Genomic DNA, 115343 nt, shown 5'->3' on the forward strand with positions numbered 1-115343 from the left:
CGGGCACGACCGGAGACCAACAGTGGAAGAGCCGGACAGACCGGCCGCTCACCCGCGCCCAGATCAAGCCATCAAGATCGAATCACGAGCCGACGGAGCCGACCAAGATCGACGGTGGATCGAGGCTGAGAGAGGACCCCGTCCTCCTCACCCCTGGCGAGCTCGGGGCGGTACCCGGGAGGGGGCCTCGGGACGGGGCCGCGGCGGGGCCCGGGAGGGGCCAGCAACGGACAGCGCCCCGTCCCCGCGTGCAGCGGGGGCGGGGCGCTTCGCCGTTCGGCGGGGCCGACGTCAGGCGTTGGGCCGCTTGCCGTGGTTGGCCTTGTTCTGCTTGCGGGCGCGCCGCTTGCGTCCACGCTTGGACATCGCTGCCCTCCTCTCCTGGTCGGTGCCGCGGGCCCGCTGCCGGGCCCCTGGACGTCGACGGGCGACCGGTGCGTCACGCGGACGTGGTACCGGGCAACCCGTCAGGCTGGTGTCCCCAGCTTCTCATGCGCCTCGCCGGCGCCGCCCGTGTGGCGGGCCGGGTAGCCGCGGGGTCAGGCTGGGAGGAGGACGACGCGGGATCGGAGAGGGTCGGCACGGTGGCACACGTCGGGATCGAGAGCGTGCTCGTGGCGGGGCGGGGCCCGGCCGCGTGCTCGGTGGTGGCGGCCTGCTCACGGCTGGACGTGAAGACGGTCGCCGTGTACTCCGAGGCCGACCGCTCGGCCCGCCACGTCCGGCTGGCCGACGACGCCATCCTGCTCGGCCCCGCCCCGGCCGCGGAGTCCTACCTGGCCGTCGACCGGATCGTCGAGGCCGCCCGGCGCAGCGGCGCCACCGCCGTCCTCCCGGTCCCGCCGGCGCTGGCCGGCAACGTGCGGCTGGCCGGCGCGGTGGTCGCGGCGGGGCTGACCTGGGTCGGGCCGCCGGCGGCCGTGCTCGAGCGCCTCGGCGGTGACGGGGTCGAGCCGGTCAGCGAGCGCGGCTTCCTCGCCTGGGTCACCGACTCCGGGCTGCACCACACCACGGCCGTCGTCCGCGACCGGGCCGCCGGCACCGCCCGCCTCTCCTGGACCCCCGACGAGCCGGTCGAGCTGCCGGCGGCGGCCAAGCGGCTGGCGGAGGTGGGCTGGCGCGGGCTGGTCACCGTCGGCATCGCCCCGGACGGGGAGCTCGCCGAGGTGGCCGCCGGCTTCTCCCTCGACATGGCAGTCCTGGAGCGCGCGCACGGAGTGGACGCCGTCGAGCTCGCGCTGCGCAGCGCCGCCCGGGGCCGGTCGACCGACGCCGGGCCGGGCTGGGCGCCCCGGAAGGCCGTCGCCGTCCAGCTGCGCTCCACCCTGCCCCCGGGACAGGCCGGGCGGGTCACCGGCCGGCTGCCGGAGTCCGGACGGCGCCCGGGCCGGACGCCGGACGTCGAGGTCGTGGCCGTGAGCGGCTACGACCCCGGCGACCGGCTGGATGGCTGGTACGACGCGCTGCTGGCCACGGTCAGCGCCAGCGGCCCCGACACCGCCACCGCCGCCCGAGCGGTCAGTGACGTCCTCACCGGCCTGCCCGAGACCGGCGTGCCGCACGACGGGCCGGAGATCTGCCCGGTGCTCGACCGGCTCGCCGCCGGCTCCCCCGCGCCCGGGGCGTGAGAAGGGACCCCCTGCCCCCACCGGAGAAGGACCCCGTCCTCCCCACCCTTCGAAGAAGGAGCCCCTGCTCCGGTCAGCGCCGTCGGGGACTACAGCTCCAGCACGTACACCTGCAGGTCCACCCCGGGCACCGGGGACCAGTCCCGCTCCGGCAGCCGGGTGAAGCCCATCCGCTCGTAGAGCCGGTGCGCCGCGGTCATCGTCGGCCCGGTGGAGAGCACCATCCGCCGCTTGCCCGCTGCCCGCGCCCGCTCGAGGCAGGCGGCCACCAGCAGCTCCCCGGTCCCGCGGCCCTGCCGCACCGGGTCGACGACCAGCATCCGGAACGCGGCCTCGTCGTCGGACTCGGTGACCTCGCCGAAGTCCCCGTCGAGCACCAGGGCCACGCTGCCGACGACTCGGCCGTCTCCGTCCCGGACCACGAGCAGCTCCGCCCGCTCGGCCCGGCTGGCGACGTCGGCCAGCTCGACGGCGTACCCCGGGTTGGTCAGGCCGCCGCCGACGTAGACGTCGACGGTCAGCTCGGCGATGCGGGAGAAGTCCTCCGGGCGGGCGGTCTCGACGGACGGGGACGGTGCACCGGCGGCAGAGGACACGGCGGGCAGCCTAGGCACGGACCCCTCCTCGGCGTCCCTGGGCGTCGGCCCCCTCCGGCCGCCGGGCATCGGCCCCGTCCCGAGGCTCACCCCGAGCGTGCGAGGGGTGAGGAGGACGGGGCCCTCCTACCCTCGGGGCACCATGAGCAGCCTCTCCGAACGTCTCACCCGCGGTTCGGTCTCCACGCCGGCCCGGGTGGACCACGCCCGCCGGCTGGTGGCCGACTGGCAGCTGCTGGCCGACCTCTCCTTCGCCGACCTGACGCTGTGGGTGCCGCTGCGCACCGGCGCCTGGTGGTGCGTGGCGCAGGTGCGCCCGCTGACCGCGCCCACCAGCCAGCCCGACGACCTCGTGGGCTCGGAGGTCGAGGGGCCGGCCGCGGAGCCGTTCGCAGTCGCCCACCGGGAAGGCCGCCCGGTCACCGAGGGGGAGCCCGACTGGTCGGGGCCCAACCCACGGCGGCGCGAGGTCGTCCCGGTGCGGCACGACGGCGTCGTCGTCGCCGTCCTGGCCCGGGACACGAACCTGGCCGTGACCCGCTCGCCGTCCACCCTGGAGCTGACCTACCTCGACATCGCCGCCGACCTGTGCCTCATGGTCTCGGCCGGCACCTTCCCGCCGGAGAAGCCGCTGGACGCCGAGCTGAGCCCGCGGGTGGGTGACGGGCTGGTGCGGCTGGACGCCGGCGGCTACGCCGTCTACGCCAGCCCCAACGCACTGTCGGCCTACCGCCGCCTGGGGGTCACCGGGGACGTCGTCGGCGCCGACCTGGCCCGGCTCACCCGCGACGCCGCGTTCGACCGGGTCGCCGGGGAGGCGGTCGCCGCGGGCATCCGGGCCGCGGTCGCCGGCCGGTTCCCCGACCCCACGGACGTCGAGGGGACGACGGCCACGCTGCTGGTGCGCGCGCTGCCGCTGCAGCCCCCCGGCGCGGAGGAGGGCGCGCTGGTGCTGGTGCGCGACGTCACCGACGTGCGGCTGCGCGACCGCGCGCTGCTGACCAAGGACGCCACCATCCGGGAGATCCACCACCGGGTGAAGAACAACCTGCAGACGGTGGCCGCGCTGCTGCGGCTGCAGGCCCGGCGGATGAGCGAGCCCGCTGCCCGGGAGGCGCTGGAGGAGTCGGTGCGCCGGGTGTCGTCGATCGCGGTGGTGCACGACACGCTGGCCGGCAGCCGGGAGGACGTCGTCGACGTGGACGACGTCCTCGACCGGGTGCTGCCGATGCTCGGCGACCTGACCTCGATCGGTCCGGCGGCGCGGACCCGGCGGGTCGGCCAGTTCGGCGAGCTGCCGGCCGGAGCCGCGACCCCGCTGGTGCTGGCGGTCACCGAGCTGCTGCACAACGCCGCCGAGCACGCCTTCCCCGACGGCAGCCCGGGCAGCATCGAGCTGGTGGCCGAGCGCGGCGGCGACGACCTGGTGGTGCGGGTGCGCGACGACGGGCAGGGGCTGCCGGAGGGCTTCGACCTGGCCGCCAGCGACGGTCTCGGGCTGCAGATCGTGCGCACCCTGGTCACCAGCGAGCTCGGCGGCTGCCTCACCATGACCAGCCCGCCCACCCACCCCACCGACGGGCGGACCGGCACCGAGGTGGTGCTCACCCTCCCCGGCGCCGCCCGCCTGCGGCGATGACGTCGTCGGGGACGGCTCCTGGCCGCGGTGTGGACCGGTCGCGGGGGCCCGGAGGGTCCCCCGATCGGGACACGGGGGAGGGCTCACCGGTGTCGGGGGAGGGCACGTGGCCGCGGTGTGGACCGGTCGCGGGGGCCCGGAGGGTCCCCCGATCGGGACACGGGGGAGGGCTCACCGGTGTCGGGGGAGGGCACGTGGCCGCGGTCGGAGCCCGGTAGGGCGACAGATGACAGAGCGAGGCCGGTCCGGGGATCCCGGACCGGCCTCGTGGCGGTTCAGCGCGGCGCCGCCGGGCGTGCAGCCCAGGTGCCGGTGTGCGACGGGTTCAGGCGGTGCGCACGCGGGTGCGAGCCTGGCGCCGCTTGAGCGCGCGCCGCTCGTCCTCGGACAGGCCGCCCCAGACACCGGAGTCCTGACCGGAGCGCAGGGCCCAGTCCAGGCACGACTCGGTGACGGGGCATCGTCGGCACACCGCCTTGGCCTGCTCGATCTGCACGAGGGCCGGGCCGGTCGTCCCGATGGGGAAGAACAGCTCCGGGTCCTCGTCGCGGCAGAGCGCGCGGTGGCGCCAGTCCATGGCGGTGTTCTCCTCGGTGTCGTCTACGGTGGAGTGCGTCAGTCGCCGGCCTCGGACCGCTCCGCAGGCCGGTACCGGGGTGACCAGCGCCATGGCACAGCGACTTCGTGCGCTTGTTACTGACAGGTTGCTGCTCCCGCGATGTTTTCACGGCGAGGCCGCCTGTCAAGCAGAACGAGGACATCGGTCGACCCCTCGTGAGCAAGCTCACCACGGCCGTGGTAGGGGCGCCACTCGACCGTCCCCCCACCGGCGCGGTGCGTTGACAACCGCTCGGTCCCGATGACGAACCTGCAGGTCAGAGGCGAGTTGCGGAACGGGTCGGTTTCCGTGGCTCAGGCCACGACGGCGAGCGCGGCCGGTACGCCGCGGACCCGCAGGCCGGTCGCCGTCCCGAGGTGGTCGCCGTCGACCTGCCAGCCCTGCGGGCGCTGCGCGGTGAGGGTCAGCCCGGCCAGGTCGTGCCGCCGGAGCACGCCGCGGCCGCGCGCGTCGGGTCGGGCGGCGAGGACCTGCCGCACGTGGTGCAGCATCCGCAGCACCCCCATCCGGCCCATCGCGAAGACGTCGAGCCCGGTGTCGAAGGAGGCATCCGGGCTGGGGACCACCGGCCGGGCGCCCAGGTAGGTCCACGGGGAGACGTTCGAGACCAGGCACAGGAAGAGCCCGTCGACCGGAGGTTCGCCGGGGACCTCGAGGGTCATCGCGGGGTCCCGGCGCTCGCGGCCCAGCACGAAGGTGCTGGTGGCCTCCCGGACGTAGAGCAGCCCGGTGGAGCGGTGCCCGCGGGCCCGGTGCGCCTCGACCCGGCCGATGACGTCGGCGTCGAAGCCCAGGCCGGCGGAGAAGGCGAACCAGCGCGGCTCGGTCCACTCCGGGTGGGCCGCGGCGGCGGCGTCGGCCGCTGCGGTGGCCAGCGCCGGGTCGGGGATCGCGGCCGCCGCCCGACCGGCGCCCCGCGCGCTGGCCGTGCCGAGCGAGACCCGGCGGGTGCGCCCGGCGCGCAGCGAGTCGAGGATCTCCGCGGTCGCGGTGACCGGGTTGCGCGCGCGTCCCAGGGCCCGGGAGAAGACGTTGGTCGACCCGCCCGGCACGACGGCGAGGGGCGGGACGTGCGCGCCCGGCCCGTCGTGCAGCAACCCGTTGACGACCTCGTTGACCGTGCCGTCACCGCCGAGGGCGACGACGACGTCGACGCTCTCGGCGCAGGCCTTGCGGGCCAGCTCGCTGCCGTGGCCGCGGTGGGTGGTCTCGGCGAGGTCGACGTCGAGGTCGGCGGCGAGGGCGGCGAGCACCCGGTCGCGGACCCTGCGGGTCGTCGTCGTCGCCAGGGGGTTGGCCACCACGAGCGCGCGCATGCGGCTCAGGCTAACGAGCGGGCCGGTGTCCGCCCGGCCCGGTGTGCGGGACGGCCGGGGCGCCCAGGGCCGGCGCGTACCCTTCCGGCCGTGACCGAGGAGCCCGGAGCCCGGCCGCCGCGGCAGCGCCGGCGGGCCGACCGGCTGCTCGGCGGCGCGGCCGAGCCGGCGGCCCCCCGCCCGGCCCGGGAGCGGCCGCCGGCGCCTGCGGCCGTGCGCCGGGCCGCGCTGGTGGTCGCGGTCGAGGCGGCCGCCCTCGCGGGCGTCGCCCTCTGGCTGCTCTACCTGACGGTGGCCTCGACACCCGACAGCGTCGGGCGGGCGGTGGCCGAGGTGGTCTACGTCGGGTTCTTCGCCGCCCTGCTGGGCGCCGCCGCCGTCGGGCTGCGCCGGGTCTCGGCCTGGGCCCGCGGGCCGGTCGTCGTCCTCCAGCTGCTGCTCGGGCTGTTCGGGTACTCCTCGGCGTTCCAGGCCGGTCGGCCGCTGATCGGCGTCCCGGTGCTGGTGCTGGTCGCCCTGACCCTGTACCTGCTGCTGACCCCCGAGGCCCGGCTGGCGTTCCTGCGCCGCTGAACGAGGACCCCGCGTCCCCCGGCCCCGTCCAGAGGCTCACCGCGAGCTTGCGAGCGGTGAGGGGGACGGGGTCCTCTTTCAGACCAGCTCGACGACGTCGGCGATCGAGTCCAGCACCCGGCTGGGCCGGAAGGGGAAGCGGGAGACGTCGGCCGCCCGGGTCGAGCCGGTGAGCACGAGGATCGTCTCCAGGCCGGCCTCGATGCCCGCGACGACGTCGGTGTCCATCCGGTCGCCGATCATGACGGTGGACTCCGAGTGCGCCTCGATCCGATTCATGGCGCTGCGGAACATCATCGGGTTGGGCTTGCCCACGAAGTAGGGCTCCGCGCCGGTCGCCCGGGTGATCATCGCGGCGACCGAGCCGGTGGCCGGCAGCGGGCCCTCGGGGGAGGGGCCGGTGACGTCGGGGTTGGTGGCGATGAACCGCGCCCCGGCGCCGATCAGCCGGATGGCCCGGGTGATCGCCTCGAAGGAGTAGGTGCGGGTCTCGCCGAGGACGACGAAGTCCGGGTCGGTGTCGGTGAGCGTGTAGCCGGCCTCGTACAGCGCCGTGGTCAGGCCCGCCTCGCCGATGACGTAGGCCGACCCGCCGGGCTGTTGGCCGCCCAGGAAGTCGGCGGTGGCCAGCGCCGACGTCCAGATCGCCGCCTCGGGGACGTGCAGCCCCGAGCGGGCCAGCCGGGCGGCGAGGTCACGCGGGGTGAAGATCGAGTTGTTGGTCAGCACCAGGAAGCGCCGGCCGGCCTCGACCAGCCGGTCCAGGAAGTCCGCGGCGCCGGGCAGCGCCATGCCCTCGTGCACCAGGACGCCGTCCATGTCGGTCAGCCAGCACTCCGCCTGCTTGCGCTCGGTGCTCATGCCGGCCGCCGATCGGCGGCGGCGGCGGTGGCGGCGGCGAAGGAGGCCAGCGCGTCGTCGGTGAGCCGGAACACCGTCCACTCGTCCATGGGCACCGCTCCTGCCGCCTCGTAGAACCGGATCGAGGGAGTGTTCCAGTCCAGCACCCACCACTCCAGTCGGCTGTAGCCACGCTCGACGCAGAGCTCGGCCAGGGTGCGCAGCAGCTCCCGGCCCAGGCCGGTGCCGCGGTGGCCCGGCTGCACGTAGAGGTCCTCGAGGTAGACGCCGTGGGTGCCGCGCCAGGTGGAGAAGTTGAGGAACCACAGCGCCATGCCGACGACGGCGCCGTCCACGACCGCCACGTGACCGAACAGCTTGGGCGAGTCCCCGAACAGGGCCGCGTGCAGCTGCTCCTCGGTCAGCCGGACCTCGTGCGCGGCGCGCTCGTACTCGGCGAGCTCGCGCACCAGCCCGACCACGGCCGGGACGTCGTCGGGGCGGACGGGCCGGACGGTCACGTGAGCGTCTCCTTCACTCGGTCGGGCACGAACCGGGCCAGCGGGGACAGGAGCGGCACGAGCACCGGCGCCAGCAGGTAGCCGTAGGCCAGCACGCAGCCGGTGACCACCGGGGCGAGGGCGAAGCCGACGACGACGGCCAGCGCCGCGGCGCTCAGCCCGTAGGGGCGGCCGCTCTTCGGGCTGACCAGCGAGCGGAACGAGCGGTACCGGATCGTGCTCACCATCAGCAGCGCCGGGACGGCGACGATCAGCAGCACCCACAGCCGCTCCCGGCCGTGCATCTGGTCGCCGAAGGCGAACACCGAGGCGAGGACGACGCCGGCGGCGCCCGGGCTGGGCATGCCGGTGAAGTACCGCTTGTCGGCGGTCGGGTCGATGGTCGTGTTGAACCGGGCGAGCCGGATCGCGGCGCAGGCCACCCACAGGAAGCAGGCGACCCAGCCCAGGGGGTCCCACACGTCGCGGCCCTCGGAGAACAGCGTGAACGCCAGCAGCGCCGGGGCCAGGCCGAAGGAGACCAGGTCGGCGAGCGAGTCGAACTGCAGGCCGAAGGGGGTGACCGCGCCGACCAGGCGGGCGACGGCGCCGTCGGTGATGTCGAAGACGACCGACAGGCCGACCAGGACGGCGGCCAGCGTGTACTGGCCCCGGGTGGAGACCAGGATCGCGGCGAAGCCGCACATCATGTTGGCCAGCGTGAACAGGCTGGGCAGGGTCGCCAGCGCCCGGCGCCGGGTGCCGCGGACCGAACCGCGGACGAACTCGACGGTCGCCGTCCGCCGGGTCTGCGAGGAGCCCGCGCCGGACGCGGAGCTGGACACGGACGCCCGTCCTCAGCCGGCGGGGGACCAGCGGGCGATGACGGTCTCGCCGCCGCGCACCCGCTGCCCCGCCCGGACGAGGACCGCGCAGTCGGGGGGGACGAAGACGTCCATCCGGGAGCCGAACTTCATCAGACCCATCCGCTCGCCGGTGGCCAGTCGCCGGCCGACGCCGGTGCGGGTCACGATCCGCCGGGCGAGCACGCCGACGACCTGCCGGAAGACGACGGTGCGGTCGCCGTCGCGCAGCCACAGCTCGCGGCGCTCGTTGCGGTGCGCCGACTCCCTGCGGTAGGCGGCCAGGAAACTGCCCCGCCGGTAGGTGCTGCGCACGACCTCGCCGGAGTACGGGGACCGGTTGACGTGCACGTCCACGACGGAGAGGAAGACGCTGACCTGCTGCCACTCGCCCCCGGGGGCGGATTCCGGGGCGACGCCCTCCTGCGGCCGGCCGGCGACCATCACCACGCCGTCGGCGGGGGAGAGGACGTCGTCGGGTGCCGGCGGCGCGACGTCGCAGCGCCGGTCGGGGTCGCGGAAGAACAGCGCCATGTATGCCGAGAGGACGGCGAACGGCCAGGCGGCGAGCGCGAGGCCGCGGCGGCCGCGGAGCCGTCCGGCGGCGGTGAGGACGGCGGCGGGGGCGAGGGGCCCGGTGATGAACGGCCACCCGGCCGGGTCGATGCGCATCGTGGTCAGACGGTACCGGGACGCACTCGACCCGGACGACCGGTCGCCGGCCCCGCGCGGCTCCGGCGACCGGCTCCGGGGCCGGCGCCGGTCCGGGCGCGCGAACCCGTCGCGCACCGGGTGCGGGGACGAGAACGGCCGGCGAGTGGGCAGCTCGCCGGCCGTGGCCTCACCGCGGGAAGCCTCAGGAGGCGGCTTTCGTCTCCCAGAAGATCTTGTCGATCTCGGCGATGTAGTCGAGCAACTTCTGGCCCTCGGCCGGGTCCATGCTGCCCTTGCCACCGGCGGCGCCGGCCTGCTTGGTGGCCTTGTTGAACAGCTCGTGCAGCTGCGGGTACTTCTCGAAGTGCGGGGGCTTGAAGTAGTCGGTCCACAGCACCCACAGGTGGTGCTTGACCAGCTCGGCCCGCTGCTCCTTGATCAGCACGCAGCGCTGCCGGAAGACCGGGTCCTCGTTGCCCTGGTACTTCTCCTGGATGGCCTTGACGGACTCCGCCTCGATGCGGGCCTGGGCCGGGTCGTACACGCCGCAGGGGAGGTCGCAGTGAGCGGTGGCCTCCACGGCGGAGAACACGCGGAATCGCATGGTCGTGCCTCCGGGTCTGGGTGGGTGGTGTCGTCTGCGACCCTACTCCCGGTGAACGCCGACGACAGGTCCGAGGACCTGACCTCCGGGACCGTCCCGCCGCTGGTCACGCCCTGGGTCCTGGCCCGGGTGGCCGGCCCGTCGATGACCCCGACGGTGCGCTCCGGCGACCGGCTGCTGGTCCGCCGGGTCGGCGCCGGGGCCGCGGTGGCCGCCGGCGACGTCGTCCTGGCCCGCTTCCCGGCGCGCCCCGAGCTGCTCGTGGTCAAGCGGGTGCGGCGCGCGGTGCCCGGCGGCCACTGGGTCGAGGGCGACAACCCGTTCGTCACCGACGACAGCCGCGCCTTCGGCCCCGCCGTCGTCGTCGGCCGGGTGGTGGGCCGGCTCTGGCCGCGCCCCGGCCGGCTGGCTCCGCGGCGTCAGCGCCCGGCGCGCAGCTCGGCATAGCGGGCGGCGCACTGCGCCATCGTCGGCAGCAGGCCCTGCTCGCGGGCCCGGGCGAGGGGAGGGGCGGCGCGGTCCTTGGCGGAGAGCTCGACGGCGACGTCGGCCGGCCAGGGCAGGTCCAGGTCGGAGTCGAGCGGGTCGACGCCGAACTCGCGGGTCGGGTCGTAGCCGGCGGAGACCAGGTAGGTCACCGAGCTGGCGTCGGCCAGGGCGAGGAAGGCGTGGCCGAGGCCCTCGGCGAGGTAGACCGCGCGGGGCCGGTCGCTGTCGAGGACGACGGTGTCGTGCCCGCCGAAGGTGGGGGAGCCGACGCGGACGTCGACCACGACGTCCAGCACCCGCCCGGCCGGGCAGTACACGTACTTGGCCTGGCCGGGCGGGACGAGGGCGAAGTGCACGCCGCGCAGCACGCCGCGGGCGGAGGTGCTGTGGTTGGCCTGCGCCAGGGGCAGGGCGTGGCCGACGGCGGCGGCGAGCACGTCGGCGCGGTACCACTCGGTGAACCGGCCGCGGGCGTCGCCGTGCGGGACCAGGTCGAGGACGAAGGCATCGCGCACGGCGAGCTCGCGGATGTCCACGACCCGGACGGTAACGACCGCCACCGCTGCGCCCCGGCATCCGCGGTCCACTGGATGGGCTGTGTCTCCCGCAGAACGGGACGACGGGCCGGTCACCGCCGTGTCGGCTCGGTTACGCTCCCGTGTCCATGGGCGCGCCGCAGCCGCACGAGGGGACCGCCGACCGCTTCGCCGCCGACCCGGCGTTCGCGGTGCACGAGGGCGGCAAGCTCGTCGTGCGCCCCACCCGCACCATCGAGTCCACCGCCGACCTCGCGCTCACCTACACCCCCGGGGTCGCCAGGGTCTCCAGCGCCATCGCCGCCGAGCCCGCGCTGGCCGACCGGTTCACCTGGGCCCCGCGGGTGGTCGCCGTGGTCTCCGACGGCACCGCCGTCCTCGGGCTGGGCGCCATCGGCCCGGCGGCCGCCCTGCCGGTCATGGAGGGCAAGGCCTGCCTGTTCAGCGAGTTCGGCGGGCTGTCGTCGGTGCCGGTCGTGCTCTCCACCACCGACGTCGACGCCATCGTGGAGACGGTCGCGGCGATCGCGCCGTCCTTCGGCGGGATCAACCTCGAGGACATCAGCGCCCCGCGATGCTTCGAGATCGAGGAGCGGCTGCGGCAGCGGCTGGACATCCCGGTCATGCACGACGACCAGCACGGGACGGCGATCGTCGTCCTGGCCGCGCTGCGCAACGCGGCGCGGGTGGTCGACCGGGAGCTCGGCGACCTGCGGGTCGTGGTCTCCGGCGCGGGTGCGGCGGGGATCGCGTGCACCCGGATCCTGCTGGGGGCCGGCGTCGGCGAGATCGCCGTGGCCGACTCCCAGGGGGTCCTGCACCCGGGCCGCGAGGACCTCACCCCGGTCAAGCGCTGGGTCGCCGAGCACACCAACCGGGCCGGGTACGCGGGCACGATGGTCGGCGCGCTGGAGGGCGCCGACGTCTACCTGGGGCTCTCCGGCGGGTCGGTGCCCGAGTCGGCGATCGCCGCGATGGCGCCGGGGTGCGTCGTCTTCTCGCTGGCCAACCCGATCCCCGAGGTGGACCCGGAGATGGCGGCCCGCCACGCGGCGGTGGTCGCGACCGGGCGCAGCGGCGAGCCCAACCAGATCAACAACGTGCTCGCCTTCCCCGGCGTCTTCCGCGGCGCGATCGACGCCGGCGCCACCTGCATCACCGAGGAGATGAAGCTGGCCGCGGCGGCCGCGATCGCCGGCGTGGTGGGCGACGAGGTGCGCGCCGACTACGTCGTCCCCAGCCCGCTGGACCGCCGGGTGGCCGAGGCCGTGGCCGCCGCGGTCGCCGGCTGCGCGGTGCAGCAGGGCGTCACCCGGTAAGGACCCCGCTGCCCCCCACCCCTCGCAGGCTCGCGGTGGGTCCCTGCAGCGGGGCCGCGCCTGGAGGGGTCACCGCACGGTCAGCCTCCGGTCACGGGGGTCAGTGGGGGGCGGCCGGCCAGCACCTCGGCGACGTTGCGCACCGCCAGGCCGCACATCGCGCTGCGGGTCCGGTCGCCGGCGCTGCCCAGGTGCGGGGTGAGCACCACGCTCCCAAGCGCCCGCAGCCGCGGGTCGACGTGCGGTTCGTCCTCGAACACGTCGAGCGCGGCGCCGGCCAGCCGACCCTCCTGCAGGGCGCGCACCAGCGCGTCGGTGTCGACGACGGCGCCGCGGGCGGTGTTGACCAGCAGCGCGGTCGGCCGCATCCGGGCCAGCGCCGCGTCGTCGACCAGGTGGCGGGTCCGCGGGGTGAGCGGGCAGTGCAGCGTGACGACGTCGCTCTCGGCGAGCAGGTCGGGCAGCTCGCGGAAGGTCACCGGGCCGTCGTCCGGCTCCAGCGGGGTCCGGGTCGGGGTGGCCAGCACGGTCATGCCGAACGCGCGCGCCCGGCGGGCCACGGCCCGGCCGATCCGGCCGTAGCCGACGACGCCGAGGACCGCGCCGGCGGAGAGGTCCAGGCCGGTCATCATCCGCGGCCCCCACACCCACGGCGTCCCGGTGCGCAGGAAGCGGTCGCCCTCGGCGATCCGCCGCGCGGCGGCCAGCACCAGCCCCATCGTCAGGTCGGCGGTCGCGCCGTCGAGGACGCCGGGGGTGTTGGTGACGACGACGCCGCGCTCGGCGGCCGCGGCGACGTCGACGTTGTCGTAGCCGACCGCGACGTTGGCCACGATCCGCAGCGCGGGTCCGGCGGCGTCGAGGACGGCGGCGTCCACGCGGTCGGTCAGCGTGCTCACCAACGCGGCGGCGCCCGCGGCGTCCCGCAGCAGCTCGGCGCGGGACGGCGGCTCCTCTCGGCCGGTCACCAGCGGCGGGCCGAGTGCGGCCAGGGCCGCCATCGCGTCGTCAGTGAGCAGCCGGGTGACGTAGACGTGGCCGGTCACGGCGGCAACCTAGCGGCCGGTCGGCGGTCCCTACTCAGCCGAGGGCGCGGAGGTCGTGCAGCAGGGGGTCGAGCGCCTGCCGCAGACCGGTGTTGGCGTAGACGAACCACAGCGTGGCCAGGACGAAGCCGGGGGCGAGCACCGCCTTCTCCAGGGCGGCCCCGGTCCGCAGCGGGGTGAGCGCCAGCCGGCAGCGGCGCAGCAGCCACACCAGCGGGACCGGCACGCCCTGCGTGGTGACCGCGTCGCCGGCGATGTGCGTGAGCACGCCGAGCGCCACCGCCCAGGGCAGCCACGCGGGGCCCGGGCTGTGCTCGAGCAGCAGCCAGGCCCCGCCCCAGGAGAGCACCAGGTTGCCGACGACGGTGTTCTCCGCCCGCCCGGGGATGACGAAGTGCAGCGCCCGCAGGGCCAGCCCGATGGCCAGGCTCAGCAGCAGCAGGCTGGACCAGAACGCGGAGGCCGCGGCGACCGCGAGGGCGCCGAAGGCCAACGGGGCCAGCACCGCGTCGTGGGTGCCCCAGCGGTGCCCCTGCGCCAGCCGCCCGACGGCGCCGGAGGGCACGTCGGTGACCGGCCCCCACATGTCCGAGACGGTCGAGCCGCGGTGGTCGAGGTCGGGCAGCATGGCGAACCCGCCGACCGCGGCGACCCAGGCGGCCTGGGCGACCGGGCCCTCCACCGGCGCCCACGGCAGCGCCGCGGCGCCCGCGGCGAGCCCGGAGAGGGCGTGCGAGTGACCGAGCACGCACAGAGGGTCCCGCCGACCCACCCGGGGGCGCGGGACCGGCGCCGTCCGGGCGTGTCGGTCAGGGAAGCGGGACGGCGGACCGGTCCGGGGTTCGCCGGGGCCGGAGGCCTCCCGACGGGATCGCCGGGTGGGCTCAACTCAGGACGGGACGGCAATTGGCCGCGGTTGGAGTCCGGAGGACGACATCAGGCATCGTCGTCCGCGCCGCCGCGGGCCAGCCAGGTGGCCAGCCGCTCGACGGGCACCTCGAAGTCGGGGTGCTGGTCGACGAACGCCTGCATCTGGTCGGCCAGCCAGGCGAGGGTCACCTGCTCCTCGCCCCGCCGGTCGGCCAGCTCCTCCAGGCCCCTGTCAGTGGAGTACACGATGGAGTACACGGTCGGTGGAGTACACGTCGGTCCGCGTCAGTCGGCGTAGGCCTGCGCGATCAGCTGCTTCTGCTCGGCCTCGTGCACCCTGGCCGAGCCGACCGCCGGGCTGGCCGAGGCCCGCCGGCTGACCCGCTGCAGACGGCGGCCGCCCGGCAGGTGCTCGGGCAGGTTGACCGCCATGAACTGCCAGGCGCCCATGTTGGCCGGCTCCTCCTGCACCCACACGAGGTCCTGCGCGTTCGGATAGCGCTCCAGCTCCCGGCGGATCTGCTCGGCCGGCAGCGGGTAGAGCTGCTCGACGCGCACCACGGCGGTGTCCGCGGTCCCCTCGGCCTCCCGCGCGGCGAGCAGGTCGTAGGCGACCTTGCCGCTGCACAGCAGCACCCGGCGCACGGCCCCGTCGTCGAGCGGCTCGCCCCCCACGCCCGGGTCGGGCAGGACCGGCCGGAAGACCTCGTCGGTGAAGTCCGAGACTGGGCTGACCGCGGCCTTGGCCCGCAGCAGCGACTTGGGCGTGAAGACGACCAGGGGCCGGTGCACGTCCGAGAGCGCCTGCCGGCGCAGCAGGTGGAAGTAGTTGCCCGGGGTCGTGCAGTTGGCGACGGTCATGTTGTTCTCCGCCGACAGCTGCAGGAACCGCTCGATGCGGCCGCTGGAGTGGTCGGGGCCCTGACCCTCCAGGCCGTGCGGCAGCAGCAGCACGACGCCGGAGCGCTGGCCCCACTTGGCCTCACCGGAGCTGATGTACTCGTCGATGATCATCTGGGCGCCATCGACGAAGTCGCCGAACTGCGCCTCCCACAGCACCAGCGCCTTCGGGTTGGCCACCGAGTAGCCGTACTCGAAGCCCAGGGCCGCGTACTCCGACAGCAGCGAGTCGTAGACGAAGAACTTCGCCTGGTCCTCGGACAGGTGGGCCAGCGGCGTGTGCTCCGCGGCGGTCTGCCGGTCGATGAGCACCGCGTGCCGCTGCACGAAGGTGCCGCGTCGGGAGTCCTGGCCGGCCAGCCGGACCGGGACGCCCTGCACGAGCAGCGACCCGAACGCCAGCAGCTCGCCCATCGCCCAGTCGATGTCGCCCTCGCTCACCATCGCCGCGCGCCGCTCGAGCATCCGCTGCAGCTTCGGGTGGACGGCGAAGTCGGCCGGCAGCGAGACGTGCGCGTCGCCGATCGCCTTCATGACCTCGGGGGTGATGGCGGTGGCCACCACGGGCTGCTGCGCGGGCTGGTCCATGACCGGCTCGGGCTTGGCGGTGTCCTGGACGTCGTGGGTCTCGGCGAAGGCCCGCTCCAGCTGGTCGCGGTAGTCCTTGAGCGCCTCCTCGGCCTCGGCCAGCGTGATGTCGCCGCGGCCGATCAGCGCCTCGGTGTAGAGCTTCCGCACCGAGCGCTTGTGGTCGATGATGTCGTACATCAGCGGCTGGGTCATCGACGGGTCGTCGCCCTCGTTGTGCCCGCGCCGGCGGTAGCAGACCAGGTCGATGACGACGTCCTTGCGGAACGCCTGGCGGTAGTCCACCGCCAACCGCGCCACCCGCACGCACGCCTCGGGGTCGTCGCCGTTGACGTGGAAGATCGGCGCGTTGACCATCCGCGCCACGTCGGTCGAGTACAGGCTCGACCGGGCGGCGGCCGGCGACGTGGTGAAGCCGACCTGGTTGTTGATGACCACGTGCACGGTGCCGCCGGTGCGGTAGCCGCGCAGCTGGGAGAGGTTGAGCGTCTCGGCGACGACGCCCTGGCCGGCGAACGCCGAGTCGCCGTGCAGCAGGACCGGCAGGACGGTGAAGCCCTGCTCGCCCTTGTCGATCAGGTCCTGCTTGGCCCGGGCGATGCCCTCGAGGACGGGGTCGACCGTCTCCAGGTGCGAGGGGTTGCTCACCAGCGAGACGGCGATCTCGGCGCCGTCCCGGAACGGGTTGCAGAACGTGCCCTCGGCGCCCAGGTGGTACTTGACGTCGCCGGAGCCCTGGACCGTGCCGGGGTCGATGTTGCCCTCGAACTCGCCGAAGATCTTGGCGTAGCTCTTGCCGAGCACGTTGGCCAGCACGTTGAGCCGGCCGCGGTGGGCCATGCCGAGCGCGACCTCGTCGAGGTCGTGGTCGGTGCCGGCGATGAGCACCTCGTCCAGCAGCGGGATGACCGACTCGCCGCCCTCGAGGCTGAACCGCTTCTGGCCGACGTACTTGGTCTGCAGGAAGGTCTCGAACGCCTCGGCGGCGTTGAGCCGGCCGAGCACGTGCTTCTGCTTCTCGCGGTCGGGCTGCTCGGCCCTGACCTCGACGCGCCGCTGGATCCACTCGCGCTCTTCAGGGTCGGTGATGTGCATGTACTCCACGCCGACGGTGCGGCAGTAGGAGTTGCGCAGCACGCCGAGGACATCGCGCAGCGCCATGACCCGCTCACCGGCGAACCCGCCCACGGGGAACCTGCGGTCGAGGTCCCACAGCGTCAGGTGGTGCTCGAGGATGTCCAGGTCGGGGTGGCTGCGGACCCGGTACTCCAGCGGGTCGGTGTCGGCCATCAGGTGGCCGTTGCGCCGGTAGGCGTCGATGACCTCGACGACCCGGGCCTCCTTGTCGATCTCGCCCTCGTGGCTGACCCGCACGTCGGGCATCCAGCGCACCGGGGCGTACGGGATCCGCAGCGAGCGGAACACGTCGTCGTAGAAGCCGTCCTCGCCCAGCAGCAGCTGGTGGATGCGGCGCAGGAAGTCGCCGGACTCGGCGCCCTGGATGATCCGGTGGTCGTAGGTCGAGGTCAGCGTGATGATCTTGGAGACGGCCATCTCGGTGAGCGTCTCGGGGTTCATCCCCTGGAACTCGGCCGGGTACTCCATGGCCCCGACGCCGATGATCGCGCCCTGGCCCGCGGTCAGCCGGGGCACCGAGTGGTTGGTGCCGATCGTGCCGGGGTTGGTCAGGCTGATCGTGGTGCCGGAGAAGTCCTCGAGGGTCAGCTTGCCCGCGCGGGCGCGCCGGATGACGTCCTCGTAGGCGCCCCAGAACGAGGCGAAGTCCATCGTCTCGGCCGCCTTGATGTTGGCCACGACGAGCGAGCGCGTCCCGTCGGGCCGGGGCAGGTCGATGGCCAGGCCGAAGTTGACGTGCTCGGGCTGCACCAGGGTCGGCTTGCCGTCGACCTCGGCGTAGGCGCTGTTCATGTTCGGGAAGTCGGCGAGCGCCCGGAGCAGCGCGTAGCCGATCAGGTGGGTGAACGAGACCTTCCCGCCTCGCGCGCGGGCGAGGTGGTTGTTGACGACGATGCGGTTGTCGGCCAGCAGCTTGGCCGGCACCGCGCGCACGCTGGTCGCCGTCGGGACGGTCAGCGAGGCGTTCATGTTCTTGACGACGCTGGCCGCGGCACCCCGCAGCGGGACCTGCCGCGGGCCCCCGGTGGCGGGCTGGGGGGTGGGCGCGGCGGCCGGCGTCGGCGCCGGGGCGGCCGGCCGCTGCTGGGCGGTCCGTTCGGCGGCGCGGTCGACCACGGTGTCCTCGGTGCGCTCCTCGACGCGGGTGGCGCGCGACGGCGGGGTGGGGCCGGACGTGGGGGGCTGCCGGTCGGGTGCCGGGCGGTCGGTGGGCGCGGTCGCGGTGGCGGAGGCGGCCGGGGTCGCCTCCCGGACAGCCGGCGCCGGGGCCGCCTCGGAGGTCTCCTCGGGCGCGGGGGAGGCGCCGTCGGCCGCGGGTGCGTCCCGGTCGTCGCTGGCGGCCACCGGGCTGCCCGGCCGGTAGTCGGCGAAGAACTCGTGCCAGGCCTGGTCCACGCTGGCCGGGTCGGCGAGGTACTGCTGGTACATCTCCTCGACCAGCCACTCGTTGGTGCCGAAGCCCGCCAGCGCGGAGGAGGGGGTGGAGGACGGCCGGGATGAGCTCACGCTTGACACGGGGTCGAGTGCCTTCTTCGTCGTCGGTGGACGTCTCTGGACCGGGTGCGCAGTCTACGCCCGTCACCGGCCCCGATCCGGCGTGCAGCGTCCGGCCGAGCAGGCCCGACGGCCCGCCGGCCAGCCGGTCCGGCCGGGCTCATGCGGTGGCGCCGCGGGCCACCAGGAGGGCGGCGAGCGCGTCGTGCGCGGTGGCCTGACCTGCGTCGTCCCGGCGGCTGCGGGCCGCCGCCACCCGGGTGATGTCCAGAGCGCTGGCACCGTCGTTGGTGGTGGCGTCGACGTCGGCCCCGGCGTCGAGGAGGACCCGGACGACCTCCGGCGCGTCGCGCGCCGCACCGGCGGCCACGGCGGCGTGCAGCGGGGAGCGGCCGGTGTCGGGCTCCCGCCGGTCGACGTCGGCGCCGGCGTCCACCAGCAGCCGGACCAGCTCCGGTCGGGCGCTGCCCGCGGCGGCGTGCAGCGCGCCGCCGTCGACGTCGGCGCCCGGTCCAGCAGGACCCGCACGGCGCGCGTCGCGCCGCCCGCGGCGGCCCAGGCCAGCAGATCCACCCCGGTCGCCGGATCGACCAGCGGCGCGCCGCGGTCCAGCTCGGCGGTCAGCCGGTCGACGTCGTCGAGGTGGGCCGCGCTCGCCGCGTCCAGGGGGGCGCCGAGCTCGCGCAGCACGGCGACCAGGTCGGGTGCGGACTCCAGCGCCGTGTGCAGTGGTGTGCGGCCGTGCTCGGTGCGCGCGGAGAGGTCCGCGCCGGCCGCGAGGAGCAGCCGCACGACGGCCGCCCGACCCTCGGTGACCGCCACGTGCAGCGGCGTCCACCCGCCCTGGCCGCCGCGCTCCACGGTGGCGGCGAGCAGCCGCGGCGAGCCGGTGACGGCGGCGCGGACGGCCTCGGCGTCGCCCAGGGCGATCAACCGGCCCAGCCGCTGGGCGGTCATGCGGGGGGTCATGGGGGATCCCCGTTCCGGTCGGGAGCGGCGGCCCCGTCCCGGGCCCGGCCCCGTCCAGGGCACCGGCTCCGAGCGTGCGAGGGGTGGGGAGGGCGGGGTCCTCGTACGAGGGGTGGGGAGGACGGGGTCCCCTTTTCAGACGACTTTCAGACGACGTCGCGGCGGACGGCGAACAGGGTGCCCAGCAGGGCGGCGACCAGGCCGTAACCGAGCAGCACCAGGGCGCCCTGCCAGCGCTCGAGCAGGTCCGGCGCGGCCGCCCCCGGCCCGCGGAAGGTGGCGGTCATGGCCTCCAGCGCACCGCCGGGCAGCCACTTGTAGACCCCGGCGGTGGCCTGGAAGGCCGACAGCAGCGGCTCGACGACGTAGAGGTAGACCAGGGCGCCGACGATCGCCCCGACCTGGTTGCGCAGCAGGGCGCCGAGGCCCACGCCGATGACCGCGTAGAGGACGATCGCCAGGCCGGCGTCCGCCATGACCTGCAGGTTGTCGCCGGTCAGCGACGGCGCCGCCCCGCGCGCCCCCGCGTAGAGGACGACCACCACCGCGGTCACGGCCACCACGACGAGGGCGAACGGGACGCCGGCGAGCGCGTAGGCCACGAGCTTCGCCGTCACGACCCGGCCGCGCCGCGGCGTGGTCAGGAAGGTCGGCGTGGCGGTGCGGTGCCGGTACTCCTGGGTCATCCCGATGACGCCGAGGATCAGCGCCAGCGCGACCGCGTTCGACGCGTTCGACAGGGCCAGCTGCTCGTACTGCGGGGTCCCCACCGCCGGCGGCCCGTCGGGCCGGCCGGCCAGGCCGGTGATCAGCGCGGCGAACCCGCCGGCGAGCAGGCAGGCGCCCAGCAGCAGCCCGATCCAGACCCTGGTGGTGAGCAGCTTGGTCCACTCGGCCCGCACCAACCGCGTCATCGCGCCATCTCCCGGGGTGCCGCGGGGGCCGTTCCGGCCGGGGCGGCGGCGAACTGCTCCTGGCCGGCGGTGAGCCGGAAGTAGATCTCCTCGAGGCCGCTGGTCCGCGAGCGCAGCTCGTGCAGCTCGACCCCGGCGGCGAAGGCCTGCCGGCCCACCTCGGCCGTGGACAGGCCCGTGACGGTCAGCCCGTCGTCGCCCTCGCGGCCCACGGTGCGCCCGTCGGCGGCGAGCAACCCGGCCAGCCGGGCGGCCTCGGGGCTGCGGACCAGGACGGTGCCGGCGCCGTCGGCGCCCGCACGCAGCTGGGCGATCGACCCCTCGCGCACCAGCCGGCCGGCGCCGACGATCACCACCCGGTCGGCGGTCTGCTCCACCTCGGCGAGCAGGTGGCTGGACACCAGGACGGTGCGGCCCTCCTCGTGGGCGAGGTGGCGCAGGAAGCCGCGCAGCCACTGGATGCCCTCGGGGTCCAGGCCGTTGGCCGGCTCGTCGAGGACCAGGACGGCGGGGTCGCCGAGCAGCGCGGTGGCCAGCGCCAGCCGCTGCCGCATGCCCAGCGAGTACCCGCCGGCGCGCCGTCGCCCGGCGTCGCCCAGGCCCACCTGGACCAGCACCTCGTCGGCCCGGCGCACCGGCAGCCCGGCGGCGCGGCAGTAGACCCGCAGGTGGTTGCGCCCGGACCGGGCCGGGTGGAACGCGGTCTCGAGGACGGCGCCGACGAGGCGCAGCGGATCGGGGAGGGACGCGTACGGCCGGCCGCCGAAGGTCGCCGTCCCGCTGTCGGGGCGCAGCAGTCCGAGGGCCATGCGCAGGGTGGTGGTCTTGCCCGCCCCGTTGGGGCCGAGGAACCCGGTGATCGACCCGGGCTCGACGGTGAAGCTGAGGTCGTCGACGGCGCGGACGGCGCCGAAGGTCTTGGTGAGGCCGCGGACCTCGACCCGTACGGGGTCGCGGTGGGCCGTGCTGCCGGGGTGGATGGCGGTCTCCTCGTCGTCGGCCGTACGCCCTTCCCATCCAAGCGCACCGGGCCGCTCGGTCGGCAGTCCCCGGCCCCGACGCGACCCCTACCGGAGCCCGGCGCGGTGTGACCCCGGGCACACCCGCGGGCGGCGGACCGGGTAGGTTGACGGCTCCGGGCAGGTCCGCCGGTCGGCCCGCCGGAGCCCCCGCCGCAGCCCGACGAACGCCCGCGAGGAGGGCCCGTGAGCGCCTACCGCACGGTGGTCGTCGGGACCGACGGGTCGCAGTCCTCCCTGCGCGCGGTGCGCCAGGCCGGTGCGCTGGCCGGGGCCTGCGAGGCCCGGCTGCTCGTCGTGTGCGCCTTCCTGCCGTCCCGGGCCGAGGGCCGGGAGGTCCGCCGCGCGCGGGGGGCTCCCGGGGACGACGCCGAGGCGGCGGGGGCCACGCCGGCGGAGGACACGGTGCGCGCCGCGGCCGAGCAGGCCCGCGCCGCCGGCGCCAGCGACGTCGTCCCGTTCGCCGTCGTCGGCTCCCCGGTCGAGACGCTGCTCGACGTCGTCGCCCGCGAGGAGGCCGACCTGCTGGTGGTCGGCAACCGCGGGGTCGACGGCATCAGGGGCCGGCTGCTCGGCTCCGTCCCCGCCGACGTGACCCGCCGCTCGCCGGTCGACGTCCTGGTCGTCCACACCACGGGTTGACGGCGCTGCCGGACACCGTCGGACCCGAGGACGCCGCCGCGGGCGCGCAGGACGCGCGCGAGGCGCTCGAGCGGCTGCTGCTCGACGGCCCGCGGCGCTACACCCGGCTGCAGGTCGCCGAGCTGGCCGCCATGTCGCCGCGGCGGACGCAGCGGCTGTGGCGGGCGCTGGGCTTCCCGGACGTCGCCGACGACGAGCCGGTGTTCACCGACGCCGACGTCTCCGCACTGGGGCTGCTGTCGGCGCTGATCGACGCCGGGTTCATCGACCCCGAGACGGAGGCGTCCATCGCCCGGGCCGTCGGCCAGTCGCTGTCCCGGCTGGCCGACTGGCAGACCGACATGCTCGTCGACGCGCTCACCCGGGTCGGCGGCGGTGACCGGCAGGTCTCGCCCGAGGAGGCGGTGGCGACCGCCAGCACCCTGCTGCCGCTGCTGCGCCAGGTGCAGGACTACGTGTGGCGCCGCCACCTGGCCGCCAACGCCGACCGGCTGCTCGCCTCGGCGGGCAGCGCGGACCGCCGCGAGCTCGCCGTCGGGTTCGCCGACCTGGTGGGCTACACCTCCCGCAGCCGGGGCATGGGCGGGCGGGAGCTGGGCGTGATGGTGGAGGACTTCGAGAGCACCGCCACCGAGGTCATCGCCCGCCACCACGGCCGGGTGGTCAAGACGGTCGGGGACGGCGTCCTCTATACCGCCGTCTCCCCGATCGACGCGGTGGAGATCGGGCTGGAGCTGCCCGACGCCTGGCAGGCCGCCGACCGTCCGGCGCTGCGGGTGGGCGCGGCCTACGGCACGGTGCTCACCCACCTCGGGGACGTCTACTCGCCGGTGGTCAACCTGGCCAGCCGGCTGACCTCGATCGCCCTCCCGGGAACGCTGCTGGTCGACCGGGAGCTCGCCCGGATGCTGGGCGGGCTGCCGCGCTACCGGGTGCGGCCGCTGCGCCGGGTGTCGGTGCGCGGCTACGACCAGCTGCAGCCGTGGCTGGTCCGCCGCCGTCCGTCCGGCGTGGAGGAGGACGACGAGGCCGCCGGCCTGCACGCCTTCGAGGACATGCTCGACCAGATGGCCGCCGAGGTCCTCGAGACCGGGGACGACGCGCAGGGCTGAGCGCCGCGGATGGCAGGCTGCTGCGGGTGAGTGCCACGCTCGTCGCCCGCGGACTGGCCGCCGGTCACGGCGCCCGCGTCCTCTTCTCCGGCCTCGACCTCGTCGTCGCCCCCGGCGACGTGGTCGGCCTGGTCGGGGTCAACGGCGCGGGCAAGTCCACGCTGCTGCGCACGCTGGCCGGCGAGCTGCCGGCCGAGTCGGGCAGCGTGACGGTCAGCCCGCCGACGGCCACCCTCGGGTACCTGCCGCAGGAGCACGACCGCCGGCCGGGGGAGACGGTGCGCGGGGCGCTGGCCCGCCGCACCGGGGTCGCGGCGGCGCAGGCCGCCCTGGACGCCGCCACCGCGGCGCTGGCCGCCGGCGCGGACGGCGCCGATGACGCCTACGGCGAGGCGCTGGAGCGCTGGCTGGCCCTCGGCGGGGCCGACGTCGACGAGCGCGCCGCGCAGGTGGTCGCCGAGGTGGCCCCCGGGGTGCCGCTCGACGCCCCGACGACCGGCCTCTCCGGCGGGCAGGCGGCCCGGGTGGGGCTGGCCGCGCTGCTGCTGTCCCGCCACGACGTCCTGCTGCTCGACGAGCCCACCAACGACCTGGACCTGGCCGGGCTCGACCGGCTGGAGCGGTTCGTGCGCGGCGCCCGCGGCGGCATCGTGGTGGTCAGCCACGACCGGGAGTTCCTCGCCCGCACGGTCACCCGGGTGGTGGAGCTCGACCTCGCCCAGCAGCAGGTCCGGGTGCACGACGGCGGCTACGAGGCCTACCTGGTGGAGCGGGAGGTCGCCCGCCGGCACGCCCGCGAGCAGTACGAGGAGTACGCCGGGACCCGGGCCGGGCTCGAGAGCCGGGCGCGGGTGCAGCGCAACTGGATGACCAAGGGCGTGCGCAACGCCGTCCGCAAGGGGGACCCGGACAAGAACATCCGGGCCCGGCACCGCGAGTCGTCGGAGAAGCAGGCGGCCAAGGCCCGTCAGACCGAGCGCCTGATCGAGCGGCTGGAGGTGGTCGAGGAGCCCCGCAAGGAGTGGGAGCTGCGGATGGAGATCGCCGCCGCGCCGCGGGCCGGGGCGGTGGTGGCCACCCTCTCCGGGGCGGTGGTGCGCCGCGGCGACTCCACCCTCGGCCCGGTGGACCTGCAGGTGGACTGGGGTGACCGGGTCGCGATCACCGGGCCCAACGGCGCCGGCAAGTCGACGCTGCTGGCGGCGCTGCTCGGCCGGGTGCCCCTGGACTCCGGGCGTGCGTCGCTGGGACCGTCGGTGCGGGTCGGGGAGGTCGACCAGGCGCGCGGGGCGTTCCTGGGCGCGCAGCCGTTGCTGGCCGCGTTCTCCGCCGAGGTGCCCGACTGGCCGGCGTCCGAGGTGCGTACCCTGCTGGCCAAGTACGGGCTGACCGCCGAGCACGTGCTGCGCCCGGCCGACACGCTCTCCCCCGGCGAGCGCACCCGCGCCGGGCTGGCGCTGCTGCAGGCCCGCGGGGTCAACGTGCTGGTGCTCGACGAGCCGACCAACCACCTCGACCTGCCCGCGATCGAGCAGCTCGAGCAGGCGCTGGCCGCCTACCGCGGCACGCTGCTGCTGGTGACCCACGACCGGCGGATGCTCGCGGCGGTGGCGACCACCCGGCGGCTGCACGTCGACGGCGGCCGGGTCGTCGAGTGAAAGGACCCTGTCCTGCCCACCCCTCGCAGGCTCGGGGCGGTGCCCTGGACGGGGCCGGGTGGGGCGGGGGGCCTTCCTCAGGAGGCCGTCGCGGATCGGCCGGCGGGCGGGCGGGCGCCGGCCCGCCGGGTCAGGGCCAGCGTGGCGGCCGCGGCGACGGCGAGCGCGGACAGCAGGACGGCGTAGGGCGCGAGCAGTGACAGCCCGGCGAGGACCACCGGCGCGGCGAAGCCGACGTAGGTCAGCGCGTAGTAGACGGCGGTGAGGCCGGCCAGCTCCCGGGGCGGCGCGATCCGCTGCGTCTCGACCAGCCCGGCGACCAGGCCCAGCCCGTACGCGGAGCCCAGGACCCCCGCGGCGACGACCACGAGCACCGGCGAGGTCAGCGCGGCGGCGGTCGCGGCGCAGAGCATCCCGGCGACCGCGGCGGTGAGGCCGAGGGCGGCGGCCCGCCCCGGGTCGGCCGCGGCCAGCCGGCGCGCCCGCGGCTGCACCGCGACCCCGGTGCCGAGGGTGACGCCGGCGGCGAGGGCGCTGAACGCCACCGTCCAGCCCGCCGTCGCCGAGCGCACCAGCCCCGGCAGGACGGCCATGGCGACGGTGGCCACCCCGAACACCCACGGCGCGACGGGGGCCACCTGACGGCGGAACCGCGGGTCGGCGACCGAGGGCACCCGCATCCGCGACCACAGCGACCCGGTCTCCGGACCGGCGTCGGCGACGGTCTCGGGAGCCCGCCACAGGGGCACCAGGACGGCGAGGACGACGGCCAGGTGCGGCAGGTAGGCGGCGAGCAGCGGCGCGGGCGCCCACTGGGCGACCAGCCCGGCGACGACCGGGCCGAGGCCGAAGCCGGCGGTCAGCGCGGTCGCCGCCCGGCGCGCGCCGGAGCCCTCCGGGGCGAGCGGGTCGAAGGGGGCGCCGGAGAGCTCCTTGACCCAGGCGGTCCCGGCGGCGAAGGCGGCGCCGCTGGCCACGCCGGCGAGGAAGCGGCCCAGGTACAGGGCGGGCAGCCCGCGCAACAGCAGGACCAGGGTGGCGGCCAGCGACACGAGCAGGGCGACCCGCAGCACCGGCGCCCGGCCGTGCCGGTCGGACACCGGGCCGGTCACCAGCAGCGCCGGGATCAGCCCCAGGGCGTAGACGCCGACCAGCGCGTCGACCGTGGCCACCGACAGCCCGCTGCGCTCGCGGTAGGCCACCAGCAGGCTGACGAACTGGTTGGCGCCCCAACCGATGGCGAACAGCGCGGCGGCGACCGGCACCCACGCGGCCGATCGCCTCCCCGCAGGTCTCAGGAGGGTTCCCCGAGCGCCTCGGGCAGCCCGACCGTGCTCATGCCGGCCCAGGTGTCCTGGACGTGGTGGGCCAGCACCATGAGGTCGCGCAGCTCACCGTTCCGGTCGCGGATGTGGTCGACCAGCAGCGCCTCCCCGGTGAAGCCGAGGCCGGTGAACAGCGCCAGCGCGGCGCCCTGCTCGGCGACCACCTCGACGACCAGCTTGGCCAGCCCCCACCCGAGCCCCTGCACCACCGCGTGCCGGGCCAGCTCCCGGCCCAGACCGCTGCCCCGCGCGGCGGGGGCGACGACCAGGCGCACCTCGCCGACGTGGTCGGACCAGCCGGGCAGCCGCAGTACCGCCGCGTAGCCGGTGACCTGCCCGTCGTCGTCCAGGGCGACCCAGCGCCGGACGTCGGGGGAGCCGGCCGCCCAGCCGCGCACCACGTCGGGATCGGTGACGTCCTCGCGGATGAAGGTGCGGTCGCCCTCGGGCAGGTCGGTGAAGAAGCGCAGCAGCGCGTCGCAGTGCGCCTCGGTGAGGTCGACGATCCGCGCCACGTCAGGCCTCCCGGACGGCGTCGGCGGCCGGGTCGAGCGGCTCGCTGCGCCGGCGGATGAAGTCGATGATCGTCGGCACGGTCGTCTTCGCCGCCGTCCGGCCCACCACCAGGCCCATGTGCCCGGCCGGCAGCCGCAGCTCGTGCTTGTCCGGCGAGCCGACCAGGTCGATCAGCGGCGCGGTCGCGTCGGGCGGGACGATGTGGTCGCGGTCGGCCCGCACCGTCAGGAACGGCATCCGGATGTCGGAGAGGTGCACGCGGTCGCCGCCGACGGTCAGGTGGTCGGTGACCATCCCGTTGTCGCGCACCAGCATCCGCACCGTCTCCTCCGCGGCGGCCCCGGGGAAGGGCACGTGGTCGTCCGACCAGCTGGTCATGGCCTGGTAGGCGGCGACGTACTCGTCGTTCCAGAGCTTCTCCCACAGCGTCACGTACCGGGTCACCTCCGCGGTGGGGGAGAGCGTCTTGAACCCCTGCAGGACGACCTGGGGCGGCACGTTGCCCTCGGCGTTCAGGACGTCGCGCACCTCCAGCCCGCCGACCCGGAACAGGTCGGCCATCGGGCCCATGTGCTGGAAGTCGACCGGGGTGGCCAGCACGGTGAGGCTGCGCAGCGGGGCGTCGGGGTGGTGCGCGGCGTAGAGCAGGGACAGGTCACCGCCGAAGCAGTAGCCGAAGAGGTTCACCTCGTCGGCCCCGGAGATCTCCAGCACCCGCGCCACCCCGGCGGGGATGTAGTCGTCGACGTAGTCGGCCAGCGTGTTGGCCGCGTCGCGCTCGTCGGGCTCGCCCCAGTCGAGCAGGTACACGTCGAACCCGGCGGCCAGCAGCTGCTCGACGAAGCTGTTGCCCGGGCTCAGGTCGAGGATGTAGCTGCGGCTGACCAGGCTGAACACGATGAGCAGCGGCGGGGAGTACCGCACGTCCTCGTTGCGGTAGTGCCACAGCTGGGTGCGGCCGCGCTCCCAGACGACGTCCTTGGGGGTGCAGCCGACGCCGGGCCGGTCGACGCCGGCGACCAGCTTCAGCCCGTTACGGGCGCGGAGGGCGTTGCGCTCGACGTCGCGGCGGACGCGGTCGAGGACCGCCTGGGGGCTCGGGATGGTCGGCATCGCTCTCCTCGGTGCTGCGGTGTCTCTCGGTCTCCAGCTGCAGGGTCAGTCGGCGGACCTCGCGGTCCAGGGCGCCGACCTGGGCCCGCAGCCGGCTGACGTCGGTACCGGTCGGCAGGTTCACCAGGTGCCAGGCGCGGGTGGTCAGGCCGCGGGCGGAGTTCCGGGCCAGTATGACCGCCCGGCGGGTCAGGGCGGCGCCGACGGCGAAGGTCTCGGTGCGCACGAACTCCTCGGCGCGGGGGGTCACGCGGCGCTCGGCGGCGTCGAACGCCTGCCGCCACAGTGGCGGGCGGGCGTCGGCCATGGGTCCTCCTGGGGCTGGGGTGGCGGACGGCGGTGGAGCCTCGGGTGGGCGCGGACGGCGGCGGGTCGGCTCAGGTGGGCTCAGGTGAAGGCGCTGACCCCGGTGATGTCCCGGCCCACGATCAGCGTCTGCACCGTCTCGGTTCCCTCGAAGGTGTGGATGGCCTCGATGTCGGCCATGTGCCGGATGACGTGGTTCTCGAGCAGGATCCCGTTGCCGCCGAGCAGGTCGCGGGCCTCGGCCAGGATCTCCCGCGCCGTCCGCGTGTTGTGCATCTTGGCCAGCCCGGCGACGGTGGGTGAGAGCCGCCCGGCCTCGGCCAGCCGGCCGATCTGCATGCAGTACAGCTGCATGCCGGTCAGCGCGGCCAGCATCCGCACCAGCCGCTCCTGCACGATCTGGAAGCTGACCAGCGGCTTGCCGAACTGCTTGCGCTCGCGCGCGTAGGACAGCGCGGTCTCGTACCCGGCGGTGGCGTGGCCCAGCGCCATCCACGCGCAGGCGCTGCGGGTGGTGGCCAGCACCCGGCCGGTGTCGGCGAAGCTGTGCGCCTCCTGCAGCCGGTTCTCCTCGGGCACGCGGACCCCGCGCAGCTCGATGTCGGCCTGCCAGATCGAGCGCAGCGACACCTTGCCGGTGATCACCGAGGCCTCGTAGCCCTCGGCGGGCCGCTCGACGACGAAGCCCTTGACCTGGCCGTCGGCGACGTCCCGCGCCCAGACCACGACGAGGTCCGCGCCGGCGCCGTTGCCGATCCAGCGCTTGGCGCCGTCGAGGACCCAGGTGTCGCCCTCCCGGCGGGCGCTGGTCTCCAGCGCGACCGAGTCCGACCCGTGCTGCGGCTCGGTGAGCGCGAACGCGCCGGTCTTCTCCAGCGTCGCCATCGACGGCAGCCAGCGCGCCTTCTGCTCCTCCGAGCCGCACATGTCGATCGACTGCATGGCCAGCCCGGCGTGCACGCCGAGGAAGGTGCCCAGGCTGCCGTCGCCGCGGTGCAGCTCCATGTGCACCAGCCCGCAGGCCATGGGGCTCATCTCCGCGGACCCGTAGCCCTTGATGCTCTCGCCGACGACGCCGAGCTCCGGCAGCCGGCGGATCAGCGGCCAGGGGACCTCCGCGCGCTCCCAGTAGTCCCCGGCCACCGGCAGCACCTCGCGGTCGACGAAGCGCCGGACGGCGAGGAACTTCTCCCACTGCTCGTCGGTGAACTGCTCGCGCACCGAGAAGAAGTCGGTGCCCAGCGCCTCGCCGAGGTGGCTGGTCGCGCCGTCCCCGGTGCCCATGTCCGCCGGCTTCTGCAGCTGCGGGCCCGACCGCTCGGTGCTCATGCCCGGACCTCCGTGGGGATCTCGACGGCGCGGCGCAGGATCTTGCCGGTCGGCCCCTTGGGGAGGCTGTCGACCAGCCAGACGTGCCGCGGGTACTTGTAGGCGGCCACCCGCTCCTTGACCCACACCTGCAGCTCGCCGGGGTCGGCGGAGGTGCCGGGCTTGAGCGCCACCGCCGCGGCCACCTCCTCGCCCAGCTCGGGGTGCGGGACGCCGACGCAGGCGGCCTCGGCGACCGCGGGGTGCTCGTAGAGGGCCTCCTCGATCTCCCGCGGGTAGACGTTGTAGCCGCCGCGGATAATCATCTCCTTCTTGCGGTCGACGATGAAGAAGTAGCCGTCGTCGTCCTGGCGGGCCAGGTCGCCGGTGCGGAACCAGCCGTCGGGGATGGCCTTGGCCGTCTCCTCGGGCTTGCCCCAGTAGCCCTTCATCACGTTCTCGCCGCGGATGGCGATCTCGCCGACCTCACCCGGGGGCACGTCGCGGCCCTCGTCGTCGACCAGGCGCATCTGCACGCCCGGGATCGGCGTGCCGATCGAGCCCGGCTTGCGCTCGGCGTGCAGCTGGTTGAACGACGCCACCGGCGAGGTCTCGGACAGGCCGTACCCCTCCATGATCACGCAGCCGAACTGCTTCTCGAAGGCCCGCATGACCTCCACCGGCATGGCCGACCCGCCGGAGACGCACAGCCGCAGGCTGGAGACGTCGTACCGGTCGCGGTCGGGGGCGTGCAGCATCGCGGCGAACATCGTCGGCACGCCCTCGAAGATGGTCACCCGGTCGCGCTGGACGATCGAGAGCGCCTTGGCGCCGTCGAAGCGCGGCAGCAGGGTGAGGCAGGCGCCGGCGAGCACCGAGCCGTTGAGGCTGCAGGTCAGGCCGAAGACGTGGAACAGCGGCAGGCAGCCCATGATCACGTCGTCCGGGGTGGCGCCGACCAGCTCGCTGCCGCCGTCGCGGGCGTTGCTGCGCAGGTTGGCGTGGGTGAGCTCGGCGCCCTTGGGCGGCCCGGTGGTCCCGGACGTGTAGAGGATCACCGCCGGGTCGTCGTCGGCCCGCTCCACCGTCTCGGTGTCCGCCGGGCCGGAGAGCGCCTCGCCGGGCCCTGTGGCCCCGACGACGACCGCTTCGACGCCCACCGTGGCCGCGGCCTCGCTGGCCGCCTCGGCGGCCGTGTCCAGCGCCACGACCACCCGCGCGCCGGAGTCACGCAGGTAGTACTCGACCTCGCGCGCCTTGAGCAGGGGGTTCATCGGGACGACGGCGGCGCCGGCCATCAGCGTGCCGTAGAAGACCACCGGGAAGCTCAGCACGTTGGGCAGCACCATGCCCACCCGGTCGCCGGGTCGGACGCCGCGGGCCTGCAGCCCGGCGGCCACCCCGGCGGCGGCGTCCCGGAAGCCGTCGTAGTCGAGGACGGCGTCGTCCATGCGCAGCGCCGGACGCCCACCGTGTCTGCTGGTGGTGTCGAGCAGGTGCTGAGCGAGGTTGGTCACTGGCCCTCTCCTCTTCCGAGCTGGGACGGGAAACGGCCCCTACCCGTCCGGGATGTGGTCTACCCCACGAGAGGTCAGGTCGTGGAGTGGCGCCCGCGCGGCGACCGGGACAGGCTCGGGCGCACCGACGACGACGGGAGGGCACCGCGTGAACAGCAGCAGCGCCGACAGGACCATCCTCGACATGTTCCGGCTCGACGGCCGGGTGGCGATCGTGACGGGGGCCTCCTCGGGCCTGGGCGCGGTCTTCGCCCGCGCGCTGGCCGAGGCCGGTGCCGACGTGGCGCTCGGTGCCCGCAGGGAGGACCGCCTCGCCGACACCCGCGCGGCGGTGGAGAAGGCCGGCCGGCGGGCGATCACCGTGCGCACCGACGTCGCCCGCCCGGAGGACTGCCAGGGGCTCGTGGACGCCACGATGGCCGAGTTCGGCAAGGTCGACGTCCTGGTGAACAACGCCGGCGTCGGCACCGCCGTCCCGGCCACGCGGGAGACCCCGGAGCAGTTCCGGCAGGTGATCGACGTGAACCTCAACGGCTGCTACTGGATGGCGCAGGCCTGCGGGCGGGTCATGAAGCCGGGCAGCTCCATCGTGAACATCTCGAGCATCCTGGGCCTGACCACCGCCGGGCTGCCCCAGGCGGCCTACGCGGCGAGCAAGGCCGGCCTGATCGGGCTGACCCGCGACCTGGCCCAGCAGTGGACCGGCCGCAAGGGCATCCGGGTCAACGCGCTGGCCCCCGGCTTCTTCGCCTCGGAGATGACCGACCAGTACCCCGAGGGCTACATCGAGGGCCAGCTGTCGCGCGCGCTGGTCGGCCGCCCCGGCGACCCCGACGAGCTGGCCGCGGCGCTGGTGTTCCTCGTCAGCGACGCCGGCGGCTACGTCACCGGCACGACGCTGCCGGTGGAGGGCGGCCTGCTCACCAGCTGAGGCCCCCGCGTCACCAGCTGAGTCGTCACGCCCTGCCGGCCGCTCTCGTGCGCTGCCGGCACGACCGCGCCCGCAGCGCACGAGGGGAACCGGCAATGCCGCCGCCCGGCCCGGTCAGCGGGCGCGCTCGACCCGCGCGACCAGGGCACCGATGCGGTCGATGAGCTGCGGCCAGACCTCGCGGGGCAGGTCGTGGCCCATACCCTCCACGACCACCAGCTCCGCGCCCGGGATGGCCGCCGCCGTGGCCCGGCCCCCGCTGACGTCCACCAGCTGGTCCTGGGCGCCGTGGACGACCAGGGTGGGCACGCGGATCTCGCCGAGGTGCTCGGTGCGGTCGTGCGTGGTCAGGATCGCGGCCAGCTGCCGGGCCACCCCGGCCGGGTCGTACCGCCGGTCGAACGACAGCCCGGCGCGCTCGCGCACCGCCGCCTCGTCGAAGGCGTAGCCGGGGGAGCCGATGACGCGGTAGGTGTCCACCGTCCGCTGGATCGCGCCCTCGCGGTCGGTGGCCGGCGGCGCGAGCAGCGCGCCCATGGCCGCCTCGGCCGGAGCCCCCACGGCCCGGTCACCCGTCGTGGACATGATCGAGGTGAGGCTGCGCACCTTCTCCGGGTGCCGGATGGCGACCAGCTGGGCGATCATCCCGCCCATCGACGCGCCGACGAGGTGCGCGCTGTCCAGGCCGAGGGCGTCGAGCAGGCCGGCGGTGTCGTCGGCCATGTCCGCCAGCGCGTACGGAGCACCGGCCGCGCCGGCCATGACCTGCAGCACGTCGGGCGCACCGGCCTGGTCCAGGTGGGTGGACAGGCCGATGTCGCGGTTGTCGAACCGGATGACGTACAGCCCACGGCCGGCCAGCTCGCTGCAGAACTCGTCGGGCCAGCCGAGCATCTGCGTGGCCAGGCCCATCACCAGCAGGAGGGGTGGGTCCTCCGCCGACCCGAACGTCTCGTAGGCGATCTCGACGTCACCGACACGGGCGTGCTGCACCTCGTTCTCCACGCCGAGGAGGGTAGTGAGGCGGACTGCGCCGGGCCGGACGGCAGAGCCGGCGGCGCCCGACCGGAGGGAGTCGACGATGACGCTGGCCGCGAGCACCCCGACCGTCGCACGAGGGTCCGACCCGACGCCGGCCGCCCCTGCCCCACCGCCTCCCGCCCCCGGTGAGCCCGCTCCCGGGCAGACCAGCCCCGGGGAGCCCGGCGAGCCGACACCCGACGAGTCCACCACGGACGAGCCCGGCCCCTGACCGCCGGCCGACTGACCCGGCCGGCGGTCAGCCTCGCACGGCGCCCGGGTCAGCTGCCACCGCCACTCGCCGCGATCCTGCGCCCGGCCTATCCTGTCGCTGTCCGGTCCCCGACCTTGCGCCCGGCCGGAGTGGCAGGAGTTCCGACATGCGCACCCGCACGAACGTCGCAGCGCACATCGACCACACCCTGCTCAAGCCCGAGGCCACCGCCGCGGACGTCGAGGCGCTGCTGGCCGAGGCGGCTGAACTGAGCACGTACGCGGTGTGCGTCTCTCCGAGCCGGCTGCCGCTGGTCCCCCCGGCCGGGGTCAAGGTCGCCACCGTCTGCGGCTTCCCCTCCGGCGCCCACCACGCCGACGTCAAGGCTTTCGAGGCCGCCCGATCCGTTGCCGACGGCGCCGACGAGGTCGACATGGTCATCGACCTCCCGTACGCCCGCGCTGGGGACTTCGCAGCCGTCGAGGCCGAGATCCGCGTCGTGCGGAAAGCGGTGCCCACCCCGGTCGTGCTCAAGGTCATCCTCGAGACCGCCGTCCTGACCGACGACCAGATCGTCGGCGGCTGCCGCGCGGCCGAGGCCGCCGGTGCCGACTTCGTGAAGACCTCTACCGGGTTCTCCCCTGCGGGGGGCGCGAGCGTCCACGCCGTCGAGTTGATGGCCGCCACCGTCGGCGGGCGTCTGGGCATCAAGGCCTCGGGGGGCATCCGCACCCCCGAGGCTGCGCTGGCGATGCTCGACGCCGGTGCAACTCGTCTCGGCCTGTCCGCCTCCCGCGACATCCTGGAAGGACTGAGCGCGTGAGCATCGATGCCCGTGAGACGCACCACCTCGTCGACCGCGCTCGCGCCTGGATCGCCCAGGACCCCGATGCCGCCGCACGGAAGGAACTGACTGCGCTCGTCGAGGCCGCCGAGCAGGGGGACGCGATGGCGCGCGAGGGTCTCGCTTCCCGCTTCGCCGGCCCGCTCACCTTCGGCACCGCCGGGCTGCGCGGCATGGTCGGAGCGGGGGAGACCCGCATGAACACCGCCGTCGTCACCCGCGCCACCGCCGGGCTGGCCCGCTACCTCCTCGACATCATCGGCGCCTCCCCGCGCGTCGTGGTCGGCTCCGATGCCCGGCACGGCTCCGCGGCGTTCCGCTGCGCCACCCTCGGCGTGCTCTCCGCCGCCGGGGCGACCGCTCTCGCGCTGCCGGCGCAGCTGCCCACCCCCGTCACGGCGTTCGCAGTGCGCGACCTCGACGCCGACGCCGGCGTCATGATCACCGCCTCCCACAACCCGCCCGCCGACAACGGCTACAAGGTCTACCTCGGGGGCCGTGCCGCCACCGGTGCGGCACGTGGCGTGCAGATCGTCCCGCCTGCGGACGCCGAGATCGCGGCTCGTATCGAGGCCGCGCCCGGGGCCGCCGACGTGCCGGTCGACGACACTCGTGTCGAGACCGTCGGCGACGAGCTGCTCGAGCGCTACACCGTTCGCGCCGCCTCCCTGCGCGGCACCGCCGAGCCGACCTCCGTGCGGGTCGTGCTGACCCCGATGCACGGCGTCGGCGGCGCCACCGCCCAGGAGGTACTGCGCCGCGCCGGCGTCCCCGACGTCCACGTCGTGGCCGCGCAGGCCCGACCCGACCCCGACTTCCCCACCGTCCCCTTTCCCAACCCGGAGGAGAAGGGCGCGATCGACCTCGCGCTCGAGCTTGCCCGGGAGGTCGAGGCCGACGTCGTCATCGCGATCGACCCGGACGCCGACCGGTGCTCGGTTGCGATCCCGCAGCACGACGGCACCTGGCGCCAGCTCACCGGTGACGAGATCGGCGCCGTTCTCGGCGAGCAGGCCGCCTGCGACTCCTCCCGCGAGGGCGACACCCTCGCGTGCTCCATCGTCTCCTCCCGCCTGCTCGGGCGCATCGCCGCCGCCCACGACCTGCGGCACGCGACCACGCTCACCGGATTCAAGTGGATCGCCCGCACCCCGGATCTGCGCTTCGGGTACGAGGAGGCCATCGGCTACTGCACCGACCCGGCCGGTGTGCGCGACAAGGACGGCATCACCGCCATGGTCCGCACCGTCACCCTGGTCGACGAACTGGCTCGCGACGGCCGCACGATCGAGGACCTGCTCGACGAGCTCGCCCGCGAGCACGGCCTGCACGCGACCACGCAGCTGAGCATCCGAGTGACCGACCGACAGCTGATCACCGAGGCCCTCGACCGGCTCCGCGCCGCCGAGCCCACCGAACTCGCCGGTTCCCCGGTGACCGAGGTCGTCGACCTCGCCGAGGGCAGCGCGGATCTCCCTCCCACGGAGGGAGTGCTGTTCCTCACCGAGGCCGGCGACCGGGTCATCGCCCGGCCCTCCGGCACGGAGCCGAAGCTCAAGTGCTACCTCGAGGTCATCCTGCCGTGCGACGGCGACGACGTCCCACGCGAGCGCGCCGCCGCACGCCTCGAACAGCTCAGCAACGACGTGCGGGCCCTGCTGGGGCTGTGATCAGCCGCCCATTCCCCGGACGACGACGAAGGAGTCCACCGTGGCCCTGCTCGACACCGCCGGCAAGGAGACCCCGCACATCAAACCGGACGGCGTCCCGATCGCCGAGACGATCCTGCTGCCCGGCGATCCGCTGCGCGCGAAGTTCATCGCGGAGACCTACCTCGAGGACGCCAAGGGCTTCAACGAGGTCCGCAACATGCTCGGCTTCACCGGCACACACCAGGGCACGCCGGTGTCGGTGATGGGCACCGGCATGGGGATTCCCTCGATCTCGCTGTACACGTGGGAGCTCATCCACGTCTTCGGGGTCAAGAACCTCATCCGCGTCGGCTCCTGCGGAGCCCTGCAGGACGACGTGGAGCTCTACGACGTCGTGCTCGCGCAGGGGGCCTCGACCGACTCGAACTTCCTGCACCAGTTCGGGTTGCCGGGCGCCTTCGCCCCGCTGTCGTCGTTCCGGTTGCTCGAGGCCGCCAAGCGCATCGCCGACGAGAAGGGCCAGCGCACCCACGTCGGCAACGTCCTCTCCAGCGACGTCTTCTACTCCGCCGAGCCGCAGTCCTCCCAGAAGTGGGCACGGATGGGCATCCTCGCCGTCGAGATGGAGTCGGCGGGGCTGTTGGCCACCGCGGCGGCCGCGGGCGTCGACGCGCTGGCGATCTTCACCGTCAGCGATCAGCTCGTGAAGGGCCGGCACGCCACTCCGGAGGAGCGCCAGACGGCGTTCACCCGGATGATCGAGATCGCTCTCGGTCTGGCCTGACCGTCTCTCGCACAGACTCCAGGAGCCCCCTGATGTCACACGCCACCCCCGCCGGCGCCGACCTGCCCGCCAGCGACGACGTCCCGGCCGCAGCCACCCCGACCGCGGGCATCGAGGCCGCGGCCGCTCCGTCCCGGTCGGTGCCACCGCGCAGGGCCCCGGTGCGCAACCCCAAGCGCGCCGTCCCGATCCTGCTGGCGATATTCGTCTTCGCCCTGGTCATCGACAACGGCTTCAAGTACATGTCGCTGCCGATCTCTCAGGATCTGGGCCTGGACATCAACACGGTGAGCCTTCAGGCGACGCTCGCCGGCATCATCATCGGCATCGGCGCCGTCGTTTACTCGACGCTCGCGGACTCGGTGAGCATCCGCCGCCTGCTCGTCGCCTCCATCATCCTGATGGCGATCGGCTCGCTCATCGGTTTCGCCGGCCAGAACTCCTTCCCCGTCGTGCTGACCGGCCGCATCGTCCAGACCGCCGGTCTCGCGGCCGCCGAGACCCTGTACGTCGTCTACGTCACGAAGTACCTCTCGAAGAGGGATCAGAAGACCTACCTCGGGTTCAGCACGAGCGCGTTCCAGCTCTCAGTGTTCATCGGTGTGGTCGGCAGCGGTTTCATCGCCACCTCCATCGGCTGGACCGCGCTGTTCCTGATCACGCTGCTCGCCTTGCTGGCCCTGCCGGGCATCATCAAGTACGTCCCGAAGGAGCAGCAGGTCGGCTCGCGGCTCGACGTCTTCGGCCTGCTCCTCATCGCCGTCTTCGCCACCTCCGTGATGCTGTTCATGCAGCACTTCAACTGGGTCTGGCTGCTCCCGGTTCTCGGGGCTCTCGCGCTGTTCGTGTGGCACATCCGCACCCACGACGACGCCATCGTCACCAGCGAGTTCTTCGCGAACAAGTCCTACACCTTGATGCTCATCGTGGTGTTCGTGCTGTACTCCGTGTCTCTCGGGTACACGTTCATCCTCCCGTTCCTGATGTCCGACGTCCACGGCTACGACGTCGCACGGACCTCCCTCGTGATCGGCCCGGGGTACGCGGTGGCCGCGGTCGTCGGCGCGCTGTCGGGCGTGATCGCCAAGGTGCTGAACTCGAGGCAGGCGATCACGATCGCGATCGCGATGATCACGCTGGCGCTCGTGGTACCCGCATTCCTCGTCGAAACCTCGGTCGCCGTCTTCGTGATCTCCATGATCGTGTTCGTGAGCGGCTTCGCGTTGATGTACGCACCGCTGCTGTCGACCGCGGTCGGGGACATCCCGCCGGAGAAGTCCGGTGTCGCGATTGGCTTCTACAACATGACGATCAACATCGCCGTGCCGATCGGCATCGCGTACACCGCCGCTCTGGCCGGGTCGAATGTCTCGTTCCTGTCGGGCCCGACCGGCGCCTCGGGTGACAGCGCCGGCGTCTACGCGACGATCCTGCTGATCCTCGCCGCCATCTCCGCTCTCGCGTTCGTGCTGTACCAGGTCTTCGCGCGGATCCTGCAGCGTGACGGCGACCGGGTGGAGCGGCAGGTCGTCGAGGACGCCACCGAGCTCTGACTCTGATCGAGCTGCCGCGCGGCGCCCCCAGACCTCTCGTCCGAGGGGTTCGCGAGCCGTTGACCGGCACATGGACGGGGCCGCGCGACCGCTCACCGGCCCAGCGCGACCACTGCGTCGAGGCCGGCCTGCAGGTCGGTCACCAGGCCCGCCGGGTCGGGAACCGCCGCGGTGTCGAGGTTGACGCCGATGCAGCACTGCCCCTCGTACCAGAGCAGCGTGACCATCGCCCCACAGCCCGGCGGTGGGCCGAACGGGAACATCCGCAGGATCTGTGACCCGGCGATGTAGACCGGATGCGGAACGCCCGGCCCAACCCGCAGATGACAAGCGCCCGAACCCACGATCCGTGGGTTCGGCGTCCAGGATGTCCTGAGACATCACAGAGGTGCCCCCGGCAGGATTCGAACCTGCGCACCCGCCTCCGGAGGGCGGTGCTCTATCCCCTGAGCTACGGGGGCTCTGCGGTGGGGCAGGGAAGAACCTACCAGGCCACCGAGAACTCTCGGACAGCGGTGCGTCAGGGAGCCGGCATCGGGGTGCTGCCACGGGCGGTGAGCATCCCGGTCATCGTCGTCACCTCGGCGGTCTGCGTCTCGGCGATCGACCGGGCAAGGCCGGCGACGGCGGGCACGGTGGCGTGGTCGGCGGCGTACTGCGCCATCTCCAGCCCGCCCTGGTGGTGGCGGATCATCAGCCGCAGGAACTGCACGTCGAAGGCGGTACCGGACAGCCCGCGCAGCTCGGCGAGCTCCTCCTCGGTGGCCATGCCGGGCATCAGCCCGCCGGCCATCCCGGCCGTGTCGTGCCCGCCGTGCCCCGCGCCGGAGTCCATCCAGGCCATGGGGGTCGCACCGCTGGAGAACGGCAGCCCCCACAGCGACAGCCAGCCCTGCATCCGGCCGACCTGGTTGGTCTGGGTCGAGGAGATGTCGAAGGCCAGCTGGCGCACCTCGGGGTCGCTGCTGCGCTCGAGGGCGAGGTTGGCCATCTCCACCCCCTGCAGGTGGTGACGGCCCATGTCCCGGGCGAACCCGGCGTCGACCGAGTCCGCGGTCGGCGTCGCCTCGCCCCGGCCGATGCCGAGGGCGACCGCGGCTCCGCCGCCGAGCAGGACCAGCCCGACGGCGATCAGCGCCAGCAGCGCCGTCCGCAGGGAGCGGCTCCCCGGAGGCGGTGCCGCGTCGCCGGCGCTCACGGTGCGCTGGTCCCGGCCCCGGCCGTGGGGGTGGTCGGGGCGTCGGTGGTCATCGAGTTCGTGCCGCGGCTGGGGTCGCCCACGGTCAGCGGGTCGCTGACGAACTGCGGGTTCTCGCAGCTCGCCCCCACCTCGGGGTAGTGGCCCTCGACGTCGGCGTTCAGGGTCAGGAAGTCGGCGAACTGGACGATCCGCGGGTCGTCGACCGAGTCCACCTTCAGCTGGTGGTTCCACGACTGCAGGCTGATCGGGGAGTCCTGGCCGGCGTAGGGGGACAGCATCCGGCCGTACTCGCCCTCCACCAGGTCGGCGAGCGTGGCGACGTCGTCCGGGGAGACCCGGTCGGGGTCGTAGGTGATCCACACCGCGCCGTGCTCGAGGCTGTGCACGGCGTTCTCGTGCCGGATGTCGACGTCGTAGACGGTGCCGGTGCAGTCGGCCCACTCGCCGTCGTGCGGGCCGCCCACCGGGGGTGACTCCGTGTACTGCACCGGGGTGGTCACGTGCTGCTGTCCGGCGGAGTAGTCGAAGCTCCGCACACCGGCGATCTGGTCCGGCGACGTGATGCGCCCCGCGTCGGCCTCGTTGACCTTCACCACGGCGTAGGTGATCACCGCGGCGGCGAACACGACGACGGCGACGGCGGCGGCGATCAGCCCCCACGGGCGCTGCGGGGCGACGACGTTGGTGACCGGGGGCCGGGTGCGGCCGCCCCTGCCGCCCGTGAGCGCCGTCCCCGCGCCGGACCGGCTGGCCCCACCGCGGGCGCGGCCGTCCTGGGGCTTGCGGTCCTTGGCCACGGGCTGCTCCTCGCACTCGTCCGGCTCTGGTCGCGGACCGTGCGCGCGCACCGGCCCGGGGGAGGAGCCGGCGCTCCACCCCGGGAGGCCAGTCTAGGTCGGGGGCCTGGGGGCACCCAGGTGCTCGGTGTCACATCCGTGCTCCGGGCGGTGCTGTAGACGTGTGGACGTGGCAGGGCAGGGTCGGGCCGCGCTGGCGCCCGCCGCGCCGCTGGACCGGCGCCAGGTGGCGAGTCGACGGGCCTCCCGGGAGGACGACGTCGTGGCGGTGTCCGGCTCCGGGGCCGCGGGCGGCGTCCGGCCCGACCTGGAGCAGGTCTTCCGAGTCCACTACGCGCGCGTCGTCGCCGTCGCCGCCCGGGTGCTCGGCTCCCGGGACCAGGCCGAGGACGTCGCCCAGGAGGTCTTCCTCTCGTTCGGGCGGTCCTCGGTCTCGGCGGCGGAGGCCGGCGGCTGGTTGTCCGTGGCCGCCGCGCACACCGCCCTCAACCTGCTGCGCTCCGGCCGTCGCCGCGCCTCCAGAGAGGTCGCCGCCGCCGACGGGGCGCAGGCCGTCCCCGACGTCGCCGACGCCGTCGTCGTCCGCGAGGAGCACCAGCGGGTGCGGACGGCGCTGTCCCGACTGCCCCGCAAGCAGGCCGTGGCCCTGCTGCTGCGGCACAGTGGTCTGAGCTACGCCGACGTCGCCGCGGCGCTCGGCATGTCCCCCGGGAGCGTGGGCACCACCGTGCGCCGCGCCGAGTCCGCCCTGCGCGAGGAGCTGAACCGCCATGCGTCTCCGGAGTGACCGTCACCACCCGACCGACGGCGTGCTCCGCCGGCTCGTCGACGAGCCGGCCGGGGTCGCCGACGCCGACCGCGCGCACGTCGCGACCTGCCCGGCCTGCCTGGCCGGCCTGGAGGCGGTCCGCGCCGACGCCCGGGTGGCCGGGGCCGCGCTCGGGGCCTCGCCCCGGGTCGCGGCACCGGCCGGGGTCGACGTCGACACCGCGTGGGCCCGCCTGGCCTCCGCCGGCCCAGCCGGACGGGCGGCTGCGCCGGCCCGCCGCGGACGCTGGGTGGCCGGGCTGCGCCGGCCGGCGGTCGCGGCGCTCGGGGTCGTCCTCGTGCTGTCGGGCGCCGGCGTGGCCGCGGCCAACGACTGGCTGCCGATCTTCCGCACCGAGCGGGTCGCGCCGGTCGCCGTCACCGAGACCGACCTGGTCGCGCTGCCCGACCTCTCCGCCTTCGGGGACCTGGAGGTCACCGGCGAGCCGGAACCGTCCGCGGTCCCGGACGCCGCCACCGCGGAGGAACGCAGCGGCCTGGTCCTCCCCGAGGTCGGCGAGCTGCCGACCGGCGTGACCGGCGACCCCACCTACCAGGTGGTGGACCAGGTGAGCGCCGTGTTCACCTTCTCGGCCGCGAAGGCGGCGCAGGCCGCGGCCGCGACCGGGGAGGCTCTGCCGACCCCGCCGCCCGGGCTGGACGGCAGCAGCGTGCGGCTGCAGGCCGGACCGGCCGCCGCCGCGGTGTGGGTGCAGCCGTCCGGCGTGCCGGTGCTGGCGGTCGGGCGGGCGGTCGCGCCCACCGCGTCCTCCGACGGCGTCCCGTTCGAGACGGTGCGCGACTACCTGCTGTCCTTGCCCGGTCTCCCCGCCGACGTCGCTGCCCAGCTGCGGGCGTTCACCGAGGAGCCGACGACGCTGCCGCTGCCGGTGCCGGCCGACCTGGTGACCACCGCCGAGACCGAGGTGGCCGGGCAGCCGGCGACCGTGCTGGCCTCCCGGGACGGCACCATGGCCGGCGTGGTGTGGGTCGAGGACGGCGTCGTCACCGGGGTCGCCGGGGCCGTGAGCACCGACGAGGTCCTCGCCGTGGCGCGCGGTCTGCGCTGACCGTGACATCCGGGGACAGGGCGGTCGAGGACACCCGCACCGCGGCCCAGCTGGTCGCCGACCTGCCCGCCTCGCCAGCGGTGTGGTGCTCCGGACTGCGCAAGCGGTACGGGCGCCGGACCGCCGTCGACGGGGTCTCGTTCACCGTCGGGCGCGGCGAGGTGGTCGGCCTGCTCGGCCCCAACGGGGCGGGCAAGACCAGCGTCATCAAGATGCTCCTGGGCCTGGTCCGCGCCGACGCCGGGGAGGTCGCGCTGCTCGGCCGCCCGGGGCGCGACCCGCTGTCCCGGCAGCGGGTCGGGTACCTGCCCGAGCTGTTCCGCTACCAGCCCTGGCTCACCGCCACCGAGGTGCTGGCCCTGCACGCCCGCCTGGCGCGGGTGCCGATGACCGAGGCCGAGGGGCGCGACCGGCTGGCCGCGGTCGGCCTGGACGGGCGGGCCGGCGACCGGGTGGGCGGGTTCTCCAAGGGCATGCAGCAGCGGCTCGGCCTCGCCGTCGCGCTCGTCGGCCGACCCGAGCTGGTGGTCCTCGACGAGCCGACCAGCGCACTGGACCCGATCGGCCGGGCCGACGTCCGCGACCTGGTGCTCTTGCTCAAGGCCCGCGGCGTGGCGGTGCTGCTCAACTCGCACCTGATCGGCGAGGTGGAGCGGGTCTGCGACCGGGTGGTCATCCTCGACTCCGGGCGCGTGGCAGCGGCCGGCACGCTCGCCGAGCTGCTCGGCCGGCGCGAGGTCCGGCTGCACCTCACCGGGGTGGACGGCCGCGCCGAGGCGCGGCTGCGGGCGGCCGGGACGGTCACCGGCGGCGGGGACCGGTTCACCGTCGCCCTACCGGCGGACGACGACGGCGGCACCGTGCCCGGCCTCGTCGCCGACCTCGTGGCGCTCGGCGTCTGCGTGCACGCCGTCGAGCCGGCGCGGATCAGCCTGGAGGAGCGGCTGCTGGGCATCCTCCGCGGCGGGACGGGAGCCGGGAACGGGGGCGGTGCCTCGTGAGCGAGCTCGCGAGCTCACGCGGGAGTGCAGCAGCGCCGCGAACGCGGCCGACGAGCGCCAGCGAGGAGGGCTCGTGAGCGAGCTCGCGAGCTCACGCAGGGGTGCAGCAGCGCCGCGAACGCGGCCGACGAGCGCCAGCGAGGAGGGCGACGAGCGCCAGCGAGGAGGGCTCGTGAGCGAGCTCGCGAGCTCACGCAGGGGTGCAGCAGCGCCGCGAACGCGGCCGACGAGCGCCAGCGAGGAGGGCTCGTGAGCGTGCTGACCGTCGCCGGGCTGACCCTGCGCGAGGCCGTCCGCCGGCGGGTGGTGTGGGCGCTCGCCCTCCTCACCCTCGCACTGCTGACGCTCAGCGGCTGGGGCTTCTCCCGGCTGGCCGGCCTGGACACCGAATTCGGGGACCTCACCTCCGGCCAGGCCCGGCTGGTCGCCTCCCAGTTGCTCAACCTGGTCGTGTTCGGGTTGAGCCTGATCGCCGCGCTCGGCACCGCGTTCCTCGCCGGGCCCACCCTCGCCGGGGAGGTCGAGTCCGGGATGGCGCTGTCGGTGCTGGCCCGGCCGGTGCGGCGCTCGGCGGTGCTGCTCGGCAAGTGGCTCGGCCTGGTCGCCGTCGGCTCCGGGTACGTGGCGGTGGCCGGGCTCGCCCAGTTCCTCGTCGTCCGGTGGGCGGTGGGCTACTGGCCACCGCAGCCAGTGGCCGGCCTGGCGCTGCTGGCCGGACAGACGGTCGTGCTGCTCACGCTCGCACTGCTGCTCTCGAGCGTGATCTCCTCGATGGCGTCGGGAGTGGTCGCGGTCGGGCTGTTCGGCGCCACCTGGGTGGCCGGCGTGGTCGGCAGCGTCGGGGAGGTCCTCGGCAACGAGGGCGTGGCCCGCGTCGGCACGGTGTCACGGATGCTGCTGCCCACCGACGGGCTGTGGCGGGGCGCCATGCACGCCTTCCAGGACCCGACGCCGCTCGGGATCGACGTCGCCGGCTCCCCCTTCCTCAGTGAGGCCCCGCTCACCGTCACCTACCTGCTGTGGGCGGCGGTGTGGGTGGCCATGGTCTGGGGGCTGACGGCGCTGACCTTCGCCCGCCGGGACGTGTGAAGAAGGACCCTTCTGCCCCCCACCGCTCGCAGGCTCGCGGCGGGGCCCTGCAGGAGGGCCGTTCCAGTACGTCACCAGGCTCGCGGCGGGTGGGAAGGCCGCACCGGGGCCGGTCCGGAGCCTCAGTACGCTCGTGCGGTGACACCGGAGCAGTTGCGCGACGTCGTCCGGACCGCCGTGGCCGCCGCCGTCGAGCGCGGCGTGCTGCCGGTCGCGGTGCCCGACGACGTGCTCGTCGAGCGCCCGAAGAACCCCGAGCACGGCGACTACGCCACCAACGTCGCCCTGCGCCTGGCCAAGCCGGCCGGCCGGCCGCCGCGGGTGGTCGCCGAGGCGGTCGCCGGAGCGCTGCGGGCGCACCCGGGAATCGCCTCGGTCGACGTCGCCGGCCCCGGGTTCCTCAACATCACCCTCGCCCAGGGCGTCCTGGGCCGCATCGCCGTCGAGGCGGTCACCGCGGGGGACGGCTACGGCCGCACCGACACCCTCGCCGGGCAGCGGCTGAACCTGGAGTTCGTCTCGGCCAACCCGACCGGCCCGGTGCACATCGGCGGCACCCGGTGGGCCGCGGTCGGCGACGCGCTGGCCCGGCTGCTGGAGGCCAGCGGCGCCGACGTCACCCGGGAGTACTACTTCAACGACGCCGGCGCGCAGATCGACCGGTTCGCCCGCAGCCTGCAGGCCGCGGCCGCGGGGCGGCCGGTCCCCGGGGACGGCTACGCCGGCACCTACGTCGACGACATCGCCGCCCGCATCGTCGCCGAGGAACCGGCCCTGCTCGACCAGGACGACGACGAGCAGCTGCGCGTGTTCCGGGCCCGCGGGGTCGACCTGATGTGGGCGGAGATCAAGGGCTCGCTCGCGCAGTTCGGCGTCGTCTTCGACGTGTACTTCTCCGAGCGCACGCTGCACGAGACCGGCGCCCTCGAGAAGGCCGTCGCCCGGCTGCGGGAGGAGGGGCACGTCTACGAGGCCGACGACGCCGTCTGGCTGCGGACGACGGACTTCGGCGACGACAAGGACCGCGTGCTGGTCAAGAGCGACGGCGAGCCGACCTACTTCGCCGCCGACTGCGCCTACTACCTGAACAAGCGCGAGCGCGGCTTCGACGCGGTCGTCATCATGCTCGGCGCCGACCACACCGGCTACGTCGGCCGGTACGAGGCGCTGGTGGCGGCCATGGGCGACGACCCCGGGACCCACCTCGAGATCCTCATCGGCCAGCTGGTCAACCTGCTGCGCGACGGCGAGCCGGTGCGGATGAGCAAGCGCGCCGGCACCGTGGTCACCCTCGAGGACCTGGTCGACGCGATCGGTGCCGACGCCGCCCGCTACGCGCTGGCCCGCACCTCGATCGACCAGACGATCGACCTGGACCTGGACCTGTGGAGCCGGCAGACCAACGACAACCCGGTCTTCTACGTCCAGTACGCGCACGCCCGGATCTCCTCGGTGCTGCGCAACGCCGCCGACCTGGGCCTGGAGCTGGGCGACCCCGCCGACGTCGACGCAGCACGGCTGACCCACGAGCGGGAGAACGACCTGCTCCGGGCGCTGGGGGAGTTCCCGCGGGTGCTGACCTCGGCCGCGGAGCTGCGCGCCCCGCACCGGGTGGCCCGCTACCTGGAGGAGCTGGCCGGCACCTACCACCGCTTCTACGACAACTGCCGGGTGCTGCCGCGCGGCGACGAGGAGGCCACGCCGCTCACCGTCGCCCGGCTGTGGCTGTGCGCGGCCACCGCCGTCGTCCTGCGCAACGGCCTCGGCGTGCTGGGCGTGACCGCGCCGGAGCGGATGTGAACGCTGCCCGCCCCCAGGGGCCGAAGTGGCCACTTCGGCCCCTCCGGGGGATCGGGGAGGGGACGTGAGGGCCCACCCGGCAGGTCCGCTCCACGGGGGGTTCACTCCACCCACCGCCGCCGGCACCCCGCCGGCCGACCTCGGCGCGCTCGACCGGCACGTCTGGCCCCGGTCGGCCGAGCGGGTCGACGGCGAGCTGCACCTGGCCGGGCGGCCGGTCACCGAGCTGGCCCGGGTGCACGGGACGCCGCTGTTCGTCCTCGACGAGGCCGACTTCCGCGGCCGGGCCGCCGACTTCGCCGCCGCGTTCGGGCACCCGGAGATGGACGCCGACGTCCACTACGCGTCCAAGGCGTTCCTCTGCGGGCAGGTCGCCCGCTGGCTCGCCGAGGACGGCCTGCACCTGGACGCCTGTTCCGGCAACGAGCTCGCCGTGGCGCTGGCCGCCGGCTTCCCCGCCGGGCGGATCGCGCTGCACGGCAACAACAAGTCGCTGGTCGAGCTGCAGCTGGCCGTCGACGCCGGGATCGGGCACGTGGTGCTGGACTCGTTCGACGAGATCGAGCGGCTGGTGCCGCTGGCCGCCGCGCGGGTGGCCGCGGGCGGCGCACCGGTGCCGGTGCTCGTCCGCGCCACGGTCGGCATCGAGGCGCACACCCACGAGTTCATCGCCACCGCCCACGAGGACCAGAAGTTCGGCTTCTCCCTGGCCACCGGCGACGCGCTGACCGCCGCGGTCCGGGTGATCCGCGAGCCGGCGCTGCGGCTGACCGGGCTGCACAGCCACATCGGCTCGCAGATCTTCGACACGGCCGGCTTCGAGGCCGCCGCGCACCGGGTGGTCGGCCTGATGGGGCAGGTCTCCCAGGCGACGGGGCAGGTGCTGGAGGAGCTCAACCTCGGCGGCGGGTTCGGCATCGCCTACCTGGCCGAGGACGACCCGGTCGGCCCGGCCGACGTCGCCCGCCGGTTGCGCGCCGTGGTCGCGGCGGAGTGCGCGGCGCTGGACCTGCCGGTCCCGCGGCTGGCCGTCGAGCCCGGCCGGGCGATCGCCGGCCCCGGCACGGTGACCCTCTACGAGATCGGCACCATCAAGCCGGTGCGGCTCGGCGCCGGCGGCACCCCGGGCGCCCCGCCGGTGCGCAACTACGTCTCGGTGGACGGCGGGATGAGCGACAACATCCGCACCGCCCTCTACGACGCCGCCTACACCTGCGTGCTGGCCAACCGGGTCTCCGCCGCCCCGCCCGCGCTGTGCCGCGTGGTCGGCAAGCACTGCGAGAGCGGGGACGTCCTGGTCCGCGACCTGTGGCTGCCCTCGGACGTGCAGCCCGGCGACCTGCTGGCGGTCGCCGCCACCGGCGCCTACTGCTGGTCGATGGCGAGCAACTACAACTACCTGCTCAAGCCGCCGGTGGTCGCGGTGCGGGACGGGGTCGCCACCGAGGTGGTGCGACGTCAGACACTGTCGGACGTGTTCGCCCTCGACGCCGTCCTCGCCGACGTGCCCGCACCCTCTCCGGCGGTCGACCAGCCCGCGCCCGAGCACCCGGCGGGGGTGACCTCGTGAGCGCGCCGCTGAGAGTCGCGCTGCTCGGCTGCGGCACCGTCGGCAGCGCCGTCCTGCGGCTGCTCGGCGAGCAGGCCGACGACCTCGCCGCCCGCATCGGCCGGCCGGTGGAGGTGGCCGGGGTCGCCGTCCGCCGTCCCGATCGGCACCCCGACGTCCCGGCTCACCTGCTCACCACCGACGCGCACGCCCTGGTCACCCGGCCGGACGTCGACCTCGTCGTCGAGGTCATCGGCGGCATCGAACCGGTGCGCACACTGCTGCTGGCCGCCGTCGAGGCGGGCAAGAGCGTGGTCAGCGCGAACAAGGCGCTGCTCGCCGACGACGGCGTCGAGCTGCACGCGGCCGCGGCCAAGGCCGGCGTGGACCTGTACTACGAGGCGGCCGTCGCCGGGGCGATCCCGCTGCTGCGGCCGCTGCGCGAGTCGCTCGCCGGCGACCAGCTGCGCCGGGTGGTCGGCATCGTCAACGGCACCACCAACTACATCCTCTCCCGCATGGCCGAGACCGGGCACGGCTTCACCGAGGCGCTGGCCGAGGCGACCGAGCTCGGCTACGCCGAGGCCGACCCGACCGCCGACGTCGACGGCTTCGACGCGGCGGCCAAGGCGGCGATCCTCGCCTCGCTGGCCTTCCACACGCCGGTCACCGCTGCCGACGTGTACCGGGAGGGCATCTCCGCGGTCACCGCGACCGACGTCGCCCGGGCCGGCGAGATCGGCTGCACGGTCAAGCTGCTGGCGATCTGCGAGCGGGTGCCGGGCGACGGTTCCGGCGAGGGCGACTCGGTCGCCGTCCGGGTGCACCCGGCGATGATCCCGACGACGCACCCGCTGGCCGCCGTCGGCGGGGCGTTCAACGCCGTCTTCGTCGAGGCCGAGGCCGCCGGGCAGCTGATGTTCTACGGCCAGGGCGCCGGCGGGGACGCCACGGCCAGCGCCGTCCTCGGTGACCTGGTCGCCGTCGCGCGCAACCGGGTGGCCGGCGTGGCCGGCCCGGGGGTGACCACCTACGCCGGGCTGCCGGCCCGGCCGATCGCCGAGACCCCCACCCGCTACCACGTCAGCCTCGACGTCGCCGACAAGCCCGGCGTGCTGGCGACCGTGGCGGCCGAGTTCGCCCGGCACGGGGTGAGCATCGCCACCGTGCGTCAGGACGGGCACGGCGACGCCGCGACCCTGGTGATCGTGACCCACAGCGCCCCGGACGCCGCGCTGTCGGCCACGGTGCGCGCGCTGCGGGAGATGCCGGCCGTCCGCGGCGTGACCAGCATCCTGCGTGTGGAGGGACTGTCATGACGACCCAACTGCCCGTGCGGGGCACCGTCTCGCCGCTGTGGCCCGGGCTGATCGAGGCCTACCGCGCGCGGCTGCCGGTCAGCGACAGCTCCCCGGTGGTCACCCTGCAGGAGGGCGCCACCCCGCTGGTGCCGGCGGCCGAGCTCTCCCGGCGCACCGGCTGCGAGGTCTACCTCAAGGTCGAGGGCGCCAACCCGACCGGGTCGTTCAAGGACCGCGGGATGACGATGGCCATCACCAAGGCCGTCGAGGAGGGCGCGCAGGCGGTCATCTGCGCCTCCACCGGCAACACCAGCGCCAGCGCCGCCGCCTACGCCGCCCGCGCCGGCCTGGTCTGCGCCGTCCTGGTACCGCAGGGCAAGATCGCGCTGGGCAAGCTGGCCCAGGCCCTGGTGCACGGGGCCAAGCTGCTGCAGGTCGACGGCAACTTCGACGACTGCCTGGCGCTGGCCAGCAAGCTGTCCATCGACTACCCCGTCAGCCTGGTCAACAGCGTCAACCAGTATCGCATCGAGGGGCAGAAGACCGCCTCGTTCGAGGTCGTCGACGTCCTCGGCGACGCCCCGGACGTGCACTGCCTGCCGGTCGGCAACGCCGGCAACATCACCGCCTACTGGCAGGGCTACCGCGAGTACGCCGCCGATGGGACGGCGTCCCGCACGCCGCGGATGTGGGGCTTCCAGGCCGCCGGCGCCGCTCCGATCGTCACCGGGCGGGTGGTCGAGCAGCCGCAGACGATCGCCACCGCCATCCGCATCGGCAACCCGGCGTCCTGGACCAGGGCGCTGGCCGCCCGCGACGAGTCGGGCGGGCGCATCGACGCGGTCAGCGACCGGGCCATCCTCGCCGCCTACCGGCTGCTGGCCCGCACCGAGGCCGTCTTCGTCGAGCCCGCGTCGGCCGCGTCGGTGGCCGGGCTGCTGCAGGTCGCCGAGGCCGGCGAGCTCCCGGCCGGTTCCCGGGTGGTCTGCACGGTCACCGGGAACGGGTTGAAGGACCCCGAGTGGGCGATCTCCGGAGCGCCGGCCCCGGTCACCATCGCGGTCGACGCCGCCGCGGCCGCGGCGCAGCTCGGGCTGTGAAAGAGGACCACGTGGAGGACCCCCTGCCCCCCACCGCGCGGAGAAGGACCCCCTGCCCCCCGCCACTCGCAGGCTCGCGGCAGGACCCTGCAGGGGGCCGACCCGGGACGCGGCCGAAGGGCTCGGTGCGCATCCGCGTGCCGGCGACCAGCGCCAACCTGGGGCCGGCCTTCGACTGCGCGGGTCTGGCCCTCACCTGCCACGACGTGGTCGAGTTCGACGTCCTGCCCGCGGGGCTGCAGGTCGAGGTCACCGGCGTCGGCGCCGGCGAGCTGCCCACCGACGAGTCGCACCTGGTGGTCCGCGCCTTCCGGGCGGCCTGCGCCGAGCTGGGCTGGACGCCGCCGGGCCTGCGGGTGGCCGCCGAGAACGGCATCCCGCAGGGGCGGGGGATGGGGTCGTCGGCCGCGGCCGTGGTCGCCGGCGTGCTGGGTGCCTGGGCGCTGTGCCCGCACGTCGAGGCGGTGGACGACGACGCGGTGCTGCGGCTGACCACGGAGCTCGAGGGCCACCCCGACAACGTGGCCGCCTGCCTGCTGGGCGGGGCGACGCTGTCCTGGACCACCGACGGCGGCGCCCGGGCCGCGCGGCTGCGGGTGCACCCCGAGGTCCGGCCGGTGCTGCTGGTGCCCGGCGCGACGCTGTCGACGCACGTCGCCCGCGGACTGCTGCCGAGCACCGTGCCGCACGCCGACGCCGCGTTCGCCGCGGGGCGGGCGGCGCTGCTGGTGCACGCGCTGACCAGCGCCCCCGGCCTGCTGGTGGCAGCGACCGAGGACCGGCTGCACCAGCGCCAGCGGGCCGCGGGGATGCCGCAGTCGATCGCGCTGGTGGACCGGCTGCGCGGCGCGGGCCACGCCGCGGTGGTCTCCGGCGCCGGACCCACCGTCCTCGTGCTCGTGCCCCGAGACGACGACGTCCGCGAAGTGGGAGATCTCACACCCGACGGGTGGACGGTGCGGCCCCTGGCGGTGGACCCGCACGGGGCGAACGTGCTGGAGAGTGGCCGGGAGATATCGTCTCGATAACGAGGAACACACTGGTTGCGCCCGCTGTTGTCGTGTCCGTGAGCGACGATTACGCTCACGGGGTAGCCGCCCAGTCGGGCGAGCCTCGCGCGGGGTGTTGCAGACGACCTGTTCCGCGTCGCCGCAGACACCGCTCCGCACCCACTCGATCTCGTTCCTCCTGCCGTCCGTTCCGGGGCCGGGAGGGGCCGGGTCACCCCCTGCGCTGGTAGGCGCAGGTCTTTCGCAGGGAAGGACCTGTACGTGAGCGAGACCACCGACCTCGTCACCCCCCCGCAGGACGCGGGTTCCGGCGAGGCACCTGCCGCCTCTGGGACGACGGGCCGGACCCGTCGCCGCGGCAGCGGGCTGGCCGGCATGCTGCTGCCCGAGTTGCAGCGGCTGGCGGCCGAGCTCGGCATCTCCGGCACCGGCCGGATGCGCAAGGGCGACCTCGTCGCCGCCATCTCCGCCCGCCAGGTGGGCGGCGAGAGCCCCGGCGGCGCGCCCGCCGACAACGCCCCCGCCGGCGGTGCGGCCGAGGTCCCCGCCACCCGCGGCACGGACAGCGCGCGTGGTGTCGCCGCCACCGCCGCGCCGGTCGAGGCCCCGATCACCGGCGGCGCGAACAGCGGCCCGGTCACCACGCCGGCCGGCGACGCCACCGAGGCCGCGCCGCGACGCCGCCGCGCGGCCAGCCGGCCCGCCGGCGCACCGACGGCGCAGACCCCCGCCCCGGCCGGCGACGCCGCCACCTCGGCACCCGAGCCGCGCCAGGAGTCGCCGGCCGCCGACGCGGCCACCGCGCCCGCCCCGGCTCCCGAGCGGACCGAGGGTGGACGGACCGACGGCGAGCGCGCCGAGGGCGACCGGCCGCAGCGCAACCGCGACCGCGACCGCGGTGAGCGCGCCGGCCGCCGCGGCGAGCGGGGCGAGCTCCGCACCGAACGCGACAGCGGCGACCGGGCCGAGCGTGGCAACCGGGACAACGGCGACCGAGCCGAGCGCGGTCGCGACGGTCGCGGCCCCGACCGCGGTGAGCGCGGCGGCCGGCCGGACCGGGACCGCACCGAGCGCGGCACCGACACCCGCGGCACCGACACCCGTGGCACCGACACCCGTGGCACCGACACCCGCAGCACCGACACCCGCGGCACCGACACCCGCGGCACCGACCGCGACGAGGACGACGACGACTTCGACGGTGGCCGCGGCCGCCGCGGGCGCCGCTACCGGGACCGCAACCGTCGCAGCAACGGCCGCGACCGGTTCGACCAGAGCGAGCCCGTCATCAGCGAGGACGACGTCCTGCTGCCGGTCGCCGGCATCCTCGACGTGCTGGACAACTACGCGTTCGTCCGGACGTCGGGCTACCTGACCGGCCCGAACGACGTCTACGTGTCCCTCTCGCAGGTGCGCCGCTACGGCCTGCGCCGCGGTGACGCCATCACCGGCGCCGTCCGGCAGCCGCGCGAGGGCGAGCGCAAGGACAAGTACAACGCGCTGGTCCGGCTGGACACGGTCAACGGCCTGGAGCCCGAGCAGGCGAAGGCGCGCCCGGAGTTCACCAAGCTGACCCCGCTCTACCCGCAGCAGCGGCTGCGGCTGGAGACCGAGCCGCACCAGCTGACCACCCGGGTCATCGACCTGGTCATGCCGATCGGCAAGGGGCAGCGTGCGCTGATCGTCAGCCCGCCGAAGGCCGGCAAGACGATGGTGCTGCAGGCGATCGCCAACGCGATCACCGCCAACAACCCCGAGTGCCACCTCATGGTCGTCCTCGTCGACGAGCGGCCCGAGGAGGTCACCGACATGCAGCGCTCGGTGAAGGGCGAGGTCATCGCCTCGACCTTCGACCGGCCGCCGTCGGACCACACCACGGTCGCCGAGCTCTCGATCGAGCGGGCCAAGCGCCTGGTCGAGATGGGCCACGACGTCGTCGTCCTGCTGGACTCGATCACCCGCCTGGGCCGCGCCTACAACCTGGCCGCCCCCGCCAGCGGGCGCATCCTCTCCGGTGGCGTCGACTCCACGGCGCTCTACCCGCCCAAGCGCTTCCTCGGCGCCGCCCGCAACATCGAGAACGGCGGCTCGCTGACCATCATCGCCTCGGCGCTGGTGGAGACCGGGTCGACGATGGACACGGTCATCTTCGAGGAGTTCAAGGGCACCGGCAACGCGGAGATCAAGCTCGACCGCCGGCTGGCGGACAAGCGGGTCTTCCCGGCCGTCGACGTCAACGCGTCGGGCACCCGCAAGGAGGAGATCCTCCTCTCGCCCGACGAGCTGGCCATCGTCATCAAGCTGCGCCGGGTGCTCGCCGCGCTCGAGCCCCAGCAGGCCCTCGAGCTGCTGCTGGACAAGCTCAAGAAGACGCGGAACAACATCGAGTTCCTCATGCAGATCCAGAAGACGACGCTCGGCCCCGGGAACGAGTGAAGGACCACTCTTCCCCCCACGCCTCGTAGAAGGACCCCGTCCTCCTCACCCCTCGCACGCTCGGGGTGAGCCTCTAGACGGGGCCGGGGCCCTGACGAGGGCCGTTCCAGCACGCCACCAGGCTCGGGGCGGGGCCGCCCGCGGCGGGGGCCCGCCGTTCGGGGATACTCGACGGCCGAGCCCGCGCCGGCGGGAGCGCTCGTCCCCCCGGAATCCCCGCCGCCCCGCCGGCGTTCCACCCCACAGCACCGACGTCCCGGAAGAGGCACCAGGCATGAAGCCCGACATCCACCCGCACTACGACACCACCACGGTGACCTGCGGCTGCGGGAACACCTTCACCACCCGTAGCACGGCGCCCGGCGGCCAGCTGACCGTCGAGACCTGCTCCGCCTGCCACCCGTTCTACACGGGCAAGCAGCGGATCCTGGACACCGGCGGCCGCGTCGCCCGCTTCGAGAAGCGGTTCGGCAAGCGGAACGCCGCCAACTAGCACCCCCGACGGCGCCCGTCCCACCTCGGTGGGGCGGGCGCCGTCGTCGTGTCCGGCCCCGCCCCTTCTGGCCAAAGTGGCCACTTTGGCCCCTCGACGACCGAGGTGACCCCGATGAGCAGCGTTCCGACGGCCGCGCCCGACCGGCTGAGCGGGCTGCTGTCCGAGCACGCCGCCCTGGAGACCGATCTCGCCGACCCCGCCGTCCACGCCGACCCGGCCCGCGCCCGGCGGCTGGGCCGCCGGTACGCGCAGCTCGCGCCCCTGGTCGAGACCGCCCGCGCCCTGGACGCCGCACGCGACGACCTCGCCGCCGCCCGCGAGCTGGCCGCCGAGGACCCGTCCTTCCTCGACGAGGTCCGCAGCCTGGAGGAGCGGGTCCCGGAGCTGGAGGAGCGGCTGCGCTCCCTGCTGGTGCCCGAGGACCCCGACGACGACAAGGACGTCATCCTCGAGGTCAAGGCGGGGGAGGGCGGCGCGGAGTCGGCGCTGTTCGCCGGCGACCTGCTGCGCATGTACCTGCGCTACGCCGAGCGCCGCGGCTGGTCGGCCGAGGTGATCGACGCCGTCGACGCCGAGCTCGGCGGCTACAAGGACGTCTCCGTCGCGATCAAGGCCCGCGGGGACGAGGGCATCTGGAGCCGGCTGAAGTTCGAGGGCGGCGTGCACCGCGTGCAGCGGGTGCCGGTCACCGAGAGCCAGGGCCGCATCCACACCTCGGCCGCCGGCGTCCTGGTGCTGCCCGAGGCCGAGGAGGTCGACGTCACCGTCGACCCGAACGACCTGCGCATCGACGTCTTTCGCTCGTCGGGCCCTGGCGGGCAGAGCGTGAACACCACCGACTCCGCCGTCCGGATCACCCACCTGCCCACCGGCATCGTGGTCAGCTGCCAGAACGAGAAGAGCCAGCTGCAGAACCGCGAGTCGGCGCTGCGGATCCTGCGCTCCCGGTTGCTGGCAGCCGCCCGCGAGGAGGCCGCCGCCGCGGCCAGCGACCAGCGGCGCAGCCAGGTGCGCACCGTCGACCGCAGCGAGCGGGTGCGCACCTACAACTTCCCGGAGAACCGGATCACCGACCACCGGGTCGGCTACAAGGCCCACAACCTCGACCAGGTCCTCGACGGCGAGCTCGACCCGGTCATCGACGCGCTGACCCGCGCGCACACCGCCGAGCTGCTGGCGGCCGGCTCCTGAGCCCCCGCACGCTGCTCACCGACGCCGTCCACCGGCTCGCCGACGCCGGCGTGCAGTCCCCGCGGGTGGACGCCGAGCTGCTGCTGGCCTGTGCGCTCGACATCCCGCGCACCCGGCTGCTCACCCTCGACGACGTGCCCGACGACGCCGCCGCCCGGTTCGCCGACCTCCTCGACCAGCGTGCCGCCCGGGTTCCCCTGCAGCACCTCACCGGCCGGGCCCCGTTCCGTCACCTGGAGCTGGTCGTCGGGCCGGGGGTGTTCGTGCCGCGCCCGGAGACCGAGCAGCTCGTCGAGTGGGCGCTCGCCGGCCTCTCCGGCACCCCTGAGCCGGTCGTCGTCGACCTGGGAGCCGGGTCCGGCGCGATCGCGCTGTCCATCGCGCACGAGCACCCCGGCGCCCGCGTCACCGCCGTCGAGCGCGACCCGGTCGCCGTCGAGTGGACGCGGGCCAACGCCGCCGACCGCGCCGCCGCCGGCGACCGGCCGGTCGAGGTGCTTGCCGGCGACATGACCGACCCCCAGCTGCTGAGCGAGCTCGACGGCACGGTCGACCTCGTGGTCTCCAATCCGCCCTACGTGCCCGACGGCGCCCGCGTGCCCCGCGAGGTCGCCGACCACGACCCGCCGCTGGCGCTGTGGGGCGGCCCCGACGGCCTCGACGTCGTCCGGGGGCTGCTGCGCACCGCCGCCCGCCTGCTGCGCCCGGGCGGCCGGCTCGGCGTCGAGCACGCCGACCAGCAGGGCAGTGCCCTGCCCGCGCTGGTGCGCTCCTCCGGCGGGTTCACCGACGTCGCCGACCACCCCGACCTGGCTGGCCGGCCGCGGTTCACCACCGCTCGCCGTACCGGCTGAGAGATAGGCCGCGGAGATCCCGGGTATCCGGGTGCGGTGATCCCCAGGCTCCGGACGGTCGACAGCTCGGTCGGTCTGCTCAGCGAGGGCTACGCCTTCATCTCCAGCCGGTGCGACCGGCTCGGCACCGACGCCTTCCGCACCCGTCTCCTGCTCCTGCCGGCGGTCTGCATGCGCGGCGCGGAGGCCTCGCGCATCTTCTACGGCGACGACCGGTTCACCCGCAACCGGGCGCTGCCCACGTCGGTCCAGCACCTGCTCCAGGACGAGGGCAGCGTCCAGACCCTGGACGGCGAGGCCCACCGGCACCGCAAGCAGCTGTTCCTCGACGTCCTGCCCCAGGCCGACGACCCGAGGCTGCGGGAGATCTTCGCCGAGCAGTGGCGAGCCGCCGCCCGCCGCTGGCAGGGCAGGGACCGGGTCGTCCTCCACGACGAGATGGACGAGGTCCTCACCCGCACCGCCGCAGCCTGGGCCGGGGTCCCGCTGACCGAGCGCGAGGTCCGGCTGCGCACCCGCGAACTGTCGGCGATGGTGCACAACGCCGGCACCGTGGGGTGGGCGAACTGGCGGGCGAGGCTGCTGCGCAACCGTTGCGAGCTGTGGGCGCGTCAGCTCGTGACCCGGGTGCGCAGCGGTGAGGTGCAGCCGTCCGAGGGCAGGGCCCTGGCCGCGATCGCGGCCCACCGCGACCTCGACGGAACGCTGCTCGACGTCAAGGTGGCCGCGGTGGAGCTGCTCAACGTCCTCCGGCCGACCGTGGCGGTGAGCCGGTTCGTCGTGTTCGCCGCGCTCGCCCTCGTCCGCGAGCCGAGGTGGAGGGACACCTTCGCCGCCGGGGACGAGGACGACCTGCTCGGGTTCGTCCAGGAGGTCCGCCGCTTCTACCCGTTCTTCCCGCTCATCGCCGGCCGGGTGCGGCAGCCCTTCTCCTGGCACGGGCACGACTTCGCGCTGCACGACTGGGTGCTCCTGGACCTCTACGGCACCAACCACGACCACCGGCTGTGGGACGAGCCCGAGGCCTTCCGCCCGGAGCGGTTCCGCACCTGGTCAGGAGACCCCGACACCCTCATCCCCCAGGGCGGCGGCGACCCGGCGGAGAACCACCGCTGCCCCGGTGAGTGGGCGACCATCGATCTCCTGATGGAGGCCGTCCGGCTGCTGACCCGGGCCACCCGGTACGAGGTGCGCGTCCAGGACCTCAGCGTCAGCCTGAGCAGCATGCCCACGCTGCCCAAGAGCGGCGTGGTCATCCAGGACGTCCGGCTGCAGGGAGAACCGTCCGCCACCCGATGACCCGGTGAGGCACCCGGCTCCTGACAGACTGCCGCCCCGTGGCCCCACCCTCGACCCCGGCGACCTACGACTGCACCGACCCCGGCGCCCGAGCGGCCGGGCTGGACGCCGCGGCGGCGGCGCTCGGTCGCGGCGATCTGGTCCTGCTGCCCACGGACACCGTGTACGGCGTGGCCGCGGACGCCTTCACCCCGGCGGCGGTCGCCAGGCTGCTGGCGGCGAAGAACCGCGGCCGGGCCATGCCGGTGCCGGTCCTGATCGGCGAGGCCTCCACGCTGGCGGGCCTCGTCGTCACCGTCCCCCCGGTGGCCACCCGGCTCGCCGAGGCGTTCTGGCCCGGCGGCCTCACGCTGGTGCTCGAACACGCGCCGTCCCTCGCCTGGGACCTGGGCGACGCCGAGGGCACCGTCGCCGTCCGGCTGCCCGACGACGACGTCGCCCGCGACCTGCTGCGCCGCACCGGCCCACTGGCGGTCTCCAGCGCCAACCGCTCCGGTCGCCCCGCTGCGACCACCGCCGAGGAGGCCGTCGCCCAGCTCGGGACGCACGCCGCCGTCGCCCTGGACGGCGGACCGCGCGCGAGCTCCGGAGCGAGCACGATCGTCGACTGCACCGGATCGGTGCCGCGGGTGCTGCGGGTCGGCGCCGTCCCCGTGGAGCGGCTGCGCGAGGTCGCCCCCGAGCTCACCGAGTGAGGACCCTCCTGCCCCCAACGGCCCCCTGTAGGGTCCCGCCGCGAGCTCGCGACGGTGGGGGGCAGGGGGTCCTTCGACTGCAGGAGGGCCGCCGTGGGGCCGTGGTGGGCGCCCTCCCGGTGGGGCGGGGTTCGCAGCGATACCGTGGGACGACAGCCCGTCGTCGATCCCCGGGAGATCCGCCGCGATGAGCACCTCCTCCTGGGGCCCCACCGCCGGCCGGGCACCGGCGCGCACGGCCTCCACCGGCCCCTGCTGACCCATGCGCGAGTACGTCGTCGTCCTGCTCACCGCCGGGCTGGTCACGTACCTGGCCACGCCGGTGGTGCGACTGGCGGCGGTCCGGCTGCGGATGATGGCCGCCCCGCGCGAGCGCGACGTGCACGTCATCCCCACGCCGCGTGGCGGTGGGGTGGCGATGTACCTCGGTGTCGCCGCGGCGGTCATGGTGGCCACCCGGCTGCCGGCGCTGCAGCGCACCTTCGAGGACTCGCAGACGGCGGCGGTGCTCGTCGCCGGCGGGATCATCTGCGCGCTCGGCGTGCTCGACGACAAGTTCGGACTCGACGCGCTGACCAAGCTCACCGGGCAGATCGCCGCCGCCGGTGTGATGGTGCTGCTCGGCGTCCAGCTGGCGTTCGTGTTCCTGCCGGTCGCCGACATCGGCACGCTCTCGCTCGGCCCCGACATCGGGGTGCCGCTGACGATCCTGCTGACCGTCCTCACCGTCAACGCGCTGAACTTCATCGACGGCCTCGACGGGCTGGCCGCCGGGGTGTCCGCGGTCGCCGCGCTGGCCTTCTTCGCCTACAGCTACAACCTCGGGCTGGTCGGCTACGACGAGGTGGCCAGCGCGCCCGCGCTGGTCACCGCGGTGCTGGCCGGGGCCTGCCTGGGGTTCCTGCCGCACAACTTCAGCCCTGCCCGCATCTTCATGGGCGACTCCGGCTCGATGCTCGTCGGGCTCATGCTCTCGGCCGCCGCGGTCACCGCCACCGGGCGCGTGGACCCCCAGTCGTTCGACTCCGCGGCCAGCCTGCTACCGCTGGCGCTGCCGCTGCTGGTCCCCGTCGCGGTCCTGTTCATCCCGTTCGTCGACCTGGTCATGGCCGTCATCCGGCGCACCCGCCGGGGGCGCTCACCGTTCTCCCCGGACAAGATGCACCTGCACCACCGGCTGCTGGCCATCGGCCACTCGCACCGCCGCGCGGTGCTCGTCATGTACTTCTGGGCGACGCTGCTGTCCTTCGGCGCCGTGGCGCTGTCGATCACCGGCGGGAGGGCGGAGCTGCTCGTCGCCATCGCCGCCCTGCTCGTCGTCGGCGTCGTCGTCGTGCTCAGCCCCCGGACCCGCCGCACCGCGCGGGAGGCCCGGGCCGCCAGGATCACCGCGCAGCGAGAACGCAGCCGCGCCGACCACCCCACGGCACGGGCCGCCTCCTCGACCGTTGCCGGCCGGTCCCGTGACCAGGCCGCCGAACCGGCCCCGCGGGCGGCGGGGGCCGGGCAGGGAGTCCGATGACCACCTCACCCCCCCGCTCCGACGCCCCCTGGGACCTGTCGTTCCTGCGCGTCGGAGCGCTGACCGCAGCCGTCGCCGCCGCGATCGCCGTCCCCGTCGTGGGTCTGGTGACCGGGTGGGACGACGCGGTGGGTGTCCTCGGGGGAGCGGTCGTGGTGACCGCCTTCTTCGTCGTCTCCGGTGTGGTGGTGGCGTGGGCCGGCCGGATCAACGACTCCTTCACGCTGCCGGCGGCGCTCGGCGCGTTCTTCGTCAAGGCGCTGGTGCTCTTCGCCGTCCTCGACGCGTTGCCCGAGGACGGCTGGCTGGACGTCGTCACCCTGGCGTGGACGGTCGTCGTGGGCGCTCTCCTGTGGAGTGCGGTCCACCTGCGCTGGGTCTGGACCCGGCAGATCTACTACGTCCCCCCGCCGGCACCGCCCGCGACCGGGGGAGACCCCCGGCCGCCGGAGAACCGCGCGGGACGCGGCTGATAGTGTCCCCGCCGATGGCCGAGGACCCCTCCCCTCATGGGGAGCCCCGGCTTCGACCTGCTCAGCCAGCGCGGACCGGTAGTGGCGCCGACACCGGCTGGGCCGTCACCGGGACGTTGATCTCGGGGATGGCGGTGTGGGGCGGGGCCGGGTGGTTGCTCGACCGGTGGCTGGACATCCTGTTCTTCGCCCCGGTCGGGATCGTCCTCGGCATGGCGGTGGCCATCTACCTGGTCGTCGTCAGGTACGGAGCCGTCGACCCGCCCGCGGGGAAGCGGCCAGGCACGACCCAGGGCGGACGACGGAGCCGGCCCAGGACGCAGAAGGGACAACGGTGACCTCCAGCGCCCTCGCGCTAGGCAGCGTGTTCGCCGCCGAAGGCGGCGGCGACGGTTTCCAGGCTCCCGGCCTCGGTGAGTTCTACCCCGAGCCCATCGCGACGTTCTCGCTGTTCGGGATCCCCTTCGAGATCACCCGGATCACGATCATCCTCTGGATCGCCACGCTCGCGATCCTGGCCTTCCTGATCGCGGCGGTCCGCAAGCCGCAGATCGTCCCCGGCAAGCTGCAGTTCGTCGGCGAGAGCGGTTACTCACTGGTCCGCGACGGCATCGCGCGCGATGTCGTCGGCCCCAAGGGGCTGCCGTTCGCGCCCTTCCTGGCGTCGCTTTTCTTCTTCATCCTCGCGAACAACGTGATGGCGATCATCCCGTTCGCGCAGATCTCGCCGATGTCGAAGTTCGCCTTTCCGCTGGTCCTCGCCCTGATCTGCTGGGTGATCTACATCTGGATCGGCATCCGGGAGCAGGGTGCCGGTAGCTACTTCAAGGACATCCTGTTCCTGCCCGGCGTCCCGAAGCCGATGTACATCCTGGTGACGCCGATCGAGATCCTGCAGAACTTCATCGTCCGCCCGTTCACCCTCGCCGTCCGGCTCTTCGCGAACATGTTCGCCGGCCACATGCTGCTGGTCGTCTTCTCCCTCGGGGCGGTCTACCTGTTCAGCCGCTTCGGCGAGAACTTCTCATGGGTCTTCGGCCCCGTCTCGGTGCTGATGGCGATCGTGATGACCTTCTTCGAGCTGCTGGTCATCTTCCTGCAGGCCTACGTCTTCACTGTGCTGATGGGCACCTACCTGAACGGGTCCATCGAGGCCGAGCACTGAGTCCTCACCAGAGACTGCACCACCGGCAAGACCCCCAGCCGCCCCGGAGGACACCGGGCGACGACACAGGAGGAACACCCCGTAATGGACGTTCTCGCGGAACTGACCGGCAGCATCGGCTCGGTCGGCTACGGCCTGGCCGCCATCGGCCCGGGCATCGGCGTGGGCATCGTGTGGGCCGCCTACATCCAGGCCACCGCCCGCCAGCCGGAATCTGCCGGCCTGACCCGCACCTACGCGTTCCTCGGCTTCGCCCTCTCCGAAGCGCTCGCCCTCATCGGCTTCGTCGTCCCCTTCGTCTTCGGTACCTGATCCGCTGGCGTCGACCACTCCTCCTGACAGGGAACTGAGCATGAGCATCCTCGCAGCGGAGACGCACAACCCACTGATCCCGCCGTGGGGCGAGATCATCATCGGGCTGATCGCCTTCGGGCTCGTCTTCCTCGTGTTCGCCAGGTTCGTCGCTCCTCGCTTCGAGCAGGTCTTCCGGGCTCGCCGGGAGGCGATCGAGGGCGGGATCGAGCGGGCCGAGGCGATGCAGGCCGAGGCGAAGGCGGCGCTGGACCAGTACCGCGCCCAGCTGGCCGAGGCCCGCACCGAGGCGGCGCAGATCCGCGACCAGGCCCGGGCCGAAGGACAGCAGATCCTCGAGGAGCTGCGCGCCCAGGCCCAGGAGGAGTCGGCGCGGATCATCGCCCGCGGCGAGGAGCAGCTGGCGGCCTCGCGGCAGCAGGTGGTCAACGAGCTGCGCGGTGAGATCGGCGTGCTCGCCGTCGACCTCGCCGGACGGGTCGTCGGGGAGTCGCTGGAGGACTCCGCCCGCCGCAGCGGCACCGTCGACCGGTTCCTCGACCAGCTCGAGGGGATGGCCGCCGGCTCGCCCGACGGCCGCACCGCGCGGGGCGGCGCCACCGGCAGCTCGGTGTACGTCCAGGGCGACCGCTGATGGACGCCTCCAGCCGCGAGGCGCTGGCCGAGGTCCGCGTGCGCCTGACCGAGCTGACCCGGCCCGCCGAGGGGCTGGTGGAGAAGACCCGCGAGCGCCTGACCGGGCAGCCGCGCGCCGTCTCCAGCGAGGAGCTGCTGGGTCTGGCCGACGAGCTGTTCGCCGTCGCGCGGCTGCTCGACGGGCAGACGACGCTGCGCCGGGCGCTGACCGACCCGTCGGGCAGCCCGGCCGACCGGGTGGGCCTGGCCCGCCGGGTGCTGGAGGGCAGGGTCTCGGCCGCCACCCTCGACCTCGTGGGGACGGCGGCCCGGCAGCGCTGGTCGCGGCCGCTGGACCTGGTGGATGCGATGGAGTCCCTGGCCACCGACGCCGCCCTGGACGCCGCGGACGCCCGCGGTGAGCTCGACGGCGTCGAGGACGAGCTGTTCCGGTTCGGGCGTATCGTGGCAGGGGATGCGGAACTGTCCCGGATCCTCTCCGACCGGACCGCTCCGGCCGCCGGCAAGGCCGAACTGCTGGACCGGTTGCTCGCCGGCCGGGTCAGCCCGGTCACGGCGATGCTGCTGCGCAACCACCTCGCCAGCCGGGGGATCGGTAACGCTGAGAACGTCGTCGAGCGGCTCTCCGAGCTGGCCTCGCGCCGTCGCGGCCGGTCGGTGGCCCACGTCATCACGGCGGTCGCGCTGACGCCCGCGCAGGAGCGTCGCCTCACCGACGTGCTCAGCCGCCTCTACGGGCGCAGCATCGGGGTGCAGGTGACCGTGGACCCGGGCGTGCTCGGCGGCCTGGTCGTCCGCGTCGGTGACGAGGTCATCGACGGCAGCATCGCGCACCGCCTCGAGGACGCCGGCCGACGGCTCGTCGGCTGACCGAGGACCCGGACCCCGAGCAGACAGACACCACCCAGCAGGGAAGAGGACTCCACGCCATGGCCGAGCTGACGATCTCCGCAGACGAGATCCGCAGTGCCATCCAGAACTACGTCACCGAGTACTCCGCGGACGTCACCCGCGAAGAGGTCGGGATCGTCACCGAGGCCGGCGACGGCATCGCCCGCGTCGAGGGCCTGCCCTCGGTCATGACCAACGAGCTGCTCGAGTTCGAGAGCGGCGTCCGCGGCCTGGCGCTGAACCTCGACGTCCGCGAGGTCGGCGTCGTCATCCTCGGCGACTACGCCGGCATCGAGGAGGGCCAGCAGGTCCGCCGCACCGGCGAGGTGCTCTCCGTGCCCGTCGGCGACGGCTACCTCGGCCGCGTCGTGGACCCGCTGGGCAACCCGATCGACGGCGCCGGCCCGATCGCCACCACGGGCCGCCGCGCGCTCGAGCTGCAGGCACCCACCGTCGTCCAGCGCCAGTCGGTCCACGAGCCGCTGCAGACCGGCATCAAGGCCATCGACGCCATGACGCCCATCGGCCGCGGCCAGCGCCAGCTGATCATCGGCGACCGGCAGACCGGCAAGACCGCGATCGTCATCGACACGATCATCAACCAGAAGCAGGCCTGGGCCACCGGCGACCCCACGCAGCAGGTCCGCTGCATCTACGTCGCCGTCGGCCAGAAGGGCTCGACGATCGCCTCTCTCCGCGCCGCCCTCGAGGAGGCCGGGGCGATGGAGTACACGACGATCGTCGCCGCCCCGGCCTCGGAGGCCGCCGGCTTCAAGTACATCGCCCCCTACGCCGGCTCGGCCATCGGCCAGCACTGGATGTACGACGGCAAGCACGTCTTGATCGTCTTCGACGACCTGTCCAAGCAGGCCGAGGCCTACCGCGCCGTCTCGCTGCTGCTGCGCCGCCCACCAGGCCGCGAGGCCTACCCCGGTGACGTCTTCTACCTGCACTCCCGGCTGCTGGAGCGCTGCGCCAAGCTCTCCGACGAGCTGGGCGCGGGCTCGATGACCGGCCTGCCGCTGATCGAGACCAAGGGCAACGACGTCTCGGCCTACATCCCGACCAACGTCATCTCGATCACCGACGGGCAGATCTTCCTCGAGACCGGTCTGTTCAACTCCGGCGTCCGCCCGGCGATCAACGTCGGCATCTCGGTGTCCCGCGTGGGCGGGGCGGCGCAGATCAAGGCGATGAAGTCGGTCGCCGGCCGGCTGCGCCTCGACCTCGCCCAATACCGCGAGCTCGAGGCCTTCGCCTCGTTCTCCTCCGACCTCGACGCCTCCAGCCGGGCGACCCTCGAGCGGGGGCAGCGCCTGGTGGAGCTGCTCAAGCAGGGGCAGTACGAGCCCTACCCGGTCGAGCGCGAGGTCGTCGCCATCTGGCTGGGCACCACCGGCAAGCTGGACAAGGTGCCCGTGCCGGAGGTCCGCCGGTTCGAGCGCGAGTTCCTCGACTTCGTCGCCCGCAGCCACGCCGGCGTCTACGACGGGATCCGGCAGACCAAGGCCCTCGGCGACGACGCCGTCCGGGGTCTGGAGGCCGCGGTCGAGCAGTTCTACGGCCAGTTCCAGACCGCCGAGGGCGAGCCCCTGCGCATCCACGAGCCCGAGGCCGAGGCCATGGACGCGTCCGAGCGCGGGCAGGAGCGCGTCCAGGTCAAGCGGAGCGCCTGACCGTGGCCGGCAACCTGCGCGCGCTGCGGCGCCGCATCCGCTCCACCCAGTCGACGAAGAAGATCTTCTCGGCGCAGGAGCTGATCGCCGGCGCCCGCATCGTGCGCGCCCAGGCCCGGGTGGAGGCGTCCAAGCCCTACGCCCGGGAGATCACCCGGGTGCTGTCGGCCCTGGCCGGCTCGGCGTCGCTGGACCACCCGCTGCTCACCGAGCGGCAGGACCCGCGCCGGGCGGCGGTCCTCGTGATCACCTCCGACCGCGGGTTCGCCGGCTCGTACAACGTCAACGTGCTGCGCCGCACCGAGGAGCTGCTCTCCCTGCTGCGCCAGGAGGGCAAGGAGCCGCTGCTGTACGTGGTGGGCCGCAAGGGGGAGACCTACTACTCCTTCCGCCACCGCACGATGGCCGACACCTTCACCGGCTTCTCCGAGCAGCCGAACTACGTCGACGCCCAGCGCGTCGGTGAGGTGCTCATCGGCGCCTTCACCGACGGTGAGGACGACGACGGGGACGGCCCCGGCGCCGACGGCGTCCTCGGGGTGGACGAGCTGCACATCGTCTACACCGAGTTCCGCTCGCTGCTCTCCCAGGTCCCGGTCGCCAAGCGGATGGCTCCGCTGGAGGTCGAGGAGGTCGAGGAGTTCGAGCACGAGCAGGAGGACCGGGAGAGGGGCGTGGCGCGCGGCTCCGGCGCGTCCGAGGTACCGACCTCCTACGAGTTCGAGCCCTCGGCCGACGTCCTGCTCGACGCGCTGCTGCCCAAGTACGTCACCAGCCGCATCTACGCGGCGATGCTGGAGGCGGCAGCCTCGGAGTCGGCGTCCCGCCGGCGGGCGATGAAGTCGGCGTCGGACAACGCCGAGGAGCTGGCCAAGAACCTCTCCCGGCTGGCCAACCAGGCCCGCCAGGCCGAGATCACCCAGGAGATCAGCGAGATCGTCGGTGGCGCCGACGCGCTCGTCGCGGCCAACACCGACGACTGACCCACCACCGCGAAGCGGTGCGGCACCCACGACGCGGAACCCACCGAGCCCCAGGGCAGGAGAGCAGTACAGATGGCAGTACAGATGACCGTCACCGAGGACCGTCCGACCACCCTGACGACCGGCCGGGTCGTCCGGGTCACCGGGCCGGTCGTCGACGTCGAGTTCCCGCGCGACGCGATCCCCGACCTGTTCAACGCCCTGCACGTCGACGTCGACCTCGCCGACCTGTCCAAGACGCTGACCCTCGAGGTGGCCCAGCACCTGGGCGACAACGTGGTCCGCACCATCTCCATGCAGCCCACCGACGGGCTGATCCGCGGTGCCGAGGTGACCGACACCGGCCGGGCGATCTCGGTCCCGGTCGGTGACGCCACCTTGGGCCACGTGTGGAACGCGCTCGGCCAGTGCCTCGACACCCCCGGCTGGGGCGACGACGCGCCGCGCTGGGAGATCCACCGCCACCCGCCGCGGTTCGACCAGCTCGAGGGCCGCACGGAGATGCTCGAGACCGGCATCAAGGTCCTCGACCTGCTCACCCCCTACGTGGCCGGCGGGAAGATCGGCCTGTTCGGCGGCGCCGGCGTGGGCAAGACCGTGCTCATCCAGGAGATGATCCGCCGCGTCGCCCAGGAGTTCGGCGGTGTGTCGGTGTTCGCCGGCGTCGGTGAGCGCACCCGCGAGGGCAATGACCTGATCACGGAGATGACCGAGTCCGGCGTCATCGAGTCCACCGCGCTGGTCTTCGGTCAGATGGACGAGCCGCCGGGCACCCGGCTGCGGGTGGCGCTGTCGGCGCTGACGATGGCGGAGTACTTCCGCGACGAGCAGAACCAGGACGTGCTGCTCTTCATCGACAACATCTTCCGGTTCACCCAGGCCGGCTCGGAGGTCTCCACCCTGCTGGGCCGCATGCCCTCCGCGGTGGGCTACCAACCGACCCTGGCCGACGAGATGGGCGAGCTGCAGGAGCGGATCACCTCGACCCGCGGCCACTCGATCACCTCGATGCAGGCCATCTACGTGCCCGCCGACGACATCACCGACCCGGCGCCGCACACCACCTTCGCCCACCTCGACGCCACCACGGTGCTCTCCCGGCCGATCTCGGAGAAGGGCATCTACCCGGCCGTGGACCCGCTGGACTCCACCAGCCGGATCCTCGACCCGCAGTACATCGGGCAGGACCACTACGCGATCGCCCAGCGGGTCAAGCAGATCCTGCAGCGCTACCAGGAGCTGCAGGACATCATCGCCATCCTCGGCATCGACGAGCTCTCCGAGGAGGACAAGGTCACGGTCAACCGGGCCCGCCGCGTCGAGCGGTTCCTGTCGCAGAACATGTTCGTGGCCGAGGCGTTCACCGGGCAGCCGGGCTCCTTCGTGCCGCTGGCGGAGACGCTGCAGGCGTTCAAGGCCATCACCGACGGCGAGTACGACAACGTGCCCGAGCAGGCGTTCTTCATGTGCGGTGGTCTCGAGGACCTCGAGCGCAACGCTGACCGGCTCAAGCGGGGCTGAGGAAGGACCCCGCTGCCCCCGGCCCCCCTGCAGGGTCCCGCCGCGAGTAGAAGGACCCGCTCCTCCCCGACCCTCGCACGCTCGGGCCGGGCCCCGGGAGCGGGCCAGGGGGGCAGGGGGGTCCTTTGACTGGAGCGGGGCCGATCCAGCACTCTGACGGCCGGGCCCCCGCACGGGGCCCGGCCGTTCCGCGTCGTGGACCGGATCCGGGCCGGCCCGGTCGCCCGCGGACGGCCCGCCAGGACGCCCGAGCGCGGCCGATAGAGTGTGCGCGACCCGTCGTCGTGTCCGCTGGGCGCGGCGTCTCCGCACCGCCCATCGGTGGACCCCGAGGAGTGTCGTGGCGACCCTGCAGGTCGAGTTGGTGGCCGTCGAGCGGCTGATCTGGTCCGGCGAGGCCTCCATGGTCATCGCCCGCACGACCGAGGGCGAGCTCGGCGTCCTGCCCGGTCACGCACCGCTGCTGGGGCAGCTGGCCGAGGGCGGCGTCGTGACCGTGCGCACCACCGAGGGCGAGGACATGGTCGTCGCCGCACACGGTGGCTTCCTGTCGGTCAGCGACCGGGGTGTGTCGATCCTCGCCGAGACCGCCGAGATCTCCTCCGAGATCGACGTCGAGCGGGCCCGCGAGGCGCTGCGCCGTGCCGAGGAACGCAGCGACGATCCCGAGGCCCTGGCCGCCGCCCGCCGGGCCCAGTCCCGGCTGCGGGCCGCGGGACAGGACGTCTGAGCCCGAGCCGCTCCTCGTCCGCCGGCGTCGCGAGTGACCACCGCCCTGCTGGTCCTGGCCGGCGTCCTGCTCGTCGGGCTGGTGGTCGCCTTCCTGCTGCGCCGCCGCTTCCTGCTCTCCGGGGTCGGTGCGGTTCCCATGTGGCTGCGCCCGGCCGGCTCGTCCCGGTGGTCGGTCGGGGTGGCCTGGTACGGCGACGACGCGCTGCTGTGGTACCGGGCGCTGTCGCTGTCGCTGCGTCCCCACCAGCGGCTGTGCCGGGCGGAGGTCCAGGTGCGGGGGCGACGCCGGGCCGGCCCGACCGACGTCGCGCTGCCCGAGGACGTCGTCGTCCTCTCCTGCGCCACCGCCGCCGGGCCCCGCGAGCTGGCCATGGACCCCTCGACGGTGACGGGCTTCCTCTCCTGGGTGGAGTCCGCCCCACCGGTGCGCTGAAGGACCCCCCTGCCCCCGTTCGGCCCCGTCCCGAGGCTCCGGCCCCCTCCCGGGTACCACCCCGAGCCTGCGAGGAGTGGGGAGGAGGGGGCCTTCTTCAGTCGCCGGTCGGCTGTCCGGACCGCGCGGCCCGCTGGGTGTGCGCCCCGCTGTGCGCGCCCGGCTCCCACAGCACGTCCCCGCGGGGGTTGGCGACCCGGGCGAGGATGAACAGCAGGTCCGACAGCCGGTTCAGGTAGCGGGCGGTCTCCGGGTTGGTGCGCTCGTCGTCGGCGGCGAGCAGCGCCCAGACGCTGCGCTCGGCGCGGCGGGTCACCACGCGCGCCTGGTGCAGCAGCGCGGCCAGCGGGGTGCCGCCGGGCAGGATGAAGCTGTCCAGCTTCGGCAGCGTCGCGTTGTGGGCGTCGCAGGCGGCCTCGAGCCGCTCGGTGTAGGCCGCGGTGACCCGCAGCGGGGGGTACTGCGGATCCGGGGTGACCGGGGTGGACAGGTCGGCGCCGACGTCGAACAGGTCGTTCTGCACGCTGCGCAGCAGGTCGGCGAGCTCGGCCGGCGGCGAGCCGAGGGCGAGGGCCACCCCGAGCACGCTGTTGGCCTCGTCCACGTCGGCGTAGGCCACCAGGCGCGGGTCGGTCTTGGCCACCCGGCTCATGTCCCCGAGGTGGGTCTGGCCGGCGTCACCGGTCTTCGTGTAGATGCGGGTCAGCCGGACGGTCATGCCCGCGAGCCTAGAAGAAGGACCCCCTGCCCGTGGCCCCGTCCCGAGGCTCGCGGCGGGGCCCTGCAGCGGGGCCGCCGTAGGGTGAGCCGGTGGAGTGCTTCGAGGTCACCGGCGGCACGGCCCTGACCGGGCGGGTGCGGGTCACCGGCGCCAAGAACAGCGCCCTCAAGCTCATGGCGGCCGCGCTGCTGGCCGCCGGGCGCACCACCATCGACGAGGTCCCCGACATCCTCGACGTCGCGCTCATGAGCGAGGTGCTGCGCCGGCTCGGCTGCGACGTCACGTACGAGCGCCTGCCCGACAGCGGCGGCGGTGGTCGGGTGGTCGTCGACGTGCCGGAGGAACCCTCCGCCGAGACCGACTACGACCTGGTGCGCCGGATGCGGGCCTCGATCAGCGTCCTGGGCCCGCTGGTCGCCCGGTGCGGGTCGGCCCGGGTCGCGCTCCCCGGCGGGGACGCCATCGGCTCCCGCGGCCTGGACATGCACATCTCCGGCCTCGAACGGCTGGGCGCCACGATCGAGAGCGAGCACGGCTTCCTCGTGGCCACCGCGCCGCGGCTGACCGGCACCTCGATCTGGCTGGACTTCCCGTCGGTCGGCGCCACCGAGAACCTGGTGATGGCCGCCGTCCTGGCCGACGGCGTGACCGTCGTCGACAACGCCGCCCGCGAGCCGGAGATCGTCGACCTGTGCGCGATGCTCAGCGCGATGGGCGCGCAGATCGAGGGCGCCGGCACCTCGACGATCGTCGTGGAGGGGGTCCCGACGCTCAAGCCGGTCACCTGCACGACCGTGCCCGACCGCATCGTCGCCGGCACCTGGGCGATCGGAGCGGTGATGACCCGGGGGGACGTCGTCATCGAGCGGGCCGTCGCCGACCACCTCACCGTCGCGCTGGCCAAGCTGGCCGACGCCGGCGCGCACGTCGAGCCGCTGCCCGAGGGCCTGCGGGTGGCGATGGACGGGCGGCCGCGGTGCGTGGACGTCGTCACGCTGCCCTACCCGGGGTTCCCGACCGACCTGCAGCCGATGGCGGTGGCGCTGGCCGCCGTCTCCACCGGCACCGCGCTGATCACCGAGAACGTGTTCGAGGGCCGGTTCATGTTCGCCAACGAGCTGGTCCGGCTGGGCGCGTCGGTGCGCATCGACGGGCACCACGCCGTCGTCCGGGGCCGGGAGCGGCTCTCCAGCGCGCCGGTGGTGGCCACCGACATCCGCGCCGGGGCCGGGCTGGTGCTGGCCGGGCTGGTGTCCGACGGCGTGACCGAGGTGCAGGACGTGCACCACGTCGACCGCGGCTACCCCGACTTCGTCGAGCAGCTGCGCGGCCTGGGCGCGCACGTCGAGCGGGTGCGGCGGTCGGACTAGGGGGCGGGGAAGGAGGCGGCCAGCTCGCGGGCCCGGGCGGCGTCCTCGGGGAAGACGAGCACCTGCGCCCGGTGCGGGCCGGGGAAGCGGACCGTGGAGCGGATCCCGGCGTCGGAGAGCACCGCGCGCAGCGCCAACGCCGTCTCCCGCCGCGACACCGTGGCCACCGGGGTCAGCAGGCCGTCGTCGGTGGGCCGGCGCCCGCGCCGGCGGTCGTCGGAGCCGAACGCCCAGCGGAGCACGAGCACGAGCCCGAGCAGGACGAGGACGATCACTGCCTGCATGAGCAGCGTGTCCGCCTGGCTCCCGACGGCGAGCGGCATGGCGTCCTCCTCCCGTGTCCCTGGCAGTCTGCCACCAGGAAGCACCCGAGGCGCCTGGTCTACTGGCCGGTAACACACCTCTACACTCCGGCGGCATGCCGTTCCCCTCGTCGCCGGAGCGCGACCGTCCCTGGGTCATGCGCACCTACGCCGGTCACTCCTCGCCGGCCGAGTCCAACGCGCTGTACCGGCGCAACCTGGCCAAGGGGCAGACCGGCCTGTCGGTCGCCTTCGACCTGCCCACCCAGACCGGCTACGACCCCGACGACGCGCTGGCGGCCGGCGAGGTGGGCAAGGTCGGCGTGCCGGTCGCCCACCTCGGCGACGTGCGGGCGCTGTTCGACGGCATCCCGCTCGACGAGATGAACACGTCGATGACGATCAACGCCACGGCGATGTGGCTGCTGGCGCTCTACCAGACCGTCGCGGAGGAGCACGGGCACGACGTCGCGCAGCTCACCGGGACGACGCAGAACGACATCATCAAGGAATACCTGTCCCGCGGGACGTACGCCTTCCCGCCCGGGCCGTCCATGCGGCTGATCACCGACGTGGTCGCCTACACGGTCACGGCTCTGCCGAGGTGGAACCCGATCAACATCTGCAGCTACCACCTGCAGGAGGCCGGGGCGACGCCGGTGCAGGAGATCGCCTACGCGCTCTCGACCGCGACCGCCGTCCTGGACTCGGTGCGCGACTGCGGCCAGATGCCCGCCGAGCGCTTCGGCGAGGTCGTCGCCCGCATCTCCTTCTTCGTCAACGCCGGCGTCCGCTTCGTCGAGGAGATGTGCAAGATGCGGGCGTTCACCCGGCTCTGGGACGAGCTGACCCGCGAGCGCTACGGCGTCGAGGACCCCAGGCACCGCCGCTTCCGCTACGGCGTGCAGGTCAACTCGCTCGGGCTGACCGAGGCGCAGCCGGAGAACAACGTCCAACGGATCGTGCTGGAGATGCTCGCGGTCACCCTCTCCCGCGACGCCCGCGCCCGCGCCGTCCAGCTGCCGGCCTGGAACGAGGCGCTCGGCCTGCCCCGCCCGTGGGACCAGCAGTGGTCGCTGCGGTACCAGCAGGTGTTGGCCCACGAGACCGACCTGCTGGAGTACGAGGACCTGTTCACCGGCTCGGTCGTCGTCGAGCAGAAGGTGGCAGCGCTGGTCGAGGGCGCCCGCGCGGAGATCGCCCGGGTGCAGGAGATGGGTGGGGCGGTGGCCGCCGTCGAGTCCGGCTACATGAAGAGCCGGCTGGTCGCGTCGCTGGCCGAGCGGCGCCGGCGCGTGGAGAGCGGGGAGGACGTCGTCGTCGGCGTCAACCGGTTCCAGACCACCGAGCCCAACCCGCTGCTGGCCGATCTCGACGCCGCCGTCGAGGTGGTCGACCCGGCGGTGGAGGCCGCGGCCTGCGAGTCGGTGCGGACGTGGCGCGCCGAGCGCGACCCCGAGCCGGTGCGGCGGGCTCTGGAGCGGCTGCGGACGGCGGCCGGCACCGACGAGAACCTCATGGCGGCGACCCTCGCGTGCGCCCGCGCCGGCGTGACCACGGGGGAGTGGGCCGGCGTGCTGCGCGAGGTGTTCGGCGAGTACCGGGCGCCCACCGGCGTCGCCGGGGCCATCGGCGGCGGGCAGGCCGACGAGGCGCTGGCCGACGTCCGTGCGCGGGTGCGGGCGACGGGGGAGGAGCTGGGCGGGCGACTGCGGTTCCTGGTCGGCAAGCCGGGCCTGGACGGGCACTCCAACGGGGCCGAGCAGATCGCCGTCCGCGCCCGGGACGCCGGGTTCGAGGTGGTCTACCAGGGCATCCGGCTCACCCCGGCGCAGATCGTGGCGGCTGCGGTCGAGGAGGACGTGCAGGTCGTCGGCCTGTCGGTGCTCTCCGGCTCGCACCTGCAGGTCGTGCCGGCGGTGCTGCGCGGGCTGCGCGAGGCCGGCCTGGACGACGTCCCGGTGGTGGTCGGCGGGATCGTGCCGGAGAGCGACGCGCGCCGGCTGCGCGAGCAGGGGGTCGCCCGCGTCTTCACGCCGAAGGACTTCGGCCTGACCGACATCGTGGGCCAGATCGTTGACGTGATCCGCGAGGCCCACGGCCTCGACGAACCGGTCCCGGCCTGACCGGAGCGTGGGGGCGCAGTCCTCCGCTCCCACGCTCCACTACAGCGCGACGACCTCGCCGGTCGTCGCGCTGCGGCGGGCGGCGTCCAGCACGGTCGCGGTGGCGACGGCGTCCCGCGGGTCGACCGGCACCGGGCCCTCCCCGCGCACCGCGGAGGCGAAGGCCGGGTAGAAGGTGTCCCAGCGGCCGCGCTCGGTCGGCACCGGCTCGCCGTCGTCCCCGCGGCACAGGCGCCCCCACCGCTCCGGCGGCTCGACGCCCCAGCGGTCGCCGAGGGTGGCCGGGCTCTGCCCGGCGACGAGCGCGGCCTCCTGCCCGTCCATCGGCCCGTCGACGACGTAGCTGCCCTCGGTCCCGGTCACCCGGAAACGCAGCCCGGGGGCGCCCTCGCTCCAGCTGCCGGCCAGGTGGGAGCGGACGCCGTCCGCGTGGGTCAGGGCCACGAAGACGTCGTCGTCCAGGCCGGACTCGCGCAGCCGCCACTCGGCGTAGACGCTCGTCGCCGGACCGAGCAGCACCAGCGCCTGGTCGACCAGGTGGCTGCCGAAGTCCAGCAGCGTGCCGCCGCCCGCGGCCGGCGGGCCGGGCTCGGGGGCGAACCGCTCGAACCGGGACTCGAACCGGGTGACGGTGCCCAGCCGCCCGTCGGCGACCAGGGCGCGGACGGTGCGGAAGTCCGAGTCCCAGCGCCGGTTCTGGTAGGGCGCCAGCGGCAGCCGCCGAGCCGCGGCCAGCTGCACCGTCTCGTACGCGGCCGCGGCGTCCAGCGCGAACGGCTTGTCGCAGACGACCGCCAGACCCAGGGACAGCGACCGCTCGGTGAGCGGGGTGTGCGTGTCGACCGGGGTGGAGATGGCCACCGCCTCCGCTCCGGCGTCGGCCAGCTCCTCCAGGGAGCCGAACGTCGCGCGGCCCGGGGAGTCGGCGGCGACCTGCGCGCGCCGCTGGTCCGACGTCGTCACCACGCCGAGCAGGTCGACCTCGGGCGCGGCGGCCAGCAGCGGCGCGTGGAAGTACCGGCCGCCGAAGCCGTACCCCACCAGGCCGAAACGCACGGGCTCCATGCGGGGATCGTGCACCGGAGGGTGAGCGGCGCACTCCGTTGCCCCCGCCGGCCGGCCGTGGTGAGGTCGACCCATGACTGCTGAGGGCGCGCCACGGGTCGAGCGGGACGGCGACGTCGTCACCATCACGATGTGCCGACCGGCGAGGCGCAACGCCCTCTCCCGCGAGCACCTCGGCCAGCTGCTGGCCGCGGTCACCGAGGCGGGGGGGAGCGACGCGGCCGGCATCGTGCTCGCCGCGGAGGGCCCGGTGTTCAGCGCCGGCCACGACTTCGCCGACGTCGCCGGCCGCCCGGTGACCGAGGTGCGCAGCCTGCTGCAGCTGTGCACCGAGCTCATGCAGACCGTCCAGGACGTCCCGCAGGTCGTCCTCGCCCGCGTGCACGCCCTGGCCACCGCGGCCGGCTGCCAGCTGGTCGCCTCCTGCGACCTGGCCGTCGCCGCGGAGTCGGCCGGCTTCGCCGCTCCCGGCGGCAAGGGCGGCTGGTTCTGCCACACGCCGATGGTCGCGATCGCCCGGAACGTGGGCCGCAAACGGGCGATGGAGCTGGCGCTGACCGGTGACGTCATCGACGCGGCCACCGCGCTGAACTGGGGCCTGGTCAACCGGGTGGTGCCCGACGCGGAGCTCGACGCCGCCGTCGCCGACCTCATGGCCCGGGCCACCCGCGGCTCGCGGGCCAGCAAGGCCTGGGGCAAGCAGACGATGTACGCCCAGCTCGACCGCCCGGAGCAGGACGCCTACACGACCGCCGTCGAGGTCATGGCCGCCGCCAGCCAGCTCCCCGGCGCGGTCGAGGGCATGACCGCCTTCCTGCAGAAGCGCCCGCCGGTCTGGCCGGACTAGCCGTGACCGCCGGGGTGGATGGGGAGCCGCACGGCATGCCGGTGTGGGGTCTGACTGCTGCCGACTTCGCCGGCAGCCCGACCCGCTGGACGTTCCTCCGGACGTGAGTCCCCGCACACCGGGGATGCCGACGGCGGCGCGGTGCATTGACCTCTGCGTGGAAAACGTGTGGAGCCTGACCCGGCGCCTGGTCGTCGACCTCGGGCACGCGACCGCCGGGCGCTGAGCGCGCGGCGCCCCGTCGTCACCCACCGAACCACCTCCGGAAGGCACCCTTCTCGTGCTCGCTCGTCTCCGCCGCGTCCCGTTCGCGGCGCAGGTCCTCCTCGCCCTGGTGCTGGGCGTCGCCCTCGGGCTGGTCGCCCGCGACATGGGCCCCGTCGCCGACGGCTCGCCCAACTGGCTGACCAGCACCCTGCAGACCGTCGGCAGCACCTTCGTCACGCTGCTGAAGGTCCTCGTCCCCCCGCTGATCGTCACCGCGGTGATCGTCAGCATCGCCAACCTCCGGCAGGTGTCCAACGCCGCCCGGCTGGCCGGGCAGACCCTGCTGTGGTTCGCGGTCACCGCGCTGGTCGCCGTGACCATCGGCATCGGCCTGGGTCTGCTCACCCAGCCCGGGCGCAACAGCTCCGTCGACGCCGCCGCCCAGGCCGCGCCCGCGACCACCGGATCCTGGTGGGACTTCCTCACCGGTCTGGTCCCGGCCAACGTCCTCGGCCTGCAGACCTCCGCCGACGGCGGGCTGTCGTTCAACGTCCTGCAGCTGATCGTGCTGTCGGTCGCGATCGGCGTCGCCGTGCTCAAGGTGGGGCAGCCGGCCGAGCCGTTCCTCGCCGTCGTCCGCGCGGGCCTGGCGGTCGTGCAGAAGCTGCTGTGGTGGGTGATCCTGCTGGCCCCGATCGGCACGGTCGGCCTGATCGGCAACGCCGTGGCCAGCTACGGCTGGGGCTCCCTCGGCTCGCTCGGCGTCTTCGCCGGCGCCGTCTACGCGGGCCTGGCACTCGTGCTCTTCGTCGTCTACCCGGTGCTGCTGCGCCTGCACGGCCTCTCGCCGCTGCGCTTCTTCGCCGGGGCCTGGCCGGCGATCCAGCTGGCCTTCGTGTCGCGCTCCTCGATCGGCACCCTGCCGGTGACCGAGCGGGTGACCGAGCAGAACCTCGGCGTGCCGCGGTCCTACGCCTCCTTCGCCGTGCCGCTCGGTGCCACGACCAAGATGGACGGCTGCGCGGCGATCTACCCGGCGCTGGCGGCGATCTTCGTGGCCCAGTTCTTCGGCGTGGACCTCTCGGTCACCGACTACCTGCTCATCGCGCTGGTCTCGGTCATCGGCTCGGCGGCCACCGCCGGCGTCACCGGCGCGGTCGTGATGCTCACGCTGACGCTGTCCACGCTGGGCCTGCCGCTGGCCGGCGTCGGTCTGCTCCTGGCGATCGACCCGATCCTGGACATGGGCCGCACCGCGGTGAACGTCGCCGGTCAGGCGCTGGTCCCGACCGTCGTGGCCAAGCGCGAGGGCATCCTCGACGTCGAGCGCTACCGGTCGACCTCCACCGTCGACCCGCTGGCCCGGGTCGACGAGCGCGCCGGGGTGGACGCCGACCTGCGGCAGCCCGCGGCCGCCTGACGGCCTCGCTCCGACGGGCCCGGCCCTGCACCCGCAGGGCCCGGGCCCGTCGTTGTTCAGTCGGCCTCGAAGCCGGACTGCTCGAGCCGCAGCGTCGTCGCGTTCTCGCTGACGGTCCGGACGACGTCCTCGCCGAACCTGCCCGGCTTCTCGCCGAGACCTCCAGCCGCACCTCCAGGTCGGCACCGTTCACGGCGAGGCGCTGCAGCACCTCGTCGACGACCGCGGCGAGGTCCGCGCCGTACGGGTGGCGGTCGAGGGTGCGTATGCAGCCCGGCGATGCTGACGTGCCCGTCCGTCCACCCAACACGAGGAATCGGACGAGTACAGGTAGGTAGCAGCGTCGAGCAATTGGCAGCGTCGAGCAGTTGGTCGAGGGCGAAGCGGAAGTCGTCCGGCACGTCGCCGGCACCGCCGTACCGAGGAAGACCCGCTGACGGTCGACGTCGTTGTCGGCGGTGTCAGGAACTGCCAGCGGCGCACGTCCACTGTCACTGGTCGGACGTCGGAAGCCGGCGGTCGACAGCCCTCACCGAGCGGGTCACTGCCGCCGGTGGGGACGGGGTGGTCGGATCTCGGTGCCGTCGGGGCGGTAGGTGTGCCAGGTGCTGGTGCCGGGATCGCGGCTGACGGCGAAGCCGCCCTCGTGGCAGGCGGTGTGGTGACGTTCGCACAGCAGTGCGCCGTTGTCGCAGGACGTCGGCCCGCCGTGCGCCCAGTGGATGACGTGGTGGACGTCGCACCACTCCGGCGGAGCATCGCAGCCGGCGAACACGCAGTGCCCGTCGCGGAGCTCCACGGCCCGGCGGATCGCCGCGGTGGCGGTGCGGATGGCGCGGCTCACGTCCAGCGGCAACCCGTCGGGGCCGACGAGCAACCGCACGACACCGGCATCACAGGCCAGGCGCCGCGCCGTCTCCGGGCAGATCGGACCGGCCCACCCCAGCGAACCGCCGGAGACGCCGGCAGCGCCACGCTCGGCGCACAAGGCCTGCCAGTCGATGCTGACCCGCACGTGCGGCCGTTCCCCGCGCACGTCGGGCAGCGCACCGCCGTCCAGCGCTCGGCGGGCGAGGGCGACCAGGGCGTCGGCTTGGCGCTCGGCGTGGCCGCGGGGATCACCCGCCGGGCGGTCGCCGTTCATCAGCGCAGCCAGCGCGGTGTGCAGGTACTCCCCGCCGACAGGGTCGAGCTCCCCGCGCAGGTGCACCCGGCCGTCGAGCCCACTGGCCATGGCGAACCGGCGGCGGACGTCGGCCGCGTCGTCCAGCGCGCCGTCGGGGTCGATGCCGGCCACCCAGCGGGCCACCCCGCGCGCCGTCTCCGTTGGAGCGGTCTGCCGGGCCAGGTCGGCCAGGATGCGGTCGGTCTCCTCCAACTCGATGCCGGCCTGCGCGGCCTGGGCGACCCGGGCCGGGGTCATGGCCTTGGTGATGACCCGCGCGTGGGTCGCGGTGATGTCCCCGGCGGCGAACGCGGCCGCGGTGGCGGGCAGCTGCTGCAGCCGGCGCCCGGTCGAGACGATCGCCGTGGCCTCGGCCGGGGCCAGCCGGCAGCCGCCGCGCAGCCAGCTCTTCATCGACACCGCGCCGTCGCGGCGGTAGGCCTCCCGGCGGTCGACGGTCCGCACCGCCGAGGTCAGCGCGGCGGCCACCCGGTTGGCGGCGGTGGACAGCTCGGCCACCAGGTCGAGCAGCGCGTCCCCGGACAGCTCGTCGAGGTCGATCCCGGCGAGGTCGTCGAGGGCAGAACGCAGCTCCGACACCGCCGACCACCTCCTCCCGCCGTCCCAACACTCCGCACGCTAGACCTCGGGTACGACAAAACCGCAGCTCAGAACGAGAGTTCGGTCGACATGATCAGCGGTCCGACCGACCGTGGCGACGGGCCGGTTGACGATCAGTGGCTCCAGGGCACGCTGTGCGTTGCCAGGGGGACCCCACCCGCCGGGCGATGGTGGCTGCACTCACTGCCGGACTCTCTGCCGACTACGGAGGAGGAGATCGCGATTCCCTCGCACGGCTGCGTCCCGGCGGGCTCGACCACTTCAGCCCCGCGCGATCGGATCTGGTGCAGGTCGATGACCGACAGCCGGGCGTTGATGTAGCCGTCGAGCGATCCGCAGCAACGTCAGAACGCGGACAGCCGGAGATCACCCGCTGTGCCGGGACGCAGGGGTGTCTCGGTCCTGCCGGTAGCGTCGCACCCGTGCGCCTGGTCATCGCCCGCTGCTCGGTCGACTACATCGGGCGGCTGACCGCCCACCTGCCCATGGCGCCCCGCCTGCTGCTGGTCAAGGCCGACGGCTCGGTGTCGGTGCACGCCGACGACCGCGCCTACAAGCCGCTGAACTGGATGACGCCGCCGTGCTCGCTCAAGGAGGAGCTGGTCGACGGCGCGGGCACCTGGACGGTCACCAACAGGGTCGGCGAGCAGCTGGTCATCACCATCGAGTCGGTGGAGCACGACTCCTCGCACGAGCTCGGCGTCGACCCGGGGCTGCAGAAGGACGGCGTCGAGGCCGAGCTGCAGCGGCTGCTGGCCCTGCACGTGGAGACCTTCGGGCCGGGCTGGTCGCTGGTCCGCCGCGAGTACCCGACCGCGATCGGGCCGGTCGACCTGCTCTGCCGCGACGCCGACGGCACCACGGTCGCGGTCGAGGTCAAGCGCCGCGGGGAGATCGACGGCGTCGAGCAGCTGACCCGCTACCTGGAACTGCTCAACCGCGACCCGCTGCTCGCGCCGGTGAAGGGCGTGTTCGCCGCGCAGGAGATCAGGCCGCAGGCGCGGGTCCTCGCCGGTGACCGCGGCATCGACTGCTTCACCGTCGACTACGCCGTCCTCAAGGGCACCGACGACCCCACCCAGCGGCTGTTCTGACCCGCTGCGGTCACGGCGCCGTCGACCAGCGCGCCTCGAGCCGGTCGGGGGTCAGCTGCACGACCTCGAGTACCCGCTCCTCCCCGCGCCCGGTGCTCACCTGCAGCCGCTGGGCGTTGACGCGGCGCCACCGCCCGGGCAGCGGCTGCGGTGCGTCCCCCCGGCCGACGGCCCACTCGGTGAAGGAGCCGTTCTGGGTGAACTCGATGCCGCGCCGTCCCCGGGCGCGAGGGAGGTCGGCGCCGGCGGGCCGGTAGACGGTGACGTCCCCGTGGTCCTCCTCGAACGCGTGCAGCCACCGTCCGGTCACCCCGGCGGCGGTGTCGCTCCCCGTCCCGGGGCCCGGGGACGGCGCCGCGGGGACCTCGGGCTCGCGCTGCACCGGCACGGGAGCGGTCGGGCGCGGGGTGGCCGCCGGAGCCGGCTGCATCAGCGAGGACCGGACGTCGGCCAGGCAGGCCTGCACCCGCGCCGCCTGGCCGTGGGTGAACAGGACCAGGACCTGGTCGTCGCTGTAGTCCATGTAGTCGTAGAAGAGGTCTCCGTCGGGCCCGTTGTCGCAGGTGACGTGCGGGAACCTGGGGACGCCGGTGTTCTCGCCGGCCTGGTCGGGGGTGTCGTCGACCTCGTCCGTGCCGTCGCAGCCGGTGCCGTCGTCGCCCCAGATGTGGAACAGGTTGAGGAAGTGGCCGACCTCGTGGGTCGCCGTCCGGCCGAGGTGGAACGGCGGGGTCGCCGTCCCCGTGGTGCCGAAGGCGGTGTGCGTGACGACGACGCCGTCGGTGTCGGCCGGTCCGCCGGGGAACTGCGCGTAGCCCAGCAGCCCACCGGCGAGCTGGCACACCCAGATGTTGAGGTAGCGGTCGGCCGGCCAGGCGTCGACGCCTCCGGTCGACGCCCGCTTGACGGCGTCGTCGACGGTGAACGAGGCGACCGTCGTCCGCGTGCGGGTGATGCCCGTCGTCGAGGCGCCGGCCGGGTCGGTGGGAGCGAGGGAGAACTCGACCCGGCTGTCAGCGACCAGCGGCGCGAACGCCGGCGGGAGGATCGACACGTCGGGGTTGGCGCCCCGGAAGTCCCGGTCGAGCACCTCGATCTGGCTGGTGACCTGCTCGTCGGAGACGTCCTGCTCATCGGCGGCGGAGACGACGTGCACCACGACCGGGACGTGCGCCACGTCGGGGAGCTGCTGGGCGTCCCTGCCGGCCAGGTAGCCCCTCGTGCGCTCCTCGATCTGCGCCCGGGTCGCGCGGTAGGCCGCCGACTCCGCCATCAGCCGCCGGTGGACGGCCATCGTGCCGCAGCGGCGGACGGGGGCCCCGCCTCCCGCTCCCCGCCCCGAGCTGTCGCTGCCGGTCGTCCGCATCGCCGTCCCCTCCGCTCACCTCGGGCTCGGGTGAGCACCGCGCACCAGCGTGGACCGCGTCCGGGCGGACGGCATCGGGAGGCCGGCGGGTGTTACCAGCTGGTAGGCCGCGTGCGCTCCGGGGCCCGGTGGGTGCGAGACTCCGGGGGATCGCGGACGACAGTGCCCGGTGACGGGCATCGGCTCAGAGGGGACGGCAGCGTGGCCAGAGAACTGACCGAGGTCGGCGTCGTGGGCCTGGGCACCATGGGCGCCGGCATCACCGAGGTGCTCGCCCGGGCGGGCCTGTCGGTGACCGCCGTGGAGGTCGACGACGCGGCGGTGGCCCGCGGCCGCGGGCACGTCGAGCAGTCCACCGGGCGGGCGGTCAGCCGCGGCAAGCTCGACGCCGCCGAGCGCGACGCCATCCTCGGCCGGATCCGGTTCAGCACCTCGCTGGAGGACCTCGCGCAGGCCGAGCTGGTCGTCGAGGCCGTGCCCGAGCGCATGGAGCTCAAGCGGGAGATCTTCACCGCGCTGGACAAGATCTGCCCGCCGGACACCATCCTGGCCACGAACACCTCGAGCCTGTCGGTCACCGAGATCTCCGTGGCGACCGGGCGGCCGAGCAAGGTCGTCGGGATGCACTTCTTCAACCCCGCGCCGGTCATGAAGCTGGTCGAGGTGGTGCGCACCGTCGTCACCGAGCCGTCGGTGATCGAAGACGTCGAGGCGCTGGCCGCCCGCCTGGGCAAGGTCGACGTCACCATCGGCGACAAGGCCGGGTTCATCGCCAACGCGCTGCTGTTCGGCTACCTCAACCACGCGGTCGCCATGTACGAGAACCGCTACGCCAGCCGCGAGGACATCGACGCGGCCATGCGGCTGGGCTGCGGGCTGCCGATGGGCCCGCTGGCGCTCATGGACCTCATCGGCATCGACACCGCCTACGAGATCCTGGACACGATGTACCGGCAGTCGCGCGACCGGCTGCACGCACCCAGCCCGGTGATCAAGCAGATGGTGACTGCGGGCCTGCTGGGCCGCAAGTCCGGCCGCGGCTTCTACACCTACGCCGGTCGCGACTCCGCCGAGGTCGTGCCCGACGCGCAGACGCCGGCCGAGGAGGGCGCCATCGAGGGAGCCCGCGACGTCCGCACGGTCGGCGTCGTCGGCTCGGGGACCATGGCCACCGGCATCGTCGAGGTCTTCGCCACGAGCGGGTACGACGTCACCGTCGTCGCCCGGACCATCGACAAGGTCGAGGCCGTGCAGGGCGCCCTCACCCGGTCGCTGGACAAGCAGGTGGCCCGCGGCCGGCTGACCGAGGCCGCCCGAGACGAGGCGCTCGGGCGGGTGACCGGCACCACCGCCCTGGACGACCTCGCCGATGTCGACCTCGTGGTCGAGGCGGTGGTCGAGCACCTGGGCGTCAAGCAGGCTCTCTTCGGCGCCCTCGGGGAGATCGTCAGGCCCGGCGCCGTGCTGGCCACCACGACCTCCAGCCTGCCGGTCATCGAGTGCGCCCGGGCCAGCGGTCGGCCGGCGGACGTCGTCGGCCTGCACTTCTTCAACCCCGCGCAGGTGATGAAGCTGGTGGAGGTCGTCTCCACCATCGCCACCGCGTCCGACGTCGCCGCCACCGGGCACACGGTCGCCCTGCGGCTGGGCAAGCACCCGGTCTCGTGCAGCGACCGCGCCGGGTTCATCGTCAACGCGCTGCTGTTCCCGTACCTCAACGACGCGGTCAGGATGCTCGAGGCGCACTACGCCACCGCCGACGACATCGACGCGGCGATGGAGGTCGGCTGCGGCTACCCGATGGGCCCGTTCAGGCTGCTCGACGTGGTCGGCCTCGACGTCGCGCTGGCCATCGAGCGGGAGCTGTACACCGAGTTCCGCGAGCCCGGCTTCGCCCCGGCGCCGCTGCTGGAGCACCTGGTCACCGCCGGCTACCTCGGGCGCAAGACCGGCCGCGGGTTCCGGGACCACGCGCAGCGCTGACCCGGGCGTGGGACGGCGCGGCAGGCGTTCCGGCGGACGGCCGACGGGGCCGCTGCCTCCTCGACCCGACCCGGTCGAGGAGGCCGCGGACGGCGACTGGGTGGTGCGCCCGCTCCCCGGGTCGGCGACCGGCAAGACCTACCGGTGCCCGGGCTGCGACCACGAGATCCGCCCGGGGACGCCGCACCTGGTGACCTGGCCGGCCTACACCCGGGCCTCCGACCTCGAGCCGTGGGACACCGGCTCGGCCGCCGACCTGCGCCGGCACTGGCACACCGCCTGCTGGCGGGCCCGCGGCCGGCGGCGCTGAGGGAGGCCGGGACGCCGTCCGGGTCAGCGCCGTCCGGGGGTGACCGGCTGGCCGTCGGGCGGGGCGTCGGGCTCGGTCACCGCGGGCTGGACCAGCGTCGGTGGGTCGAGCCGCGCCGGCGGCTCCGTGCCCGCGTCGTCGGTGGTGACCGGGCGCAGCTCTTGGGTCTGCTCCGGCGTCGGCGCCGAGGGGACCTGCGCCTGGTGCGTCGGGGCGTCCCCTGGCCGCTGGACGGCGGGCTGGGTCGGCGGCGCGGGGGGCCGGGTGGGCTGACGGGCTGCGGCGGCCTCCCCGTTTCCCGTGGCCGGCGGCTGCCCGGGGCGCTGACGTGGCTGCGGCGCCGTGGTGGGCCGCACCGCCGGCTGCTGCCCCGTGACCGGGCCGACCGGCTGCGGCGCGGGGACCGGGCCGGTCGGCTGCTCCTGCGGGCGGTCGGTGCGCGCGGGCTCCTGCTGCCCCTGCGACGTCCGCGGGAAGGGCTGCGGGCGCGGCTGGCCGGGAGCGGGCGGCCGCGGCCCGGCCTGGGCCTCGGGACGGCGGTCGGCGAGGTCGGGCAGCTGCCCCAGCACCCGACGCGCCTCGGCCAGCCGGCCGGCCAGCTCGTCGCGCACCGCGCGGATGGCCCCGGCGGCCGCCTCGGCCTCGCTCACCAGCCGCGCGGCGTGCTGCTCGGCCGCGGCGACGCGCTGGCGTGCGACCTCCTCCGAGGAGCGGTCGCGCTCCTGCTCCAGGCGCAGGGTCTCCTGCCGGCGCGCCCGCTGGGCGATCTCGAAGTCCTCGTCCACCTTCTCCCGGCGGGCCTGGGACTCGGTGTCGAGACGGGCGGCCTTCTCCTGCGCCTTGGCGACCAGCTCGTCGGCGCGGATCTGCGCCTTGCTGGCGATCTGCTCGGCGGCCTGGCGGGCTTCGGCGATCGTGCGCTCGACCTCGGACTGCCCGGCGGCGTGCCGCTCGTGCATGGCCCGCTCCTCGGCCGCGGTCTGCTCGCGCAGCGCCTGGGCCTCCTCCTCGGCAGACCGGCGGATCTCGGCAGCCTCCTCCTCGGCGAGCTGCAGCATGTGCTGGATCCGCCCGCTGACGTTCTCGAACGTGCTCGGCGCGGAGGACGCCTTGCGGCGCAGCTGGTCGATCTCCCCGTGCAGCGCCGAGAGCTGGGCGGCGAGGTCGGCCGCGCGGCTCATGGCGGCGTCGCGGTCGGCCAGGGCCACCCGGACGTCGGCCTCGAGGCGCTCGATCGTCTCGGCCACCTGGTGCCGGTCGTAGCCCCGCAGGACCACGTCGAACGAGTGCTGCGCCTCGCGCATCGGCATCAGGTCACGGCGCGGATCGGTCATGCCGCCATCCTCGCAGAGTCGGCGGGGCGGGGTCGGCGGATGAGCCTCGGGACGGGGCCGTGGGGGCGGGGGGTCCGTCTCTTCACACGCCGCCTCTTCACACGCCGCGGAAGCGGTTGATGGCGCTCAGGTGCCGCTCCCGCTTGTCGGGGTCGGTGACGCCGAGGCCCTCGGTGGGGGCGAGGGTGAGCACGCCGACCTTGCCCGAGTGCAGGTTGCGGTGCACGTCGTAGGCGGCCTGGCCGACCTCGTGCATCGGGTAGACCTTGGACAGCGTGGGGTGGATCAGGCCGCGGTCGATGAGCCGGTTGGCCTCCCAGGCCTCGCGGTAGTTGGCGAAGTGCGAACCGATGACCCGCTTGAGGTTCATCCACAGGTAGCGGTTGTCGTACTGGTGCAGGTAGCCGCTGGTGGAGGCGCAGGTGACGATGACCCCGCCCTTCTTGGCGACGTAGACGCTCGCGCCGAAGGTCTCCCGGCCGGGGTGCTCGAAGACGATGTCGGGGTCGTCGCCGCCGGTCAGCTCCCGGATCCGCTTGCCGAAGCGCTGCCACTCCTTCGGGTCCTGGGTGTCGGCGTCCTTCCAGAAGGTGTAGCCCTCGGCGGAGCGGTCGATGACCAGCTCGGCGCCCATGGACCGGACGATGTCGGCCTTGGCCGGGCTGGAGACCACGCACACCGGGATCGCGCCCCCGCCCAGGGCCATCTGGGTGGCGTAGGAGCCCAGGCCCCCCGAGGCGCCCCAGATGAGGACGACGTCGCCCTGCTTGACGTTCGCGCCGTTGTGGCTGACCAGCTGCCGGTAGGCGGTGGAGTTGACCAGCCCGGGGGCGGCGGCCTCCTCCCAGGTCAGGTGCGCCGGTTTGGGCATGAGCTGGTTGCTCTTGACCAGGGCCAGCTCGGCCAGGCCGCCGAAGTTGGTCTCGAACCCCCAGATCCGCTGCTGCGGGTCGAGCATCGTGTCGTCGTGGCCGGCCGGGTCCTCCAGCTCCACCGACAGGCAGTGCGCCACCACCTCGTCGCCGGGCTGCCACCGGTTCACCCCGGGCCCGACCCGCAGCACCACGCCGGCCAGGTCGGAGCCCACGACGTGGTAGGGCAGGTCGTGCCGCTTGGTCAGGTCGTTCTGGCGGCCGTAGCGCTCGAGGAACCCGAAGGTCGACACCGGCTCGAAGATCGACGTCCAGACGGTGTTGTAGTTCACCGACGAGGCCATGACCGCGACGATCGCCTCGCCCGGGCCCAGCTCCGGCGTCGCCACCTGCTCCACGTGCAGCGACTTGCGAGGGTCCTTGTCCCTGGTCGGCAGGCCGGTGAACATGTCCTGCTCGTCCTTGCGCACCACCACCGCCCGGTAGGACTCCGGCACCGGCAACCCGGCCACGGCGTCGGTCTGGTCGGCGAGGATGGCGTCCCTGATGTCGAACACGTGCGTCTCCCGGGTCTTCGTCGGCTCGCGAGGCGGTGCGGTGGCGCGAGATGTTACCGATGGGTAGTCACGGGGGGTGTCACCGGTCGGCCGGGTCAGTGGCTGCCCGCTGCCGGCTCGACGAGTTCGACGAGGACGCCCCCGGCGTCCTTGGGGTGGACGAAGTTGACCCGGCTGTCCGACGTCCCCCGCCTCGGGGTGTCGTAGAGCAGCCGCAGGCCGCGCTCGCGCAGCGTCGCGCTCACCGCCTCGACGTCGTCGACGCGGAAGGCCAGCTGCTGCAGGCCGGGCCCGGAACGGTCGATGAACCTGGCGATGGTGGACTCCGGCGTCAACGGGGCGAGCAGCTGGATGCGGGTCTCGCTGGTGCCGACGGCGAGCATCGCCTCCCGCACGCCCTGTTCCTCGTTGACCTCCTCGTGCACCGAGTGCACCCCGAAGGCCCGGGCGTAGAAGGCGATCGCCTCGTCCAGGTCCGGGACGGCGATGCCGACGTGGTCGATGGTCGTGAACAGTCCGGGCGGCAGCCCGGGGGACGTGTCAGTGGTCACGGCGGCATCCTGTCGCAAGACGTCTGAGACGACATCCGCCTGTGAGGCGTGTCACGACACGGCCGCTCCCGGGGACGGCGGCGACCGACCGGGCCGTCGGCTCCGTGACCGCCTCCCCGGGGCGGCCTATCCTCTCGACAGACGGACGCCGTGCCCGGTCGCGGCGGTACCGACCCGGCGGCCGCCAGCGTGGGCGGCCCGGCACTGGAGGCAGCACATGTCCCGTTCGGTCATCGTCAGCGGCGCCCGCACCCCGATGGGCCGGCTGCTCGGCTCGCTGAAGGACTTCTCGGCCGCCGACCTGGGTGGCATCGCGATCAAGGCCGCGCTGGAGCGGGCCGGCATCTCCGGCGACCAGGTCGACTACGTGATCATGGGGCAGGTCCTCCAGGCCGGCGCCGGCCAGAACCCGGCCCGTCCGGCCGCGGTCGCCGGTGGCATCCCGATGTCGGTGCCCTCGTTCACCCTCAACAAGGTCTGCCTCTCCGGCCTCGACGCCATCGCCCTGGCCGACCAACTCGTCCGCGCCGGCGAGTTCGAGATCGTCGTCGCCGGGGGCATGGAGTCGATGACCAACGCGCCGCACCTGCTGCCCGGCTCGCGCACCGGCACCAAGTACGGCGACGCCACCCTGGTCGACTCCATGGCCCACGACGGCCTGTCGGACACCTTCGACCAGATCGCCATGGGCGCGCTCACCGAACGGGCCAACCCCCGCTACCAGCTGACCCGCGAAGAGCAGGACGCCTTCGCCGCGGAGAGCCACCAGAAGGCGGCCCGGGCGGCCAAGAACGGCGTCTTCGACGAGGAGATCACCCCCGTCCTCGTCCCGCAGCGCAAGGGCGACCCGATCGAGTTCCGCGAGGACGAGGGCATCCGCGCCGACACCACCGCGGAGACCCTCTCCCGGCTCAAGCCCGCCTTCGCCAAGGACGGCACGATCACCGCCGGTACCTCCTCGCAGATCTCCGACGGTGCCTGCGCGGTCGTGGTCATGAGCGCGGACAAGGCCGCATCGCTGGGGCTGACCCCGCTCGCGGAGATCGGCGCCCACGGCGTCGTCGCCGGCCCGGACGCCACCCTGCAGAGCCAGCCGTCGCGGGCCGTGCAGAAGGCCTGCGCGCGCGAGGGCATCGACCCCGCCGACCTCGACCTGGTCGAGTTCAACGAGGCCTTCGCCGCCGTCGCGATCGTCTCGACCCGCGAGCTGGGCATCGACCCGGAGAAGGTCAACCCCAACGGCGGCGCGATCGCCCTGGGCCACCCCATCGGCATGAGCGGTGCCCGCATCGTGTTCGACCTGGCGCTCGAGCTGCGCCGCCGCGGCGGCGGCGTGGGTGCCGCCGCGCTGTGCGGCGGCGGCGGTCAGGGCGACGCGCTGGTGCTGCACGTGCCCGCCCGCGGGTGACCCCGGAAGGCGTCACCGTCTCGACGCCGGGCCCCGCCGCTGCGCGCAGGCGGCGTGCGGTCGACGTCCCCGGGCTGGTGCGGTGGGCCCGGGAGGGCGACGCCCGCTCGGTGGCGCGGCTGATCTCCCTGGTCGAGGACGCCGGCCCCGCGCTGCGCGAGGTCGCGGCGGAGCTGGCCCCGTACAACGGGCGCGCCCAGGTCGTCGGGCTGACCGGGGCGCCCGGTGTCGGCAAGTCGACCACGACGACCGCGTTGGTGCGCGTCTACCGGCAGGCGGGCCGGCGGGTCGGCGTCCTCGCCGTCGACCCGTCGTCCCCCTTCTCCGGCGGAGCGCTGCTCGGCGACCGGGTGCGCATGGCCGACCACGCCGGGGACGTCGGGGTCTACATCCGGTCGATGGCCTCCCGCGGGCACCTGGGCGGGCTGGCCCGGGCCACCCCCCAGGCGCTGCGGGTGCTCGACGCCGCCGGCTGCGACGTCGTGCTCGTCGAGACCGTCGGCGTCGGCCAGTCGGAACTGGAGATCGCCTCGCTCGCCGACACCACGCTGGTGCTGCTGGTGCCGGGCACGGGCGACGGCATCCAGGCCGCCAAGGCCGGGATCCTCGAGGTCGCCGACGTCCTGGTGGTCAACAAGGCCGACCGGGACGGCGCCGACCAGACCGTGCACGACCTGCGGTACGCGCTCTCCCTCGGTGGCCGGCACGAGCCGTCCGGCGCCTGGCGCCCGCCGATCCGTCGCACGGTGGCCGCCCGAGGGGCCGGCATCGACGCGCTGGTGGAGACGGTGGAGGAGCACCGCCGGTGGCTGGCGTCCTGCGGCGAGGGGCACCGCCGCCGGGTCGCCCGGGCGGCGCGCGAGGTCGAGGCGATCGCGCTGGCGGGTCTGCGGGAGCGGATGGGCGACGTCCGCGGCTCGGCGGCGCTCGGTGCGTTGGCCGAGCAGGTCGTGGCGGGGCGGACCGACCCGTTCCGCGCGGCGGACGCGCTGCTCGCGCAGTTGTGACCGGCTCCGGGCAGGATGGCGGGGTGAACGGGAAGCCGGACGCCGTCGTCGTCGGGAGTGGGCCCAACGGGCTGGCCGCGGCCCTGCGGCTGGCGGCCGCCGGGTTGCGGGTGCAGGTCGTCGAGGCGGCCGAGCGCCCCGGTGGCGGCATGCGCACCGAGGAGCTCATGCGGCCGGGCTACCGGCACGACGTCTGCTCGATCGTGCAGCCGATGGCCGCCGCGGCTCCGTTCTTCCGCGAGTTCGACCTGGCCGGCCGCGGCGTCCGGCTGGTGTACCCGGAGGTCAACTACGCCCATCCCCTCGAGGGTGGGCGCGCTGCGGTCGCACGGCGCTCCCTGGAGGAGACCGCCGCCGGCCTCGGGCCGGACGGAGCGGCCTACCGCCGCCTGTTCGAGCCGCTCGTCGAGCACGGCACCGACGTCGTCGACTTCTTCCTGACCAGCCGGCTGCGCCGGCTGCCGACCCGCAGCGTGCCGCAGATCACCTGGTTCGGGCTCAACGGCCTGCCCAACGTGCGCTGGCTGGCGCACCGGTACTTCGACACCGAGGAGGCCCGTGCGCTGCTGGGCGGCGCGGCGGCGCACGGGATGCTGGACCTGACCCAGCCGCTGACCTCCGCGCTGGGGATGCTGCTGACCATGCTGGGCCACCACGTCGGTTGGCCGCTGGTCGAGGGCGGCTCGCAGCGGCTCGCCGACGCGATGGTCACCGCGCTGGAGCAGCAGGGCGGCGAGGTCGTGACCGGCCACCTGGTCACCGACCTGCGCGAGTTCGACGGCGTGCCGGCGGTGCTGCTGGACACCACGCCCGAGGCCTTCGTGGGGATGGCCGGCGACCGGGTGCACGAGGGCTACCGCCGGTGGGTGCGGCGCTACCACCACGGCGCCGGCGTCTTCAAGGTCGACTGGATCCTGTCCGAGCCGGTGCCCTGGACCAACCCCGACGTCCGGCGGGCCGGCACCATCCACATCGCCGGCACCCTCGAGGAGACCATCGCCGGCGAGCGGGCCCCCAACGAGGGCCGGCTCACCGACCACCCGTACGTGCTCGCCGTCCAGCCGACGGTCGCCGACCCCACCCGGGCGCCCGAGGGCGGGCACGTCTTCTGGGCCTACGTGCACGTGCCGTTCGGCTCGGGCGCCGACATGACCGAGGCCATCGAGAACCAGGTGGAGCGCTTCGCGCCCGGCTTCAAGGACACCGTCGTCGAGCGGGTCACCAAGGACGCCGTCGCGATGGAGAAGTGGAACCCGAGCTTCCTCGGCGGGGACATCTCCAACGGCCAGGCGACGCTGCGCCAGATGCTGGCCCGACCCGTGCCGCGCTGGAACACCTACAAGACGCCGGTCGAGGGCGTCTACCTCGCCTCGTCGGCGACGCCGCCCGGGCCGGCCGTGCACGGCGCCTGCGGCGACAACGCGGCGCAGGTGGCCCTGCGGGAGGTCTTCGGCCTGCGGCACGTGCCCCCGCTGCGCCCTGCGCCTGCCACCGCCTGAGGCCCGCGCGCGCCCCGGTAGCGTCGGGAGCATGGTCCGACCGCTGGGGTTGCCGTTCGATCCCATCGAGCGCGCCGGGGCGTCCTGGGAGCAGCGCTTCGGCCCGGCCGCGACGATGCGCGCGGCGACGTCGGTGTTCCGCGTGCAGCAGATCCTGCTCGCCCGCTTCGACGAGGCGCTGCGGCCGCACGGGCTGACCTTCGCCCGCTACGAGGTGCTCGTGCTGCTGACCTTCAGCCGGACCGGTGAGCTGCCGCTCAAGGTGATCGGCAGCCGGCTCATGGTGCACCCGACCAGCGTCACCAACGCCATCGACCGCCTGGCCGCGGCCGGGTACGTCGACCGCCGACCCAACCCCACCGACGGCCGCGGCGTGCTGGCCGGGATCACCGACCGCGGCCGGGCGGTCGTCGAGGCGGCCACGGCCGCGCTGACCGCCCTGGACTTCGGGCTGGGCGACGTCCCCGAGGACGAGCTGGACACCCTCTTCGACGTCCTCAAGCGGGTGCGCCTCGGCGCCGGCGACGTGGCCGGCGTGGGGACGGCGGCCCGCTGACGCACCCCGACGCCGGCCGCGTCGCGGTGGGATGATCGAGGTCATGCAGCCCACCCGTCCCGGACGCCCCGACCCGCGCGCGCAGGCCCAGCAGGCGCAGCTGGCCGCCTCCCTCGCCGGCGCGGTCGACCTCGCCGCCGTCAAGGCCCGCTCCGAGGCCGCGGCACGGGCGCAGGCCGCGCCCCCGCCCGGCGCCGCCCCGGCCGGTGCCCCCGGCTCCGCCGTCGTCGACGTCACCGAGGCCACCTTCCAGGCCGAGGTGCTCGACCGGTCCTTCCAGGTGCCGGTCGTGCTCGACCTGTGGGCCGAGTGGTGCGGGCCGTGCAAGCAGCTGTCCCCGGTGCTCGAGCGGCTGGCCGCCGAGGGCGGAGGCTCCTGGGTGCTGGCCAAGGTCGACGTGGACGCCAACCCGGCGCTGGCCCAGGGGCTGCGGGTGCAGGGCATCCCGGCGGTCAAGGCGGTCTGGCAGGGCCAGCTGGTCGCCGAGTTCACCGGCGCCATCCCCGAGGAGCAGGCCCGGCAGTTCGTGACCGAGCTGGTGCGCGCCACCACCGGCGGGGCGGTCCCCGGCGCAGCGGACCAGGAGGCCGAGGTCGAGGACCCGCGGCTGGACGCCGCCGAGGCCGCCCTCGAGCGCGGCGACCTCGCCGCCGCGGAGGCGGCCTACCAGGCGATCGTGGACGCCGAGCCCGACCACCCGGTCGCGGAGCTCGCGCTGCGCCAGGTGCAGCTGTTCCGCCGCGCCGACGAGGCCGGCCCCGACGCCCTGGCCCAGGCCGACGCCGCTCCGGACGACGTGGCCGCACAGACCCGCGCCGCGGACTTCCTGCTCGGCACCGGCGACGTCGAGGGCGCGTTCGACCGGCTGCTCGACGTCGTCCGCCGCACCGCGGGGGAGGACCGCGACCAGGCCCGCAAGCACCTGGTCGAGCTGTTCGGCGTCGTCGGCGACGCCGATCCGCGGGTCGGCGCCGCCCGGCGTCAGCTCACCCTCGCGCTCTATTAGAGGGCCCCGTCCTCCCCACCCCTCACACTCCGACGTCGCAGGCGGCGGCGCCGTCGAAGAAGCCGTTGCGGAACAGGTCGACCAGCTGGAAACCGGTGAGGTCGACGTCGGGGAACACCGACGGGTCGGTGCCGTACTCGAGCAGGAACTGCACGCTCTCGTCGATGTCGCCCGGGGAGATCCGGGCCGACTGCAGCGCGCCGTCGAAGAACGCGGCGGAGAACCAGCCGGTCAGGCAGACCGCGGAGCGGATCGCCGCCTCGTCGTCCGTGGAGCGCCCGAGCTGCTCCCGGCCGGACTGGGCGTAGGGCAGCGAGGCGGCGGTGACGACGGCGTAGTCGCCGATCTGCTGGTAGGCCGGGGCGGCGAGGTCCTGCTCGTCGTAGCCGACCAGGTTCTCGTCGGCGCAGAACACCAGGTCGAGGTCGTCGGGCGCGCAGCTCGGCGCGGTGCCGGTGAACGGCTCGAGCGTCGGCGGGGAGAAGGTCGCGTCGAACACCTCGGTGAACGCGCGGTTCCAGAACTCCGGCAGCACGGTCGCCGCGATGTCCTGCGCCTCCCTGAACGAGGAGTTGCCACCGGTCCTCGCCTCGCTCGGGTCCTGGAACGCGCCCTGGGTGTACGGGCGCTGGGCGGTGAAGTCGTCCCGGCAGGCGGTCGGGCCGGCCTCGAAGCCCTCCTGGAACGCCGACACCCGGTCGAAGTAGGAGCCGTGCGCGGCCTCGGTGTTGATGCTGGTGCCCACCGGGTCGCGCAGCAGCAGGTAGCCGCGCAGGACCTCGTCGAGCTCGGGCGCGCGGATCTGCGAGTGCTCGGCCTGCCCGTCGGCGACCCACGCCGTCCAGGCGCCGGCGAAGCAGTCGGCCTGGGTCTCCACCGAGATCGAGTAGTCGGGGTAGCCGACCCGCGCCTGGACGGCGTGCCCGAACTCGTGCGCCATCACCAATGCGGGGATGAACCGGCCGTACTGGTCGGCCAGCTCCTGCAGGAACGCGCGGTCGTAGCTGATCGAGTCGGAGTTGGGCGCGTCGGAGGCCTGGCAGTAGAAGGCGTTGCCCTCGACGTCGAGCGGGTCGGCGCCGCAGCCGATGCCCTGCGGGAACTCGCCCGGGGCCACGTTGCCCGGGTCGACGCTGAAGTAGCCGCCCTGCAGGGGCTGGAACGGCTGGCCGAAGACGTCGGGGAACTGCCCGGCCCAGTAGGTCTCGAGGTCGGTCAGCGCGTTGCGGGCGAGGGTGTCGATCGGCCCGCCGGTGGCGCCGGCGACGGCGAGCTCGCCGGGGGCGACGTCGTCCGTCGGCGGCTGGGCGGCGCTGGGCCGGCCGGGTACGACGATCGAGCAGCCGGACACGAGGAGCAGCGCGACGGCGGCCAGCAGTGCCGCGAGCGTCCGGCGCGGGGGAGTGGCAGCCATGTCCGGGGCATCGTCCCACCGCCGGTGTGCTCCCGCCCGCTGAGCAGGAGCGGGAGCACCCGAGCGGCCCCCTGCAGGTAGGAGGACCCCGTCCCCCTCATCTCTCGCAGGCTCGGGGCGAGGGGGACGGGGTCCTCCTACTCGTGGACGAACCAGACCGTGCCCAGCGGCGGGGCGGCGAAGGTCGCCGAGTACGGCTGGCCGTGCCACGGCTGCTCGACCGCCTCGATGCTGCCGAGGTTGCCGACGCCGGAGCCGCCGTAGCCCTCCGCGTCGGTGTTGAGCACCTCGCGCCACCGGCCGGGGCGCGGCAGCCCGATGCGGTACCCGTGGTGCGGCGTCCCGGCGAAGTTGGCCACGCAGGCCAGCGCCGCGGTGTCCTCGCCGGCGCCGAAGCGGAGGAAGGAGAGCACGTTGCCGGAGGCGTCGTTGGCGTCGATCCACTGGAAGCCGAGCGGGTCGACGTCCTGCGACCACAGGGCGGCGGTCTCCTTGTAGCGGGCGTTGAGGTCGGTGACCAGCTGCAGGACGCCGCGGTGGGCGGGGTCGTCCAGGTGCCACCAGTCCAGGGAGCGGTTCTCGGCCCACTCCGCGTCCTGGGCGAACTCCTGCCCCATGAACAGCAGCTGCTTGCCGGGGTGGGCCCACATGTAGGCCAGGAAGGCCCGCAGGTTGGCCAGCTGCTGCCAGCGGTCGCCGGGCATCTTCCGCAGCAGCGAGCCCTTGCCGTAGACGACCTCGTCGTGGCTGATCGGCAGCACGTAGTTCTCGGAGTAGGCGTACATCATCGAGAACGTCAGCTGACCGTGGTGGTAGCTGCGGTGCACCGGCTCCTTGGACATGTAGGCCAGCGAGTCGTGCATCCAGCCCATGTTCCACTTGAAGCCGAAGCCCAGCCCGCCGAGGTGGGTGGGCCGGGTGACGCCGGGCCAGGCGGTCGACTCCTCGGCGACGGTGACCACCCCGGGCACCTCGCGGTAGACGGTCGCGTTCATCTCCTGCAGGAAGGCCACGGCCTCGAGGTTCTCCCGGCCGCCGTACTGGTTCGGCGTCCACTGGCCCTCGGCCCGCGAGTAGTCCAGGTAGAGCATCGAGGCGACCGCGTCGACGCGGACCCCGTCGACGTGGAACTCCTTGCACCAGTACAGGGCGTTGGCCACCAGGAAGTTGCGCACCTCGTGCCGGCCGAAGTCGAAGACGTAGGTGCCCCAGTCCATCTGCTCGCCGCGGCGCGGGTCGGCGTGCTCGTACAGCGGGGTGCCGTCGAAGCGGGCCAGCGCCCAGTCGTCCTTGGGGAAGTGCGCCGGCACCCAGTCGACGATGACGCCGATGCCGGCCTGGTGCGCCCGGTCGACCAGGTACCGGAAGTCGTCCGGGCTGCCGTACCGGGCCGTGGGCGCGTAGTACGAGGTGACCTGGTAACCCCACGACCCGCCGAAGGGGTGCTCGGCGACCGGCATGAACTCGATGTGCGTGAACCCGGCGGCCACCACGTAGTCGACCAGCTCGTCGGCGAGCTCGCGGTAGGACAGGCCCTTGCGCCACGAGCCGATGTGCACCTCGTAGATGCTCACCGGCCGCTCGTGCCAGCGGTCCCGGGCGCGGGCCCCCAGCCAGTCCTGGTCACCCCACTCGTAGGTCGACTCGACGACGATCGAGGCGTTGAGCGGCGGGACCTCGGTGGCGAAGGCCAGCGGGTCGGACTTGTGCCGCCACGCGCCGTCGCGGCCCAGCACGTGGTAGCGGTACTTCGTGCCGGCCCGGACGTCGGGGATGAAGATCTCCCAGACGCCGGAGGAGCCCAGCGACCGCATCGGGTAGGCCCGGGCCTCCCAGTAGTCGAAGTCCCCGGTGACCCGCACGCCCTGGGCGTTGGGGGCCCACACCGCGAACGAGACCCCCTCGACCTGCCCGCGGGGGGTGTCGTAGCGGCGCACGTGCGCGCCGAGCACCTCCCACAGCCGCTCGTGCCGGCCCTCGCGGATCAGGTGCTGGTCGAGCTCCCCGACGGTCGGCAGCCAGCGGTAGGGGTCGTCGACGACGAACGTGTCGGTACCGCCCTGGCCGTCGGGGTAGGACACCTCGAGCCGGTAGTCGCCGGGCTGCTGCGGCAGGCGCGCCTCGAAGACGCCGCCGGGGTGCACCTGCCGCGCCTCGTGGCGGGACCCGTCCTCGTCGACGACGCTCACCGCCACCGCGTTCGGACGCAGCGCGCGGACCACCCAGCCGTCGGGGGCCCGGTGGGTGCCGAGCACGCTGTGCGGCGCGAAGGACCACCCCTCGACGACGGCGCGCAGCTGCTCCTCGCCGACCCCGGCGGGCGCCGCCTGCTGGGCGACGCCCGCCTCCGCCGGGGGCTGACCCTCCGACCCGGTGCCGCCGACGACGCTGTCCTCGGGGAGGCTCCCGCTGTCGGCCAGCCCCGCCGCCGCGGTGTCGGCGGAGCCCGCCGCCGTCGCGTCGGCGGACCCGGCCGGTGCGCCGCCCGGGTCGCCCGGCGCGGCGATCGGCGCGGGCGCGACCACCGGGGTCGCCGTCCCACCCTGCTCGGTGACGGCCTCGGCGGCGGACAGCTCCAGCGGGGGGACCTCCACCCGGGCCGCCTTCTTGCGCGGCGCCCGCTTGGGAGCCTTCTCCGCCGGCGCCGTCCCGTCGTCGGCGGACGCCGCGCCGGCGGCCTTCGCGGTGCTCTTCCGCGCGGCGGTCTTCTTCGCGGCGGGGGCCTTCTTCGTCGCGGTCGCCTTCTTCGCCGCGGTCTTCTTCGCCGCGGCCCGCGTGCGCGCCGGGGCGTTGACGACCGGCTCGGCCTCGGCGGCCTGGGCCTGCGCGGTCTTCTCCTCGACGGCGGCCTGCAGCTCCTCCCGGGTCGCCGGCGGGCGGTCGCCGGAGTCGACGGTGGGCTGGATCGCCCCGGTGGTCCCGTCGGTGGTCTCGTCGGGAGTGGTCATCGCAGTCCTCGTCCTCTTCGGTGCGGTGTCGGTGGTCCGGCCCCTCTGCAGGGTCCCGCAGCCGGCCCCGTCTCGGGTCCCGCTGCGCGCGGAGCGCGTAGTGGGGAGGACGGGGTCCTTTCCGGTGGGGGGCAGAGGGGTCCTTCTTCAGCCCGCGGCGGTGAGCCGGGACAGCGACTGCAGCGGGATCATCAGCCAGTGCGGGCGGTTGCGCGCCTCGTAGACGCACTCGTAGACGGCCTTGTCCGCCTCGAGGGCCCGCAGCAGCGGGGAGTCGCCGCAGGCGTCGGCGCCGCTCGCGGCCGCGTAGCCGGCGCAGAACGCCTTGCGGTTGCGCTCCGCCCACTCCTGGGCGCGGTAGGCGCGCTGGGAGTCCTCCGGCTGCTCGACGAGCATGTGCCGGGCGGCGTAGTCGAAGCTGCGCAGCATCCCGGCGACGTCACGCATCGGACTGTCGAGCTCGCGGCGTGCCGCCAGCGGACGGGCCGGCTCGCCCTCGAAGTCGAGCACGATCCAGCCGGTGGCGGTGCGCAGCACCTGACCCAGGTGCAGGTCGCCGTGCACCCGCTGGCGGACGACCCGCTCGGTGCTGTCGGCCACCGCGGCGTAGACCGCGCGCAGCCCGTCGGCGTACTCGACCAGCTGCGGGACGACGGTGGTCGCCGACTCCAGCCGCGCGGTCATCTGCTCGGCCACGGCGGCGAACCAGGCCGCGTCGGCCTCCTCGGTGGGCAGCACCTTGGCCAGGTCGGCGTGCACCGAGGCGGTCGCCGCGCCCAGCCGCTCGCTGTCGGCGGCGAAGTCCCCGCCCACCTCGTCGGCGTGCAGGTCGCCCTCGGCGTAGAGGTCGCGGACGCTGGCGGTGGCCAGCCGCCACCCGTCGCTGGCGTTGGGCACGAAGGTCTGCAGCATCGCGACCGTCGCCGGCTCCGCGGCCGGGTCGGGGTCGTCGATCTCGATGTGCCCCAGCAGCGGCGCGATGTGCGGGTTCTGCGTGGTGCGCAGCGCGTCGTGGACCTCGACGTCGGGGTTGAGCCCGGGCTCCAGCCGGCGGAACAGCTTGAAGATCGCCTCGGAGCCGTACACCAGCGAGGTGTTGCTCTGCTCGGTGGACAGGATGTCGCCGGGCACACCGCGGGGGATGGCGCCGACCTCGGTCGGGTGGAAGTGCAGCGGCCCGACGGTGGAGGAGGCCGCCAGGTGGGTCAGCCACGGGACGGTCGCCTCGCGGTCGCGCAGCGCGTCGTAGGCGTAGGCGTAGGCCTCACCCTCCTGGCGCGGCACCGCCCCCACCAGCGCCGAGGACAGCTCGTCGGCCGGGTGGTCGCGCCAGGAGAGCGGCACCAGGTAGGTCTCGGTCGCGCCGTCGGCGTAGCCCACCTCGACCCGGTGGACCGAGAGCACCGGGTGACCGCGCTCGAGGAAGAAGCCGCTCTCGGCGACCTCGGCCCACTCCCGGCCCTTGCCGCCGAACCAGCGCTGGGCGGGCATCCACTCGCGGAGCAGGTCGGTCAGCGCGGTCATCGGGGTCCTCCCGAGGTGTCGGTCGGTGCATCGGGTGCGGTCCGCGCCGTCGCGGCCCCCTCCGTGGCCTCCGGGACCTCGGCGACGACGCCGGCGGCGAGCAGGTCGTCGGCGAACGCGCTGGAGGTCGCCTGCTGCCGCTCCTCGTCCCCGACCGGCTCCGGCTCGGCCGGCTTGGCCAGCTCGAACCAGTAGAAGCCGTGACCGGACAGGGTGAGCATGTAGGGCAGGACGCCGATCTGCGGGAACTCCACCCGGCCGGTGAGCTCGACGGGGGTGTACCCCTCGAAGCGGCGCAGGTCCAGCTCCACCGGCTGCGGGAACCGGGAGAGGTTGTTGACGCAGAGCACCACGTCGTCGCCGAACTCGCGGACGAAGGAGAGCACCGTCGGGTTGCGCGAGCCGATCTCGGCGTAACTGCCCAGGCCGAAGGTGGGGTGCTCCTTGCGGACCCGGATCATCTGCCGGACCCAGTGCAGCATCGAGTTGGTGTTGCGCAGCTGCGCCTCGACGTTGGTGGTCTGGTAGCCGTAGACCGGGTCCTGGTTCAGCGGCAGGTACATCCGCTGCGGGTCGGCGGTGGAGAAGCCGCCGTTGCGGTCCGGCGTCCACTGCATGGGCGTGCGGACGCCGTCCCGGTCACCCAGCCAGATGTTGTCGCCCATCGCGATCTCGTCGCCGTAGTAGAGGACCGGCGAGCCCGGCAGGGAGAGCAGCAGCGCGTTGAACAGCTCCAGGGTGTCCATGTCGTTGTCCAGCAGCGGCGCCAGCCGGCGGCGGATGCCGATGTTGGCCTTCATGCGGGGGTCCTTGGCGTACTCCCCCCACATGTAGTCGCGCTCCTCGTCGGTGACCATCTCCAGGGTCAGCTCGTCGTGGTTGCGCAGGAAGATGCCCCACTGGCAGTTCCGCGGGATGTCCGGCGTCTGCGCCATGATCTCCGAGATGGGGAAGCGCTGCTCCCGCCGCACGCCCATGAACAGCCGCGGCATCACCGGGAAGTGGAAGGCCATCTGGCACTCGTCGCCGTCCTCGCCGAAGTACTCGACGACGTCGGCCGGCCACTGGTTGGCCTCGCACAGCAGCACCCGGTCGGGGTAGTCGGCGTCCATGACCTTGCGGACCTGCTTGAGGAACTCGTGGGTCCTGGGCAGGTTCTCGCAGTTGGTCCCCTCCTCCTCGAACAGGTAGGGGACGGCGTCGAGCCGGAAGCCGTCGATGCCGAGCTCCAGCCAGAAGCGCAGCGCGTCGAGGATCGCCTCCTGCACCCGCGGGTTGTCGAAGTTGAGGTCGGGCTGGTGGGAGAAGAACCGGTGCCAGAAGTACTGCTTGCGCACCGGGTCGAAGGTCCAGTTCGAGGTCTCGGTGTCGACGAAGATGATCCGGGCGTCGGCGTAGCGGGTGTCGTCGTCGGACCACACGTAGAAGTCGCCGTAGGGGCCGTCCGGGTCGCTGCGGCTGGCCTGGAACCACGGGTGCTGGTCCGAGGTGTGGTTCATGACGAAGTCGATGATCACGCGGATGCCCCGCGCGTGCGCTTCGTGCAGCAGGTCCCGGAAGTCCTCGATGTCGCCGAACTCGGGCAGCACGGCGGTGTAGTCGCTGACGTCGTAGCCGCCGTCGCGCAGCGGGGAGGCGAAGAACGGCGGCAGCCACAGGCAGTCGACGCCCAGCCACTGCAGGTAGTCCAGCTTGTCGATCATGCCGCGCAGGTCGCCGACGCCGTCGGCGTTGCTGTCGGCGTACCCGCGGACGAGCACCTCGTAGAAGACGGCGCGCTTGTACCACTCGGGGTCGGTGCCGGGCGCGGGCAGCGCCGACGCGGCGCCCTCGGGGTGGGCGTCGGGGAGGCCGGGGACGGGAACGGTCATCGGAGGAAGCGGCCCTCGGTTCTCACTGGTCGACGGGTGGGGGGCGCGGCCCGCCTGCAGCGGCCCGCCGTGGCGAGGGGCAAGGCGGCCCCTTGCATGGTCCCCCGGCCCCGTCCCGGGTAGGCCCCGTCCAGAGGCTCGCCGCGAGCCTGCGAGTGGTGAGGAGGACGGGGTCCTTCACCGAGGGGTGGGGAGGACGGGGTCCTTCTACGAGTGGTGGGGGGCAAGGCGGCCCCCTTGCAGGGGCCCGCCGCGAGCCTGCGAGTGGTGGGGGGCAAGGGGGTCCTTACTCAGGAGACCGGTGGCGGCACCTGCACCGGCCGGGGGAAGGTGATCGAGAAGACGTGCGCCGGCTCCCGGTAGGGGTCGAGCTCGACGTAGTTGAACTGGCCCCAGTCGAAGGCGGCGCCGGTCAGCTCGTCGGTCACGGTGAACCGCTCGTGCCAGTCGAGCCCCAGCGCCGGCAGGTCGATGGCCGTCGTCCCGATCTGGGTGTAGTGGCTCTCCAGCGCCACGACGACCAGGACGGCGTCCTGCGAGCCGGGGTCGGTCTTGGAGAAGCAGATCAGGTTCGGGTTGTCGACGGAGTGGAACCGCAGGGTGCGCAGCTGCTGCAGGGCCGGGTGGGCGCGGCGGATCTCGTTGAGCCGGCGCAGGTAGGGGACGAGGCTCGCGGCCTCGGCGGTGGCGAAGTCCCGCGGCCGCAGCTGGTACTTCTCGCTGTCGAGGTACTCCTCGCTGCCCGGCCGGACGGCGACGTGCTCGTACAGCTCGTAGCCGGAGTAGACGCCCCAGGTCGGGCTCATCATCGACGCGAGCACCGCGCGGACCTTGAACACCGGCGGGCCGCCGTACTGCAGTGACGCGTGCAGGATGTCCGGGGTGTTCACGAAGAAGTTCGGCCGCATGTAGTGGCAGTTGGCGGCCAGCTCCCGGCCGTAGTCCTCCAGCTCGCCGCGCGCGGTGCGCCAGGTGAAGTAGGTGTAGGACTGGGTGAACCCCAGCCGGGCGAGCTGGTGCATCATCGCCGGCCGGGTGAACGCCTCGGCGAGGAAGAGCACGTCGGGGTCGGTTTCCTTGACCGTCCAGATCAGCCAGTGCCAGAAGGCCAGCGGCTTGGTGTGCGGGTTGTCCACCCGGAAGATCCGCACCCCGGCGTCGATCCACACGCGGACGACCCGCAGGCACTCGGCGTAGATGCCCCCGGGGTCGTCGTCGAAGTTGATCGGGTAGATGTCCTGGTACTTCTTCGGCGGGTTCTCCGCGTAGGCGATCGTGCCGTCGGGCCTGGTGGTGAACCACTCCGGGTGGCTGCTCACCCACGGGTGGTCGGGGGCGGCCTGCAGCGCGAAGTCCAGCGCCACCTCCATGCCTAGCTCGCGGGTGCGGGCGACGAAGGCCCGGAAGTCGTCCATCGTGCCCAGCTGCGGGTGGACGGCGTCGTGCCCGCCCTCGGCGCTGCCGATGGCCCACGGGGAGCCGACGTCGTCCGGCCCGACCTCGGTCGGGTTACCGCCCGGGAAGTGGGCGGTGTTCGGGCCCTTGCGGTTGACCGTGCCGATCGGGTGGATCGGCGGCAGGTACACCACGTCGAAGCCCATGTCGGCGACCGCCGGCAGCCGCTCGGCGGCGGTGGCGAAGGTGCCGTGCGTCGGCCTCCCGTCGACGACCGGCCCGGTCGAGCGGGGGAAGAACTCGTACCAGGAGCCGTACAGCGCCCGCGGGCGGTCCACCCACACCTCGTAGCGCGGTCCGCGGGTGACCAGCTCCCGGACCGGGTGCTCGTAGAGGTACAGCTGCAGCTCGTCGGCGAGCGCGGGGGCGACCCGGGCGGTCAGCTCCAGCGAGGTGTCGCGCAGCGCGGCGGCCGCGTCGGCCACCCGGGCCTTCCAGTCACCGTCGGCCTCCCCGGCGACCCGGTCGAGCAGCCGGGCGCCGTCCTCCAGGTCGTTGGCGAGGTCGGCGGGCCCCTGACCGGCGGCGATCTTCACCGCGACGGCGTGGTGCCAGGTGGCCAGCGGGTCGCTCCAGGCCTCCACCCGGAAGCTCCACCGCCCCTCGCGGTCGGGTACGACCGTGGCCAGCCAGCGGTCGGGCTGGTCGCCGAAGCGGACCATGCGCCGCAGCCGCTGCTGCTCGTCGTCCTCTCCCGGCGGGGTGCGCGCGGGAGCCGGGCCGTCGTCGCCGGGTGGGGTGCGCGCGGGAGCCGAGCCGTCGTCGCTGGGTGGGGTGCGCGCGGGAGTCGGGCCGTCGTCGCCGGGTGGGGTGCGCGCGGGAGCCGAGCCGTCGTTGCTGGGTGGGGTCCAGACGACATTCGCCGCCACGGCGTCGTGGCCCTCGCGGAAGACGGTGGCGGTGATCGGCAGGTGCTCACCGACCACGGCCCGGGCCGAGAAGGACCCGCAGGACACGACGGGGGCGACATCGGTGATGCCGAGACGGAGGTCAGCGCGGCCAGTCATCGGCGGTCACGCTATCGAGGTCACGGTCGGCGAGCACGTCGGCCTCGACCCGGGGCAGGCGGTGGCGGCGCGGCGGGGACCACCCCTGTGGCGCCTCCGTGGGTGGGCGCGGCCCTGGCTAGTCTCGGGCCGTGCGCGCTCTCCGCCGGTTCACCGTCCGCGCCTCGCTCCCCGAGGAGCTGATGCCGCTGTCCCAGCTGGTGATGAACCTCCGCTGGTCCTGGCACGCCGAGACGCGGGACCTCTTCGAGGCCCTCGACCCGCAGCTGTGGCAGACCTGCAACGGGGACCCGGTGAAGGTCCTCGGCGAGGTCTCGGCCGAGCGGCTGGCCACCCTGGCCCGCGACCGTCGCTTCCTGCGCCGGCTGCAGGACGTCGTCGACGACCTGCAGGAGTACCTGTCGGGGCCGCACTGGTACCAGTCGCTGGGTGGGCGGGACTCGACCAGCACCGCGCCTGCCTCGATCGCCTACTTCTCCGCGGAGTTCGGCATCACCGAGGTGCTGCCGCAGTACTCCGGCGGCCTGGGCATCCTCGCCGGCGACCACCTCAAGGCCGCTTCCGACCTCGGCGTCCCGCTCATCGGCGTCGGGCTGCTCTACCGGGCCGGCTACTTCGCGCAGAGCCTGTCCCCGGACGGCTGGCAGCTGGAGCACTACCCGTCGCTGGACCCGCACGGGCTGCCGGTCAAGCTGCTGCGCCAGCCCGACGGCACCGCCGTGGTCATCAGCGTGCCGCTGCCCGAGGGCCGCACCCTGTTCGCCCACGTCTGGCGGGCCCAGGTCGGCCGGGTCTCGCTGCTGCTGCTCGACAGCGACATCGAGGAGAACGCCCCGGCCGAGCGCGGCGTCACCGACCGGCTCTACGGCGGCGACGAGGACCACCGGCTGCGCCAGGAGATGCTGCTGGGCATCGGCGGTGTGCGGGCGCTGCGCGCCTGGTGCTCGCTGACCGGGACGCCGACGCCGGAGGTCTACCACGCCAACGAGGGCCACGCCGGCTTCCTCGGGATCGAGCGGATCCGCGAGCTGACCGAGTCCCACGGGCTGTCGTTCACCGAGGCGCTGCAGGCGGTGCGCGCCGGCACGGTGTTCACCACCCACACCCCGGTGCCGGCCGGCATCGACCGTTTCCCGCGGGCGCTGATCGAGCGCTACTTCGCCGGCTTCGGCGTCCCCCTCGAGCAGCTGCTCCCGCTGGGCGCCGAGGACGACCCGTCGAAGTTCAACATGGCCCACATGGGCCTGCGGCTGGGGCAGCGGGCCAACGGGGTCAGCGAGCTGCACGGGCGCGTCAGCCGGCACATGTTCCGGTACCTGTGGCCCGGCTTCGACGAGCGCGACGTGCCGATCACCTCGATCACCAACGGCGTGCACGCCCCGACCTGGACCGCCCGGGAGCTGGTCGAGCTCGGCACCCAGGTGAGCAGCCAGGGCGACCCGGTCGAGGTGGCTGGCGAGGTGCACTTCGACGGGGTCGACCGCATCCCGGCCGGCGAGCTGTGGACCACCCGGCGGATGCTGCGCGGCCGGCTGGTCGAGGAGGTGCGCCGCCGGCTGCGGGAGACCGCGCTGTCGCGGGGTGCGGCCGAGGCCGAGGTCGGCTGGGCCGACACCGCCTTCGACCCCGACGTCCTCACCATCGGCTTCGCCCGCCGGGTGCCCTCGTACAAGCGGCTGACGCTCATGCTGCGCGACCGCGCGCGGCTCAAGGCGCTGCTGCTCGACCCGGAGCGGCCGGTGCAGCTGGTCATCGCCGGCAAGAGCCACCCGGCCGACGACGGCGGCAAGCAGCTGATCCAGCAGATGGTGAAGTTCGCCGACGACCCGGAGATCCGCCACCGCATCGCGTTCCTGCCCGGCTACGACATCGGCATGGCCCGCTACCTGTACTGGGGCTGCGACGTCTGGCTGAACAACCCGCTGCGCCCGCTGGAGGCCTGCGGCACCTCCGGGATGAAGGCGGCGCTCAACGGCGGGCTGAACCTCTCCATCCGCGACGGCTGGTGGGACGAGTGGTTCGACGGGCAGAACGGGTGGGCCATCCCGACCGCCGACGGCGTGGCCGACCCGGAGCGGCGCGACGACGTCGAGGCCCGGGCCATCTACGACCTGCTGGCCACCCAGGTGGCGCCGCGCTTCTACGAGACCGACCGAGACGGCATCCCCACCCGGTGGGTGGAGATGGTCCGCCACACGCTGCGCGAGACCGGCCCCAAGGTGCTGGCCACCCGGATGGTCCGCGACTACGTGCAGCGGCTCTACGTGCCGGCGGCCGGTTCCGCGCGGGCGATGGCCGAGGGCGGCTACGCCGCGGCGCGCACCGAGGCCGGGTGGCGCGCCCACCTGCTCGAGGACTGGGGCACCGTGCGGGTCGCCCACGTCGAGGCCACCGGCGCGGGGGACACCCCCGAGATCGGGTCGACCCTGGCGCTGCGGGCCGAGGTCGAGATGCCCGGCCTCGCCCCGTCGGACGTGCAGGTGCAGGCGGCCTACGGCCGGGTCGACGACACCGACAACCTGCACGAGGTGACCACGCTGCCGATGACCCACGAGCACAGCGACGGGTCGCGGCACTGGTTCACCGCCACCCTGCCGCTCGAGCGCACCGGTGCGTTCGGGTACACGGTGCGCGTGCTGCCGCGCTCGGAGCACCTGGCCGACCCGGCCGAGCTGGGCCTGGTCGCGACCCCCTGAGAAAGGACCCCCTGCCCCCCACCACTCGCAGGCTCGCGGTGGGACCCTGCAGGGGGCCGCCCCTGCCCCCACCGCTCGTAGAAGGACCCCGTCCTCCCCACCCCTCGCCCGCTCGGGCCGAGGCTCCGGACGGGTCCCCGGGCAGCACATCCGCCACGCCGGTCGCACCGGTCGCCGGACCGGTGCGACCGGTCGGCGTGGCGGTGTCGCCCGGCCGCTGCCACCTGCGCGACGTCACTAGGCTGGGCGCCATGCCCGACCGCTGTGAAGTACTGCCCGGGGACTCCGTCGTCGCGCGACGGGGAGGCGGTCTGCTGTGGGTGGACGCCCCCGGCTCGCCGGCCCTCGTGGCCGCCCTGCACGCCTGCCTGGGGGTCCGCGGCCCAGGCGCGGAGCGGGTGCTCGGCGCGGTCGCCGGGCAGGTCGCCGCGCTGGGCGGCGGTGCCTCCTTCGCCCTCGTCGTCCCGGCCGACCCGGGCACCGGCGTCGCGCTGTGGTGCGGCAAGGGCCAGCCGGCGGTGGACGGCGTCCCGGTGTCGGGCTCCTCGGTCGACGGCTGCACCCTGGCCGGCGGCTTCCCGCTCGGCCGGAGCACCTACGTCGGCCCGGGCCAGCCGGTGCCGTCGGGTTCCCCGGGCGTCCCCTACGACCTGGTCGAGGGCACCGTCCCCGGCTCCGGCGCGACGTTGCACGTGGCCGCTCCCGCGCCCGCCTCGTCGTCGTCCGGGGTCCCGCAGGCCCCCGCGGCCTTCACCGCCGGGTCCGACGCAGGGTCCGACGCAGGGTTCGGCGGCTCCGGCTCCTCCGGCTACGGCGCCACCGCGACCCCGTCCCGGCAGGCCGACGAGGGCGGCGAGGCGACCGCCTTCTGGAAGCCCGAGCCGCCGGCGGCGCCCATCCTGCGCTTCGACGACGGCCTGGTCGTGACCGTCGACGAGGACCTCGTCCTCGGCCGCCGGCCGGACAACCACGAGCTGGTCACCTCCGGCTCGGCTCGGCCGGTGCCGATCGCCGACACCCAGAACGTGCTCTCCTCGGCCCACGCCGCCGTCCAGCGCAACGGGCAGGAGGTGTCGCTGGTCGACCTGGGGTCGCTCAACGGCACGCACGTCGCCGGGCCCGAGGCCACCGAGTGGACCCAGCTCGAGCCCGGGGTCGCCCACCCGCTGTCCGACGGCGACCGGCTGCTGCTGGGCTGGACGGTCATCACCTTCGAGCAGCAGCCCGACTGAGCAGGGGATCGGGGTGGCCCGCTCCTGGGTCTCCCCGCCGCCCGAGCGCTGGAGTCGTCCCGGGCATGGGAAGCAACACGTACATCGGGGAGCCCAGGACGCAGGTGTTGCTTCCCATGCCCAGGCGGGTCAGGGCCTCCGCAGGACGCGGAGCAGCCAGACGGTGCGCGGAGGCACCTCCAGCGGGCCGGGGGCGACGACCGCCGGCCGCGGCGGGGCACCCGTCGGGTACTCGGTCGAGACGACGAACTCGTAGCCGTCGGCCCAGGGCGGTCCGGGCAGGTGCACCGTGACCGGCTCGGCGCCGGCGTGCAGCTGCACCAGGTAGGAGTCGTCCTGCACCGGCCGGCCGCGCTCGTCGCGGTGGCGGATGCCGCGGCCGTCGAGGTACATGCCGATCGTCTGCAACCCGGTGTCGAACCAGTCGGCGGTGGTGAGCTGCGTGCCGCCGGGGGCGAACCAGGCGAGGTCGCGGGTGCCGCCGGTGCCGGGGATCTCGTGTCCTTCGAAGAAGGCCTCCTGGCGCAGCACGGGGGAGGACCGGCGCAGCCGCACCAGCCGGGAGACGAAGGCCAGCAGGTCCTCGTCGGCGGCCTTCCAGTCGATCCAGGAGATCTCGTTGTCCTGGCAGTAGGCGTTGTTGTTGCCCTGCTGGGTGCGGCCGAGCTCGTCGCCGGCGGTCAGCATCGGCACGCCGGTCGAGAGCAGCAGCGTGGCCAGGTGGTTGCGCACCTGCCGGGCGCGGCAGGCGTCGACCTCGGGGTCGTCGGTCGGGCCCTCCACGCCGCAGTTCCAGTTGCGGTTGGAGCTCTCGCCGTCCCGGTTGCCCTCGCCGTTGGCCTCGTTGCGCTTGCGCTCGTAGGTGACCAGGTCGGCCAGGGGAAAGCCGTCGTGGGCGGTGACGAAGTTGATGCTGGCGAACGGCCGCCGCCCGTCGGAGCGGTAGAGGTCGGAGGAACCGGTCAGCCGGTAGGCGAGGTCCCGGACGCCGACGTGCGCGCCGGACCACACGTCGCGGACGGTGTCGCGGTAGCGGCCGTTCCACTCGGTCCACAGCGGCGGGAAGTTGCCCACCTGGTAGCCGCCCGGGCCGACGTCCCACGGCTCGGCGATCAGCTTCACCCGGCTGACCACCGGGTCCTGGTGGACGACGTCGAAGAACGCCGAGAGCCGGTCGACGTCGTGCATCGAGCGGGCCAGCGCCGCGGCCAGGTCGAACCGGAAGCCGTCGACGTGCATCTCGGTGACCCAGTAGCGCAGCGAGTCCATGAGCAGCGCCAGCACCGGTGGACGGCGGACGTCGAGGGTGTTGCCGCACCCGGTGTAGTCGGTGTAGCGGGAGGGGTCCCCGCCGCGCAGCCGGTAGTAACCGCCGTTGTCGATGCCCTTGAACGACAGCGTCGGGCCGGTGTGGTCGCCCTCGGCGGTGTGGTTGTAGACGACGTCGAGGACGACCTCGATGCCGGCGGCGTGCAGCGTCTTGACCATCGCCTTGAACTCGGTGACCTGCGCACCGCCGGAGCCCGCCGAGCTGTAGGCGGCGTGCGGGGCGAAGTAGCCCAGGGTGTTGTAGCCCCAGTAGTTGGTCAGGCCGCGGTAGAGCAGGTGCGGCTCGCTGACGAAGTGGTGCACCGGCAGCAGCTCGACCGCGGTGACCCCGAGCGCCTGCAGGTGCTCGACGAAGGCCGGGTGGGCCAGGCCCGCGTAGGTGCCGCGCAGCGTCGGCGGGACGTCGGGGTGCTGCATCGTGGCGCCCCTGACGTGCACCTCGTAGATGACGGTGTCCGACCACGGGATCCCCGGCCGCCGGTCGCCGTCCCACGGGAACGGGTCGTGCACGACCACGCCGCGGGGCACGTACGGCGCGGAGTCGCGCGGGTCGGGCACCGGGCCGTCGACGGCGACGTCGGGGTAGCCGAACAGGGCCGGGTGCAGGGTCAGGTCGCCGTCGACGGCCCGGGTGTAGGGGTCCAGCAGCAGCTTGGCCGGGTTGTACCGCAACCCGGAGGCCGGGTCGTAGCCGCCGTGCACCCGGTAGCCGTAGCGCTGCCCGGGTCCGATGCCGGGCAGGTGGCCGTGCCACACCTGGTGGGTGGTCTCCTGCAGCCGGTGGCGGTGCTCGGTGCCGTCGGCGTCGAACAGGCACAGGTCGACCGCCTGCGCGCCGGCCGACCAGAGCGCGAAGTTGGTGCCGGTGCCGTCCCAGTGCGCGCCCAGCGGCGCGGGGGAGCCGGGCCAGACCTCGACGTCGTCCGAGCTGCCGTCCGGGGAGCTGTGCACGGGGTGATCCTGACAGCCGCGGGTGAGTCCGGGTGTCACGTGGCGGGGTCCGGCGGGTTGGTTGGATGGGGGAGTGTCGAGCGAGCCGGTCGTGGAGATGCGTGGTGTGGACGTCGTCCGGGGGGAGACGTTCCTGCTGCGCGGCATCGACTGGACCGTCGAGGCCGACCAGCGCTGGGTGGTGCTCGGGCCCAACGGCGCGGGCAAGACGACGCTGCTGCAGCTGGCCGCGGCGCACATGCACCCCACGCGCGGCACGGTCGCCCTGCTGGGGGAGACCCTCGGCGCGGTCGACGTCTTCGAGCTGCGGCCGCGGATCGGACTGACCAGCGCCGCGCTGGCCCAGCGCATCCAGGCGGCGGAGCGGACCGGTGACGTCGTCCTGTCCGCCGGCTACGCCATCGTGGGGCGGGGGCGGGAGCGCTACGACGTCGACGACCTGACCCGCGCGGCCTGGCTTCTGCAGCAGTGGGGGGTCGCCCCGATGGCCCACCGGCCGTTCGGGACCCTCAGCGAGGGCGAGCGCAAGCGGGTGCAGATCGCCCGCGCCCTCATGACCGACCCCGAGCTGCTGCTGCTCGACGAGCCGGGCGCGGGCCTGGACCTCGGCGGCCGGGAGGACCTGGTCACCCGGCTGGCCGACCTCGCCCGCCTGTTCTCCGCGCCGGCCCAGGTGCTGGTCACCCACCACGTGGAGGAGATCCCGCCCGGCTACACCCACGCGCTGCTGCTGCGCGGCGGGCAGGTGGTGGCCCACGGGCCGGTGGACGGCGTGCTCACCCCGGACGCGCTCTCGCAGACCTTCGGGCTGGCCCTGCAGGTGCAGCGCGCCGACGGCCGGTGGACCGCCCGCCGAGCCGCGTGAGAGAGGACCCTCTGGTGCACGGCCCCCCTCACTCCACTCGGGGACGCCGGGGAGGAGGCCTGCTCGGGGACGCCCCGGAGGAGCCCGCCCCGGGCCAGGGGACGCCCCGGAGGGGGCCGTCGGGCGCCCCGGCCCCGGTCCGCCCGCGGCGCCGTCCCGGCCCCCGGACGGTGGCGGTCGCGGCCGCCCTGGTGCTGGGGGTGGTGGTGCAGCTGCTCCCGCTGCTGGTCTTCCCCACGGTGCTCAGCCAGGACGGCCCGGCGCACGTCGCCAGCGCCTGGGTGCTGCTCACCTCCGGCCACGAGGACGCCACCGGGGCCCTGCTGCGCGACCACTACCGGGTCGACCTGACCCCGGTGCCCAACATGCTCACCACCCTGGTCCTGGTCGCGCTGCTGCCGCTGGCCGGACCCGACGGGGCGGAGCGGCTGCTCGTCGCCGGGCTCGTCGTCGGCCTGGTGGCGGCGCTGGCGTACGCGGTGCGCGGCGTGGACCGCCGGGCCGGCTGGCTGGCGGCCGCTGCGCTGCCGCTGGCCGGCAGCCAGCTGGTCGCCTACGGCTTCGACAACTTCGTCCTCGGCGTGGTCGGCGCCCTGCTCGTCCTCGGGGTCGCACTGCGCCGCCGCTCGGGCTGGGGGACGCCCGCGGGCGCCGCCCTCGCGGCGCTGCTGGTGCTCACCTGGACCGCCCACCTGCTGCCGTGGGTGCTGGCGGCCGGCAGCGTCCTGCTGCTGGCCGCGGCCCGCGCGGGGGACGCCGTCCGCGCCGGGGACCGAGCCCGCGACGCCGTCCGCCGGCACGTGGCGCCGGTGCTGCTGGCCACCGTGCCGAGCGCGGCGCTCACCGCTCGGTACCTGTCCTCCGGGGACGGGCCGCCGGCCGAGGGGGAGGGCGGCCCCTCGCCGGAGCGGGTCCGCGCCCTGCTCACCGGCGTCCGGCCGTTCGTGACCGGATGGGGGGGCGAGCGGGTCCCGGCGCTGGTCACGGTGCTCGCGATCGCCGTCCTGACCGTCGCCGCGCTGCGCCGCGCGCGTCCGGGCACCCCCGTGCCGCGGCCGGAGCGCCTCGCGCTCGGGCTGCTCGCGGCCGGGGTCACCCTGGCCTACTGGCTGACGCCGGACCAGCTGGGGCCGGACTTCGGGTTCCTCCCCGCCCGGCTGGCCTGGTTCCCGCCGCTGCTGCTCGTGCTGTGGGCGGCCACCCGCGTCCCGGGACCCCGCACCGCCGCCGCGCTGACCGCCGTCCTGGTGCTCGCCGCCTCGGTCGCAGCGCTCGGCCGGCTGCCCGCGCAGGCCGCCGCGGCCGACGAGGTCGCCGAGCTGCTCTCCGTCGCCCACGACATCCCGCCCGCCTCGACGCTGGTCGTGCTGCACTACCAGCGGTCGGTGGCCTGGGCCGGCCGGGGGTCGCCCGACCCGCTCCGACACGAGTCCAGCCGGCTGGCCGTGCGCGCCGGCGGGGTCGACGTCGGTCACTACGAGGCCGTGCAGGCCTACTTCCAGGTGCACTTCGCCGTGACACCGGGCGTGCGGCAGCGCATGGACCCGGCCCTCTCCGGGCTGGAGCAGGTCCCACCGGTGGTCGACCTCGCGGCGGTGCGGGGCGAGCTGGACTACGTGGTCGTGGTGGGGCTGGACCGGGCGTCGGCGGGTGTGCGGGACGCGCAGTGCACCCGGGCCGTCACCGCCGAGCTGGCCGACCACTACACGCCGGTCGCCACCTCGGCGCCGACCGGGTTGGTCACCCTCTGGCGTGCCGCCCCGTCGTCCGGCCAGACTGCCGACGGCGGCTCCGCCGACCCCCAGGCGGAGGGGTCGGCGGCGGCCCCACCACAGAGCGGACCTGTAGTTTCCGGTCGAGCACGGCCGGGGTAGGGCGGCGGGGTCGCGGCTGAGCAGCCCGCTCAGCGACCATGCCCCCCGGGTCCCCCGGGACAGTTCGGAGGACGTGTGCGCAGTCAAGGGTCGGAGACCGGACACACCGTGGTCGTCGGCGCGGGGCCGGCGGGTCTCACCGCCGCCTTCGAGCTCACCGAGCGGGACGTCCCCGTCACGGTGCTCGAGGCCGACTCCGTCGTCGGCGGCATCAGCCGCACGGTGGAGCGGGACGGCTGGCGGTTCGACATCGGTGGGCACCGGTTCTTCACGAAGGTGCCGGCGGTCGAGCGCTGGTGGCACCGCATGCTGGAGGACGACGAGTTCCTCTCCCGGCCCCGGCTGTCCCGGATCCACTACGCCGGCCGGCTCTTCGACTACCCGCTCAAGCCGGTGAACGCCCTGCGCGGTCTCGGCCCGGTCGAGGCGGTGCGCTGCCTGACCTCCTACGTCGCCGCCCGCATCCGGCCGCCGCGCGACCAGAGCCACTTCGAGGGCTGGGTCTCCGCCCGGTTCGGGCGACGGCTCTACGAGATCTTCTTCAAGACCTACACGGAGAAGGTCTGGGGCATCCCCGCGACGGAGATCCAGGCCGACTGGGCCGCGCAGCGGATCAAGGACCTCGACCTGTGGCGGGCGGTGTGGCACGCGCTGCGCCCCCAGGCCGGCCGGACGACGATCACCACGCTGATCGACCGGTTCCAGTACCCCCGCACCGGCCCCGGCCTGATGTGGGAGCGGACGTTGGAGAGGGTGCGCGACGCCGGCGCCGCGGTCCACCTCGACACCCGCGTCACCGCCGTCCACCGGGACGAGCAGGGCGCGGTGGCGGTGAGCGTGCGCGCCGACCGGACCGGCCGTTCGGCGGGCGGCCGCATCCGGCGGATCGCGGCCGACCACGTCATCTCCTCGATGCCGCTGCCCGAGCTGGTGCTGGCGATGGACCCGCCGGCGCCCGACACCGTCCGGGAGGCCGCGCGCGGGCTGTCCCACCGCGACTTCCTCACCGTGGCCCTCGTGGTCCCCGAGGAGGCCAGCTTCCCGGACAACTGGATCTACATCCACTCGCCGGAGGTCCGGGTCGGCCGGATCCAGAACTTCGGCAGCTGGTCGCCGTTCATGGTCAAGGACGGCCGGACCTGCCTGGGGATGGAGTACTTCGTCGACGAGGGCGACGACCTCTGGGACGCCGACGACGAGGCGCTCGTGCAGCTGGCCACCGACGAGCTGGTCCGGCTGGGGCTGGTGGCCTCCGGCGACCGGGTGGAGCGCGGATTCGTCGTCCGGATGCCGAAGGCCTACCCGGTCTACGACGCCGGCTACGACGAGCGGGTCGAGGTCATCCGGGCGTGGCTGGCCGAGGCGGTGCCCAACGTCCACCCGGTCGGCCGCAACGGCATGCACAAGTACAACAACCAGGACCACTCGATGGTGACGGCGATGCTGACGGTGGAGAACATCGTCGCCGGCGCCGACCACGACGTGTGGTCGGTCAACGTCGAGGAGGACTACCACGAGAGCGGCGAGGCCTCCTCGTCCGCCGACCGGTCCGGCACGACGACGTCCGGGACCGGGCGGGCCGCGCCCGTCCTGCCCCGCCGCGGGCCGCGTGCCGCCTAGTCCCGGCGGCGCGGCGGCCGCCGCTCCCGACGCGCCGGCCCGGCCGGCGGCCGACAGCGGCCGGTCGGCGCGCCGCCCGAGCGCCTGGATCCGGCTCGGCGAGCGCCCCCGGCAGTCCCGGGTCGTCCGGGCGCTGGCCGCCGTGGCGGCCGCAGCCGGGGTCACCGGAGTGGTCGCCCGCTTCGTCGCGCCGCCGGAGCTGTGGCTGGACGAGGCGCAGAGCGTCGCGATCGCCCGGCTGCCGCTGCCGGACCTGCTGGCCGCGCTCCGCCAGGACGGCTCGCCCCCGCTGTACTACCTGCTCCTGCACGCCTGGACGGCGCTGTTCGGCTCGGGCGCGACCGCGGTGCGCGCCCTGTCCGCGGTGCTCAGCGTGCTCACCCTGCCGCTGGCCTGGCACCTGGCCCGCCGGCTGGCCGGCCGCCGGGTCGCGGTCGCGCTGGTCGTGCTGCTGGCGACGTCGCCGTTCGCCATCCGGTACGCCAGCGAGACGCGGATGTACTCGCTGCTGGCGTTCCTGACCGTCCTCGGCGCCGTCGCCGTGGTCGCCGTCCTCCGGCGGGACGGTGCCGGACCGGTCCTGGGGCTCGGCGCGGTCACCGGGGCCCTGCTGCTGACCCATCTGTGGTCGTTCCACCTGGTCGCGGTCACCGGGCTGCTCGCCCTGGCCGCGCTGCGCACCCGTCGACGTGCGGCGTCGCGGGTGCTGACCGGCCTGGCCCTCGGGCTGCTGCTGTTCACCCCCTGGGTGCCCTCCCTGCTGGTGCAGGTGACCCACACCGGGACCCCGTGGGCCGAACCGCCGGGCCTGCTCGCCCTGCCCATGGCCCTGGACGCCTGGCGCGGCGGGGGAGCGGTGCGCGCGCACGCCCTGGGGACGGCGCTGCTGCTCCTGGCCGCACTCGGCGCGCTGGCCGTGCCCGCCGCCCGCCGCCCCGGCAGCCCCACGGTGCTGCTGCGGCTGCGGCTGCGGCCCTCCCGCGCGGTCCTGCTGGCGCTGTCCGCGGGCACCCTCGTCGTGGCCGGCCTGGTGAGCCGGCTGACCGGCACCGCGGTCGCCGACCGCTACACCAGCGTCGCCCTGGTGGCGTTCCTCGCGCTGGTGGCCACCGGGGTGGCTGCCCTGCCCGGCACCCGGGCGCGGGCGGTGGGGCTCGCCCTGGTCGCCGTCCTGGGGGTGGCCACCGCCGTGCCCGGGCTGACCGCCCCCCGCACGCAGGCCGGGCAGGTGGCCCGCGCGCTGGCCGACGCCGGCCCCGGGGACGTCGTCGTCACCTGTCCCGACCAGCTCGGCCCCGCTCTGGCCCGCCTGGTGCCGCCGGACCTCGACCTGGTCGTGTACCCGGACCTGCGCCCGGCCGACCGGGTCGACTGGACCGACTACGTCGACCGGGTGACCGGTACCCCCTCGGCCACGGTCGCGGCGGAGGTCCTCGAGCGTGCCGGCGACGCGGGGATCTGGGTCGTGACCGGGCTCGGCTACCGGGTGCCCTCACCGGGCCGGTGCGGCGCCCTGGTGGAGACCCTGGCCGCCGTCCGCGACGAACCCGACCTGGTGGTGGCCGCCGACGCGCGGATCCCCGAGAGCGACCGGCTCCAGTACTTCCCGCCCGTGCCGGCGGCCGAGCCGGCCCGCCGGAGCGCGGGGGTCGGCGCGGCTGGCTAGGGTGCGGCGACGACGACCACCTCCGTGGAGGCCCCCATGACAGCGCCGGAGTTCGTGACCCTGCAGGTGGCCGACGGGGTGGGGACCATCCGCCTCGACCGGCCCAAGATGAACGCGATCGACGAGCAGCTGCACCTGGAGGTGCGCGCCGCCGCCGTCGAGGCCGGCCAGCGCGACGACGTGCGCGCCGTCGTCCTCTACGGCGGGGAGCGGGTCTTCGCCGCCGGCGCCGACATCAAGGCCATGTCGCGGCTCGACGGCCGCAGCATGGTGGCCTGGGGCCGCGAGCTGACCGGCTCCTTCACCGCCGTGGCCCAGGTGCCCAAGCCGGTCATCGCCGCGATCACCGGCTACGCCCTGGGCGGCGGCTACGAGCTGGCGCTGTGCGCGGACTTCCGGGTGATGGGCGCCGGCGCCAAGGTCGGCCAGCCGGAGATCCTGCTGGGCGTCATCCCCGGCGCGGGCGGCACCCAGCGGCTGGCCCGCCTGGTCGGGCCGGCCAAGGCCAAGGACCTGGTCTTCACCGGGCGGCACGTCGGGGCCGAGGAGGCGCTGGAGATCGGGTTGGCCGACGCCGTCGTCCCCGACGAGGAGGTGTACGACACGGCGGTGGCGATGGCCCGCAAGTTCGCCGCCGGCCCGCCGCTGGCGCTGGCCGCGGCCAAGCGGGCCGTCGACGAGGGCCTGGACCTGCCGCTCGCGCAGGGGCTGGCCCTGGAGAGCCGGCTGTTCGCCGAGCTGTTCGACACCGAGGACCAGGAGGCCGGCATGCGCTCGTTCCTGGAGAACGGTCCGGGGAAGGCCACCTTCACCGGCCGGTGACCGGACGGCGGCCCGACCGTCGCCGACCGACGGGGCCACCCCGGTGACGTGGGTCACCGGTACCCGTGGGGGCCTCCCCGTTACCCGGCGGTAACCTCCACTATCGGAGCAGGCGGGCGTGCCGCCCGCACCCGAAGGCCCCAGCGCGGAGGTAGGTCTGGCGATGGAGATCGTCGTTCTGGTCAAGCAGGTCCCCGACTCCGGCAGCGAGCGCAGCCTGGATCCGGCGGACAACACCGTCGCCCGAGGGAGCGCGGACAACGTCGTCAACGAGATCGACGAGTACGCCATCGAGGAGGCCCTGGTCCTCAAGGAGGCCCACGGTGGTGAGGTGACCGTGCTGACCGTCGGGCCGGAGTCGGCGGCCGATGCGATCCGCAAGGCGCTGTCGATGGGCGCGGACAAGGCGGTGCACGTGGTCGATGACGCCATCCACGGCGCGTGCGCTCCGCAGACCTCGGCGATCCTGGCCGCCGCGCTGGGGCAGCTTTCCTACGACATCGTGCTCTGCGGTGCGGAGTCCACCGACGGGCAGCTGTCGGTGATGGCGGCGCTGCTCAGTGAGCGGCTGGGTATCCCGGCGCTGTCCGGGGCCCGCAAGCTCACCGTGGAGGGCGGGATGGCCCGGGTGGAGCGGCAGACCGACACCGGCTACTGGGCGATCGAGGCGCCGCTGCCGGCGATCGTGTCGGTCTGGGACACCATCAACGAGCCGCGCTACCCCTCCTTCAAGGGCATCATGGCCGCCAAGAAGAAGCCGGTGACCAAGCTGGGCCTGGCCGAGGTGGGCATCGACCCGGCCACGGTGGGCCTGGCCAGTGCGACGTCCCAGGTGCTCGACTTCGCCGGCCGCCCGCCCAAGGGCGTCGGGGTCAAGGTCGCCGACGAGGGCGACGGCGCCGCCCAGCTGGTCGACTTCCTGGCCGGCCAGAAGATCGTCTGACCCGGATCGAACGCGGGAGAGGAGACGGAAGTCATGGCAGAGGTGCTGGTCCTGGCCGAGCTGAACCCGGCCGGGGAGGGGGTGCTCAAGA

102 protein-coding genes, 1 tRNA gene and 1 pseudogene (1 of these 104 running past the window's edge) are annotated in these 115343 nt (G+C 74.3%); 61 read left to right on the top strand and 43 right to left on the bottom strand.

Annotation, left to right across the window (positions count from 1 at the left end; genetic code table 11):
• Positions 1 to 291 precede the first annotated feature (291 nt).
• Entirely contained in the window at positions 292 to 366 is a 75-nt protein-coding gene (locus tag DQ238_RS24325; RefSeq protein WP_113780364.1) for a 50S ribosomal protein bL37, read from the bottom strand.
• Positions 367 to 584: 218 nt separating this feature from the next.
• On the opposite strand from DQ238_RS24325, the gene DQ238_RS04745 reads away from it, so the two are divergent.
• On the top strand, positions 585 to 1628 hold the full coding sequence (locus DQ238_RS04745; RefSeq protein ID WP_113780170.1) for a biotin carboxylase N-terminal domain-containing protein: 1044 nt from the start codon (positions 585 to 587) through the stop codon (positions 1626 to 1628).
• A gap of 89 nt (positions 1629 to 1717) precedes the next feature.
• Here DQ238_RS04745 and DQ238_RS04750 read toward each other — a convergent pair whose 3' ends face one another.
• Positions 1718 to 2224 (bottom strand): GNAT family N-acetyltransferase, encoded by a 507-nt coding sequence (locus DQ238_RS04750; RefSeq protein WP_233495707.1) that lies wholly within the window; start codon positions 2222 to 2224, stop codon positions 1718 to 1720.
• 142 nt (positions 2225 to 2366) lie between these two features.
• Between DQ238_RS04750 and DQ238_RS04755 the strand changes: the two genes are divergently transcribed.
• Complete coding sequence (locus DQ238_RS04755; protein ID WP_113780172.1) at positions 2367 to 3863, top strand: sensor histidine kinase; 1497 nt, start codon at positions 2367 to 2369, stop codon at positions 3861 to 3863.
• A gap of 325 nt (positions 3864 to 4188) precedes the next feature.
• Here DQ238_RS04755 and DQ238_RS04760 read toward each other — a convergent pair whose 3' ends face one another.
• Positions 4189 to 4440, bottom strand: coding sequence for a WhiB family transcriptional regulator (locus DQ238_RS04760; protein WP_113780173.1), 252 nt, complete (start codon positions 4438 to 4440; stop codon positions 4189 to 4191).
• 335 nt (positions 4441 to 4775) lie between these two features.
• Entirely contained in the window at positions 4776 to 5798 is a 1023-nt protein-coding gene (locus DQ238_RS04765; protein ID WP_113780174.1) for a diacylglycerol kinase family protein, read from the bottom strand.
• 90 nt (positions 5799 to 5888) lie between these two features.
• Between DQ238_RS04765 and DQ238_RS04770 the strand changes: the two genes are divergently transcribed.
• Positions 5889 to 6371 carry a hypothetical protein gene (locus DQ238_RS04770; RefSeq protein ID WP_113780175.1) on the top strand — a complete coding sequence of 161 codons (483 nt, stop codon included), beginning with the start codon at positions 5889 to 5891 and terminating at the stop codon, positions 6369 to 6371.
• Between the two features lie 78 nt (positions 6372 to 6449).
• Here DQ238_RS04770 and DQ238_RS04780 read toward each other — a convergent pair whose 3' ends face one another.
• The 5 genes from DQ238_RS04780 to sodN form a co-directional block, all read right to left on the bottom strand.
• The gene (locus tag DQ238_RS04780; RefSeq protein ID WP_113780176.1) at positions 6450 to 7232 is read right to left on the bottom strand and encodes an HAD-IIA family hydrolase; all 783 of its coding nucleotides are present in this window, start codon (positions 7230 to 7232) and stop codon (positions 6450 to 6452) included.
• Positions 7229 to 7732: a GNAT family N-acetyltransferase gene (locus DQ238_RS04785; RefSeq protein WP_113780177.1), complete on the bottom strand. Its 504-nt coding sequence runs from the start codon at positions 7730 to 7732 to the stop codon at positions 7229 to 7231. The genes DQ238_RS04780 and DQ238_RS04785 overlap by 4 nt, the downstream gene beginning before the upstream one ends.
• Entirely contained in the window at positions 7729 to 8556 is an 828-nt protein-coding gene (gene pssA / locus DQ238_RS04790) for a CDP-diacylglycerol--serine O-phosphatidyltransferase (RefSeq protein ID WP_113780178.1), read from the bottom strand. Before pssA ends, DQ238_RS04785 begins: the two co-directional genes overlap by 4 nt.
• Positions 8557 to 8568: 12 nt before the next feature.
• Positions 8569 to 9246 (bottom strand): phosphatidylserine decarboxylase, encoded by a 678-nt coding sequence (locus DQ238_RS04795; protein WP_113780365.1) that lies wholly within the window; start codon positions 9244 to 9246, stop codon positions 8569 to 8571.
• Positions 9247 to 9430: 184 nt separating this feature from the next.
• The gene (gene sodN, locus DQ238_RS04800; protein ID WP_113780179.1) at positions 9431 to 9832 is read right to left on the bottom strand and encodes a superoxide dismutase, Ni; all 402 of its coding nucleotides are present in this window, start codon (positions 9830 to 9832) and stop codon (positions 9431 to 9433) included.
• Between the two features lie 51 nt (positions 9833 to 9883).
• Here sodN and DQ238_RS04805 point away from each other — a divergent pair, with 51 nt between their 5' ends.
• The gene (locus DQ238_RS04805) at positions 9884 to 10279 is read left to right on the top strand and encodes a S26 family signal peptidase (RefSeq protein ID WP_233495708.1); all 396 of its coding nucleotides are present in this window, start codon (positions 9884 to 9886) and stop codon (positions 10277 to 10279) included.
• On the opposite strand, the gene DQ238_RS04810 is transcribed toward DQ238_RS04805, so the two are convergent.
• Complete coding sequence (locus DQ238_RS04810) at positions 10252 to 10857, bottom strand: dTDP-4-dehydrorhamnose 3,5-epimerase family protein (protein ID WP_113780367.1); 606 nt, start codon at positions 10855 to 10857, stop codon at positions 10252 to 10254. The two genes, DQ238_RS04805 and DQ238_RS04810, sit on opposite strands and share 28 nt — an antisense overlap.
• Before the next feature lie 128 nt (positions 10858 to 10985).
• Here DQ238_RS04810 and DQ238_RS04815 point away from each other — a divergent pair, with 128 nt between their 5' ends.
• Positions 10986 to 12176: an NADP-dependent malic enzyme gene (locus tag DQ238_RS04815; protein WP_113780180.1), complete on the top strand. Its 1191-nt coding sequence runs from the start codon at positions 10986 to 10988 to the stop codon at positions 12174 to 12176.
• Between the two features lie 80 nt (positions 12177 to 12256).
• Here DQ238_RS04815 and DQ238_RS04820 read toward each other — a convergent pair whose 3' ends face one another.
• The 8 genes and pseudogenes from DQ238_RS04820 to DQ238_RS04850 form a co-directional block, all read right to left on the bottom strand.
• Positions 12257 to 13222: a D-glycerate dehydrogenase gene (locus DQ238_RS04820; protein WP_199506143.1), complete on the bottom strand. Its 966-nt coding sequence runs from the start codon at positions 13220 to 13222 to the stop codon at positions 12257 to 12259.
• Between the two features lie 34 nt (positions 13223 to 13256).
• Positions 13257 to 13970 carry a metal-dependent hydrolase gene (locus DQ238_RS04825; RefSeq protein ID WP_113780181.1) on the bottom strand — a complete coding sequence of 238 codons (714 nt, stop codon included), beginning with the start codon at positions 13968 to 13970 and terminating at the stop codon, positions 13257 to 13259.
• A 188-nt stretch (positions 13971 to 14158) separates the two neighbouring features.
• Positions 14159 to 14338: a DUF6104 family protein gene (locus DQ238_RS04830; RefSeq protein WP_113780369.1), complete on the bottom strand. Its 180-nt coding sequence runs from the start codon at positions 14336 to 14338 to the stop codon at positions 14159 to 14161.
• Positions 14339 to 14377: 39 nt separating this feature from the next.
• The gene (locus tag DQ238_RS04835; protein ID WP_233495709.1) at positions 14378 to 18223 is read right to left on the bottom strand and encodes a multifunctional oxoglutarate decarboxylase/oxoglutarate dehydrogenase thiamine pyrophosphate-binding subunit/dihydrolipoyllysine-residue succinyltransferase subunit; all 3846 of its coding nucleotides are present in this window, start codon (positions 18221 to 18223) and stop codon (positions 14378 to 14380) included.
• A 148-nt stretch (positions 18224 to 18371) separates the two neighbouring features.
• The gene (locus DQ238_RS04840) at positions 18372 to 19049 is read right to left on the bottom strand and encodes an ankyrin repeat domain-containing protein (protein ID WP_233495750.1); all 678 of its coding nucleotides are present in this window, start codon (positions 19047 to 19049) and stop codon (positions 18372 to 18374) included.
• Positions 18941 to 19180, bottom strand: a pseudogene (locus DQ238_RS23560) (ankyrin repeat domain-containing protein); the annotation flags it as partial. The pseudogene DQ238_RS23560 and the gene DQ238_RS04840, both read right to left, overlap by 109 nt.
• 146 nt (positions 19181 to 19326) lie before the next feature.
• Entirely contained in the window at positions 19327 to 20094 is a 768-nt protein-coding gene (locus DQ238_RS04845; protein ID WP_113780183.1) for an ABC transporter permease, read from the bottom strand.
• Positions 20091 to 21074 carry an ABC transporter ATP-binding protein gene (locus DQ238_RS04850; protein WP_113780184.1) on the bottom strand — a complete coding sequence of 328 codons (984 nt, stop codon included), beginning with the start codon at positions 21072 to 21074 and terminating at the stop codon, positions 20091 to 20093. Before DQ238_RS04850 ends, DQ238_RS04845 begins: the two co-directional genes overlap by 4 nt.
• A gap of 225 nt (positions 21075 to 21299) precedes the next feature.
• On the opposite strand from DQ238_RS04850, the gene DQ238_RS04855 reads away from it, so the two are divergent.
• The 3 genes from DQ238_RS04855 to DQ238_RS04865 are packed head-to-tail and all read left to right on the top strand — an operon-like array spanning position 21300 to position 24525.
• A complete protein-coding gene (locus DQ238_RS04855; RefSeq protein ID WP_113780185.1) occupies positions 21300 to 21755 on the top strand; it encodes a universal stress protein in 456 nt (151 codons plus the stop codon).
• Positions 21752 to 22867, top strand: a complete 1116-nt coding sequence (locus tag DQ238_RS04860; RefSeq protein WP_233495710.1) for an adenylate/guanylate cyclase domain-containing protein — start codon at positions 21752 to 21754, stop codon at positions 22865 to 22867. The genes DQ238_RS04855 and DQ238_RS04860 overlap by 4 nt, the downstream gene beginning before the upstream one ends.
• 26 nt (positions 22868 to 22893) lie before the next feature.
• A complete protein-coding gene (locus DQ238_RS04865; RefSeq protein ID WP_113780186.1) occupies positions 22894 to 24525 on the top strand; it encodes an ABC-F family ATP-binding cassette domain-containing protein in 1632 nt (543 codons plus the stop codon).
• Positions 24526 to 24602: 77 nt separating this feature from the next.
• On the opposite strand, the gene DQ238_RS04870 is transcribed toward DQ238_RS04865, so the two are convergent.
• The 6 genes from DQ238_RS04870 to DQ238_RS04895 form a co-directional block, all read right to left on the bottom strand.
• Positions 24603 to 25790 carry an MFS transporter gene (locus DQ238_RS04870; RefSeq protein WP_158550716.1) on the bottom strand — a complete coding sequence of 396 codons (1188 nt, stop codon included), beginning with the start codon at positions 25788 to 25790 and terminating at the stop codon, positions 24603 to 24605.
• Positions 25791 to 25819: 29 nt separating this feature from the next.
• The gene (locus DQ238_RS04875) at positions 25820 to 26365 is read right to left on the bottom strand and encodes a GNAT family N-acetyltransferase (RefSeq protein ID WP_113780188.1); all 546 of its coding nucleotides are present in this window, start codon (positions 26363 to 26365) and stop codon (positions 25820 to 25822) included.
• Between the two features lies 1 nt (position 26366).
• Positions 26367 to 27479, bottom strand: a complete 1113-nt coding sequence (locus DQ238_RS04880; protein ID WP_113780189.1) for an alpha/beta fold hydrolase — start codon at positions 27477 to 27479, stop codon at positions 26367 to 26369.
• A complete protein-coding gene (locus tag DQ238_RS04885; RefSeq protein WP_113780190.1) occupies positions 27400 to 27786 on the bottom strand; it encodes a hypothetical protein in 387 nt (128 codons plus the stop codon). Before DQ238_RS04885 ends, DQ238_RS04880 begins: the two co-directional genes overlap by 80 nt.
• Before the next feature lie 80 nt (positions 27787 to 27866).
• Entirely contained in the window at positions 27867 to 29114 is a 1248-nt protein-coding gene (locus DQ238_RS04890; protein WP_113780191.1) for an acyl-CoA dehydrogenase family protein, read from the bottom strand.
• A complete protein-coding gene (locus DQ238_RS04895; protein ID WP_113780192.1) occupies positions 29111 to 30610 on the bottom strand; it encodes a long-chain fatty acid--CoA ligase in 1500 nt (499 codons plus the stop codon). Before DQ238_RS04895 ends, DQ238_RS04890 begins: the two co-directional genes overlap by 4 nt.
• Positions 30611 to 30758: 148 nt before the next feature.
• Between DQ238_RS04895 and DQ238_RS04900 the strand changes: the two genes are divergently transcribed.
• A complete protein-coding gene (locus DQ238_RS04900; RefSeq protein WP_233495711.1) occupies positions 30759 to 31541 on the top strand; it encodes an SDR family NAD(P)-dependent oxidoreductase in 783 nt (260 codons plus the stop codon).
• A gap of 114 nt (positions 31542 to 31655) precedes the next feature.
• Here DQ238_RS04900 and DQ238_RS04905 read toward each other — a convergent pair whose 3' ends face one another.
• Positions 31656 to 32546, bottom strand: a complete 891-nt coding sequence (locus DQ238_RS04905; RefSeq protein WP_233495712.1) for an alpha/beta fold hydrolase — start codon at positions 32544 to 32546, stop codon at positions 31656 to 31658.
• A 395-nt stretch (positions 32547 to 32941) separates the two neighbouring features.
• Between DQ238_RS04905 and deoC the strand changes: the two genes are divergently transcribed.
• The 4 genes from deoC to DQ238_RS04925 are packed head-to-tail and all read left to right on the top strand — an operon-like array spanning position 32942 to position 37608.
• Complete coding sequence (deoC, locus tag DQ238_RS04910; RefSeq protein ID WP_113780193.1) at positions 32942 to 33598, top strand: deoxyribose-phosphate aldolase; 657 nt, start codon at positions 32942 to 32944, stop codon at positions 33596 to 33598.
• A complete protein-coding gene (locus DQ238_RS04915) occupies positions 33595 to 35289 on the top strand; it encodes a phospho-sugar mutase (protein ID WP_233495713.1) in 1695 nt (564 codons plus the stop codon). Before deoC ends, DQ238_RS04915 begins: the two co-directional genes overlap by 4 nt.
• 40 nt (positions 35290 to 35329) lie before the next feature.
• Positions 35330 to 36055, top strand: coding sequence for a purine-nucleoside phosphorylase (gene deoD, locus DQ238_RS04920; protein ID WP_233495714.1), 726 nt, complete (start codon positions 35330 to 35332; stop codon positions 36053 to 36055).
• A gap of 32 nt (positions 36056 to 36087) precedes the next feature.
• Complete coding sequence (locus tag DQ238_RS04925; protein ID WP_113780194.1) at positions 36088 to 37608, top strand: MFS transporter; 1521 nt, start codon at positions 36088 to 36090, stop codon at positions 37606 to 37608.
• 92 nt (positions 37609 to 37700) lie between these two features.
• On the opposite strand, the gene DQ238_RS04930 is transcribed toward DQ238_RS04925, so the two are convergent.
• From DQ238_RS04930 to DQ238_RS04945, 4 genes are all read right to left on the bottom strand, one after another.
• A complete protein-coding gene (locus DQ238_RS04930) occupies positions 37701 to 37952 on the bottom strand; it encodes a WS/DGAT domain-containing protein (protein WP_199506144.1) in 252 nt (83 codons plus the stop codon).
• Positions 37953 to 37997: 45 nt separating this feature from the next.
• A tRNA-Arg gene (locus tag DQ238_RS04935) sits at positions 37998 to 38069 on the bottom strand.
• A gap of 59 nt (positions 38070 to 38128) precedes the next feature.
• Positions 38129 to 38806 carry a DUF305 domain-containing protein gene (locus DQ238_RS04940; RefSeq protein WP_113780196.1) on the bottom strand — a complete coding sequence of 226 codons (678 nt, stop codon included), beginning with the start codon at positions 38804 to 38806 and terminating at the stop codon, positions 38129 to 38131.
• Positions 38803 to 39606, bottom strand: coding sequence for a DUF3105 domain-containing protein (locus tag DQ238_RS04945; protein ID WP_113780197.1), 804 nt, complete (start codon positions 39604 to 39606; stop codon positions 38803 to 38805). Before DQ238_RS04945 ends, DQ238_RS04940 begins: the two co-directional genes overlap by 4 nt.
• Before the next feature lie 169 nt (positions 39607 to 39775).
• Between DQ238_RS04945 and DQ238_RS04950 the strand changes: the two genes are divergently transcribed.
• From DQ238_RS04950 to DQ238_RS05080, 27 genes are all read left to right on the top strand, one after another.
• On the top strand, positions 39776 to 40393 hold the full coding sequence (locus DQ238_RS04950; RefSeq protein ID WP_233495716.1) for a sigma-70 family RNA polymerase sigma factor: 618 nt from the start codon (positions 39776 to 39778) through the stop codon (positions 40391 to 40393).
• Positions 40377 to 41483, top strand: coding sequence for a hypothetical protein (locus tag DQ238_RS04955; protein ID WP_113780198.1), 1107 nt, complete (start codon positions 40377 to 40379; stop codon positions 41481 to 41483). The genes DQ238_RS04950 and DQ238_RS04955 overlap by 17 nt, the downstream gene beginning before the upstream one ends.
• A 2-nt stretch (positions 41484 to 41485) precedes the next feature.
• A complete protein-coding gene (locus DQ238_RS04960; RefSeq protein WP_233495717.1) occupies positions 41486 to 42484 on the top strand; it encodes an ABC transporter ATP-binding protein in 999 nt (332 codons plus the stop codon).
• Positions 42485 to 42733: 249 nt separating this feature from the next.
• Positions 42734 to 43573, top strand: coding sequence for an ABC transporter permease (locus DQ238_RS04965; RefSeq protein WP_113780199.1), 840 nt, complete (start codon positions 42734 to 42736; stop codon positions 43571 to 43573).
• A 138-nt stretch (positions 43574 to 43711) separates the two neighbouring features.
• The gene (gene argS, locus DQ238_RS04970) at positions 43712 to 45373 is read left to right on the top strand and encodes an arginine--tRNA ligase (protein ID WP_113780200.1); all 1662 of its coding nucleotides are present in this window, start codon (positions 43712 to 43714) and stop codon (positions 45371 to 45373) included.
• 64 nt (positions 45374 to 45437) lie between these two features.
• Entirely contained in the window at positions 45438 to 46943 is a 1506-nt protein-coding gene (lysA, locus tag DQ238_RS04975) for a diaminopimelate decarboxylase (RefSeq protein WP_113780201.1), read from the top strand.
• On the top strand, positions 46940 to 48241 hold the full coding sequence (locus tag DQ238_RS04980) for a homoserine dehydrogenase (RefSeq protein ID WP_113780202.1): 1302 nt from the start codon (positions 46940 to 46942) through the stop codon (positions 48239 to 48241). The genes lysA and DQ238_RS04980 overlap by 4 nt, the downstream gene beginning before the upstream one ends.
• Positions 48238 to 49323, top strand: coding sequence for a threonine synthase (gene thrC / locus DQ238_RS04985; protein WP_113780203.1), 1086 nt, complete (start codon positions 48238 to 48240; stop codon positions 49321 to 49323). The genes DQ238_RS04980 and thrC overlap by 4 nt, the downstream gene beginning before the upstream one ends.
• Before the next feature lie 137 nt (positions 49324 to 49460).
• Entirely contained in the window at positions 49461 to 50351 is an 891-nt protein-coding gene (gene thrB, locus DQ238_RS04990; RefSeq protein ID WP_233495718.1) for a homoserine kinase, read from the top strand.
• A 357-nt stretch (positions 50352 to 50708) separates the two neighbouring features.
• On the top strand, positions 50709 to 52769 hold the full coding sequence (gene rho, locus DQ238_RS04995) for a transcription termination factor Rho (RefSeq protein ID WP_370447502.1): 2061 nt from the start codon (positions 50709 to 50711) through the stop codon (positions 52767 to 52769).
• Positions 52770 to 53043: 274 nt separating this feature from the next.
• Positions 53044 to 53262, top strand: coding sequence for a 50S ribosomal protein L31 (gene rpmE, locus DQ238_RS05000; RefSeq protein ID WP_113780205.1), 219 nt, complete (start codon positions 53044 to 53046; stop codon positions 53260 to 53262).
• A 114-nt stretch (positions 53263 to 53376) separates the two neighbouring features.
• Positions 53377 to 54456 (top strand): peptide chain release factor 1, encoded by a 1080-nt coding sequence (gene prfA, locus DQ238_RS05005; protein WP_113780378.1) that lies wholly within the window; start codon positions 53377 to 53379, stop codon positions 54454 to 54456.
• Positions 54457 to 54467: 11 nt separating this feature from the next.
• Positions 54468 to 55310, top strand: coding sequence for a peptide chain release factor N(5)-glutamine methyltransferase (gene prmC / locus DQ238_RS05010; protein ID WP_255418024.1), 843 nt, complete (start codon positions 54468 to 54470; stop codon positions 55308 to 55310).
• Between the two features lie 36 nt (positions 55311 to 55346).
• Positions 55347 to 56609: a cytochrome P450 gene (locus DQ238_RS05015; protein WP_199506146.1), complete on the top strand. Its 1263-nt coding sequence runs from the start codon at positions 55347 to 55349 to the stop codon at positions 56607 to 56609.
• A gap of 38 nt (positions 56610 to 56647) precedes the next feature.
• Complete coding sequence (locus tag DQ238_RS05020) at positions 56648 to 57304, top strand: L-threonylcarbamoyladenylate synthase (RefSeq protein ID WP_233495720.1); 657 nt, start codon at positions 56648 to 56650, stop codon at positions 57302 to 57304.
• A gap of 262 nt (positions 57305 to 57566) precedes the next feature.
• The gene (locus DQ238_RS05025; protein ID WP_113780209.1) at positions 57567 to 58826 is read left to right on the top strand and encodes a glycosyltransferase family 4 protein; all 1260 of its coding nucleotides are present in this window, start codon (positions 57567 to 57569) and stop codon (positions 58824 to 58826) included.
• A complete protein-coding gene (locus DQ238_RS05030) occupies positions 58823 to 59299 on the top strand; it encodes a hypothetical protein (RefSeq protein WP_113780210.1) in 477 nt (158 codons plus the stop codon). The genes DQ238_RS05025 and DQ238_RS05030 overlap by 4 nt, the downstream gene beginning before the upstream one ends.
• 128 nt (positions 59300 to 59427) lie before the next feature.
• The gene (locus DQ238_RS23565; protein WP_233495721.1) at positions 59428 to 59637 is read left to right on the top strand and encodes a hypothetical protein; all 210 of its coding nucleotides are present in this window, start codon (positions 59428 to 59430) and stop codon (positions 59635 to 59637) included.
• 26 nt (positions 59638 to 59663) lie between these two features.
• The gene (atpB, locus tag DQ238_RS05040; protein ID WP_233495722.1) at positions 59664 to 60464 is read left to right on the top strand and encodes a F0F1 ATP synthase subunit A; all 801 of its coding nucleotides are present in this window, start codon (positions 59664 to 59666) and stop codon (positions 60462 to 60464) included.
• 84 nt (positions 60465 to 60548) lie between these two features.
• Complete coding sequence (gene atpE / locus DQ238_RS05045) at positions 60549 to 60776, top strand: ATP synthase F0 subunit C (RefSeq protein WP_014742489.1); 228 nt, start codon at positions 60549 to 60551, stop codon at positions 60774 to 60776.
• A 40-nt stretch (positions 60777 to 60816) separates the two neighbouring features.
• Positions 60817 to 61410: a F0F1 ATP synthase subunit B gene (locus DQ238_RS05050; RefSeq protein ID WP_113780212.1), complete on the top strand. Its 594-nt coding sequence runs from the start codon at positions 60817 to 60819 to the stop codon at positions 61408 to 61410.
• Positions 61410 to 62282 carry a F0F1 ATP synthase subunit delta gene (locus DQ238_RS05055; protein WP_113780213.1) on the top strand — a complete coding sequence of 291 codons (873 nt, stop codon included), beginning with the start codon at positions 61410 to 61412 and terminating at the stop codon, positions 62280 to 62282. The genes DQ238_RS05050 and DQ238_RS05055 overlap by 1 nt, the downstream gene beginning before the upstream one ends.
• A gap of 59 nt (positions 62283 to 62341) precedes the next feature.
• Entirely contained in the window at positions 62342 to 63979 is a 1638-nt protein-coding gene (gene atpA / locus DQ238_RS05060; RefSeq protein ID WP_113780214.1) for a F0F1 ATP synthase subunit alpha, read from the top strand.
• Between the two features lie 2 nt (positions 63980 to 63981).
• Positions 63982 to 64962 (top strand): F0F1 ATP synthase subunit gamma, encoded by a 981-nt coding sequence (locus DQ238_RS05065; RefSeq protein ID WP_113780215.1) that lies wholly within the window; start codon positions 63982 to 63984, stop codon positions 64960 to 64962.
• An 84-nt stretch (positions 64963 to 65046) separates the two neighbouring features.
• Positions 65047 to 66483 (top strand): F0F1 ATP synthase subunit beta, encoded by a 1437-nt coding sequence (atpD, locus tag DQ238_RS05070; RefSeq protein WP_113780216.1) that lies wholly within the window; start codon positions 65047 to 65049, stop codon positions 66481 to 66483.
• Positions 66484 to 66823: 340 nt separating this feature from the next.
• Entirely contained in the window at positions 66824 to 67213 is a 390-nt protein-coding gene (locus tag DQ238_RS05075; protein WP_113780217.1) for a F0F1 ATP synthase subunit epsilon, read from the top strand.
• A gap of 33 nt (positions 67214 to 67246) precedes the next feature.
• Positions 67247 to 67648, top strand: a complete 402-nt coding sequence (locus DQ238_RS05080; RefSeq protein ID WP_113780218.1) for a DUF2550 domain-containing protein — start codon at positions 67247 to 67249, stop codon at positions 67646 to 67648.
• Between the two features lie 97 nt (positions 67649 to 67745).
• Here DQ238_RS05080 and DQ238_RS05085 read toward each other — a convergent pair whose 3' ends face one another.
• Positions 67746 to 68366 carry a cob(I)yrinic acid a,c-diamide adenosyltransferase gene (locus DQ238_RS05085; RefSeq protein WP_113780219.1) on the bottom strand — a complete coding sequence of 207 codons (621 nt, stop codon included), beginning with the start codon at positions 68364 to 68366 and terminating at the stop codon, positions 67746 to 67748.
• A 92-nt stretch (positions 68367 to 68458) separates the two neighbouring features.
• On the opposite strand from DQ238_RS05085, the gene murA reads away from it, so the two are divergent.
• Entirely contained in the window at positions 68459 to 69739 is a 1281-nt protein-coding gene (gene murA, locus DQ238_RS05090) for a UDP-N-acetylglucosamine 1-carboxyvinyltransferase (RefSeq protein ID WP_113780220.1), read from the top strand.
• Here the strand turns inward: murA and DQ238_RS05095 are convergent.
• Positions 69736 to 70062 carry a hypothetical protein gene (locus tag DQ238_RS05095; RefSeq protein ID WP_113780221.1) on the bottom strand — a complete coding sequence of 109 codons (327 nt, stop codon included), beginning with the start codon at positions 70060 to 70062 and terminating at the stop codon, positions 69736 to 69738. The genes murA and DQ238_RS05095 overlap by 4 nt on opposite strands.
• Before the next feature lie 14 nt (positions 70063 to 70076).
• Between DQ238_RS05095 and DQ238_RS05100 the strand changes: the two genes are divergently transcribed.
• Positions 70077 to 72167 carry a protein meaA gene (locus DQ238_RS05100; RefSeq protein ID WP_255418017.1) on the top strand — a complete coding sequence of 697 codons (2091 nt, stop codon included), beginning with the start codon at positions 70077 to 70079 and terminating at the stop codon, positions 72165 to 72167.
• 39 nt (positions 72168 to 72206) lie between these two features.
• Here the strand turns inward: DQ238_RS05100 and DQ238_RS05105 are convergent, their stop codons facing one another.
• Positions 72207 to 73232 (bottom strand): Gfo/Idh/MocA family oxidoreductase, encoded by a 1026-nt coding sequence (locus DQ238_RS05105; RefSeq protein WP_113780223.1) that lies wholly within the window; start codon positions 73230 to 73232, stop codon positions 72207 to 72209.
• Positions 73233 to 73305: 73 nt separating this feature from the next.
• On the opposite strand from DQ238_RS05105, the gene DQ238_RS05110 reads away from it, so the two are divergent.
• Entirely contained in the window at positions 73306 to 74079 is a 774-nt protein-coding gene (locus DQ238_RS05110; RefSeq protein ID WP_113780224.1) for an enoyl-CoA hydratase-related protein, read from the top strand.
• A gap of 280 nt (positions 74080 to 74359) precedes the next feature.
• Complete coding sequence (locus tag DQ238_RS05115; RefSeq protein ID WP_113780225.1) at positions 74360 to 75706, top strand: dicarboxylate/amino acid:cation symporter; 1347 nt, start codon at positions 74360 to 74362, stop codon at positions 75704 to 75706.
• Between the two features lie 541 nt (positions 75707 to 76247).
• On the opposite strand, the gene DQ238_RS05120 is transcribed toward DQ238_RS05115, so the two are convergent.
• On the bottom strand, positions 76248 to 77471 hold the full coding sequence (locus DQ238_RS05120) for an HNH endonuclease signature motif containing protein (protein ID WP_113780226.1): 1224 nt from the start codon (positions 77469 to 77471) through the stop codon (positions 76248 to 76250).
• Positions 77472 to 77914: 443 nt separating this feature from the next.
• On the opposite strand from DQ238_RS05120, the gene nucS reads away from it, so the two are divergent.
• Positions 77915 to 78586 (top strand): endonuclease NucS, encoded by a 672-nt coding sequence (nucS, locus tag DQ238_RS05130; protein WP_113780228.1) that lies wholly within the window; start codon positions 77915 to 77917, stop codon positions 78584 to 78586.
• A gap of 10 nt (positions 78587 to 78596) precedes the next feature.
• Here nucS and DQ238_RS05135 read toward each other — a convergent pair whose 3' ends face one another.
• The gene (locus DQ238_RS05135) at positions 78597 to 79952 is read right to left on the bottom strand and encodes a M43 family zinc metalloprotease (protein ID WP_199506147.1); all 1356 of its coding nucleotides are present in this window, start codon (positions 79950 to 79952) and stop codon (positions 78597 to 78599) included.
• A 201-nt stretch (positions 79953 to 80153) separates the two neighbouring features.
• Between DQ238_RS05135 and DQ238_RS05140 the strand changes: the two genes are divergently transcribed.
• A complete protein-coding gene (locus tag DQ238_RS05140; protein WP_113780229.1) occupies positions 80154 to 81935 on the top strand; it encodes a 3-hydroxyacyl-CoA dehydrogenase family protein in 1782 nt (593 codons plus the stop codon).
• 100 nt (positions 81936 to 82035) lie between these two features.
• Complete coding sequence (locus tag DQ238_RS05145; RefSeq protein WP_233495723.1) at positions 82036 to 82245, top strand: hypothetical protein; 210 nt, start codon at positions 82036 to 82038, stop codon at positions 82243 to 82245.
• A gap of 23 nt (positions 82246 to 82268) precedes the next feature.
• On the opposite strand, the gene DQ238_RS05150 is transcribed toward DQ238_RS05145, so the two are convergent.
• The 3 genes from DQ238_RS05150 to mce all read right to left on the bottom strand — a co-directional run bounded on the left by DQ238_RS05150 (position 82269) and on the right by mce (position 85559).
• Complete coding sequence (locus tag DQ238_RS05150; protein ID WP_113780231.1) at positions 82269 to 83579, bottom strand: hypothetical protein; 1311 nt, start codon at positions 83577 to 83579, stop codon at positions 82269 to 82271.
• 97 nt (positions 83580 to 83676) lie between these two features.
• Entirely contained in the window at positions 83677 to 85008 is a 1332-nt protein-coding gene (gene ccrA, locus DQ238_RS05155; RefSeq protein WP_113780232.1) for a crotonyl-CoA carboxylase/reductase, read from the bottom strand.
• A gap of 95 nt (positions 85009 to 85103) precedes the next feature.
• Complete coding sequence (gene mce / locus DQ238_RS05160; RefSeq protein WP_113780233.1) at positions 85104 to 85559, bottom strand: methylmalonyl-CoA epimerase; 456 nt, start codon at positions 85557 to 85559, stop codon at positions 85104 to 85106.
• A 217-nt stretch (positions 85560 to 85776) separates the two neighbouring features.
• Here mce and DQ238_RS05165 point away from each other — a divergent pair, with 217 nt between their 5' ends.
• From DQ238_RS05165 to DQ238_RS05185, 5 genes are read left to right on the top strand one after another with little or no spacing between them, the layout of a single operon-like run.
• Positions 85777 to 86967 (top strand): acetyl-CoA C-acetyltransferase, encoded by a 1191-nt coding sequence (locus tag DQ238_RS05165; RefSeq protein WP_113780234.1) that lies wholly within the window; start codon positions 85777 to 85779, stop codon positions 86965 to 86967.
• Positions 86964 to 87974 carry a methylmalonyl Co-A mutase-associated GTPase MeaB gene (gene meaB / locus DQ238_RS05170; RefSeq protein WP_113780235.1) on the top strand — a complete coding sequence of 337 codons (1011 nt, stop codon included), beginning with the start codon at positions 86964 to 86966 and terminating at the stop codon, positions 87972 to 87974. Before DQ238_RS05165 ends, meaB begins: the two co-directional genes overlap by 4 nt.
• Positions 87975 to 87997: 23 nt before the next feature.
• Complete coding sequence (locus DQ238_RS05175; RefSeq protein ID WP_113780381.1) at positions 87998 to 89473, top strand: NAD(P)/FAD-dependent oxidoreductase; 1476 nt, start codon at positions 87998 to 88000, stop codon at positions 89471 to 89473.
• Positions 89474 to 89504: 31 nt separating this feature from the next.
• Entirely contained in the window at positions 89505 to 90029 is a 525-nt protein-coding gene (locus DQ238_RS05180; protein ID WP_113780236.1) for a MarR family winged helix-turn-helix transcriptional regulator, read from the top strand.
• Between the two features lie 43 nt (positions 90030 to 90072).
• The gene (locus tag DQ238_RS05185) at positions 90073 to 91035 is read left to right on the top strand and encodes a tetratricopeptide repeat protein (protein WP_113780382.1); all 963 of its coding nucleotides are present in this window, start codon (positions 90073 to 90075) and stop codon (positions 91033 to 91035) included.
• A gap of 22 nt (positions 91036 to 91057) precedes the next feature.
• On the opposite strand, the gene DQ238_RS05190 is transcribed toward DQ238_RS05185, so the two are convergent.
• From DQ238_RS05190 to DQ238_RS05215, 5 genes are all read right to left on the bottom strand, one after another.
• Entirely contained in the window at positions 91058 to 92449 is a 1392-nt protein-coding gene (locus DQ238_RS05190; protein WP_113780237.1) for a neutral zinc metallopeptidase, read from the bottom strand.
• Between the two features lie 137 nt (positions 92450 to 92586).
• Positions 92587 to 95397 (bottom strand): 1,4-alpha-glucan branching protein GlgB, encoded by a 2811-nt coding sequence (glgB, locus tag DQ238_RS05195; protein ID WP_199506148.1) that lies wholly within the window; start codon positions 95395 to 95397, stop codon positions 92587 to 92589.
• Between the two features lie 147 nt (positions 95398 to 95544).
• Positions 95545 to 96921 carry a hypothetical protein gene (locus tag DQ238_RS05200; protein ID WP_113780238.1) on the bottom strand — a complete coding sequence of 459 codons (1377 nt, stop codon included), beginning with the start codon at positions 96919 to 96921 and terminating at the stop codon, positions 95545 to 95547.
• Positions 96918 to 98792, bottom strand: coding sequence for a maltose alpha-D-glucosyltransferase (treS, locus tag DQ238_RS05205; protein WP_233495724.1), 1875 nt, complete (start codon positions 98790 to 98792; stop codon positions 96918 to 96920). Before treS ends, DQ238_RS05200 begins: the two co-directional genes overlap by 4 nt.
• Before the next feature lie 290 nt (positions 98793 to 99082).
• Positions 99083 to 101254, bottom strand: coding sequence for a maltotransferase domain-containing protein (locus DQ238_RS05215; protein WP_113780239.1), 2172 nt, complete (start codon positions 101252 to 101254; stop codon positions 99083 to 99085).
• Between the two features lie 131 nt (positions 101255 to 101385).
• Between DQ238_RS05215 and glgP the strand changes: the two genes are divergently transcribed.
• Positions 101386 to 103950: an alpha-glucan family phosphorylase gene (gene glgP, locus DQ238_RS05220; RefSeq protein ID WP_113780240.1), complete on the top strand. Its 2565-nt coding sequence runs from the start codon at positions 101386 to 101388 to the stop codon at positions 103948 to 103950.
• A 251-nt stretch (positions 103951 to 104201) separates the two neighbouring features.
• On the top strand, positions 104202 to 105182 hold the full coding sequence (locus tag DQ238_RS05225; protein ID WP_113780384.1) for an FHA domain-containing protein: 981 nt from the start codon (positions 104202 to 104204) through the stop codon (positions 105180 to 105182).
• A 129-nt stretch (positions 105183 to 105311) separates the two neighbouring features.
• On the opposite strand, the gene glgX is transcribed toward DQ238_RS05225, so the two are convergent.
• Positions 105312 to 107462: a glycogen debranching protein GlgX gene (gene glgX / locus DQ238_RS05230; protein ID WP_113780241.1), complete on the bottom strand. Its 2151-nt coding sequence runs from the start codon at positions 107460 to 107462 to the stop codon at positions 105312 to 105314.
• A gap of 97 nt (positions 107463 to 107559) precedes the next feature.
• Between glgX and DQ238_RS05235 the strand changes: the two genes are divergently transcribed.
• From DQ238_RS05235 to DQ238_RS05265, 7 genes are all read left to right on the top strand, one after another.
• Positions 107560 to 108327 (top strand): ABC transporter ATP-binding protein, encoded by a 768-nt coding sequence (locus tag DQ238_RS05235; protein ID WP_113780385.1) that lies wholly within the window; start codon positions 107560 to 107562, stop codon positions 108325 to 108327.
• Between the two features lie 170 nt (positions 108328 to 108497).
• Positions 108498 to 110201 carry a hypothetical protein gene (locus tag DQ238_RS05240; RefSeq protein ID WP_113780242.1) on the top strand — a complete coding sequence of 568 codons (1704 nt, stop codon included), beginning with the start codon at positions 108498 to 108500 and terminating at the stop codon, positions 110199 to 110201.
• 108 nt (positions 110202 to 110309) lie between these two features.
• On the top strand, positions 110310 to 111821 hold the full coding sequence (locus DQ238_RS05245) for an NAD(P)/FAD-dependent oxidoreductase (protein WP_199506149.1): 1512 nt from the start codon (positions 110310 to 110312) through the stop codon (positions 111819 to 111821).
• Positions 111811 to 113487, top strand: a complete 1677-nt coding sequence (locus tag DQ238_RS05250; RefSeq protein ID WP_113780244.1) for a glycosyltransferase family 39 protein — start codon at positions 111811 to 111813, stop codon at positions 113485 to 113487. The genes DQ238_RS05245 and DQ238_RS05250 overlap by 11 nt, the downstream gene beginning before the upstream one ends.
• Before the next feature lie 36 nt (positions 113488 to 113523).
• A complete protein-coding gene (locus DQ238_RS05255) occupies positions 113524 to 114309 on the top strand; it encodes an enoyl-CoA hydratase/isomerase family protein (protein ID WP_113780245.1) in 786 nt (261 codons plus the stop codon).
• A 163-nt stretch (positions 114310 to 114472) separates the two neighbouring features.
• Positions 114473 to 115252, top strand: coding sequence for an electron transfer flavoprotein subunit beta/FixA family protein (locus DQ238_RS05260; protein ID WP_113780246.1), 780 nt, complete (start codon positions 114473 to 114475; stop codon positions 115250 to 115252).
• 33 nt (positions 115253 to 115285) lie between these two features.
• Positions 115286 to 115343 carry the 5' end (the start) of an electron transfer flavoprotein subunit alpha/FixB family protein gene (locus tag DQ238_RS05265; protein WP_113780247.1) on the top strand. It continues 908 nt past the right edge of the window, so the window shows 58 of its 966 coding nt (coding positions 1-58); the start codon lies at positions 115286 to 115288; the stop codon falls past the right edge of the window.

It is taken from the genome of Geodermatophilus sp. TF02-6 (assembly GCF_003319115.1).
Lineage (GTDB): Bacteria > Actinomycetota > Actinomycetes > Mycobacteriales > Geodermatophilaceae > Geodermatophilus.

What these genes read in the sequence shown, in the direction of transcription:
- DQ238_RS04755 (WP_113780172.1), top strand. Translation starts at nt 2,367, where the DNA reads ATGAGCAGCCTCTCCGAACGTCTCACCCGCGGTTCGGTCTCCACGCCG.
- DQ238_RS04760 (WP_113780173.1), bottom strand. Translation starts at nt 4,440, where the DNA reads ATGGACTGGCGCCACCGCGCGCTCTGCCGCGACGAGGACCCGGAGCTG.
- DQ238_RS04765 (WP_113780174.1), bottom strand. Translation starts at nt 5,798, where the DNA reads ATGCGCGCGCTCGTGGTGGCCAACCCCCTGGCGACGACGACGACCCGC.
- DQ238_RS04780 (WP_113780176.1), bottom strand. Translation starts at nt 7,232, where the DNA reads ATGAGCACCGAGCGCAAGCAGGCGGAGTGCTGGCTGACCGACATGGAC.
- DQ238_RS04795 (WP_113780365.1), bottom strand. Translation starts at nt 9,246, where the DNA reads ATGCGCATCGACCCGGCCGGGTGGCCGTTCATCACCGGGCCCCTCGCC.
- sodN (WP_113780179.1), bottom strand. Translation starts at nt 9,832, where the DNA reads ATGCGATTCCGCGTGTTCTCCGCCGTGGAGGCCACCGCTCACTGCGAC.
- DQ238_RS04815 (WP_113780180.1), top strand. Translation starts at nt 10,986, where the DNA reads ATGGGCGCGCCGCAGCCGCACGAGGGGACCGCCGACCGCTTCGCCGCC.
- DQ238_RS04845 (WP_113780183.1), bottom strand. Translation starts at nt 20,094, where the DNA reads ATGACGCGGTTGGTGCGGGCCGAGTGGACCAAGCTGCTCACCACCAGG.
- DQ238_RS04880 (WP_113780189.1), bottom strand. Translation starts at nt 27,479, where the DNA reads ATGCCGACCATCCCGAGCCCCCAGGCGGTCCTCGACCGCGTCCGCCGC.
- DQ238_RS04885 (WP_113780190.1), bottom strand. Translation starts at nt 27,786, where the DNA reads ATGGCCGACGCCCGCCCGCCACTGTGGCGGCAGGCGTTCGACGCCGCC.
- DQ238_RS04890 (WP_113780191.1), bottom strand. Translation starts at nt 29,114, where the DNA reads ATGAGCACCGAGCGGTCGGGCCCGCAGCTGCAGAAGCCGGCGGACATG.
- deoC (WP_113780193.1), top strand. Translation starts at nt 32,942, where the DNA reads ATGCGCACCCGCACGAACGTCGCAGCGCACATCGACCACACCCTGCTC.
- DQ238_RS04925 (WP_113780194.1), top strand. Translation starts at nt 36,088, where the DNA reads ATGTCACACGCCACCCCCGCCGGCGCCGACCTGCCCGCCAGCGACGAC.
- DQ238_RS04955 (WP_113780198.1), top strand. Translation starts at nt 40,377, where the DNA reads ATGCGTCTCCGGAGTGACCGTCACCACCCGACCGACGGCGTGCTCCGC.
- thrC (WP_113780203.1), top strand. Translation starts at nt 48,238, where the DNA reads ATGACGACCCAACTGCCCGTGCGGGGCACCGTCTCGCCGCTGTGGCCC.
- rho (WP_370447502.1), top strand. Translation starts at nt 50,709, where the DNA reads ATGCTGCTGCCCGAGTTGCAGCGGCTGGCGGCCGAGCTCGGCATCTCC.
- rpmE (WP_113780205.1), top strand. Translation starts at nt 53,044, where the DNA reads ATGAAGCCCGACATCCACCCGCACTACGACACCACCACGGTGACCTGC.
- prfA (WP_113780378.1), top strand. Translation starts at nt 53,377, where the DNA reads ATGAGCAGCGTTCCGACGGCCGCGCCCGACCGGCTGAGCGGGCTGCTG.
- DQ238_RS05025 (WP_113780209.1), top strand. Translation starts at nt 57,567, where the DNA reads ATGCGCGAGTACGTCGTCGTCCTGCTCACCGCCGGGCTGGTCACGTAC.
- DQ238_RS05030 (WP_113780210.1), top strand. Translation starts at nt 58,823, where the DNA reads ATGACCACCTCACCCCCCCGCTCCGACGCCCCCTGGGACCTGTCGTTC.
- DQ238_RS23565 (WP_233495721.1), top strand. Translation starts at nt 59,428, where the DNA reads ATGGCGGTGTGGGGCGGGGCCGGGTGGTTGCTCGACCGGTGGCTGGAC.
- atpE (WP_014742489.1), top strand. Translation starts at nt 60,549, where the DNA reads ATGGACGTTCTCGCGGAACTGACCGGCAGCATCGGCTCGGTCGGCTAC.
- DQ238_RS05050 (WP_113780212.1), top strand. Translation starts at nt 60,817, where the DNA reads ATGAGCATCCTCGCAGCGGAGACGCACAACCCACTGATCCCGCCGTGG.
- DQ238_RS05055 (WP_113780213.1), top strand. Translation starts at nt 61,410, where the DNA reads ATGGACGCCTCCAGCCGCGAGGCGCTGGCCGAGGTCCGCGTGCGCCTG.
- atpA (WP_113780214.1), top strand. Translation starts at nt 62,342, where the DNA reads ATGGCCGAGCTGACGATCTCCGCAGACGAGATCCGCAGTGCCATCCAG.
- atpD (WP_113780216.1), top strand. Translation starts at nt 65,047, where the DNA reads ATGACCGTCACCGAGGACCGTCCGACCACCCTGACGACCGGCCGGGTC.
- DQ238_RS05085 (WP_113780219.1), bottom strand. Translation starts at nt 68,366, where the DNA reads ATGACCGTCCGGCTGACCCGCATCTACACGAAGACCGGTGACGCCGGC.
- DQ238_RS05095 (WP_113780221.1), bottom strand. Translation starts at nt 70,062, where the DNA reads ATGCCGCTCGCCGTCGGGAGCCAGGCGGACACGCTGCTCATGCAGGCA.
- DQ238_RS05105 (WP_113780223.1), bottom strand. Translation starts at nt 73,232, where the DNA reads ATGGAGCCCGTGCGTTTCGGCCTGGTGGGGTACGGCTTCGGCGGCCGG.
- DQ238_RS05110 (WP_113780224.1), top strand. Translation starts at nt 73,306, where the DNA reads ATGACTGCTGAGGGCGCGCCACGGGTCGAGCGGGACGGCGACGTCGTC.
- DQ238_RS05135 (WP_199506147.1), bottom strand. Translation starts at nt 79,952, where the DNA reads ATGCGGACGACCGGCAGCGACAGCTCGGGGCGGGGAGCGGGAGGCGGG.
- DQ238_RS05150 (WP_113780231.1), bottom strand. Translation starts at nt 83,579, where the DNA reads ATGACCGATCCGCGCCGTGACCTGATGCCGATGCGCGAGGCGCAGCAC.
- DQ238_RS05165 (WP_113780234.1), top strand. Translation starts at nt 85,777, where the DNA reads ATGTCCCGTTCGGTCATCGTCAGCGGCGCCCGCACCCCGATGGGCCGG.
- DQ238_RS05180 (WP_113780236.1), top strand. Translation starts at nt 89,505, where the DNA reads ATGGTCCGACCGCTGGGGTTGCCGTTCGATCCCATCGAGCGCGCCGGG.
- DQ238_RS05185 (WP_113780382.1), top strand. Translation starts at nt 90,073, where the DNA reads ATGCAGCCCACCCGTCCCGGACGCCCCGACCCGCGCGCGCAGGCCCAG.
- DQ238_RS05190 (WP_113780237.1), bottom strand. Translation starts at nt 92,449, where the DNA reads ATGGCTGCCACTCCCCCGCGCCGGACGCTCGCGGCACTGCTGGCCGCC.
- glgB (WP_199506148.1), bottom strand. Translation starts at nt 95,397, where the DNA reads ATGACCACTCCCGACGAGACCACCGACGGGACCACCGGGGCGATCCAG.
- DQ238_RS05200 (WP_113780238.1), bottom strand. Translation starts at nt 96,921, where the DNA reads ATGACCGCGCTGACCGACCTGCTCCGCGAGTGGATGCCCGCCCAGCGC.
- treS (WP_233495724.1), bottom strand. Translation starts at nt 98,792, where the DNA reads ATGACCGTTCCCGTCCCCGGCCTCCCCGACGCCCACCCCGAGGGCGCC.
- DQ238_RS05215 (WP_113780239.1), bottom strand. Translation starts at nt 101,254, where the DNA reads ATGACTGGCCGCGCTGACCTCCGTCTCGGCATCACCGATGTCGCCCCC.
- DQ238_RS05225 (WP_113780384.1), top strand. Translation starts at nt 104,202, where the DNA reads ATGCCCGACCGCTGTGAAGTACTGCCCGGGGACTCCGTCGTCGCGCGA.
- DQ238_RS05235 (WP_113780385.1), top strand. Translation starts at nt 107,560, where the DNA reads ATGCGTGGTGTGGACGTCGTCCGGGGGGAGACGTTCCTGCTGCGCGGC.
- DQ238_RS05255 (WP_113780245.1), top strand. Translation starts at nt 113,524, where the DNA reads ATGACAGCGCCGGAGTTCGTGACCCTGCAGGTGGCCGACGGGGTGGGG.
- DQ238_RS05260 (WP_113780246.1), top strand. Translation starts at nt 114,473, where the DNA reads ATGGAGATCGTCGTTCTGGTCAAGCAGGTCCCCGACTCCGGCAGCGAG.